General features: G+C 54.6%; 116 protein-coding genes, 3 tRNA genes and 2 pseudogenes (2 of these 121 cut by a window edge). 67 read left to right on the top strand and 54 right to left on the bottom strand.

Features of this window, described 5'->3' with window-relative positions:
* From rcsA to fliF, 14 genes and pseudogenes are all read right to left on the bottom strand, one after another.
* Positions 1-308, bottom strand: partial view of a transcriptional regulator RcsA gene (rcsA, locus tag L3068_RS14405; protein ID WP_008500313.1) — the 5' end (the start) only. 316 nt of this gene lie to the left of the window's left edge; only the first 308 of its 624 coding nucleotides appear in the window; its start codon is at positions 306-308; its stop codon lies beyond the left edge, outside the window.
* Between the two features lie 278 nt (positions 309-586).
* Positions 587-1,388, bottom strand: a pseudogene (gene fliR, locus L3068_RS14400) (flagellar biosynthetic protein FliR).
* A 7-nt stretch (positions 1,389-1,395) separates the two neighbouring features.
* Positions 1,396-1,665 (bottom strand): flagellar biosynthesis protein FliQ, encoded by a 270-nt coding sequence (fliQ, locus tag L3068_RS14395; protein WP_008500315.1) that lies wholly within the window; start codon positions 1,663-1,665, stop codon positions 1,396-1,398.
* Between the two features lie 9 nt (positions 1,666-1,674).
* Positions 1,675-2,412, bottom strand: a complete 738-nt coding sequence (gene fliP, locus L3068_RS14390; RefSeq protein ID WP_014884401.1) for a flagellar type III secretion system pore protein FliP — start codon at positions 2,410-2,412, stop codon at positions 1,675-1,677.
* Complete coding sequence (fliO, locus tag L3068_RS14385) at positions 2,412-2,786, bottom strand: flagellar biosynthetic protein FliO (protein ID WP_014884400.1); 375 nt, start codon at positions 2,784-2,786, stop codon at positions 2,412-2,414. The genes fliP and fliO overlap by 1 nt, the downstream gene beginning before the upstream one ends.
* 2 nt (positions 2,787-2,788) lie before the next feature.
* Positions 2,789-3,202: a flagellar motor switch protein FliN gene (gene fliN, locus L3068_RS14380; RefSeq protein ID WP_014884399.1), complete on the bottom strand. Its 414-nt coding sequence runs from the start codon at positions 3,200-3,202 to the stop codon at positions 2,789-2,791.
* Positions 3,199-4,203 carry a flagellar motor switch protein FliM gene (fliM, locus tag L3068_RS14375; protein WP_014884398.1) on the bottom strand — a complete coding sequence of 335 codons (1,005 nt, stop codon included), beginning with the start codon at positions 4,201-4,203 and terminating at the stop codon, positions 3,199-3,201. The genes fliN and fliM overlap by 4 nt, the downstream gene beginning before the upstream one ends.
* Positions 4,204-4,207: 4 nt before the next feature.
* Positions 4,208-4,678: a flagellar basal body-associated protein FliL gene (fliL, locus tag L3068_RS14370; protein ID WP_014884397.1), complete on the bottom strand. Its 471-nt coding sequence runs from the start codon at positions 4,676-4,678 to the stop codon at positions 4,208-4,210.
* A gap of 106 nt (positions 4,679-4,784) precedes the next feature.
* Positions 4,785-6,014 carry a flagellar hook length control protein FliK gene (fliK, locus tag L3068_RS14365; RefSeq protein ID WP_117581297.1) on the bottom strand — a complete coding sequence of 410 codons (1,230 nt, stop codon included), beginning with the start codon at positions 6,012-6,014 and terminating at the stop codon, positions 4,785-4,787.
* Positions 6,011-6,454, bottom strand: coding sequence for a flagellar export protein FliJ (fliJ, locus tag L3068_RS14360; protein ID WP_014884395.1), 444 nt, complete (start codon positions 6,452-6,454; stop codon positions 6,011-6,013). The genes fliK and fliJ overlap by 4 nt, the downstream gene beginning before the upstream one ends.
* A 21-nt stretch (positions 6,455-6,475) precedes the next feature.
* Positions 6,476-7,846: a flagellar protein export ATPase FliI gene (gene fliI / locus L3068_RS14355; RefSeq protein ID WP_014884394.1), complete on the bottom strand. Its 1,371-nt coding sequence runs from the start codon at positions 7,844-7,846 to the stop codon at positions 6,476-6,478.
* The gene (gene fliH / locus L3068_RS14350) at positions 7,846-8,553 is read right to left on the bottom strand and encodes a flagellar assembly protein FliH (protein WP_023330813.1); all 708 of its coding nucleotides are present in this window, start codon (positions 8,551-8,553) and stop codon (positions 7,846-7,848) included. Before fliH ends, fliI begins: the two co-directional genes overlap by 1 nt.
* Positions 8,546-9,544, bottom strand: a complete 999-nt coding sequence (fliG, locus tag L3068_RS14345) for a flagellar motor switch protein FliG (RefSeq protein ID WP_008500327.1) — start codon at positions 9,542-9,544, stop codon at positions 8,546-8,548. The genes fliH and fliG overlap by 8 nt, the downstream gene beginning before the upstream one ends.
* Entirely contained in the window at positions 9,537-11,216 is a 1,680-nt protein-coding gene (gene fliF, locus L3068_RS14340) for a flagellar basal-body MS-ring/collar protein FliF (protein WP_014884392.1), read from the bottom strand. Before fliF ends, fliG begins: the two co-directional genes overlap by 8 nt.
* A gap of 228 nt (positions 11,217-11,444) precedes the next feature.
* On the opposite strand from fliF, the gene fliE reads away from it, so the two are divergent.
* Both fliE and yedD read left to right on the top strand, forming a co-directional pair.
* Positions 11,445-11,759, top strand: a complete 315-nt coding sequence (fliE, locus tag L3068_RS14335) for a flagellar hook-basal body complex protein FliE (protein ID WP_014884391.1) — start codon at positions 11,445-11,447, stop codon at positions 11,757-11,759.
* 72 nt (positions 11,760-11,831) lie between these two features.
* A complete protein-coding gene (gene yedD / locus L3068_RS14330; RefSeq protein WP_014884390.1) occupies positions 11,832-12,245 on the top strand; it encodes a lipoprotein YedD in 414 nt (137 codons plus the stop codon).
* Positions 12,246-12,338: 93 nt separating this feature from the next.
* Here yedD and amyA read toward each other — a convergent pair whose 3' ends face one another.
* From amyA to fliD, 4 genes are all read right to left on the bottom strand, one after another.
* Positions 12,339-13,826 (bottom strand): alpha-amylase, encoded by a 1,488-nt coding sequence (amyA, locus tag L3068_RS14325; protein WP_023330811.1) that lies wholly within the window; start codon positions 13,824-13,826, stop codon positions 12,339-12,341.
* Between the two features lie 97 nt (positions 13,827-13,923).
* Positions 13,924-14,295 (bottom strand): flagella biosynthesis regulatory protein FliT, encoded by a 372-nt coding sequence (gene fliT / locus L3068_RS14320; protein WP_014884388.1) that lies wholly within the window; start codon positions 14,293-14,295, stop codon positions 13,924-13,926.
* Positions 14,295-14,705: a flagellar export chaperone FliS gene (fliS, locus tag L3068_RS14315; protein WP_014884387.1), complete on the bottom strand. Its 411-nt coding sequence runs from the start codon at positions 14,703-14,705 to the stop codon at positions 14,295-14,297. Before fliS ends, fliT begins: the two co-directional genes overlap by 1 nt.
* A gap of 30 nt (positions 14,706-14,735) precedes the next feature.
* Positions 14,736-16,148 carry a flagellar filament capping protein FliD gene (gene fliD, locus L3068_RS14310; RefSeq protein WP_096218686.1) on the bottom strand — a complete coding sequence of 471 codons (1,413 nt, stop codon included), beginning with the start codon at positions 16,146-16,148 and terminating at the stop codon, positions 14,736-14,738.
* A 269-nt stretch (positions 16,149-16,417) separates the two neighbouring features.
* Between fliD and L3068_RS14305 the strand changes: the two genes are divergently transcribed.
* From L3068_RS14305 to sdiA, 8 genes are all read left to right on the top strand, one after another.
* Positions 16,418-17,626 carry a FliC/FljB family flagellin gene (locus L3068_RS14305; RefSeq protein WP_117580458.1) on the top strand — a complete coding sequence of 403 codons (1,209 nt, stop codon included), beginning with the start codon at positions 16,418-16,420 and terminating at the stop codon, positions 17,624-17,626.
* Between the two features lie 163 nt (positions 17,627-17,789).
* Positions 17,790-18,509, top strand: a complete 720-nt coding sequence (locus tag L3068_RS14300) for an RNA polymerase sigma factor FliA (protein WP_014170714.1) — start codon at positions 17,790-17,792, stop codon at positions 18,507-18,509.
* A gap of 54 nt (positions 18,510-18,563) precedes the next feature.
* Entirely contained in the window at positions 18,564-19,115 is a 552-nt protein-coding gene (gene fliZ / locus L3068_RS14295; protein WP_014884383.1) for a flagella biosynthesis regulatory protein FliZ, read from the top strand.
* A gap of 86 nt (positions 19,116-19,201) precedes the next feature.
* The gene (tcyJ, locus tag L3068_RS14290) at positions 19,202-20,002 is read left to right on the top strand and encodes a cystine ABC transporter substrate-binding protein (protein ID WP_014884382.1); all 801 of its coding nucleotides are present in this window, start codon (positions 19,202-19,204) and stop codon (positions 20,000-20,002) included.
* Between the two features lie 106 nt (positions 20,003-20,108).
* Positions 20,109-21,095, top strand: coding sequence for a D-cysteine desulfhydrase (gene dcyD, locus L3068_RS14285; protein WP_117580456.1), 987 nt, complete (start codon positions 20,109-20,111; stop codon positions 21,093-21,095).
* A gap of 21 nt (positions 21,096-21,116) precedes the next feature.
* The gene (gene tcyL, locus L3068_RS14280) at positions 21,117-21,785 is read left to right on the top strand and encodes a cystine ABC transporter permease (RefSeq protein ID WP_014884380.1); all 669 of its coding nucleotides are present in this window, start codon (positions 21,117-21,119) and stop codon (positions 21,783-21,785) included.
* Positions 21,782-22,534, top strand: coding sequence for an L-cystine ABC transporter ATP-binding protein TcyN (gene tcyN / locus L3068_RS14275; protein ID WP_014884379.1), 753 nt, complete (start codon positions 21,782-21,784; stop codon positions 22,532-22,534). The genes tcyL and tcyN overlap by 4 nt, the downstream gene beginning before the upstream one ends.
* 221 nt (positions 22,535-22,755) lie before the next feature.
* Complete coding sequence (gene sdiA, locus L3068_RS14270) at positions 22,756-23,478, top strand: quorum-sensing transcriptional regulator SdiA (RefSeq protein WP_014884378.1); 723 nt, start codon at positions 22,756-22,758, stop codon at positions 23,476-23,478.
* Positions 23,479-23,544: 66 nt separating this feature from the next.
* Here sdiA and L3068_RS14265 read toward each other — a convergent pair whose 3' ends face one another.
* Both L3068_RS14265 and L3068_RS25455 read right to left on the bottom strand, forming a co-directional pair.
* Positions 23,545-23,769, bottom strand: coding sequence for a DUF2594 family protein (locus L3068_RS14265; protein WP_014832453.1), 225 nt, complete (start codon positions 23,767-23,769; stop codon positions 23,545-23,547).
* A gap of 25 nt (positions 23,770-23,794) precedes the next feature.
* Positions 23,795-23,863 (bottom strand): annotated as a pseudogene (locus L3068_RS25455) (hypothetical protein); the annotation flags it as partial.
* Positions 23,864-24,233: 370 nt separating this feature from the next.
* On the opposite strand from L3068_RS25455, the gene uvrY reads away from it, so the two are divergent.
* The 6 genes from uvrY to L3068_RS14235 all read left to right on the top strand — a co-directional run bounded on the left by uvrY (position 24,234) and on the right by L3068_RS14235 (position 27,770).
* A complete protein-coding gene (gene uvrY, locus L3068_RS14260; protein WP_023330806.1) occupies positions 24,234-24,890 on the top strand; it encodes a UvrY/SirA/GacA family response regulator transcription factor in 657 nt (218 codons plus the stop codon).
* Entirely contained in the window at positions 24,887-26,719 is a 1,833-nt protein-coding gene (gene uvrC / locus L3068_RS14255) for an excinuclease ABC subunit UvrC (protein WP_014884376.1), read from the top strand. The genes uvrY and uvrC overlap by 4 nt, the downstream gene beginning before the upstream one ends.
* A 56-nt stretch (positions 26,720-26,775) precedes the next feature.
* Positions 26,776-27,324, top strand: a complete 549-nt coding sequence (pgsA, locus tag L3068_RS14250) for a CDP-diacylglycerol--glycerol-3-phosphate 3-phosphatidyltransferase (RefSeq protein WP_023337474.1) — start codon at positions 26,776-26,778, stop codon at positions 27,322-27,324.
* A 152-nt stretch (positions 27,325-27,476) separates the two neighbouring features.
* Positions 27,477-27,552: transfer RNA gene (locus L3068_RS14245), tRNA-Gly, on the top strand.
* A gap of 46 nt (positions 27,553-27,598) precedes the next feature.
* Positions 27,599-27,672 (top strand) — tRNA-Cys (locus L3068_RS14240).
* A gap of 11 nt (positions 27,673-27,683) precedes the next feature.
* Positions 27,684-27,770 (top strand) — tRNA-Leu (locus L3068_RS14235).
* A gap of 370 nt (positions 27,771-28,140) precedes the next feature.
* On the opposite strand, the gene L3068_RS14230 is transcribed toward L3068_RS14235, so the two are convergent.
* From L3068_RS14230 to L3068_RS14200, 7 genes are all read right to left on the bottom strand, one after another.
* Entirely contained in the window at positions 28,141-28,368 is a 228-nt protein-coding gene (locus tag L3068_RS14230) for a hypothetical protein (protein ID WP_047625762.1), read from the bottom strand.
* A gap of 126 nt (positions 28,369-28,494) precedes the next feature.
* On the bottom strand, positions 28,495-28,713 hold the full coding sequence (locus tag L3068_RS14225) for a cold shock domain-containing protein (protein WP_023337451.1): 219 nt from the start codon (positions 28,711-28,713) through the stop codon (positions 28,495-28,497).
* A gap of 231 nt (positions 28,714-28,944) precedes the next feature.
* Positions 28,945-29,661, bottom strand: a complete 717-nt coding sequence (locus tag L3068_RS14220; protein ID WP_023337450.1) for an ABC transporter ATP-binding protein — start codon at positions 29,659-29,661, stop codon at positions 28,945-28,947.
* A complete protein-coding gene (locus L3068_RS14215) occupies positions 29,658-30,533 on the bottom strand; it encodes an ATP-binding cassette domain-containing protein (RefSeq protein WP_014884373.1) in 876 nt (291 codons plus the stop codon). The genes L3068_RS14220 and L3068_RS14215 overlap by 4 nt, the downstream gene beginning before the upstream one ends.
* Positions 30,530-31,804, bottom strand: a complete 1,275-nt coding sequence (gene livM / locus L3068_RS14210) for a high-affinity branched-chain amino acid ABC transporter permease LivM (protein WP_047344695.1) — start codon at positions 31,802-31,804, stop codon at positions 30,530-30,532. Before livM ends, L3068_RS14215 begins: the two co-directional genes overlap by 4 nt.
* Before the next feature lie 11 nt (positions 31,805-31,815).
* Positions 31,816-32,730: an ABC transporter permease subunit gene (locus L3068_RS14205; protein ID WP_117580454.1), complete on the bottom strand. Its 915-nt coding sequence runs from the start codon at positions 32,728-32,730 to the stop codon at positions 31,816-31,818.
* Between the two features lie 99 nt (positions 32,731-32,829).
* Entirely contained in the window at positions 32,830-33,951 is a 1,122-nt protein-coding gene (locus tag L3068_RS14200; protein ID WP_014884370.1) for a branched-chain amino acid ABC transporter substrate-binding protein, read from the bottom strand.
* Positions 33,952-34,364: 413 nt separating this feature from the next.
* On the opposite strand from L3068_RS14200, the gene L3068_RS14195 reads away from it, so the two are divergent.
* Positions 34,365-35,033 (top strand): YecA/YgfB family protein, encoded by a 669-nt coding sequence (locus tag L3068_RS14195; protein ID WP_014884369.1) that lies wholly within the window; start codon positions 34,365-34,367, stop codon positions 35,031-35,033.
* A gap of 35 nt (positions 35,034-35,068) precedes the next feature.
* On the opposite strand, the gene tyrP is transcribed toward L3068_RS14195, so the two are convergent.
* Positions 35,069-36,280, bottom strand: coding sequence for a tyrosine transporter TyrP (gene tyrP / locus L3068_RS14190; protein WP_117580452.1), 1,212 nt, complete (start codon positions 36,278-36,280; stop codon positions 35,069-35,071).
* Between the two features lie 231 nt (positions 36,281-36,511).
* On the opposite strand from tyrP, the gene L3068_RS14185 reads away from it, so the two are divergent.
* The gene (locus L3068_RS14185; protein WP_032636168.1) at positions 36,512-36,853 is read left to right on the top strand and encodes a PM0253 family protein; all 342 of its coding nucleotides are present in this window, start codon (positions 36,512-36,514) and stop codon (positions 36,851-36,853) included.
* 36 nt (positions 36,854-36,889) lie between these two features.
* On the opposite strand, the gene ftnA is transcribed toward L3068_RS14185, so the two are convergent.
* From ftnA to L3068_RS14170, 3 genes are all read right to left on the bottom strand, one after another.
* Positions 36,890-37,387 (bottom strand): non-heme ferritin, encoded by a 498-nt coding sequence (ftnA, locus tag L3068_RS14180; protein ID WP_014884366.1) that lies wholly within the window; start codon positions 37,385-37,387, stop codon positions 36,890-36,892.
* 197 nt (positions 37,388-37,584) lie between these two features.
* Positions 37,585-37,923, bottom strand: coding sequence for a YecR family lipoprotein (gene yecR, locus L3068_RS14175; protein ID WP_014884365.1), 339 nt, complete (start codon positions 37,921-37,923; stop codon positions 37,585-37,587).
* Positions 37,920-38,108, bottom strand: coding sequence for a hypothetical protein (locus L3068_RS14170; RefSeq protein WP_133255919.1), 189 nt, complete (start codon positions 38,106-38,108; stop codon positions 37,920-37,922). Before L3068_RS14170 ends, yecR begins: the two co-directional genes overlap by 4 nt.
* A 52-nt stretch (positions 38,109-38,160) precedes the next feature.
* Here L3068_RS14170 and azuC point away from each other — a divergent pair, with 52 nt between their 5' ends.
* Together azuC and L3068_RS14160 are read left to right on the top strand one after the other, a co-directional pair.
* Positions 38,161-38,244, top strand: a complete 84-nt coding sequence (gene azuC / locus L3068_RS14165) for a stress response protein AzuC (protein WP_014884364.1) — start codon at positions 38,161-38,163, stop codon at positions 38,242-38,244.
* A 108-nt stretch (positions 38,245-38,352) separates the two neighbouring features.
* Positions 38,353-38,604 carry a DUF2766 family protein gene (locus L3068_RS14160; protein WP_014884363.1) on the top strand — a complete coding sequence of 84 codons (252 nt, stop codon included), beginning with the start codon at positions 38,353-38,355 and terminating at the stop codon, positions 38,602-38,604.
* Positions 38,605-38,646: 42 nt separating this feature from the next.
* On the opposite strand, the gene L3068_RS14155 is transcribed toward L3068_RS14160, so the two are convergent.
* Both L3068_RS14155 and L3068_RS14150 read right to left on the bottom strand, forming a co-directional pair.
* The gene (locus L3068_RS14155) at positions 38,647-39,990 is read right to left on the bottom strand and encodes an anaerobic C4-dicarboxylate transporter (RefSeq protein ID WP_117580450.1); all 1,344 of its coding nucleotides are present in this window, start codon (positions 39,988-39,990) and stop codon (positions 38,647-38,649) included.
* 154 nt (positions 39,991-40,144) lie between these two features.
* The gene (locus L3068_RS14150; RefSeq protein WP_014884361.1) at positions 40,145-40,648 is read right to left on the bottom strand and encodes a non-heme ferritin-like protein; all 504 of its coding nucleotides are present in this window, start codon (positions 40,646-40,648) and stop codon (positions 40,145-40,147) included.
* Positions 40,649-41,437: 789 nt separating this feature from the next.
* On the opposite strand from L3068_RS14150, the gene araF reads away from it, so the two are divergent.
* The 5 genes from araF (at position 41,438) to otsA (ending at position 47,387) form a co-directional block, all read left to right on the top strand.
* Positions 41,438-42,427 carry an arabinose ABC transporter substrate-binding protein AraF gene (gene araF / locus L3068_RS14145; RefSeq protein ID WP_008500409.1) on the top strand — a complete coding sequence of 330 codons (990 nt, stop codon included), beginning with the start codon at positions 41,438-41,440 and terminating at the stop codon, positions 42,425-42,427.
* A gap of 71 nt (positions 42,428-42,498) precedes the next feature.
* On the top strand, positions 42,499-44,013 hold the full coding sequence (gene araG / locus L3068_RS14140) for an L-arabinose ABC transporter ATP-binding protein AraG (protein WP_014884359.1): 1,515 nt from the start codon (positions 42,499-42,501) through the stop codon (positions 44,011-44,013).
* Between the two features lie 14 nt (positions 44,014-44,027).
* A complete protein-coding gene (gene araH, locus L3068_RS14135) occupies positions 44,028-45,008 on the top strand; it encodes an arabinose ABC transporter permease AraH (RefSeq protein ID WP_014884358.1) in 981 nt (326 codons plus the stop codon).
* A 176-nt stretch (positions 45,009-45,184) separates the two neighbouring features.
* On the top strand, positions 45,185-45,988 hold the full coding sequence (gene otsB / locus L3068_RS14130; RefSeq protein WP_045281454.1) for a trehalose-phosphatase: 804 nt from the start codon (positions 45,185-45,187) through the stop codon (positions 45,986-45,988).
* Entirely contained in the window at positions 45,963-47,387 is a 1,425-nt protein-coding gene (otsA, locus tag L3068_RS14125; protein WP_063666322.1) for an alpha,alpha-trehalose-phosphate synthase, read from the top strand. Before otsB ends, otsA begins: the two co-directional genes overlap by 26 nt.
* A gap of 16 nt (positions 47,388-47,403) precedes the next feature.
* Here the strand turns inward: otsA and uspC are convergent, their stop codons facing one another.
* The gene (gene uspC / locus L3068_RS14120) at positions 47,404-47,832 is read right to left on the bottom strand and encodes a universal stress protein UspC (RefSeq protein WP_014884355.1); all 429 of its coding nucleotides are present in this window, start codon (positions 47,830-47,832) and stop codon (positions 47,404-47,406) included.
* Positions 47,833-48,626: 794 nt separating this feature from the next.
* On the opposite strand from uspC, the gene flhD reads away from it, so the two are divergent.
* From flhD to cheW, 6 genes are all read left to right on the top strand, one after another.
* Positions 48,627-48,977: a flagellar transcriptional regulator FlhD gene (gene flhD, locus L3068_RS14115; RefSeq protein ID WP_013096050.1), complete on the top strand. Its 351-nt coding sequence runs from the start codon at positions 48,627-48,629 to the stop codon at positions 48,975-48,977.
* Positions 48,978-48,979: 2 nt separating this feature from the next.
* On the top strand, positions 48,980-49,558 hold the full coding sequence (gene flhC, locus L3068_RS14110) for a flagellar transcriptional regulator FlhC (protein ID WP_014884354.1): 579 nt from the start codon (positions 48,980-48,982) through the stop codon (positions 49,556-49,558).
* A 123-nt stretch (positions 49,559-49,681) separates the two neighbouring features.
* Positions 49,682-50,569, top strand: a complete 888-nt coding sequence (gene motA, locus L3068_RS14105; RefSeq protein WP_008500417.1) for a flagellar motor stator protein MotA — start codon at positions 49,682-49,684, stop codon at positions 50,567-50,569.
* Positions 50,566-51,495, top strand: a complete 930-nt coding sequence (gene motB / locus L3068_RS14100) for a flagellar motor protein MotB (protein WP_014884353.1) — start codon at positions 50,566-50,568, stop codon at positions 51,493-51,495. The genes motA and motB overlap by 4 nt, the downstream gene beginning before the upstream one ends.
* A 4-nt stretch (positions 51,496-51,499) precedes the next feature.
* Positions 51,500-53,560 carry a chemotaxis protein CheA gene (gene cheA, locus L3068_RS14095; RefSeq protein WP_063666328.1) on the top strand — a complete coding sequence of 687 codons (2,061 nt, stop codon included), beginning with the start codon at positions 51,500-51,502 and terminating at the stop codon, positions 53,558-53,560.
* A gap of 19 nt (positions 53,561-53,579) precedes the next feature.
* Entirely contained in the window at positions 53,580-54,083 is a 504-nt protein-coding gene (gene cheW / locus L3068_RS14090) for a chemotaxis protein CheW (protein WP_014884351.1), read from the top strand.
* Between the two features lie 103 nt (positions 54,084-54,186).
* Here the strand turns inward: cheW and L3068_RS14085 are convergent, their stop codons facing one another.
* Entirely contained in the window at positions 54,187-55,446 is a 1,260-nt protein-coding gene (locus L3068_RS14085; protein WP_014884350.1) for a dicarboxylate/amino acid:cation symporter, read from the bottom strand.
* Between the two features lie 429 nt (positions 55,447-55,875).
* On the opposite strand from L3068_RS14085, the gene L3068_RS14080 reads away from it, so the two are divergent.
* From L3068_RS14080 to cheZ, 11 genes are all read left to right on the top strand, one after another.
* Positions 55,876-56,448, top strand: coding sequence for a Csu type fimbrial protein (locus L3068_RS14080; RefSeq protein WP_014884349.1), 573 nt, complete (start codon positions 55,876-55,878; stop codon positions 56,446-56,448).
* A 12-nt stretch (positions 56,449-56,460) separates the two neighbouring features.
* A complete protein-coding gene (locus L3068_RS14075; protein WP_032629056.1) occupies positions 56,461-57,009 on the top strand; it encodes a Csu type fimbrial protein in 549 nt (182 codons plus the stop codon).
* Positions 57,010-57,025: 16 nt separating this feature from the next.
* On the top strand, positions 57,026-57,784 hold the full coding sequence (locus L3068_RS14070; RefSeq protein ID WP_014884347.1) for a fimbrial biogenesis chaperone: 759 nt from the start codon (positions 57,026-57,028) through the stop codon (positions 57,782-57,784).
* On the top strand, positions 57,760-60,144 hold the full coding sequence (locus L3068_RS14065; protein WP_214602804.1) for a fimbria/pilus outer membrane usher protein: 2,385 nt from the start codon (positions 57,760-57,762) through the stop codon (positions 60,142-60,144). Before L3068_RS14070 ends, L3068_RS14065 begins: the two co-directional genes overlap by 25 nt.
* Positions 60,141-61,103: a Csu type fimbrial protein gene (locus tag L3068_RS14060; RefSeq protein ID WP_117580443.1), complete on the top strand. Its 963-nt coding sequence runs from the start codon at positions 60,141-60,143 to the stop codon at positions 61,101-61,103. The genes L3068_RS14065 and L3068_RS14060 overlap by 4 nt, the downstream gene beginning before the upstream one ends.
* Positions 61,104-61,186: 83 nt before the next feature.
* The gene (gene tar / locus L3068_RS14055) at positions 61,187-62,854 is read left to right on the top strand and encodes a methyl-accepting chemotaxis protein II (RefSeq protein ID WP_117580441.1); all 1,668 of its coding nucleotides are present in this window, start codon (positions 61,187-61,189) and stop codon (positions 62,852-62,854) included.
* 44 nt (positions 62,855-62,898) lie between these two features.
* Positions 62,899-64,500 (top strand): methyl-accepting chemotaxis protein IV, encoded by a 1,602-nt coding sequence (tap, locus tag L3068_RS14050; RefSeq protein WP_014884343.1) that lies wholly within the window; start codon positions 62,899-62,901, stop codon positions 64,498-64,500.
* A 19-nt stretch (positions 64,501-64,519) separates the two neighbouring features.
* Positions 64,520-65,386, top strand: coding sequence for a protein-glutamate O-methyltransferase CheR (cheR, locus tag L3068_RS14045; RefSeq protein WP_014884342.1), 867 nt, complete (start codon positions 64,520-64,522; stop codon positions 65,384-65,386).
* The gene (locus L3068_RS14040; protein ID WP_014884341.1) at positions 65,383-66,432 is read left to right on the top strand and encodes a protein-glutamate methylesterase/protein-glutamine glutaminase; all 1,050 of its coding nucleotides are present in this window, start codon (positions 65,383-65,385) and stop codon (positions 66,430-66,432) included. The genes cheR and L3068_RS14040 overlap by 4 nt, the downstream gene beginning before the upstream one ends.
* 17 nt (positions 66,433-66,449) lie before the next feature.
* Complete coding sequence (cheY, locus tag L3068_RS14035; protein ID WP_000763862.1) at positions 66,450-66,839, top strand: chemotaxis response regulator CheY; 390 nt, start codon at positions 66,450-66,452, stop codon at positions 66,837-66,839.
* Positions 66,840-66,849: 10 nt separating this feature from the next.
* On the top strand, positions 66,850-67,494 hold the full coding sequence (gene cheZ, locus L3068_RS14030; RefSeq protein WP_014884340.1) for a protein phosphatase CheZ: 645 nt from the start codon (positions 66,850-66,852) through the stop codon (positions 67,492-67,494).
* Positions 67,495-67,540: 46 nt separating this feature from the next.
* Here the strand turns inward: cheZ and L3068_RS14025 are convergent, their stop codons facing one another.
* From L3068_RS14025 to L3068_RS14010, 4 genes are all read right to left on the bottom strand, one after another.
* Positions 67,541-68,704 carry a fimbrial protein gene (locus tag L3068_RS14025; protein WP_023330735.1) on the bottom strand — a complete coding sequence of 388 codons (1,164 nt, stop codon included), beginning with the start codon at positions 68,702-68,704 and terminating at the stop codon, positions 67,541-67,543.
* Entirely contained in the window at positions 68,694-71,168 is a 2,475-nt protein-coding gene (locus L3068_RS14020) for a fimbria/pilus outer membrane usher protein (RefSeq protein WP_155017648.1), read from the bottom strand. The genes L3068_RS14025 and L3068_RS14020 overlap by 11 nt, the downstream gene beginning before the upstream one ends.
* An 89-nt stretch (positions 71,169-71,257) precedes the next feature.
* Positions 71,258-71,950, bottom strand: a complete 693-nt coding sequence (locus L3068_RS14015; protein WP_023330733.1) for a fimbrial biogenesis chaperone — start codon at positions 71,948-71,950, stop codon at positions 71,258-71,260.
* A 124-nt stretch (positions 71,951-72,074) separates the two neighbouring features.
* A complete protein-coding gene (locus tag L3068_RS14010) occupies positions 72,075-72,650 on the bottom strand; it encodes a fimbrial protein (protein ID WP_117580439.1) in 576 nt (191 codons plus the stop codon).
* 502 nt (positions 72,651-73,152) lie between these two features.
* On the opposite strand from L3068_RS14010, the gene flhB reads away from it, so the two are divergent.
* The 5 genes from flhB (at position 73,153) to bglB (ending at position 79,754) form a co-directional block, all read left to right on the top strand.
* A complete protein-coding gene (gene flhB / locus L3068_RS14005; protein WP_117580437.1) occupies positions 73,153-74,301 on the top strand; it encodes a flagellar biosynthesis protein FlhB in 1,149 nt (382 codons plus the stop codon).
* Positions 74,294-76,372, top strand: a complete 2,079-nt coding sequence (gene flhA, locus L3068_RS14000; RefSeq protein WP_014884334.1) for a flagellar biosynthesis protein FlhA — start codon at positions 74,294-74,296, stop codon at positions 76,370-76,372. The genes flhB and flhA overlap by 8 nt, the downstream gene beginning before the upstream one ends.
* Complete coding sequence (gene flhE / locus L3068_RS13995) at positions 76,372-76,764, top strand: flagellar protein FlhE (RefSeq protein WP_014884333.1); 393 nt, start codon at positions 76,372-76,374, stop codon at positions 76,762-76,764. The genes flhA and flhE overlap by 1 nt, the downstream gene beginning before the upstream one ends.
* Positions 76,765-77,026: 262 nt before the next feature.
* Positions 77,027-78,610, top strand: coding sequence for an MFS transporter (locus tag L3068_RS13990; RefSeq protein WP_117580435.1), 1,584 nt, complete (start codon positions 77,027-77,029; stop codon positions 78,608-78,610).
* 4 nt (positions 78,611-78,614) lie between these two features.
* On the top strand, positions 78,615-79,754 hold the full coding sequence (gene bglB / locus L3068_RS13985) for a beta-galactosidase BglB (RefSeq protein WP_117580472.1): 1,140 nt from the start codon (positions 78,615-78,617) through the stop codon (positions 79,752-79,754).
* Positions 79,755-79,789: 35 nt separating this feature from the next.
* On the opposite strand, the gene argS is transcribed toward bglB, so the two are convergent.
* Positions 79,790-81,523, bottom strand: coding sequence for an arginine--tRNA ligase (gene argS, locus L3068_RS13980; protein WP_014884330.1), 1,734 nt, complete (start codon positions 81,521-81,523; stop codon positions 79,790-79,792).
* A 239-nt stretch (positions 81,524-81,762) separates the two neighbouring features.
* Here argS and L3068_RS13975 point away from each other — a divergent pair, with 239 nt between their 5' ends.
* Positions 81,763-82,323 carry a VOC family protein gene (locus L3068_RS13975; RefSeq protein ID WP_117580433.1) on the top strand — a complete coding sequence of 187 codons (561 nt, stop codon included), beginning with the start codon at positions 81,763-81,765 and terminating at the stop codon, positions 82,321-82,323.
* A gap of 78 nt (positions 82,324-82,401) precedes the next feature.
* Positions 82,402-83,145 carry a copper homeostasis protein CutC gene (cutC, locus tag L3068_RS13970; RefSeq protein WP_117580431.1) on the top strand — a complete coding sequence of 248 codons (744 nt, stop codon included), beginning with the start codon at positions 82,402-82,404 and terminating at the stop codon, positions 83,143-83,145.
* Positions 83,146-83,407: 262 nt separating this feature from the next.
* Here the strand turns inward: cutC and cmoB are convergent, their stop codons facing one another.
* Genes cmoB through L3068_RS13945 form a run of 5 tightly spaced genes read right to left on the bottom strand, consistent with a single transcriptional unit; the run spans position 83,408 to position 86,988 of the window.
* Positions 83,408-84,379, bottom strand: coding sequence for a tRNA 5-methoxyuridine(34)/uridine 5-oxyacetic acid(34) synthase CmoB (gene cmoB, locus L3068_RS13965; protein ID WP_014884327.1), 972 nt, complete (start codon positions 84,377-84,379; stop codon positions 83,408-83,410).
* Complete coding sequence (gene cmoA / locus L3068_RS13960; RefSeq protein ID WP_014884326.1) at positions 84,376-85,119, bottom strand: carboxy-S-adenosyl-L-methionine synthase CmoA; 744 nt, start codon at positions 85,117-85,119, stop codon at positions 84,376-84,378. The genes cmoB and cmoA overlap by 4 nt, the downstream gene beginning before the upstream one ends.
* 40 nt (positions 85,120-85,159) lie before the next feature.
* Complete coding sequence (locus L3068_RS13955) at positions 85,160-85,555, bottom strand: MAPEG family protein (protein WP_014884325.1); 396 nt, start codon at positions 85,553-85,555, stop codon at positions 85,160-85,162.
* Between the two features lie 51 nt (positions 85,556-85,606).
* The gene (locus L3068_RS13950; RefSeq protein ID WP_014884324.1) at positions 85,607-86,425 is read right to left on the bottom strand and encodes a DUF72 domain-containing protein; all 819 of its coding nucleotides are present in this window, start codon (positions 86,423-86,425) and stop codon (positions 85,607-85,609) included.
* Complete coding sequence (locus L3068_RS13945) at positions 86,422-86,988, bottom strand: hydrolase (protein ID WP_014884323.1); 567 nt, start codon at positions 86,986-86,988, stop codon at positions 86,422-86,424. Before L3068_RS13945 ends, L3068_RS13950 begins: the two co-directional genes overlap by 4 nt.
* Positions 86,989-87,252: 264 nt before the next feature.
* Between L3068_RS13945 and aspS the strand changes: the two genes are divergently transcribed.
* The 7 genes from aspS to L3068_RS13910 all read left to right on the top strand — a co-directional run bounded on the left by aspS (position 87,253) and on the right by L3068_RS13910 (position 93,157).
* Positions 87,253-89,025, top strand: a complete 1,773-nt coding sequence (gene aspS, locus L3068_RS13940; protein ID WP_014884322.1) for an aspartate--tRNA ligase — start codon at positions 87,253-87,255, stop codon at positions 89,023-89,025.
* Between the two features lies 1 nt (position 89,026).
* Positions 89,027-89,470: a dihydroneopterin triphosphate diphosphatase gene (gene nudB, locus L3068_RS13935; protein WP_014884321.1), complete on the top strand. Its 444-nt coding sequence runs from the start codon at positions 89,027-89,029 to the stop codon at positions 89,468-89,470.
* A gap of 27 nt (positions 89,471-89,497) precedes the next feature.
* Entirely contained in the window at positions 89,498-90,238 is a 741-nt protein-coding gene (locus tag L3068_RS13930) for a YebC/PmpR family DNA-binding transcriptional regulator (protein WP_014884320.1), read from the top strand.
* A gap of 34 nt (positions 90,239-90,272) precedes the next feature.
* Positions 90,273-90,794: a crossover junction endodeoxyribonuclease RuvC gene (ruvC, locus tag L3068_RS13925; RefSeq protein ID WP_014884319.1), complete on the top strand. Its 522-nt coding sequence runs from the start codon at positions 90,273-90,275 to the stop codon at positions 90,792-90,794.
* Between the two features lie 81 nt (positions 90,795-90,875).
* The gene (ruvA, locus tag L3068_RS13920; RefSeq protein ID WP_117580429.1) at positions 90,876-91,490 is read left to right on the top strand and encodes a Holliday junction branch migration protein RuvA; all 615 of its coding nucleotides are present in this window, start codon (positions 90,876-90,878) and stop codon (positions 91,488-91,490) included.
* A gap of 8 nt (positions 91,491-91,498) precedes the next feature.
* Positions 91,499-92,509 (top strand): Holliday junction branch migration DNA helicase RuvB, encoded by a 1,011-nt coding sequence (ruvB, locus tag L3068_RS13915; protein WP_014884317.1) that lies wholly within the window; start codon positions 91,499-91,501, stop codon positions 92,507-92,509.
* Positions 92,510-92,704: 195 nt separating this feature from the next.
* Positions 92,705-93,157: a hypothetical protein gene (locus tag L3068_RS13910; RefSeq protein ID WP_023330722.1), complete on the top strand. Its 453-nt coding sequence runs from the start codon at positions 92,705-92,707 to the stop codon at positions 93,155-93,157.
* Positions 93,158-93,300: 143 nt separating this feature from the next.
* On the opposite strand, the gene znuB is transcribed toward L3068_RS13910, so the two are convergent.
* Positions 93,301-94,089 (bottom strand): zinc ABC transporter permease subunit ZnuB, encoded by a 789-nt coding sequence (znuB, locus tag L3068_RS13905; protein WP_023330721.1) that lies wholly within the window; start codon positions 94,087-94,089, stop codon positions 93,301-93,303.
* A complete protein-coding gene (znuC, locus tag L3068_RS13900; RefSeq protein ID WP_014884314.1) occupies positions 94,086-94,841 on the bottom strand; it encodes a zinc ABC transporter ATP-binding protein ZnuC in 756 nt (251 codons plus the stop codon). Before znuC ends, znuB begins: the two co-directional genes overlap by 4 nt.
* 77 nt (positions 94,842-94,918) lie before the next feature.
* Between znuC and znuA the strand changes: the two genes are divergently transcribed.
* From znuA to lpxM, 3 genes are all read left to right on the top strand, one after another.
* Positions 94,919-95,863 carry a zinc ABC transporter substrate-binding protein ZnuA gene (gene znuA, locus L3068_RS13895; protein WP_045134199.1) on the top strand — a complete coding sequence of 315 codons (945 nt, stop codon included), beginning with the start codon at positions 94,919-94,921 and terminating at the stop codon, positions 95,861-95,863.
* 15 nt (positions 95,864-95,878) lie between these two features.
* The gene (mepM, locus tag L3068_RS13890; protein ID WP_117580427.1) at positions 95,879-97,198 is read left to right on the top strand and encodes a murein DD-endopeptidase MepM; all 1,320 of its coding nucleotides are present in this window, start codon (positions 95,879-95,881) and stop codon (positions 97,196-97,198) included.
* Positions 97,199-97,317: 119 nt separating this feature from the next.
* Entirely contained in the window at positions 97,318-98,289 is a 972-nt protein-coding gene (lpxM, locus tag L3068_RS13885; protein WP_063433494.1) for a lauroyl-Kdo(2)-lipid IV(A) myristoyltransferase, read from the top strand.
* 45 nt (positions 98,290-98,334) lie between these two features.
* On the opposite strand, the gene pyk is transcribed toward lpxM, so the two are convergent.
* On the bottom strand, positions 98,335-99,777 hold the full coding sequence (pyk, locus tag L3068_RS13880) for a pyruvate kinase (protein ID WP_008500455.1): 1,443 nt from the start codon (positions 99,775-99,777) through the stop codon (positions 98,335-98,337).
* 134 nt (positions 99,778-99,911) lie between these two features.
* The gene (locus tag L3068_RS13875; protein ID WP_032629265.1) at positions 99,912-100,787 is read right to left on the bottom strand and encodes a MurR/RpiR family transcriptional regulator; all 876 of its coding nucleotides are present in this window, start codon (positions 100,785-100,787) and stop codon (positions 99,912-99,914) included.
* A 358-nt stretch (positions 100,788-101,145) separates the two neighbouring features.
* On the opposite strand from L3068_RS13875, the gene zwf reads away from it, so the two are divergent.
* The 3 genes from zwf to kdgA all read left to right on the top strand — a co-directional run bounded on the left by zwf (position 101,146) and on the right by kdgA (position 105,348).
* The gene (gene zwf / locus L3068_RS13870; RefSeq protein ID WP_014884309.1) at positions 101,146-102,621 is read left to right on the top strand and encodes a glucose-6-phosphate dehydrogenase; all 1,476 of its coding nucleotides are present in this window, start codon (positions 101,146-101,148) and stop codon (positions 102,619-102,621) included.
* Between the two features lie 234 nt (positions 102,622-102,855).
* Entirely contained in the window at positions 102,856-104,667 is a 1,812-nt protein-coding gene (gene edd / locus L3068_RS13865; protein WP_032636199.1) for a phosphogluconate dehydratase, read from the top strand.
* Positions 104,668-104,706: 39 nt separating this feature from the next.
* Complete coding sequence (gene kdgA, locus L3068_RS13860) at positions 104,707-105,348, top strand: bifunctional 4-hydroxy-2-oxoglutarate aldolase/2-dehydro-3-deoxy-phosphogluconate aldolase (RefSeq protein WP_014884307.1); 642 nt, start codon at positions 104,707-104,709, stop codon at positions 105,346-105,348.
* Positions 105,349-105,391: 43 nt separating this feature from the next.
* Here the strand turns inward: kdgA and purT are convergent, their stop codons facing one another.
* Complete coding sequence (gene purT, locus L3068_RS13855; RefSeq protein ID WP_045134191.1) at positions 105,392-106,570, bottom strand: formate-dependent phosphoribosylglycinamide formyltransferase; 1,179 nt, start codon at positions 106,568-106,570, stop codon at positions 105,392-105,394.
* Between the two features lie 169 nt (positions 106,571-106,739).
* Between purT and L3068_RS13850 the strand changes: the two genes are divergently transcribed.
* Positions 106,740-107,390 carry a tellurite resistance TerB family protein gene (locus L3068_RS13850; protein ID WP_023338434.1) on the top strand — a complete coding sequence of 217 codons (651 nt, stop codon included), beginning with the start codon at positions 106,740-106,742 and terminating at the stop codon, positions 107,388-107,390.
* An 85-nt stretch (positions 107,391-107,475) separates the two neighbouring features.
* A complete protein-coding gene (gene ptrB / locus L3068_RS13845; RefSeq protein WP_117580423.1) occupies positions 107,476-109,536 on the top strand; it encodes an oligopeptidase B in 2,061 nt (686 codons plus the stop codon).
* Here ptrB and exoX read toward each other — a convergent pair.
* From exoX to L3068_RS13830, 3 genes are all read right to left on the bottom strand, one after another.
* Positions 109,533-110,195: an exodeoxyribonuclease X gene (gene exoX / locus L3068_RS13840; protein ID WP_117580422.1), complete on the bottom strand. Its 663-nt coding sequence runs from the start codon at positions 110,193-110,195 to the stop codon at positions 109,533-109,535. The genes ptrB and exoX overlap by 4 nt on opposite strands.
* 24 nt (positions 110,196-110,219) lie before the next feature.
* Positions 110,220-110,870, bottom strand: a complete 651-nt coding sequence (locus L3068_RS13835; RefSeq protein WP_117580420.1) for a carbon-nitrogen hydrolase family protein — start codon at positions 110,868-110,870, stop codon at positions 110,220-110,222.
* A gap of 110 nt (positions 110,871-110,980) precedes the next feature.
* Positions 110,981-111,211, bottom strand: coding sequence for a DNA polymerase III subunit theta (locus L3068_RS13830; RefSeq protein WP_013096102.1), 231 nt, complete (start codon positions 111,209-111,211; stop codon positions 110,981-110,983).
* A 137-nt stretch (positions 111,212-111,348) separates the two neighbouring features.
* Here L3068_RS13830 and yobA point away from each other — a divergent pair, with 137 nt between their 5' ends.
* From yobA to L3068_RS13815, 3 genes are read left to right on the top strand one after another with little or no spacing between them, the layout of a single operon-like run.
* Positions 111,349-111,720, top strand: coding sequence for a CopC domain-containing protein YobA (yobA, locus tag L3068_RS13825; protein WP_063433488.1), 372 nt, complete (start codon positions 111,349-111,351; stop codon positions 111,718-111,720).
* Between the two features lies 1 nt (position 111,721).
* Positions 111,722-112,591, top strand: a complete 870-nt coding sequence (copD, locus tag L3068_RS13820; RefSeq protein ID WP_117580418.1) for a copper homeostasis membrane protein CopD — start codon at positions 111,722-111,724, stop codon at positions 112,589-112,591.
* Positions 112,592-112,607: 16 nt separating this feature from the next.
* The gene (locus L3068_RS13815) at positions 112,608-112,946 is read left to right on the top strand and encodes a YebY family protein (RefSeq protein WP_014884299.1); all 339 of its coding nucleotides are present in this window, start codon (positions 112,608-112,610) and stop codon (positions 112,944-112,946) included.
* Between the two features lie 405 nt (positions 112,947-113,351).
* Here the strand turns inward: L3068_RS13815 and L3068_RS13810 are convergent, their stop codons facing one another.
* A protein-coding gene (locus tag L3068_RS13810; protein WP_014884298.1) for a VirK/YbjX family protein crosses the window boundary here: on the bottom strand, positions 113,352-113,414 show its final stretch. It continues 879 nt past the right edge of the window; only the last 63 of its 942 coding nucleotides appear in the window; its start codon lies beyond the right edge, outside the window; its stop codon occupies positions 113,352-113,354.

Genomic DNA, 113,414 nt, shown 5'->3' with positions numbered 1-113,414 from the left:
ATCAATAAATTTTTACGGACCAACAAATACTCATCGAAATGGATATTCGCGATCGCCATAAAAACAATAAACAGAGTTTTTGGATGCTGATTAATGATTTGCTTAATGTGCTGACTGTTGGCTGGATCGTGAATGAAACAGTCCTCATTAATAAACACCACGCCTGGTTTTAGTTCGTCACAAGCGGCTGCGAGTTCGTCAACGGTGTGTGCATCGTTGATGTCTCTCTTTCTTACCCCTCTGCTTGCCAGGTACCCGGTTAACCCTAGCCGGGTGTAGCTGCATAAATCCATAATGATCGTTGACATGGCATACCCTCACTCAATGCGTAACGATAATTCACCATCTGCCTGAGAGCTCAAAACAGCCATACGGGATGGAAAAAAATAATAAACCTGTGAGCATGACAAAGACTTTCAGGCGGACTCACTATCCCGTAAAGTTACGTATAATTTGCCAGGAATCTTCTTAAAGTAAAGTAAATATTAAGTATTGTGAGGTGGTTAGAAACAATTAAACCCCGTCAGATATATCCTGGAAGATGTTTTTCATGTTTTATTTTAGGAATATCCTCAGAAAGACAATATCAATCGTGAGGACTATTATTTACGTGGCAGCTCGCTGACAATATCTGCTAACAGATTGAATATCTCGCCGAATAAGTGTTCACAGAAGGGGGCGATAAGGGGCATCAGTAATGACATTAATAAAATTCCGACCGTCAACGTCAGCGGAAAACCGATCACAAAGATGGAGAGCTGCGGTGCCATGCGGTTCAACAGACCTAATGCCAGGTTGACGGTCAGGAGCAGGGTGATAATCGGCAACGCCAGCATCAGGCCATTGAGGAAGATCAGCCCCGCCGCGCGGGTGAGCGCGAGAAAGGCATTGCTGTTGACCGGGTTTTCACCAATCGGCAGCGTATGAAAAGTATCCACCAGCATGGAGATAAGCCACAGATGACCGTTAAACGACAGGAACAGCAGCATGGCGAGCAGATCGATAATGCGTGCCAGCACCGGCATGTTGAGGTGGCTGCCGGGGTCAACAAACGTGGCGAACGATAAGCCCATCTGCAGGCCAATCAGCTCCCCGGCCGTGCGAACGGCGGCAAAGGCGAGCTGCATGGTAAAGCCTACGGCAACGCCAATCATCACCTGCTGTAATGCCACCCACACCGCATTCGCCGAGAAGATCGGAATATCCACCGGGGGAAGGGAAGGGGCGACGATGATGGTGATGATAATGCCCAGCCCCACTTTGACACGCTTGGGGATCGATTTCTCGCTGAGAATCGGGGCGGTGGTGATCAGCGCCAGAATGCGTAGCATCGGCCAGAAATAGACGCCGAGCCACTGAACCCACTGGTCGCTGGTGAAGTGCAGCATCGTCAGGTCAGCCGATGATGTACGGCAGATTGGTAAACAGGTTGCGCATATAGTCCAGCAACAGGTTCAGCATCCACGGTCCGGCCACGATAATCGCCACGAATACGGCGATGATTTTCGGAATGAAGGACAGCGTCATTTCGTTAATCTGCGTGGCGGCCTGCAGAATACTGATAATCAGACCGGTAACCAGCGCGACAAGCAGCAGGGGAGCGGCAACGGCAATGGCGATTTTCATCGCTTCCGTGCCCATCATCATGACCGATTCGGGTGTCATTGCCGTTCCTTAACTGTAGAAACTCTGCGCCAGCGAACTGACCAGCAGCTGCCAGCCATCGACCAGTACAAAGAGCATGATCTTAAAGGGCAGGGCAATGGTTGCGGGCGGCACCATCATCATCCCGAGCGCCATCAGGACGCTGGCGATCACCAGGTCGATAATCAGGAACGGAATAAAGATGGTAAAGCCAATCTGAAACGCCGTTTTCAGCTCGCTGGTGACGTAGGCTGGCAGCAGAACGCGCATGGGTACCGCTTCCGGCCCCTGCAATTCGCCGGTATTGGACAAGCGAACAAAGAGTGCCAGATCCGCCTCGCGCGTCTGGCGCAGCATAAATTCCCGCAGCGGCTGTGCGCCTTTATCCAGCGCCTCCTGCATGGAGATTTTATCTTCGCTGAACGGCTGGTACGCGTCGGTATAAATCTTATCGATGACCGGCGACATAATGAAAAAGGTCAAAAACAGCGCCAGCCCCAGCAGCACCTGGTTTGGCGGCGCGGAAGGGGTACCGAGCGCGTTTCGCAGCAGACCAAAGACGATAATGATGCGGGTGAAGCTGGTCATCATCAGCAGGATGGCCGGGATAAAGGTCAGCGAGGTGATGAATACCAGCGTCTGCACCGGGAGCGACCAGCTCTGACCGCCACCGGCAATGGGCGTTGAGACCAGACCGGGCAGTTGCGCATAAACCGCGGGAGCAAACAGGCCAATGCCCGCAAGCGTAAGGGATAACAAACGGCGCATCAGGATCTCCCGGAACGCTTAAGCAAACTCTTCATGACGGACTGAAAATCCGCAGGGGCTTGTGCGCGCTCCTCCACCGTGACAGGGGCGGGCGGCAGTTTATGTAATACGTTGATGTTCGAGGCGGTGACACCCAAAACCAGACGCGCATCGTCCACCTCGACGATAACCACGCGTTCACGCGGCCCCAGCGTGGTGCTGGCGCTCACCTTCAGGCCGCGGGTGCCGGCGGTTTTACCCGCCAGACCAAAACGCTTCGCCAGCCAGGCGGCGATAAGAATAAAGGCAATAATACCGAACAACGCCCCGCTCACCTGGAGCAGCGGGGAACCGGGAACGGCAGACGGTTGCGATAGTGTTGCCTGGGTTTTCATACTTATCGGCTCAGACGACGCATACGTTCAGATGGGGTGATGATGTCCGTGATACGCACGCCGTATTTATCGGCAACCACCACTACTTCACCCTGGGCAATCAGATAACCGTTGATCAGAATATCCAGCGGCTCACCCGCCAGACCGTCAAGGGCCACGACGGAACCCTGCGTCAGGCGCAGCAGCTCTTTAATGGTCATCCGGGTGCGTCCCAGTTCAACGGTCAGCTTGACCGGGATGTCCATAATCAGGTCGATATCCTGCAGCGTGCCGCTGACGTCACCGCCGCCGAGCTGCTGGAATACCGCATCCGCTGCGCTTTTCGTTGGGGTCGCTTTTTGTTCGTTTAACGCGTCAGCCCACAGATCGTCCAGTGCTCCGCTGTTTTCATCGGACGGATTGTTCATGTCACTCATTTGGGCTGTTCCTCATTCAGCGAATTCAAAATCGGGTTGATCAAGTGCTCAACGCGTAACGCATACTGACCGTTAATCGTGCCGTACTGGCTTGTCAGCACGGGGACACCATCCACATGGGCAATAATGCGGTCGGGTTTGTCTATCGGCAAAACGTCGCCGGGTTGTAATTTCAGGATCTGGGATAACCGCATTGAGATGTCGGCAAAGTTAGCCACCAGCTCAAGCTGTGAGTGCTGGACCTGGCGAACCAGGTTTTCACGCCAGTTCTGATCTTCGTTGCGTGAGTTTTCCAGCGGCGGGTTAACCAGCAGCTCGCGCAGCGGTTCAATCATGCTGAACGGCAGACAGATATTGAACTCGCCGGTCAGGTTACCGATCTCAACGTGGAACGGCGTGTTGACGACGATATCGTTCGGGGAGGTGGTGATATTGGTAAACTTCACCTGCATCTCGGAACGAACGTATTCCACTTCCAGCGGGTTAATCGCTTTCCACGCGTCGCTGTAGGACTCCAGCGCCAGCTTCAGCATGCGGTTGATGACGCGCTGTTCGGTGTGGGTGAATTCACGACCTTCTACTTTGGTCGGGAAACGCCCGTCGCCGCCGAACAGGTTATCCACCGCAATGAACACCAGGCTTGGCGAAAACACGACCAGACCGGTGCCGCGCAGCGGCTTCAGATGAATCAGGTTAAGGTTGGTTGGCACCGGCAGGTTGCGGGCAAACTCGTGATACGGCTGAATGCGGATCGCACCGACCGTGATATCCGGGCTACGACGCAACAGGTTGAACAGCCCCATACGGAACTGACGTGCAAAACGTTCGTTAATGATCTCCAGCGCCTGCAGACGTTCACGAACTACGCGGCGCTGGGTATTCGGATCATAGGGACGAATATTGTCGTCACCCGTTAGGCCCGGTTGCGGATCATCGTTTTTATCGCTGTCGCCGTTGAGCAGCGCATCGATTTCTGCCTGAGAAAGAATACTGTCGCCCATGTCGTTACCGCAGAATGAAGGCTGTATACAGAACGTCAGTGACTTCCTGCTTAGGTTGGCCGTTTACCAGCGGGGTGGCCAGCGTCTCTTTGATGGCGTCGACCAGCTTTTGCTTACCCACGTCGGTGGCCAGCGCGGAGGCGTCCTGACGAGAGAACAGCAGAAGAAGACGGCTACGCACTTCCGGAAGATAATCATTCAGGCGCGCGCGGGTGGCTTCATCCTTCAGGCGCAGCGTAATACCGACATACAGCACACGATCCGCATCACCGAGGTTAACGGTGAAGGTGTCCAGAGGGAAAAAGACCGGCGCCGGCGGCGGTGCGGGTTCGGCTTTGGCGGCAGCGGTTGAAGGTTCCTGCTGCATACGCCAGTAACTATAGCCCGCGGTAGCGCAGGCGGCGAGCGTGATCAACACCAGCAGCGGGATCCAGATGGAACGCTTACTTTTTTTGGTGATAGCGGAGTCTGTCATCTGATACGAGCTTCCTGTTTCGGTACAGCTTAATAAGGTGATTATCCCGTGTCCTGCCGTCGTCAAAGCGTGGAAAAGACGGGGATAATCACGCTACCTCTGGCGTTTAGGCGAAGATGTCTACGGCGCTGTTACCGCGCGCCGCGGATTGCAGGGCGGCAGGGGTGGGCAGTAGCTCCTCGCTCTCTTCATTAAATCCGCCGTTGTGACCGGAACGTGAAGCCTGATGCTGCTGCGATGAGGATTGCTGTTGCCCGGCAAAGCTTTCGCTGCTGACGCTGCTCTGAGAGAGCTGAATACCGTTCTCTGCCAGTGACGTCCGCAGGACAGGCAGTGCCGCTTCCAGCGCCGCGCGCACGTGGCTGTGTGCCGAGACCATCTGCAGCTGCGCCTGGTTATCATCCAGTTTAAGCGAGATTTGCACCTGGCCCAGATCTTCCGGGTGCAGGCGCAGCTCCGCAGTCTGTTGCCCCTGCTTAGTGAACAGCGTGATGTGCTGGCTCAGGGACTGCTGCCATTCGTGAGTACCCAGCGGCTGGCTTAACACTGGCGCGGTGGCAACGGTGGCGGCAGGCTGGCTGGTGGCATGACTGGACATGATCGGCGCCAGGGTAGCCGTGGGTGAGGATGATGAAGAAGAACTGGCGAATTCCTGCTTCTCTGCCGCAGCGGCCACGACCGGAGTGACTGGCGCATTGGCGGAGAGATCCGGGCCGTTGTTTTTCGCCTGACTCTGATAAGGTGCGGAAAGCTGCGCTTTATCGTGGTCTCCCGCTGCCGCGTTCAGGGGGGAGTGGCCCGCTGCGTTTGGCGAAAGCGTCGCTGAACTCAACGTTGAGGTTGCGGAAACGCCGTTACTGCCCGCCGCGTGAGGCGTGCTGGTCTGCTGGTGCGGCAGCATTGCCATCAGCGCGCTTAATCCGGCCAGCTCTTCTTCGCTCAGTTCGCTTTTGCTGTCATCCTTGCTGTTGGCCGCATTGAGCGTTTTCAGGGCATCGCCCTTTGACAGCGGCACCAGCCCGGAAATCAGGGTTTCAGGCGTGGTAAGCTGCGCCGTTTCATCGCCACTCAGGGCTGGCTGACGCGCGAGCAGGTCGGCAATTTTGGCCTGCAGCGCGGTATCGCCTTTGGCGTCCTGAGCGACTTTTGACAGCTTACTGCCAGCGGCTTTCAGGTCAGCCAGGGTCAGCGGCGCATCTTTGCCCTTGCCCGTCGCGTCCGTCAGGGCACCCGTCAGCAGGGAGAGAAAGTCTTGCGCACCGTCGGTGCCTTTCCCTGTTTGCATCCCGCCCGACAGGTCGCTGTCGCTCATCAGCAGTTGTTGCAGTGTGATCATTCCGGTTTCCTCATTGATGCGCGCTGGGCAAACTCATCCATTTTTTTCTGATCCAGACGGTTTTCCGCCAGGGTCGCGGCTGCGATCTGCCGGTCCTGTAAGGTTTGCCAGGCCTGCAGCCGCTGTTTTTTCTCACGCCAGAAATTCAGCGCGGTATCGACTTTTTGGGTCCACTGGTTAAGCTGCTGGCGGTGCTGCTCTATCGCCTTCTCCAGCGTCTGGATAAACTGCTGATAGTTAATCCACCGCTGGCTTCCAATGCCCTGGGTCATATCGGTATTGAGGTTGGTGCGATACTCATGCTGATAGTCGATTAACATCTTCAACTGTTCTTCAGCCTGCTGGCACCCGCGTCGCATTGCGCCAAGCTGCAATGCGGCATCATCAACTTCTTTTTCAGCCAGATCTTTCAGCGTTGATAACGCGCTGTTTTGCGCCATGACCTTCGCCCTCCACCTGTGTTACACCTGCGGGAAAATCAGCTCCAGAGCCTGGATTGAATCTTCCCAGTCGGCACGTTCAAAAATGCCCTGTTGTAAAAACGCCTCCAGCTGCGGCCACAGGCTAATCGCTTTGTCGAGCATAGGATCGCTGCCTTTGGCATACGCCCCCACGCTGACCAGATCGCGGTTGCGCTGGAAGCTGGAGAGGAGTTGTTTAAAGTTACGCACGCGGGCGTAATGCTTCTCGGTGATCAGCGCCGTCATTGCGCGGCTGATGGATGCTTCAATATCAATCGCCGGGTAGTGTCCGGCTTCAGCCAGACGACGCGATAACACAATATGACCGTCGAGAATGGCGCGCGCGGAGTCGGCAATCGGGTCCTGCTGGTCATCGCCTTCGGTCAGTACCGTATAAAATGCAGTGATGGATCCGCCGCCGCTGATGCCGTTCCCTGCGCGTTCAACCAGCGCAGGAAGTTTGGCAAAGACCGAAGGCGGGTAGCCTTTGGTGGCCGGTGGCTCACCGATAGCCAGCGCAATTTCACGCTGTGCCATCGCGTAGCGGGTGAGGGAGTCCATGATCAGCAGCACGTGCTTGCCGCGGTCGCGGAAATCTTCGGCAATACGGGTGGCGTAGGCGGCACCCTGCATACGCAGCAGGGGTGACACATCCGCCGGGGCGGCGATTACCACCGAACGGGCCCGGCCTTCCGCACCCAGAATGTTTTCGATGAAATCTTTGACTTCACGGCCACGCTCACCAATCAGCCCAACGACGATCACGTCGGCCTGGGTATAACGCGCCATCATGCCGAGCAGGACCGATTTACCCACGCCGGAGCCGGCGAACAGACCCATACGTTGTCCGCGTCCTACCGTGAGCAGGGCGTTAATCGGCCGTACGCCGGTATCCAGCACATGCTCGATAGGGGTACGCTGCAGGGGGTTAAACGGCTGGGTGATCAACGCCCCGGTTTCGGTGGTGTCCGGCGCGGGCAGGCCATCCAGCGGTTTCCCGCTGCCGTCGAGCACGCGGCCGAGCAGGGCCGGACCAAGCGGCAGCTGTTTCCCGCTTTGCAGGCCGTCGCCGCTGATGTTTTTCGCGTAGACGCGGGCGCCGGGGAGAATACCTTCCACCTCTTCAAGCGGCATCAGGAACAGTCGCTGACCGTTAAACCCAACCACTTCGCTTTCGACTTCACGCGTTTCCTGACCATCCTGACGCTCAATCACACAGGTTGCGCCCAGCGGAAGCTGCAGGCCGGTGGCTTCCAGTACCAGACCGGTCGCGCGCGTCAGTCGTCCATAACGACGAACGGATGGCAGTTGCGCCATCTTCGTCTCAAAGTTGTCGAGCGTGTTGAGCCAGCGGGTGAGGCGTGCGGTCATCAGACGACTCCCGGTGCCGCGAGGCGGCACAGTTCCTGCCAGCGAGTGGCGACGCTGGCATCCAGGTCACCTTCGTCGGCAGAGACTTTGCAGCCGCCGTGGTGTAACGACGGATCGCCGCGCAGACGCCAGCCGTGCAGGCTGAGGGTTGCCCCCAGGCTCTCTTCAACGCGCTGCAGATCGTCCGGGTGAACGCGCAGCTGCGGTTTGCCGCTGAACAGCGGCTCCTGCTGCAAAAGCCCCTGAATCTGTTTGATCAGCGCCGTGTTATCCACCACAGGCGTCTGGCCAATGACCTGACGCGCAGCTTCCAGCGCCATCTGCATCAGACGGGACGCAATCACGCTGTCCAGCGCGTCCAGCGTGTGCTGGAACTCGCTGACCAGCTGCTGCATGCGGGCGTGGATCGGCGCCTGCTGCTGACGCGCCTGGTCGATACCGTGCTCTAATCCTTTCGCCAGACCTTCCTGATAGCCCAGATCGTGACCTTTCTGGCGGCCTTCATTCAGACCGGCAGTGTAGCCCTGCTCATGCGCCTGCATTTGCAGCTGCGCCAGCATCTGCGCTTGCTTCTCCTCCTCGCTCAGCTCGGGCTGCCCGACGTCGACGTCAGGCTCAGCGGGTGAGACCTTCGCGGGCGTGAATTCAGAAAGGGGAGGGGCCAGATCGTCTGGCGTCCAGCGCTTCCACGACAGCTCATTAGACATAGGTGTCGTCTCCGCTGCCAATCACCATCTCGCCGGTTTCCGCCAGACGACGAACGATAAGCAGGATGGCTTTCTGTTCGTTCTCCACCTGAGACAGACGAACCGGACCGCGGTTGGCAAGGTCGTCGCGCAGGATATCCGCCGCACGCTGAGACATGTTGCGCAGGAACTTCTCGCGCAGCGGCTGTTCGGCACCTTTGAGGGCGATAAGCAGCGATTCGGAGTCCACTTCCTGGAGCAGGCGCTGGATGCTGCGATCGTCCACTTCGACCAGGTTTTCGAACAGGAACATCTCGTCGATAATTTTCTGTGCCAGCTCGCCGTCGAATTCGCGAACCGCGGTAATAACCGCTTCTTCCTGCTGCGTTTTCATCAGGTTGATGATTTCCGCCGCCGTTCTCACGCCGCCCATTTTGCTGCGCTTGAGGTTCTGACCGTCGAGCAGGTTGTTCAGTACTTCGGTCAGCTCCGCCAGCGCGGCCGGCTGGACGCCACCGAAGGTTGCGATACGCAGCATCACATCGTGACGCAGACGCTCTTCGAACAGGGCCAGAATATCGGCTGCCTGACCCCGTTTGAGGTGGACAAGGATGGTGGCGATAATCTGCGGGTGCTCGTCGCGAATAAGGTCGGCGGCACTCTGCGGCTCCATAAAGTTAAGCGTTTCGATCCCGCTGGCGGTATCGCGCGTTTCCAGAATGTCTTCCAGCAGGCTGGCGGCACGCTCTTCGCCCAGCGCCTTGACCAGGACGGAGCGCAGGTAGTCGTTGGCGTTGACGTTGAGCGCGGCAAACTGTTCGGCTTCCTGCTCAAATTCCGACAGCACTTCGGTCAGCTGTTTATTGGAGATCTGACGCACGTTGGCCATGGCCGCACTGAGGATTTGCACTTCCCGCTGGGAGAGGTGCTTAAACACCTCTGCCGCGCGGTCTTCGCCAATGGTCATCAGCAGGATGACGCTTTTATCGGTGCCTGTAAGCGTATTACTCATGTTCGTTACCCATCCACTGGCGGATGACCAGCGCCACGACGCGCGGATCGTTATCTGACATTTCGCGAATGCGCTGGCTCATCACTTCGGCGCCCATGCGCTGGTTAGCCCGACGCTGCTGCATCTGCTCATCTTTGCTGAGGCGAACTTCAACCGCTTCTTCCGTTTCCTGACGCGTAGACATCTGTTCGCGAGCGGCTTTTTCTGCTTCAGCACGACGCTGGAGCTGTGGACGAACGCCCTTACGCCACAGCAGCCACGCGACAATCAGCACCAGCAGCCAGCGTCCTGCGGACATCAGCTGGTCGATAAACGCCTGCTGTTGCCAGAACGGCAGTTCACCGCCGGTCTCTTCAACCGCGTTGAACGGCGAGTTCACCACGTTAAGGGTGTCGCCACGCTTCTCGGAGTAGCCCATCGCTTCGCGGGTCAGGTTTTCAATCTGCTTCATCTGCTCGGCGGTTAACGGCAACGGTTTGCCATCCGCCAGCGTTTTGTAGTTCACCACCACCGCAACAGAGAGACGCTGAATATCGCCCACGTTGAGTTTAGTGTGGCGGATCGTCCGATCCACTTCGTAGTTCGTGGTTTCGTTACGGCTAGTGGTGCGTGGACCGGCGTTACTGGTCGTTGAGGTGGTCTGCTGATTATTTTGCTGACCGTTCTGCTGATTGGCCGGCGGCGTGGAAATCGGTGCCGCGTTTGCCGGAGCTGGCTGGTTAGAGAGCGCACCCGGCACGCCGCCAGGGTAGGCGCCGCCCACCTGTTCGCTGGAGTTGATCTGACGCGAGCGCATCACCGCCTGAGCCGGATCGCCGTTCGGGCTGTATTGCTCTTCGGTTTGTTCTTTATTAGAGAAGTCAATCTGCGCGGTCACCTGCGCATGCACGTTGCTGTTACCGACAACCGGGCCGAGGATCGCTTCAATGCGACGCTGGAGACGGTTTTCTACGTCTGCGGCATATTTCAGCTGCGCGTCGTTCAGGTCACGCCCGGCGGTATTGGATTGGGTCAGCAGGTGTCCGCTTTGATCGACCACCGTCACGTTACCCGGTGGCAGACCGGCGACGGCGCTGGAGACGAGATGCGTCACCGCGCTGATTTGCCCTTCGTCCAGCGCGCGGCCAGGTTCGAGGTTCACGGTCACGGAAGCTGAAGGGGATTTCTGTTCACGAACAAATAAAGAAGGCTTAGGCATCGCCAGATGCACACGGGCACTCTTCACCGGGCCTAACGTTTCAATGGTGCGAGCCAGCTCACCTTCCAGCGCACGCTGGTAGTTCACCTGCTCGCTGAACTGGCTGATACCGAACTTTTCCTGATCCAGCAGTTCAAAACCGACCGCACCGCCCTTCGGCAGGCCCTGCTGAGCCAGACGCAGACGCAGCTCGTGGACCTTATCAGCAGGCACCTCAAGGGCACCGCCGTTATCGGCAAAGCGATAAGGGATGTTCATCTGGGTAAGCTGGGTGACGATGGCACCGCCATCCTGATCGGAAAGGTTGCTATAGAGCGTGCGGTAATCAGGGCTTTTTGCCCATAAAACCATCGCTACAAGGATGGCAATAGCGGCAGCGCCTGCCACGATCAACGGGATTTTAGGATTCGCGCGAAGGCGGTTCATCCACTCGAGTGATTTATTTTGCGGCGCTGTCGATGCTGTTGCACTCATTGCGCACCTCTTAAATCCTGGTGGTTTACGTTATTCGTGTAGAGAAACAAAACTGACTCCCGGGTCGGCAAACACGACAAAAGTTCCATATTGATGGCCCTGCCATTATTTGATGATTCCGGATTTTCTATGCGTCAAATAACCTGGTTTTTTCACGCTATTTACCGCCATTATCTTATTGACAAGCTGTTAGTCTTGACCGCGTAAAAAACCATCCAGGGGAGAGTCATGGCTATACAGGGCATTGAAGGGGTAATCAGTCAGTTGCAGGCAACGGCGATGACGGCCCGTAATCAGAATGTGGCAGAACAACAGCCGACCATCAGCTTTGCGGGGCAACTGCATGCCGCTCTTGACCGTATCAGCGATACCCAGACCGCGGCGCGTACCCAGGCGGAGAAATTCACCCTCGGTGAGCCGGGCGTGGCGCTGAATGATGTGATGGCCGATTTGCAGAAAGCCACGGTTTCCCTCCAGATGGGGATTCAGGTGCGGAATAAACTGGTGTCGGCGTATCAGGAAGTGATGGGCATGCAGGTTTAAGCCCTTTATCTTCGCTGGCAGCCGCAGCGCTTTAATGCCACAATATTTTTTTCTTCGAAAGCAGGAAAGATGATGAAAAAAATAGCAATTGCTGGCGCGCTGCTGGCACTGACCGGGTGCGTACAGGTCGATAACTATCAGGATGTGATCAAGCATCCTGTCCCGGCGCATCTGGCGGGATACTGGCAGTCAAAAGGACCGCAGAGTAGCCTGGTCAGTCCTGAAGCGATTGCCACGCTGGTGGTGACCGAAGAGGGCGATACGCTGGACTGCCGCCAGTGGCAGCGCGTGATTGCCGTGCCGGGTAAAATCATGCTGCGTTCAGACAGCTACTACAACGTTACCCGCAAGCTGGATATCTATCCGCTGGAGCGCGATGGCGCGACGCTTGAGTATGACGGGATGGAGCTGCAGAAGGTTGACCGCCCAACGGTGGAATGTACTGATTACCTGAGCAAAAACCCGCTGGAGAGTAAACTACCGTAGCCGTTTGTTGCCGGGTGGCGGCTTCGCCTGGCCCGGCCTACAAAAGTACCGTCCCGTAAGCAGGGTAAGCGTCAGCGCCACCCGGCATTGTTTCTACAGCGCATCTTCTATTACCCAAACGCTGACACTCCCTCCATTACAGGTAAAGGTGCCTTCGCCATCTGCCGCGGTGGTGACCGTTTCTTCGCGATTGCCGAGGAAATCACGCCACGTTTTGTCGCCGTAATTTTCCCCAAGACAAATCACTTTCTCGCCGTCGTCGCCGTTCGACATCACTACCACACAGCCGGGATCGTCTTCCGTACCGCTGCGGCTGAAGGCGATGCAGTTAGGATGGTCAAAAAACAGGGTCTGCACGCCGTGGGCAAAACGCTGCCGGGCGAGGATCAGTTCATGAAGCTGCTCAATGACCGGCATGTCGATGTGGTAGGTCTCGCCATCTCCACCCGTATCGTCATAGCTCGCCCCGAAGAGATCCGGATAAAACACGCTCGGCACGCCGTTTTCCCGCAGCAGGATCAACGCATACGCCAGCGGTTTAAACCAGGCTTCGACCGGTGCTTCCAGCGCCTGCAAAGGTTGGGTGTCGTGGTTAGCGACGAGAGTGACCGCATGGAACGGATCCGCCTCCACCAGCGTACCGGTGAAGATCTGGCTCATGTCATAATCCCGTCCCTGACGAGACGCTTCGTGGAATTTCATCTGCAGGGGAGCATCAAAGAGCATGGTTTTACCGTCGACCTGGTCAATATAGGCCTGCAGTTTATCCACCTCGTGGGACCAGTATTCTGCCACAATAAACAGCGGCTGGTCAGCGACGTCCTGGACGTGCTCAATCCACTCTTTATAAAACCAGGCGGGAATATGCTTGACGGCATCCAGACGAAAACCGTTGCAGCCCGTCTGTTCCATGACCCAGCGGGCCCAGTATTTGATCTCTTCGGTGACCGCGTGATTGCGAAAATCAATATTCTCGCCCATCAGATAATCGAAGTTACCCATCTCATCATCAACCTGATCGTTCCAGCCTTCGCCGGTGTAGTCGTTGACGATTTTAAAAATGCCGTCTTGATCCGGGTTTTCAATATGGTCCACGCCGCTGAAGCATTTGTAATCCCAGACGAATTGGGAATATTGCCCGGCACGGGCAGGGAAGGTGTAGCGGGTCCAGGCTTCACACTCAATGATTTCATCATCAATTTGCGTGCGGTCTTGCTCGTTCACGCGCTGAACGCGGACAGGTTCTTTCTCGTCTGCCCCCATCTTGTGGTTCACCACGACGTCCAGCAGCACGGCGATATCATTGCTTTTCAGCGCCTCTATGGCCTCCAGCAGCTGCGCTTTGTCACCGTATTTCGTGGCGATACTGCCTTTCTGGTCAAATTCGCCGAGATCGAACAGATCGTATGAGTCATAGCCAACCGAATACCCGCCGGACGCACCTTTATACGCGGGGGGAAGCCAGATCATATTGATGCCGATTTCATTAAGATTAGGGGCTAACGCCGTGACTTCGCGCCACAATTCACCGCCAGCAGGGTAATACCAGTGAAAACATTGTAAAAGTGTTGGGTTGCGCATGCACCATCTCCATGAGGTCGCGAGACTCAAGTATGGCGCAGGTTTGGCAGAAATGCTGGCGTACGAAACGGTTAATGCTCGTACGCCAGTAAAATGGCTAACTGATATCGCTATTACTTTGCGGAACCAGGACATGGCCGCCTTGATTACCGTAGGTGGAGAGAACGGTTTTCTGGATGGAGGATTGCCCAACCAGCTTCGCCAGCTCATCCATTCTGGCTTGCAGCAATGTTTTTACCTGGCCTTCGTTGTCCAGGATCACCCGCAGCGTCGGGCGAAGCTGCTCCTGAATCTGCATCGAAGGTTCACTTTCCTGAGTGAGACGAGCCAGTGAGTGCACCGCATTAACATAGTCGGTTTCACAGATGATCAGATCATCCCATAGCCCCTGCCGGGCCAGTCGCAACATCAACTGGCTCTGCTCAAGGAGTTGCTGATAAAGGGTATAGAGCTGCGGTGCATTACTCATTAGACGGCGTCCTGCATCAGTTGTGGGGTACCGGCAACCTCCTTCCACCCGTCAGCGATATTGCGCAGCAATGTTTCCACCTCTTCGATGGCGCTGGCGTCGTTATTCACATTGGCGTGCAGGAGGCGACGAACCATATAGGCATAAAGGGCGATCAGGTTTTGTGTGAGCTCATCACCATTACTTTCCACCAGGCCGACCTTCAGACCGTTCTCGATAATGTTGATCGCTTTCGAAATCGCGAGTCCCTTTGCCGGGATATTGCCGTCTTGCAGGAACAGACGCGCGCGAACCAGCGCGCTGAGGGCTCCATCAAATAGCATGATAACCAGCTGTTGCTGGCTGGCGCTCATCACCGCGCTTTCAACCTCTATTTTTGCGTAGGCTTGTGTACCTTTTGCGCCGTACATGTTATCCCCCTCGGGTCTGATTAGCGTTTACTACTTGTTGCTGGACGTATTTTCAAACTGCTGCGTCAGGTAGCTACTGGTGTTGTTCAATGAGGTCATCAGTACGTCCAGCTGGGTAAACTGAGCTTTATACTGTGCCACACGAGCATCAATACGATCGCTGACTGAGTTGTATTGATCCGTCAGCTTGTTCAGCGTTTTGCTGACCCCATCTTTTGCCGCCTGGATAATCCCTTTGCTGGAGAGCCAGTCAGTCAGATTGGTGGCCATGGTGGTGGTGATACCGGTGGCTTTACCGTCGCCCACAACCAGATCTTTTACGGCGATCGGGTTATCAGTTAGCGCTTTTTTCAGCTTCGTGCTGTCCAGCTCCAGTTTGCCTGAGCTTGGGTCTGAGGTAATGCCCAGTGACGACAGCGTCTTATAGGTGGTGCCGCCTACGGTGTTGCTCAGCATGGTTTTCAACTGGGTCTGGATCGTACGCAGCGTGCTGTCACCGAGCAGGGCACCGTTGCTGGCATCCTGTGCATCTGTACCTGCATCCACCGCCGTATATTTGGTTAATGTTGCAAAGCTGTCCTGAAGGGTGTTGTAGGCATCCACCCAGGCTTTCATTGCCGTTTCCGCTTTAGACGTATCTTTGGTGATCGTCAGCGTCTGGTTGCCGGTGGTGACATCGTTCAGGTTCAGGGTGATATCTTCCAGCGCATCGCTGATGGTGTTGCTGCTGTTTTCGATATCTACGTTGTTCACCTTCAGCTTCGCGTTCTGCGCGGTGACGCTTTCCGTCATCCCGTTGCTGGCGTCGGTGCTGGTGCCGTTATAACCCATAAAGGATTGCAGAGCGCTGTCGCCGCTCACGCTGATGCTGACCGCGTTGTCCGCCCCGGTTTCGGTAGAGGTGATGGACAGACGATACTGACCATTACCGACGTTAATAATACTGGCGGTGACACCGGCATCCGCTTTGTTAATGGCATCACGAATGCCGGTCAGCGAGGAGTTGGCCGCGCTGATATCGACGGTCACCGGATCTTTTCCGTTACCGGCGGTAAATGTGATCTTGCTGTCAGAGGTAGCAATCGCGGTTTTGGCGTCTGCCTGCGTGTTTTTTGTGGTCAGCGTCTGTGCCTGCGCCAGCTGTGACACGCTGATGGTATATTTACCGGCAATCGCGCTGCCGCTGGTGGTGGCGCTGAATGCCGTGGTGCTGCTCGCCGTGCTGGTGGCCGAAAACAGGTCGGCTTTATTCAGCGCAGTGTTTGCGGTCTGAAACGCTTCCAGTGAACTCTTCAACGTGCCGTAAGCGCTCAGCTTGGCGGTATAAGATGACTGTTGTTTGGAAATCGGTGTTAGCTGTGCTTTTTCGGCCTTGGTCAGACTATCCAGAATGTCTGCTAACTGAAGACCCGAACCAATCCCCAATGATGAAATACTTGCCATATTTATTCCTTAATCTATCGACACGTAGAACGAATAGTGGGGTTATCGGCCTTAATGGGGGAAAGTTTACGGTTAATTTCTTTTTTTTAATGGCGGGAATAACGGTAATAGAGAAGAGTATTTCCGTGGCTAAAAAAATTATCGAGATCCTGAAAAAAAATCTAAAGGTTGTTTTGGACCAGACGATAACACCTTTGACGGCGATGAAGCCGAAGGGTGGAAACCCAAATCTAACCAAACAGATTTGATGAACAACAGGAATCGAAATCATGGCACAGTACATTAATACCAACAGCCTCTCGCTGATCACTCAGAACAACATCAACAAGAACCAGTCCGCTCTGTCTTCTTCTATCGAGCGTCTGTCTTCTGGTCTGCGTATCAACAGCGCGAAAGATGACGCTGCGGGCCAGGCGATTGCTAACCGCTTCACCTCTAACATCAAAGGTCTGACTCAGGCTGCACGTAACGCTAACGACGGTATCTCTGTTGCTCAGACCACTGAAGGCGCACTGTCTGAAATCAACAACAACTTGCAGCGTATCCGTGAACTGACCGTTCAGTCTCAGACTGGTACCAACTCTGATTCTGACCTGTCTTCAATCCAGGACGAAATCAAATCCCGTCTGTCTGAAATTGATCGTGTATCTGGCCAGACTCAGTTCAACGGCGTGAACGTCCTGGCAAAAGACGGCAAAATGGCTATCCAGGTTGGTGCTAACGATGGCGAAACCATCACCATTGATCTGAAGAAAATTGACTCCAAAACTCTGGGTCTGGACAGCTTCAACGTTAACGGTCCTAAAGATGAAAAAGGAACTTTAGGTACAGTAGCTAACGCCGATTTCACAGCGTATTATGGCGCTACCACTAGCGTTGACAAAGCAACCGTAGTTGAAAAAACTCCAAAAGATTTAGCGACTCGTCTTGGTGTTGCAGATACAAGTGTCGTTTTAAAAGGTGATGAAGTTTACAAAGATGATAATGGTAATCTGTTTGCGAAAGTAACCATTACTCCAACTGATGCAGCTGAAGTCAACAACCTGAAAGCAAATGGTTTTGAAAGCGAAGCAGGAAAAGGTAAAGATTATTTCATTGCTCTTGATCCACAAGCTGCTGTAACCACCGCTGGTGGTGATACTGCAGCCTTCACTATCGATACTTCAAGCCTGAGCCTGAAAAACCTGACTACAGGTTCTTCATCTAACCCGCTGGCTAAACTGGACGAAGCGATCGCTTCTGTTGACCAGTTCCGTTCTTCTCTGGGTGCGGTACAGAACCGTCTGAGCTCTGCCGTAACCAACCTGAACAACACCACCACCAACCTGTCTGAAGCGCAGTCCCGTATTCAGGACGCCGACTATGCGACCGAAGTGTCCAATATGTCTAAAGCGCAGATCATCCAGCAGGCCGGTAACTCCGTGCTGTCCAAAGCTAACCAGGTTCCTCAGCAGGTTCTGTCTCTGCTGCAGGGCTAATCGCCTGATAATGCTCAAACCCCGCTTCGGCGGGGTTTTTTATTTAGCGCTATTCGCATAACCCCCCAAATAACCCCTCATTTCACCCACTATTCACCCAATTGAAACCCCTGCAGAATCGGATAATCATGCCGATAACTCAATTAACGCAGGGCTGTTTATCGTGAATTCACTCTATACCGCTGAAGGTGTAATGGATAAACACTCGCTGTGGCAGCGTTATGTCCCGCTGGTGCGTCACGAAGCATTGCGCCTCCAGGTGCGCTTGCCGGCGAGCGTGGAACTTGACGATCTGCTACAGGCGGGCGGTATCGGGTTATTGAATGCAGTTGACCGATACGACGCTCTGCAAGGAACGGCATTTACGACTTACGCAGTTCAGCGTATTCGTGGTGCGATGCTGGACGAACTGCGCAGCCGTGACTGGGTGCCGCGAAGTGTTCGCCGCAACGCCCGCGAAGTGGCGCATGCGATGGGGCAGCTGGAACAGGAACTGGGACGCAACGCAACGGAAACCGAAGTGGCGGAACGTCTTGGCATTGCTGTTGAAGAGTATCGTCAGATGTTGCTCGATACCAATAATAGCCAACTCTTCTCTTATGACGAGTGGCGCGAAGAGCATGGCGATAGCATCGAGCTGGTGACGGATGAGCACCAGCAGGAAAACCCGTTACACCATTTAATGGAAGGGAATTTACGCCAGCGCGTAATGGAAGCGATTGAAGCGCTGCCTGAACGCGAACAGCTGGTGTTGACCCTTTATTACCAGGAAGAGCTTAATCTCAAAGAGATTGGCGCTGTTCTGGAGGTGGGGGAGTCGCGGGTGAGCCAGTTGCACAGCCAGGCCATTAAACGCTTACGAACCAAGCTGGGTAAGTTATAGGTGATTTTTTCACCCGAAAAATGCCGCACAACGTATTGACAACCAGGAGTTATCATGACGGTGCAGCAATCTAAAAGACGGCCTTTAAGCCGCTACCTGAAAGACTTTAAACACAGCCAGACGCATTGCGCCCACTGTAAGAAACTACTCGATCGTATCACGCTGGTTCGCCGTGGCGAGATCGTGAATAAAATCGCGATCTCTCGCCTCGACACGTTGATGGACGAAGCGGCGTGGCTCGAAGAGCAGAAAGAGTGGGTGGCGCTTTGCCGTTTCTGTGGCGATCTCCACTGCAAAGAGCAAAGCGACTTCTTCGACATTATCGGCTTCAAACAATTCCTGTTTGAACAAACGGAGATGAGCCACGGCACCGTGCGCGAATATGTGGTTCGCCTGCGCCGCCTTGGACAGCATCTGACCGTTAACAACATCTCTCGCGATCTGCTAAAAACCGGTTATCTGGATGAGAATCTGGAGCCGTGGCTGCCTGCCACCAGCACCAACAACTACCGTATTGCGCTGCGCAAGTATGCGCAATATAAGGTACAAATGCCGGGTGCGATGAAGCAGAAAGGCCACGCCGGAACAACTTCTGATATATATTAAAAAAGAATAAGATGTAGCGCAGTCGCCTTTGACGTCGCAGGCGATTTCTCTACACTACGTAAAAATTCTACGCTATCGGGGTATTTATGAAATTAGCACTTCTGGGTCGTCAGGCGTTGATGGGCGTTATGGCCGTGGCGCTGGTTGCGGGTATGAGCGTGAAAACGTTCGCTGCAGAAAATCTGCTGAACAAAGTAAAAGAGCGCGGAACGCTGCTGGTTGGGCTGGAAGGAACCTATCCTCCGTTCAGCTTCCAGGGCGACGACGGCAAACTGACCGGTTTTGAAGTGGAATTTGCCGAAGAACTGGCAAAACACCTCGGCGTGAAAGCCTCCCTGAAACCGACCAAATGGGACGGTATGCTGGCATCGCTGGATTCCAAACGCATTGACGTGGTGATTAACCAGGTGACCATTTCTGACGAGCGTAAGAAGAAGTATGACTTCTCCACGCCGTACACCGTGTCCGGTATTCAGGCGCTGGTGAAGAAAGGTAACGAAGGCACCATCAAAACCGCGGCCGACCTGAAAGGCAAAAAAGTGGGTGTCGGTCTGGGCACTAACTACGAAGAGTGGCTGCGCCAGAACGTTCAGGGCGTGGACATCCGTACCTATGATGATGACCCGACGAAATACCAGGATCTGCGCGTAGGCCGTATTGACGCCATTCTGGTTGACCGCCTGGCCGCGCTGGATCTGGTGAAGAAAACCAACAACACTCTGGCGGTTGCCGGTGATGCGTTCTCTCGTCAGGAATCCGGTGTTGCGGTCCGTAAAGGTAACGAAGACCTGGTGAAAGCGATCGACGCTGCGATTGCTGATATGCAAAAAGACGGCAGCCTGAAGGCGCTCTCCGAGAAGTGGTTCGGCGCAGACGTCACCAAATAAGTCTTTGACGTGAAAAAAGGCGCTTTTAAAAGCGCCTTTTTTATTTCTTACGCGTCTGCGTGCATAATGAAAAATATCACATTTTGTCTGAGTTACCGGAGAACCCATGTCACTACAGAATTTAACGCGCTTTCCCCGCCTGGAGTTTATCGGCGCGCCGACTCCGCTGGAGTATCTGCCGCGATTTTCTGATTACGTAGGACGCGATATTTTCATTAAGCGCGATGACGTGACGCCGATGGCGATGGGGGGCAACAAGCTGCGTAAGCTGGAGTTTCTGGCCGCGGATGCTCTGCGTGAAGGGGCGGACACGCTCATCACCGCCGGGGCTATCCAGTCCAACCACGTTCGTCAGACGGCGGCAGTGGCGGCGAAGCTTGGTCTCCATTGCGTGGCACGGCTGGAAAACCCGATTGGCACGCGGGCAGAAAATTATCTCACCAACGGTAATCGTCTGCTGCTGGATCTGTTTAATGTGCAGGTGGAGATGGTCGATGCGTTGACCGACCCGACTGCCCAGCTCGACGAACTGGCTACGCGCCTCGAAGCGCAGGGTTTTCGTCCTTATGTTATCCCTGTCGGCGGTTCGAATGCGCTGGGCGCGCTGGGTTATGTGGAAAGTGCGCTGGAGATCGCGCAGCAGTGTGAGGGGGCGGTGAGCCTCTCCTCCGTGGTTGTCGCGTCTGGCAGTGCGGGCACGCACGCCGGGCTGGCGGTGGGGCTGGAGCAGCTGATGCCCGAGGTGGAACTGATAGGCGTGACGGTGTCCCGCAGCGTTGCGGATCAGAAGCCGAAAGTGGTCACGTTACAGCAGGCGGTGGCAGAGCAGCTGGCGCTTAAGGCAAAAGCCGATATTCTGCTCTGGGATGACTATTTTGCGCCGGGCTACGGCACGCCTAATGAAGAGGGGATGGAGGCGGTTAAACTGCTGGCGCGCCTTGAGGGTATACTGCTTGATCCGGTCTATACGGGTAAAGCGATGGCCGGGCTTATAGACGGTATTACGCAGAAACGCTTTAAGGATGAAGGGCCGATTTTATTTGTGCACACCGGCGGGGCGCCCGCGCTGTTTGCTTATCATCCTCATGTCTAAAAATCAGGTCGAAAAATAATAATGCAAGAAAGTATACAACTGGTTATTGATTCCCTGCCGTATCTGCTGAAAGGTGCGGTATTTACGCTCCAGCTGAGTATTGGCGGGATGTTCTTCGGCCTCGTGCTGGGCTTCGTGCTGGCCTTAATGCGTATGTCGCCCATTCTGCCGGTACGCTGGCTGGCGCGCTTCTATATCTCCGTGTTTCGCGGTACGCCACTCATTGCTCAGCTCTTTATGATCTACTACGGTTTACCGCAATTCGGTATCGAGCTGGATCCGATCCCGGCGGCGATGATTGGCCTGTCGCTCAATACGGCGGCCTATACCTCTGAAACCCTGCGCGCGGCAATCTCGTCCATTGATAAAGGTCAGTGGGAAGCGGCGGCCAGTATCGGGATGACGCCGTGGCAAACATTGCGTCGCGCTATTTTGCCGCAGGCTGCGCGTGTGGCGCTTCCGCCGCTGAGCAACAGCTTCATCAGCCTGGTCAAAGATACCTCTCTGGCCGCAACGATTCAGGTGCCTGAATTGTTCCGTCAGGCGCAGCTTATTACCTCGCGCACCCTTGAAGTCTTCACCATGTATCTGGCTGCCTCGCTGATTTACTGGGTGATGGCAACGGTGTTGTCTGCTCTGCAAAACTATTTTGAAAACCAGCTTAACCGCCAGGAGCGTGATCCAAAATGAGTGCTATCGACGTTAAAAACCTGGTGAAAAAATTCCATGGTCAAACGGTGCTCCACGGGATCGATCTGGAAGTGGAGCAGGGCGAAGTGGTGGCGATTATCGGGCCGAGCGGGTCGGGAAAAACGACGCTGCTGCGCAGTATTAACCTGCTTGAACAGCCGGAAGGGGGCACCATCCGGGTCGGGGAGATTACGATTGATACCGGTAAATCCATCAGCCAGCAGAAAGGATTAATTCGCCGTCTGCGTCAGCATGTTGGCTTTGTGTTCCAGAACTTCAATCTTTTTCCGCACCGCACGGTACTGGAAAACATTATTGAAGGGCCGGTCATCGTAAAAGGTGAGCCAAAAGAGGACGCGACGGCGCGTGCCCGCGAGTTGCTCGCTAAAGTTGGGCTGGCAGGTAAAGAGACCAGCTATCCGCGCCGCCTGTCAGGAGGCCAGCAGCAGCGCGTGGCGATAGCGCGTGCGCTGGCGATGCGCCCTGACGTGATCCTGTTTGATGAACCGACCTCCGCGCTCGACCCCGAGCTGGTGGGCGAAGTGCTGAATACCATTCGCCAGCTGGCACAGGAAAAGCGCACGATGGTCATCGTGACCCATGAAATGAGCTTTGCTCGTGACGTGGCGGACAGGGCCATTTTCATGGATCAGGGGCGGATTGTGGAGCAGGGGCCGGCGAAAAGTTTATTTGCGGATCCTCAACAGCCGCGAACCCGCCAGTTCCTTGAAAAATTCCTCATGCAGTAGCATTTTTGTCCTTATTTGCTCCGGAAATCTTTTCTGGAGCAAATTATTCTCCCTGTAGCCCCGGGCGTCTGCTTTTTTATTCCACCCTACGCAGATAAGCCTTATCAATAGTAAAGTTAATTGTGCTATTGCCGATATTTTGTGGTTAGAAATAAGTTTTATGTGTTAGGTTATATTCACCATAATAATGATTATCTTTTCAGAGGCTTCTTTTAGTAAGTATGAAGGATTCAGACTTTTTCACCTGGCGACGGGATTGCTTCCTCCGGTTTCAGGAATTGACCTGTGCCGACGAGGTATATCAGGAACTTCAGCGACAAACGCAGGCGCTCGAATTCGATTATTACGCGCTCTGCGTGCGCCATCCCGTACCATTTACGCGGCCCAAGGTCTCGTTGCAAACCACTTATCCAAAGCAGTGGATGGCGCAATATCAATCCGCGAACTATTTTGCGATTGATCCGGTTTTAAAGCCGGAGAATTTCATTCAGGGTCATCTTCCCTGGACGGATGCATTATTCGCGGATGCGCAGGAGTTATGGCATAACGCACAGGATCACGGTTTACGCACGGGAATAACGCAGTGTCTGATGCTGCCTAATCACGCGCTCGGTTTCCTCTCGGTTTCCCGTACGAGTGTGCAGGATGTGCCGTACAGGCAGGAAGAAATAGAACTACGGTTGCAAATGCTGGTGCAAATGGCATTAACCACGCTGTTGCGTTTTGAAGATGGGATGGTGATGCCGCCAGAGATGAAATTCAGCAAGCGTGAGCGGGAAATTCTGAAATGGACTGCAGAAGGGAAGACGTCAGCGGAAATAGCGATCATTCTCTCCATTTCAGAGAATACGGTTAACTTCCATCAGAAGAATATGCAGAAAAAATTCAATGCACCCAACAAAACCCAGATTGCTTGTTACGCGGCGGCAACGGGACTGATCTGATTAGCGAGTACGTTCTGCGTGACAGACGAGCGGACGGCTGAATGCAGTGCATCCAGCCGTTTTTTGTTACTGGCGGTACGCTTGTTTAATTTGCTTAACGGTGTTTGCAAATACAGCTGATTCCGCCTGGTCTTCCATCTGCGCGATTTGCTTTTCCATTTTAATGATCACACGACCAGCATCAGCCTGGCCCATCGCCTGCAGCATCAGCGTCAGCAGTGCTTTCAGGCAGTTTACTTCCTGTGCCAGTTCCTGGTTATTCTCCGCAGTGGCAAATTCAGGTGTGCTCATTTATTTTCCTCATTATTAAACGGCGCTAAAGCGCGACGACGAAAGTCAAGGCGGCGGAGTATACCACAAGCTGTAGCAAAAAATGCAGCGGTTGTTTTTCGTACTTTTACTGTGCTGTTTATTTGCGTAAACTCCGCCAGGCGGTAGACTGATGCCCTGGTATGACTATTAATTGTTTATGAGTGGTTTGCTTACCGTTAATTATTGTTACAAAAATCTGAAAACTGTTTTCCCCGAGGAAAAGGAGCAAGGTTTTTGTAACTTTTTGAATACGGATGCTTAAAAAAAAGCGCAAAAGCCCTGATGGCAAGGACTCTCTTTCCACGGACTGTACAGGCTAATTTCCAAAAACGAGAGCAAAATCGAATAGCCGATTTTTTAACGTTTTAATCTTGTGAGGAAAACCGTTAATATAAACCAAATTATCACTCAGTAGCGTTATCCCTATTCTGGAGACATTTCCTTTGATCAACGTCCTTCTTGTTGATGACCACGAACTGGTGCGCGCAGGGATACGACGCATTCTTGAAGATATAAAAGGGATTAAAGTTGCCGGAGAGGTGTGCTGTGGGGAAGATGCCGTAAAATGGTGCCGCACAAACTCCGCCGATGTGGTGCTGATGGATATGAACATGCCCGGCATCGGTGGCCTTGAGGCAACGCGCAAAATTGCGCGTACCTTCGTAGATACCAAAGTCATCATGCTGACCGTGCATACTGAAAATCCACTGCCTGCGAAAGTGATGCAGGCGGGTGCGGCCGGTTACCTGAGCAAAGGTGCCGCTCCGCAGGAGGTCGTCAATGCCATCCGCTCCGTGTTTGCCGGGCAGCGTTACATCGCCTCTGACATTGCGCAACAGATGGCTTTGAGCCAGATCGAACCCGAGAAAAACGAGTCCCCGTTTGCCAGTTTGTCTGAGCGCGAATTGCAGATTATGCTGATGATCACGAAAGGTCAGAAGGTAAATGAGATCTCGGAACAGCTGAACCTCAGCCCGAAAACGGTGAACAGCTATCGTTATCGAATGTTCAGTAAACTGAACATTCATGGTGATGTTGAACTGACTCATCTGGCCATCCGACATGGTTTATGTAATGCGGAGACGTTGTTAAGTCAGTGAGTGATGTGTTCGATTCAAAAGCATTTCTGAAAACGGTAACCAGCCAGCCTGGCGTCTATCGGATGTATGACGCTGGCGGTACGGTTATCTATGTGGGGAAGGCGAAAGACCTTAAAAAACGCCTTTCCAGCTATTTTCGCAGCAACCTTGCCTCCCGTAAGACTGAAGCGCTGGTCTCTCTCATTCATAATATTGATGTCACCGTCACGCATACCGAAACCGAAGCCCTGCTGCTTGAGCACAATTATATAAAGCTCTATCAGCCGCGCTATAACGTGCTGTTGCGGGACGATAAATCCTATCCGTTTATCTTTCTCAGTGGCGATACCCATCCGCGTCTGGCGATGCACCGTGGTGCAAAACACGCGAAGGGGGAATATTTTGGTCCTTTCCCGAATGGCTATGCCGTGCGGGAGACGCTGGCACTGCTGCAAAAAATCTTCCCGATTCGTCAGTGCGAAAACAGTGTCTACCGTAACCGCTCGCGTCCGTGTCTGCAGTACCAGATTGGTCGCTGCCTGGGCCCCTGTGTTGCCGGGCTGGTCAGTGAAGATGAGTATGCCCAGCAGGTGGACTATGTACGCCTGTTCTTAGCCGGAAAGGACGATCAGGTGTTAACCCAGCTGATCGCGCGGATGGAAAAAGCCAGCGCCGCACTTGAGTTTGAAGAGGCCGCACGGATCCGTGACCAAATTCAGGCGGTGCGCCGGGTCACCGAGAAACAGTTTGTCTCGAATACCGGTGACGATCTCGACGTTATCGGCGTCTCCTTTGACGCAGGAATGGCCTGTGTTCACGTGCTGTTTATCCGCCAGGGCAAAGTACTCGGCAGCCGCAGCTATTTCCCCAAAGTGCCTGGTGGTACCGAGCTGGGGGAAGTGGTGGAAACCTTTGTCGGCCAGTTCTATCTACAGGGAAGCCAGATGCGCACGCTCCCCTCGGAGATCCTGCTCGATTTCAACCTTGACGATAAAACCCTGCTGGCCGATTCGCTTTCCGAGCTGGCGGGCCGTCGGGTCAACGTACAAACCAAACCCCGCGGCGACAGGGCGCGTTATCTGAAGCTCGCGCGGACCAACGCGGCGACGGCCCTGACCACAAAATTGTCTCAGCAATCGACGGTCAGCCAGCGGTTAACCGCGCTGGCAACGCTCCTGAAGTTGCCGGAAGTGAAACGTATGGAGTGTTTCGATATCAGCCATACGATGGGTGAGCAGACGGTAGCATCCTGCGTCGTGTTTGATGCTAATGGCCCGCTGCGCGCCGAGTATCGACGCTATAACATCACCGGCATTACGCCGGGGGACGACTATGCCGCCATGAATCAGGTGCTGCGTCGTCGTTACGGTAAAGCGATTGAAGAGAGCAAGATCCCGGATGTGATCCTGATTGACGGTGGTAAAGGCCAGCTTGGCCAGGCGAAAGCGGTATTTGAATCGCTCGACGTTGAGTGGGACAAAAACCATCCGCTGCTGTTAGGTGTGGCGAAAGGGGCCGATCGTAAGGCGGGTCTGGAGACGTTGTTCTTCGAACCGGAAGGTGAGGGCTTCAGTCTGCCGCCAGACTCTCCGGCGCTGCATGTTATCCAGCATATTCGCGATGAATCGCACGACCATGCTATCAGCGGGCACCGTAAAAAACGGGCGAAGGTGAAAAATACCAGTACTCTGGAAACCATTGAGGGCGTCGGGCCAAAACGTCGCCAGATGCTGCTGAAGTATATGGGCGGATTGCAAGGATTACTCAACGCCAGCATGGAGGAAATTGCAAAAGTGCCGGGTATTTCGCAAGGGCTGGCAGAAAAGATCTACTACTCGTTGAAACATTGAGGGCTCTGTAGCAACATAGAGCTAAATTTTACTGACAACAAATAGTTACCGTCACTATGCAATATAATATCCCTACGTTGCTCACTCTCTTTCGTGTTGTACTCATTCCGTTCTTCGTGCTGGCGTTTTATCTGCCGGTTGTGTGGGCACCTTTTGCCTGCGCATTGATCTTCCTTATCGCAGCGGTAACGGACTGGTTTGATGGCTATCTGGCGCGTCGCTGGAATCAAAGCACCCGCTTCGGCGCGTTTCTCGATCCCGTAGCGGATAAGGTCATGGTTGCTATCGCGATGGTGCTGGTGGCTGAACACTATCATACCTGGTGGGTGACGCTGCCTGCGGCAACCATGATCGGCCGTGAAATCATCATTTCTGCGCTGCGTGAGTGGATGGCGGAGTTGGGTAAACGCAGCAGCGTGGCGGTCTCCTGGATCGGGAAAGTGAAAACGACCGCACAGATGGCGGCGCTGGTCTGGATGCTCTGGCGTCCAAACGTCTGGGTTGAGTGGGCGGGAATTGGTCTGCTGTGGGTAGCGGCAGTGCTGACGCTGTGGTCAATGCTGCAATATTTGAACGCTGCGCGCGGGGATTTGCTTGATCAGTGATCGTTTCGCCGTAATTTTCAGCAAACGATCCAGGGAAGCAAAAAATAACGTTGACTCATAACGTCATATCAGTAGAATGCAACGCATCGAACGGCGGCACAGCAAGCCGGACGATAATGAAATCAAGTGTTTAGAAGTTGACTTGATGACATGCGGGAATAGCTCAGTTGGTAGAGCACGACCTTGCCAAGGTCGGGGTCGCGAGTTCGAGTCTCGTTTCCCGCTCCAGATTAAAGACATGCGCAATAGCGGGTGTCAGTTAGAAAAGTTTTACGGCGCGTTAGCAAAGCGGTTATGTAGCGGATTGCAAATCCGTCTAGTCCGGTTCGACTCCGGAACGCGCCTCCACTTTCTTCCCTGGCCGGATGGTGGAATCGGTAGACACAAGGGATTTAAAATCCCTCGGCGTTCGCGCTGTGTGGGTTCAAGTCCCACTCCGGCTACCATGGGAAACAAAGAATAATCAAAGCAATAAGCAGTGTCGTGAAACCACCGAAAGGTGGTTTTTTTGTGTTTGAAATCTATGTTACTTATTAGTAATTGTCATTTTTCCCCGCCTGCCTACCGCACCATTTTTACTCTTCAATCATGAAGTGCTTTCTGGACAATGTCTTTTTACTTATGCCATTACGTAAATGTGATTATGTTACTGCTGGTGAAATGATGAAAAACGGCAGGAGTCGAGGCAACACTGGTGTATCGGTAGGCTTCATAAAAAAAAGCCTACATAAAGCAGGCGATAAGAATGATGCATAGTTATTATAATGATGGTAAAGCGTAACAGTTTTCTAAAATTAGAACCGTAAAATCCGATAGTTACAAATATTTAGAGGCTGCATCAAAGATTTCCTGTGAGGCCAGTTCCCGATCAGATGCAACATAGATAACCTCATGGTCACCTGTTAAGGACGGGAAACCTGCCGACATGATCTGTAGATTGACTTCTTCTCCGTTGGGATACGCTTCACGTATTGATGTAACCCCTTTAAGTACCGAGATAGTTTTGCAAGGTTTTCCATTAAAAAAAACGATCACTTTTTTCATATATCACCTTGTATTTTGTCGTTGTTTTTCAAGCCGCAAATTTCCAATGGGGTTCTATTTATATTTTTCCACAAAGGGCCGTTTGCTTGCTAAAGGTCTCATCGTCGTCGTAGCGCAATGATAATATTACTTATCGCAGAGCATTACGTTGGCTGCCGCTGGGCCTTTATTACCGGCAATAATAGCGAATTCGACCTTTTGGCCTTCGAAAAGCGTATTGACACTTTCTTCCTGTAAGGCAGAAAAGTGAACAAATACATCTTTACTTCCATCGAGAGGGGAGATAAATCCAAAGCGCTTATCTTCGTTATACCACTTGACCAGACCTAAGATCCTGGATGACATAAAATACTCCATTTGAAGACGTTTAGAATAACAACGTTATGATAGGGAACGTATAAACGTATACGTATGAACTCAAAAGGAGGGGATATCAGAGATAGCGCCTGGTTAAGAGGACTGACTGGAAAAATACCGCATATAAAATATTGTATCGAACCAACGCGATCATTAAGGCATGGGATGGGCTAATAAGCAAATTTTATTTTTGCCCTTTGGGACCCGCTTAAGCCGACGTCACACCCCACCCAAATACGCCTTCCTCACCTCCTGATTGCCCAGCAGCTCCTCGCCGCTGCCGCTCAGGCGGATCTGCCCGTTAACCATCACATACCCGCGATCGGAAAGCTTCAGCGCGTGGTGCGCATTCTGCTCCACCAGGAAGATCGTCATCCCGTTGCGGGCCAGCTCGCGCAGCGTCTGGAAAATCTGTTTCACCACAATCGGGGCTAAGCCCAGGCTGGGCTCATCCAGCAACAGCAGCGTCGGACGGCTCATCAGCGCCCGGGCGATAGCCAGCATTTGCTGTTCTCCGCCGGACAGGGTCATCGCGCGCTGTTTACGCCGTTCTTTCAGGCGAGGGAACAGATCGAACATCGTTTGCATATCTTCGGCCGCAAACTGGTTGCCAATCGGGATGGTCCCCATCAGCAGGTTCTCTTCGACGGTCATATCCGGAAAGATACGTCTGCCTTCAGGTGCCTGCGCAATGCCGCCGGAGGCGACGTAGTGGGTGGATTTATGGCTGATGTCTTCGCCGCGATAAAGGATCTGTCCGTTGCGGATACGCGGCTGGCCAAAGATGGACATCAGTAATGTCGATTTACCCGCGCCGTTTGCGCCAATCAGCGCCACGGTTTCTCCTGTATTCACCTCAAGTGAGACCTCTTTCAGCGCCTGAATCACGCCGTAAAACACATCCACCTCGCGGAAGGCCAGCAGCGGTTCGCTCATAGGGTGACCTCGCTTTCATCCGTGCCAAGATAGGCGGCAATGACCTTTTCATCATGCTGGATCTGCGCGGGTTTCCCCCTGGCAATCACGTCACCGTGGTCGAGCACGATAATATCGTCCGAAATCTCCATCACCATCCCCATGTCATGCTCAATCAGTAATACCGTGATGTCATGATGATCCCGCAGAAAACGAATGATGCTGCTCAGCTTATGCGTTTCAACCGGGTTTAGCCCGGCGGCAGGTTCGTCGAGACAGATCATCTCCGGTCCGGTACACATTGCCCGGGCAATCTCCAGGCGCCGCTGCTGACCGTACGACATCTCCCCCGCCAGGCGATTGGCACAGTCCACCAGATCGACCACTTCCAGCCAGTAGAACGCTCTGTCGAGGGCGTCGCTTTCAGCCCGACGGTAGGCCGGGGAATTAACGATCCCGGCGAGCAGATTACGGTTAACGCGCATATGCTGTGCGACCAGCAGATTTTCCACGACCGACATCTCGCGAAACAGACGGATATTCTGGAAGGTGCGCGCCAGCCCGGCGCGGTTGACCAGGTGGGTTCCGCCAAACATTTTATAGAACAGACGCTGCCCGAACTGCGCGGGGTTAATCCAGTCACCCGGCTGAAATTTTTGCCCGAGTACCTGAATGACGTTGGTCGTCTTATTGCGGCTGGTAAATAAAATATTGCCGCCGGAGGCTCTGTAGAAGCCTGTCAGGCAGTTAAATACGGTGGTTTTTCCCGCCCCGTTTGGCCCAATCAGGGCAGTAATGGAACCACGCTGCACGTCCAGGTTGACGTCGTTTAGCGCCTTAATCCCGCCGAAGTGCATCATCAGATGTTCAACGCGCAATATCGTTTCGTTCATGGCGCGACGCCCTTACGCACGGCAAATCCGCTGCGGTTAATGCGGATCAAACCGCGTGGACGCCAGATCATCATCACCACCATCAGCATGCCAAACAGCAGGACCCGGTACTCGGCAAAACTGCGCAGCAGTTCCGGCGTGACCGTCAGCACAAAGGCGGCCAGCACCACGCCAAGCGTAGACCCCATGCCGCCCAGTACCACAATGGCGAGGATCAGCGCGGATTCAAAGAAGGTAAACGATGTCGGGTTCACGAACCCCTGATAGGTGGCGAAGAATACCCCGGCGATGCCCGCAGTTGATGCGCCCAGCGTAAAGGCCGAAAGCTTGACCAGCACATGATTGAGCCCCATGGAGCGACAGGCAATTTCGTCTTCCCGCAGGGCTTCCCACGCCCGGCCGATCGGCATCCGCGTCAGGCGGTGCTTGATATAGAGCACCAGCATTACCACCAGAAACAGCACCGTATAGATAAAGATAAACTTCATGTTCGGGTTATAGGTGAGGTGGAAAAACTCGTGAAAAGGCACGCCGCCTTCTTTTGCGCGTCGTCCAAACTCAAGGCCGAAAAAGGTAGGAGGAGGGGCTGACACGCCATTAGGCCCGCCGGTGAACGTCAGCCAGTTGTTCAGGATCAGGCGAATGATCTCCCCGAACCCGAGGGTGACAATGGCCAGATAGTCACCGTGCATGCGCAGTACCGGAAAACCGAGCAGGGCGCCCGCGGCAGCGGCCATAATGGCCGCCAGCGGCAGCATGCTCCAGAAGCCTAAGCCGAGATACTGATACCCCAGCGCCAGTCCGTACGCACCAATCGCATAGAAAGCGACATACCCCAGATCCAGCAAACCCGCCAGACCCACGACGATGTTCAGCCCCAGCCCAAGAAGCACGTAGATCAGCCCGAGAATGGCGACGGTCAGCACATATTTAGTGGCGACAAACGGGAAGCAAATGGCAACGGCAATCACCAGAGGAATAATCCAGCGCATGCGGCTTTTGTATTGCGGTGGCCGGACATAAACACCTGCGCTATCGGCTTCAAAACGTGCCTGGAAACGTGCGCCTGGGGCGGTACCCAAAAAAGTGCTCAGCAGAAAACGACCCAGCATAACGATGCCGACTATCCATGCGAGTCGCTGTCCTGCGAAGTTAAAGCTGTATCCGTCCAGCACCACGCCGGCAATCGGGCCAAAAATGATTAACGCAATCAGGCCGGAAAAAATGGCGTCCAGAATACAGCGCTTAAGCGAAAAGCCGTGAGAGGTCATCGTATTCTCCTTCACACTTTGGCGACAATCGGGCGGCCAAGCAGACCCTGAGGGCGAAAAATAAGGATCAAGACCAGTAAGCCAAACGAGAACACATCTTTATAATCGGAGTTCACCATGCCGGAAAATTGCGCCTCGGCGATGCCCAGAATCAACCCGCCGAGCATCGCGCCCGGCAGGGAGCCAATCCCGCCGAGCACCGCTGCGGTAAACGCCTTAATGCCAATCACAAACCCGACGTAGAAATCAAAGGTGCCGTAATTCATGGTGATGAGCACACCTGCCAGGCCCGCCATGGCCGCACCAATGACAAAGACCAGGGAGATAATCCGGTCGGTGTTGATCCCCAGAATGGAGGCCATTTTACGGTCCTGCTGTACCGCGCGGCACATCCGCCCCAGCCGGGTATGGTTGATTATCCAGGTCAGCACCAGCATGCCGGCAAACGAGGCGACCAGGATAAATACTTTGGTATAAGTTATTTGCACAAAACCCTCGCCCAGATGCAGACGAAGTACGCCGTCGAGCATGGTTGGCACTCCTTGCTGGCGCGGACCCTGGCTCAGCTGCGCGTAGTTTTGCAGGATAAGCGACATCCCGATGGCAGAGATAAGCGGTGCCAGGCGCGTAGAGTTCCGCAACGGCTTATAAGCAATACGCTCGATGGTCCAGCCGTACACCCCCGTAACGACAATGGTGAATACCAGCGTTCCCAGTATCAGCAGGGGGAATGACTGCAGGCCGAAGAAAGAGAGTAGCGCCAGGCCAATGGCGCAGAGGTAGGCGGAAATCATATACACTTCGCCGTGGGCGAAATTGATCATCCCGATAATGCCATACACCATGGTGTAGCCGATGGCGATGAGGCCGTAGACGGAGCCCAGCGTTAAGCCATTGATTAACTGCTGCAGGAAGAATGTATTCATCTTAGCGCGCTCGTTTTATAGGCTGCAGGTGGTGCGCAGCCTGATGTTTATTACGCGCCGGCAGGCAGGCCCGCCGACGTTGAGCGTGATTCCGTCCCGTTACTGCACTTCCTTATATTTTCCTTTGTCGTCCCACTGGTAAACCACGTAGTCGGAGACTTTCAGATCGCCCTTGCTGTCCCAGGCTTTTTTACCCATCACCGTGTCGACCGTATTAGCCTTCAGCCACTCGCTGGCTTTGGCGGAGTCCTTGCCGCCCGTGGCTTTAAACGCAGCAGCAATGGCCTGCACGGAAGCATAGGAGTAGAGGGTGTAACCTTCCGGTTCGAATTTAGCGGCGCGGAATTTCTCAATCACTGCTTTACCGTCCGGGATCAGGCGCGGATCTTTACCGAAAGTCATATAAATGCCGTTGGTATACTGTGGACCGCCCGCCGCCGTCACCATCTCTTCATTAACAATGCAGTCGCCGGAGAAGAATTTCGCCTGCACGCCCTGTTCACGCATCTGGCGAACCAGCGGACCGGCTTCCGGGTGACAGCCACCGAAGAACACCACGTCCGGTTTTTGCGCGCCAATCTTCGTCACCAGCGCGTTAAAGTCTTTTTCACCGCGCGATAACCCCTCGTACATCACATCCTTGACCCCGCGTTTCGCCAGTGCCGCTTTGGTGGCGTCTGCCAGCCCTTGCCCATAGGTGTCTTTATCGTGAATGATCGCCACGCGTTTGGCTTTCAGCTTATCGATGATGAAGTCGCTGGCAACCTGGCCCTGCTGGTCATCGCGGCCGCACATGCGGAACATATCGCTCATACCGCGTTCGGTGATCAGCGGGTTCGTCGAGCCGGGGGTAATGGAAATGATCCCCGCATCGCTATACACCTCAGAGGCGGGCATGGTCGATGAGGAGCAGAAATGGCCGACAACGGCGTTGACTTTATCCTGGTCGACTAAGCGGTTGGCGACAGCCACGGCCTGTTTAGGCTCGCACGCATCATCACCCTGAACCAGCTTGATTTTCTCACCGTTAATCCCGCCGGCAGCGTTAATATCTTCAGCGGCCTGCGTTGCGCCGTGCCAGTACTGATCGCCATAGGTGGCATTGGGTCCCGTAAACGGCCCGGCGACACCAATCACGATATCTGCGCGGGCGGAAAACGCCGTCACCAGACAACCAGCTAACACAAGAGACAGGGGAGTTCTGATTAATTTCAGCGACATTATTATGTTCCTTAGCAAAGAGGTTTTTGCACCACGGCGTAAACCTGAACGCCCAGGGCGCAGCCAATCCAAAACACGGGCAAGAACAAAATGCACTAAACGAACGGCATCCTGCATGATACGGCGAGGTTTCCATGCGCAGCGTCGCGCGAAGAACAGCAAGCAAAAACGTTGCCAGAATGGTTAACCCCTTGACGGGGTTATGACATCTTTGAGTATAGAGCGCCGCGTTCTGCCGCCCTGCGGCAGGAGAAGAAATTACAGCGGAGATCACATATCGTTAACATTAAAGCCCATAAGTTGTGCAAGGGTCACGATTTGCACACTTTTGCAGCAATAAAGACCTAAACTTCAGCCGGGAACGGCGTGAGAACTGTGTTAGGATCTTTTCCTTTTTATCAGGAGTGTCCGCGATGACGGAAGGTCCATTAAATGAAAGCGAAATGGCATGGCTGGAAGAGACTCTCATGTCTTACGGCCATGACGATGCGTCCGTGATTGATGTATCCGAACTGGACGGCATGCTTACCGCAGTGCTTTCCGGCCCTGTTGTCGTTGAGCCAGATACCTGGCTGGTGGCCGTGTGGGGCGGGGAGAAATACATTCCGCGCTGGAAAAACGATCGTGAAATGAACCGTTTTATCGATCTCTGCTTTAAGCATATGAACGACATTGCTGAGCGGCTGAGCGAATACCCGGACCAGTTTGAGCCGATGTTTGGATATAACGACGTCGACGGTGAGAGCTACACCGTGGTGGAAGAGTGGTGCTATGGCTATATGCGCGGCGTGGCGTTGACGGACTGGTCAGCCTTGCCGGAGTCTCTGAAGGCCGATCTCGAGGTGATTGCCCTGCACGGTACGGAAGAGAACAGCGAGAAGCTGGATGAACTGAGCGAAGAAGACTATATCGCCAGCATTGAGCGCATCCAGCCAGCGGCACTGCGTTTATATCAATACTGGGTAGATAACCCGCAGCAGCCGGAAGCAAAGAAGCCGATTGTGAACGGCACGAAGGTCGGGCGTAACGATCCGTGTCCTTGCGGCAGCGGGAAGAAGTTTAAGAGCTGCTGTTTGCATTGATAAAAAAGGGGCTAAAGATAGCCCCTTTTTTTTATTTAACCCACTTCCGGCAACATGCCGGCGGCAATCAATACCTGCACCAGAATAACCACCACCCCACAGCTAAACACAATGCCTAGCAGCGGTTTTCCTCCCGCCACGCGGTACCCCTGCTGAGGATGCTGCTGGCGGCTCTTCCATGCCAGCAGGGAAGGGAGTAACAGTGCCAGGATCGACAGCGCCACGCCGGCGTAACCCAGCGCCATCACAAACCCGCGTGGGTAAAACAGCGCAAACGCGAGCGGCGGCAGGAAAGTAATTACCCCCGTCTGTAACCGCCCGCTAACCGTATTGCGACGCTGGAACAGGTCGGCCAGGTAATCAAACAGGCCGAGCGCCACGCCCAGGAACGAGGTCGCCAGCGCCAGGTCGGCAAACAGGTGGACCGCCAGCTCCACGTGAGGAGACGTGACGACCTCGCGCAGTGCCAGCAGAAAACCATTCAGGCCAGCGTGCTGCGCCATGAGTCCAATAAAGGTTGAAGAGTCAATGCTGCCCAGCGTCACCAGTTGCCAGAAAATATAGGCGATGAGGGGGATCGCGCTGCCGATAACAAACACGCGGCGCAGCTTGCGAATATCGCCGTTCATATAGCTGACAATACTCGGTACGCTGCCGTGGAAGCCAAACGAGGTGAAAATCACCGGGATAGCGGAAAGCGCGAGCCCTTTTTCCAGCGGCAGCGTCAGCAGATTAACCTTGTGCACATGCGGTGCCAGCAGGACCAGCATGACAATCAGAAACAGAATTTTGGCGCTGAAGAGAAAACGGTTGAACAGATCGACCAGCGAGGTCCCCACGCAGACCACGCCGCCGCCGATGAGCGCAAAGAAGATTGCTCCCATCGCCGGGGTAATGTCAGAGCCAAACCAGTCATTGACGCTGGAGGCAATGAGCTCCCCGGCCCCGCTAATATACGCGGCAGTCAGGGCGTACATCAGGAACATCATGCTAAAGCCGGTTATCCACTGACCGTAGCGTCCCAGGTAGCGCGCCGCCAGTGAACCCAGACCGGTGTCGGCGGGCACGTGCTGGTAAACCTCAAGCAATAGCAGCGCGGTGTAACACATCAGCGCCCAGAGTGTGCCAAGAAGCAGCAGCGTCATCCCGAATCCCACACCTGCAGCAGCCAGGGGCATTGCCAGCATTCCTGCGCCAATCGTCGTTCCGGCGACGATAAAAATACTTCCCAGGGTTCTGTTTTTCACGCTTTCCTCTACAACGATGGTGAATCGCGACAATTTCTGCGGCGCAGAGTAAGGGAAAAGCCGTAATTCGTCAAATCACCGTTACAAGGTGTGTAATTAAATATTTACAGGTTAGGCGTACTGTGATCCTTAATGGGGCGATACCTACTTCATAAGAGCAATGTCACGGCGCAAATTTCAGGCGTAACGTAAACAACTCGTGCAAATAATAAAATAATGTGAGGGTTTTTTATGGCGGGGGAGAATCCATTTACGGCGGCATGGAGCCGGGGAGGCAATCTGTTGTGCCATGGACACTGGATAATGAGCTGGCAGAACCAGCCTCTGACGCTGCCTGAGTCCCGCCGCGAAAAGGATATGGGCACCTGGGCAATCTATTCGGTTATTGATCCTGAAGATGAAACCTTTGCACAAGGCTTACAGGAAGATGAGTGGATTATCGAAAACGTTGACTGGCTGACAGACCTGTTTTTCGAGGTGGGTATTCCGCTTGAGACGGCCAGCTACCGCTATTTTTATCAGGCCGTCAATCCCCATGACTGGCGCTGTACCAGCTGCGCAGGATGTATGTAAATTAACGCGGTGCAGGAAACCCGCACCGCGTTGAAATTAATTCTGTGTATCGAGAGTGGAAAGTTCTTTATCAATAAAGTAAAGACCTTCACCTGATTTACCCACCAGGGATAATTTATCCAGCACGGATTTAAACAGCTTCTCTTCTTCATGCTGTTCTGCCACATACCATTGCAGGAAATTAAAGGTTGGATAATCCTGGCTGGTCATTGCCGCATGAACCAGTTCGTTAATTTTCTGCGTGATCAGCTGTTCGTGCTCGTAGGTGGCGCGGAACAGTTCATCGAGAGAATTATACTCGGCAAAAGGCGAGGCCACGGTCTCAATGCGCGGCAGGCTGCCGGTGTCGGTCAGATAGTCAAACAGGCGCTGCATGTGGGTCATCTCTTCCTGCGCATGGCGACGCAGAAACGCGGCCGCACCTTCAAAGCTGTGGTAGCTGCACCAGGCGCTCATCTGCTGGTAGAGAAGGGATGAAAAGAGCTCAAGGTTCATTTGCGCATTGAGCTTGTCGATCATTTCAGTTTTCAGCATGGTGACGCTCCGGGTTATTATTACTGGTTCACAATGAGCGACACTATAATTTGTTATTTAATTATTTGCAAAACGTAAAATAAATATTCATTACTTCAAAATACGAATGGGAATAAAACGCATTGTCGGTTTTATATTAATGCGAATTGTTTTTGTTCTTAGTTAAATAAAGTGCCAGCAAACGCTGGCAGCTTGGATTAATACCAGGGATTATTTGACTTAGGGTTAACGGCATAACCCATGCATTTATACTGAATGGTCACGCTTTCGTTAAGGCACAAAGAGCCGCTTATCAGCGTACAGGTTTTGACGGGTTGCCCGTAGGCAGACGCGGTGGCATACCCCATACCCTGGCAGGCTTTCACTGCGGTGCCGTTATTTACATATTCGTCAGACCAGGCATTTTGCAGCACGGCCTGACCGTAATCGAGGCGGACAATGCCGTTTGGTGCGTCGAGGCTACTGATTTCCGCCTGACGGTTAACGCTGCATCCCGCGAGCAGCAGGATCGTACCGGCTACGATGACTCTTTTCATGGTTCGCTCTGAGTGGATGGAGATACGTTATCGTACCCGCAGAGACGTAGCCCAATGCCAGGAATAGCCGGACGATCTGCCTTCTCTCTTTGATTTTGTTCGCGGTTTTGCTGGCTAACAGGTGTTGCAGTAAATTGAATTGTGATGTACATCACAAAAACATTGATTTTTGTGATGGTGGTCATATTATAGGCGCATTGACGATAAAGCTGTATGACAAGTTAATGGAGCATCACAATGAAACTGCGCAAAATCCTCAAAAGTATGTGGGCCAATTACTGCCGCACCTTTAAAGACGTGCCGCCGGGCGCCATGTTCTGATAAAAAAAACCTGCTTCGGCGGGTTTTTTTGTCCCTGCTGGTGACGAAGGGGAGATGTCAGGGGCTGCGTTTTGATACTATGACGGCCTTTAAATAAGGAGAAGCCCCATGTCACAAAACCTGAGCGCCGATCAGGAACTGGTCTCTGACGTTGTTGCCTGTCAGCTGGTTATTAAGCAAATCCTTGATGTTCTGGATGTTATTGCCCCGGTTGAAGTCCGCGAGAAGATGTCCACGCAGCTGAGAAACATTGATTTCACCAGCCATCCTGCCGCCGCTGACCCGGTGACGCTTCGTGCGATCCAGAAAGCGATCGCGCTGATTGAGCTGCGCTTCACCCCGCAGGGCGAGTCGCATTAATATCTGCAAACGGGCGACCGCGTAAGTCGCCCGTTGATGCCTTTAAAAGAAAGTCTGTACCAGCAGGTAGCTCGCCGCACACGCGCAGCTCACACCGATTAATCCGGGCAGAATGAAGCTGTGGTTAATGATGAATTTGCCGATGCGGGTGGTTCCTGAGCGATCGAAGCCGATGCAGGCTAAATCACTGGGATAGGTCGGCAGAACAAAATAGCCGTATGACGCCGGGAAAAAGGCGATCAGCATTTTTGGATCGATCCCCAGCATCAGCCCCATTGGCGCCACGGCCGTCAGGGCAGCCGCCTGGCTGTTCACCAGCTTCGACACCAGGAAAAGCACGATGGCATACGTCCACGGATGGCTTTTCACCACGCCTTCCAGCGCCAGTTTTAACTCGTCGAGATGCGCCTGGAAAAAGGTATCGCTCATCCACGCCACCCCGAACACCGAGAAAATCGCCACCATACCGGCCTTAAATACCGCGCCGTTAGAAATGGCTGAGGCATTGACCTTGCAGGCCATCAGCATCACGGCACCGGCAATGAGCATCATCATCTGAATGACCAGGTTCATCGACAGCGCCGTCATTTTGCCTTTCAGCTCGAAGGCGGGGCGCAGTTCGGGGAAGGCCCCGAGCAGGACAACCACGGCAATACCGGCAAAGAAAATCCAGGTCGACCAGTAAGCCTGCTTCGGAAAACGTTGATTCATTAACGTCTCCGTACCGCCATAGATAAACTCACGCTGCTTTGGATCTTTTAGTTTTTCCTGAAACTCCCTGTCGTCAGACAAATCTTTCCCGCGGCGTAAACTCCACAGGGCAGCAATGGCGACACCAAAAAGTGAAGCGGGAACCGACACGGCGAGTATTTCCAGGATCCCCCACGCGTGACCGATCCCATGCTGGGCGGCCAGGATGGAGACCAGCGACACGACGGCGACGGAAACCGGTGATGCCGTGATTGCCATCTGCGATGCTACCGATGCCACGGCCATTGGGCGCTCGGGTCGGATCCCTTTTTTCAGGGCGATATCCGCAATGATGGGGAACATAGTGTAGACCACATGGCCGGTACCGCAGAGAAAGGTCAGCATCCAGGTGGTAAACGGGGCGAGAAGCGTGATGTGCTGCGGATGTTTGCGCAGGAGGCGTTCGGCAAATTGCATCATGACATTGAGCCCGCCGGCAGTTTGCAGGGTGGCTGCACAACCAATCACGGCGAGAATGGTCAACATCACGTCAACCGGCGGCTTGCCGGGCTGGAGACCAAAGACAAAACACAAAATAAAAAGGCCAATCCCGCTGATTAACCCAAGCCCCATGCCGCCGAAACGTGTACCCGTCAGCAGGCAGAGGAGAATGACAGTAAACTCAATGGTGATCATGCTGCTCCCTCGTCAATGATTATGTAATTAAATAAATCATTACATTTTGTGTGGTTAATCATTGGGAGCGAGATCTGATTTGTTAAATCTCAGCAAAAGCAGAAGGTTGGCGCAGGGAAGGTAACCTGCTCCGAACGGGAGCAGGTCAAAAGCGTCAGTGATGCTGCACTGTGACAATGTCGAGCAGGTGGCGATCGGTTTGTTCCGGGCACAAACCTGCCTGTTGCGCATTATGGATCTCGTCCGCAAGGGTTTTCAGCAGCATTCCGTCCTGCTGCTGCTCTTTATCCATATCGCGCAGGAATTTCAGCGTGGTCATGTCATGCTGCGCTCTGGCTTCATCGGCCAGCTTGTTGAGCGTCGTGCAACGCTGTTCATACTCTTCCAGCGTCTTTTCAAACAATTCTTCCAGAGAAGAGTAATTATCGTTGATCCCCTCCAGGGCTTTAACAACCGGGTTTGCCCCCGCCGCTTTCAGGAAATTAAAGACGCGCATCATGTGGGTGACGTTGCTTTGGGCCTGTGAACGAAAGAACGTGGCAGAGCCCGTAAGGCTTTTCTCGGAACACCACGCACTGAGGTAAAGGTGCAGATTTGAGGCGTAAAACTCAAGGTTCATCTGCGCGTTAAGTTTTTGCATCATCGTTTGGGTAGCCATACTCATATCCTTATAGACTGTGGGACGTGATGTCCGTTGCTTAACCTGAGCGCCAGGCAAATACGAAGAAATAGAGCAGAAAAAGAGATTCTGCAGTGCCAAAGCTGACCGAAATTCACTTCCTGTGTTCGATATAAATAAGCATACCGTTGTCTTTAATTTAAGAAAAGTCTTAATCCCGCTGTTTTTACCATACATTACAAAATTTAATATAGTACAAATATGCAAATAGATTCCCATGAAATGAAATCTCACTATCTTACTGATAATAAAGAGATAGTCTGTTCTTAGTGCTGCAGTTTGTGTTTCGGGAGTATTGCGCCGGAATATTTGTCTGGGAAAGCAATAAATACAGATAATTCATTTCGCATATATGATGTTTCATTAAAATTGCGCTAAATCAATTTTTGCCGGGAAATATATTTTCAGCGCGAGTGTGTTTTTTTGATGGAAAGCAGGATGTTCCTTTCAACCCTTAGCCCCGGCGTGACCGGTCTAATGGCATCAGGGACTTCTTAGCTAATCTTATGGATAATTCTGCTCACCCCTCTTTTATTTGTCTGACAAATCCTGCCTTTTTTATGTCATTTTTCGCTGAATTTATGTACGCAATTACTGTAATTCTGCGGTGTGATGGGGCTCTCTTATGGATGATTAATTTCCCGCTAAAACTATCACCAGCAATAACGCTTATGACGAGGTAAGCGCTAATGCCTTGTTTTAAGTCCGATTAAATAAGAAGCACGCAAATATTCCCTACAGAAAAGAATGCTAAAGCTGGAGTTTACCATGCACAAATTTACTAAAGCGCTGGCGGCCATCGGTCTGGCTGCCGTTATGTCACAATCCGCTATCGCTGAGAATTTAAAACTCGGTTTTCTGGTAAAACAGCCCGAAGAACCCTGGTTCCAGACCGAGTGGAAATTCGCAGATAAAGCCGGGAAAGATTTAGGTTTTGAAGTGATTAAAATCGCCGTGCCCGACGGTGAGAAAACGCTGAACGCCATCGACAGCCTGGCGGCCAGCGGTGCAAAAGGTTTTGTTATCTGTACACCGGATCCGAAACTGGGGTCCGCCATTGCGGCGAAAGCCCGCGGTTACGACATGAAAGTCATTGCCGTTGACGATCAGTTCGTGAATGCCAAAGGCAAACCGATGGACAGCGTGCCGCTGGTCATGATGGCGGCGACCAAAATCGGCGAACGTCAGGGGCAGGAACTCTATAAAGAAATGCAGAAACGCGGCTGGGATGTGAAAGAGACCGCCGTCATGGCCATCACCGCTGATGAGCTGGACACAGCACGTCGTCGCACGACGGGCTCAATGGACGCGCTGAAAGCGGCCGGTTTCCCGGAGAAACAGATCTATAAAGTCCCGACCAAATCCAACGATATCCCGGGGGCATTTGACGCCGCGAACTCCATGCTGGTTCAGCACCCGGAAGTGAAGCACTGGCTGGTGGTCGGTATGAACGATAACACCGTGCTGGGTGGGGTCCGTGCGACAGAAGGCCAGGGCTTTAAAGCGCCCGATGTGATCGGAATTGGCATCAACGGCGTTGACGCCGTCAGTGAGCTTTCCAAAGCGCAGGCCACCGGCTTCTACGGTTCTCTGCTGCCAAGCCCGGATGTCCACGGCTACAAATCCAGCGAAATGCTCTACAACTGGGTAACCAAAGGCGCTGAACCGCCGAAATTCACCGAAGTGACCGACGTGGTGCTGATCACCCGCGACAACTTCAAAGAGGAACTGGCGAAAAAAGGACTGGGCGGTAAGTAATACGCTGTGATTGTGCCCCTTACTCGCCGTAAGGGGCCAGACGTACAGACTACAGGAATCACGGAGTCGTTATGCAACAGTCTCATCCCTATCTCTCTTTTCGCGGCATCGGGAAAACGTTCCCCGGTGTTAATGCGCTGACCGATATCAGCTTTGACTGCTATGCCGGACAGGTTCACGCCCTGATGGGGGAAAACGGAGCGGGGAAATCCACGCTGTTAAAAATCCTCAGCGGCAACTACGCGCCAACAACCGGCACGCTGGCTATTCGCGGCGAAGAGATGGCCTTTGCCGATACCACGGCGGCGCTTAATGCCGGGGTGGCCATTATCTATCAGGAATTGCACCTTATTCCCGAGATGACCGTGGCGGAAAATATCTATTTAGGCCAGCTTCCGCACAAAGGCGGCGTGGTGAACCGTTCGCTACTTAATTATGAAGCGGGGCTGCAGCTTAAACATCTTGGTCTGGATGTTGATCCCCAGACGCCGCTGAAATATCTCTCCATCGGCCAGTGGCAGATGGTTGAAATTGCCAAGGCGCTGGCGCGCAACGCCAAAATTATTGCTTTCGATGAACCCACCAGCTCGCTCTCCAAGCGTGAAATCGAAAACCTGTTCCGCGTGATCCGCGAGTTGCGACAGGAAGGACGCACCATTTTGTACGTCTCGCACCGCATGGAAGAGATATTTGCCCTGAGCGATGCCATTACCGTTTTTAAAGATGGGCGCTATGTGCGCACCTTTAGCGATATGCAGCAGGTTAACCATGACCAGCTTGTTCAGGCGATGGTCGGGCGCGATCTGGGCGATATCTATCACTGGAAGCCGCGCGAGTATGGCCCTGAACGCCTGCGGCTGGAAAACGTGAAAGCGCCAGGCGTGAGAACACCGGTTTCATTATCCGTTCGCAGCGGCGAGATCGTCGGGCTGTTTGGCCTGGTAGGGGCGGGGCGCAGCGAATTAATGAAAGGCTTGTTCGGGGGTACCCGCATTTCCGCAGGGCGGGTCTCCATCGACGGTGAGCAGGTTGATATCCAGAAACCCGCCCACGCGATCAGGGCAGGAATGATGCTCTGTCCGGAAGACCGCAAAGCGGAAGGGATCATTCCGGTGCATTCGGTGCGTGACAACATCAATATTTCCGCCCGCCGTAAGTTTATTCGCGCGGGTTGCCTGATAAACGACAGCTGGGAGTCGAGCAATGCCGACCACCATATTCGCTCGCTGAATATTAAAACGCCCGGCCCGGAACAGCTGATTATGAATTTGTCAGGGGGGAACCAGCAGAAGGCCATTTTAGGCCGCTGGTTGTCGGAAGACATGAAGGTCATTTTGCTGGATGAGCCGACGCGCGGTATCGATGTGGGCGCAAAACACGAGATTTATAACGTGATCTATGAACTGGCAAAACGCGGCGTGGCGGTACTTTTCGCCTCCAGCGATCTGCCGGAGGTGCTTGGCGTTGCCGACCGCATTGTGGTGATGCGTGAAGGCGAAATCGCCGGTGAATTACTTCATGAACAGGCGAATGAACAACAGGCGTTGAACCTCGCCATGCCTAAAGTCAGCCAGGCAGTCGCCTGAGTAAGGAGTTAATGATGTCCTCTGTTACTACATCCGGAGCGCCGAAGTCGGCTTTTAGTTTTGGTCGTATCTGGGATCAGTACGGCATGCTGGTGGTCTTTGCCGCACTTTTCGTCGCCTGTGCGATCTTCGTCCCTAACTTTGCCACTTTCATTAATATGAAAGGATTGGGCCTGGCCATTTCCATGTCCGGCATGGTGGCCTGCGGTATGCTGTTCTGTCTGGCCTCCGGTGATTTCGACCTGTCGGTGGCCTCTGTTATCGCCTGTGCGGGCGTGACCACCGCCGTGGTGATCAACATGACAGAAAGCCTGTGGATTGGCGTGCTGGCGGGTCTGTTACTCGGCGTGCTTAGCGGCCTGGTGAACGGTTTTGTCATTGCTCGTCTGAAGATTAACGCCCTGATAACCACGCTTGCGACGATGCAAATTGTGCGAGGTCTGGCCTATATCATCTCCGACGGTAAAGCGGTCGGGATTGAAGACGAGCGCTTCTTTACGCTAGGTTACGCCAACTGGCTGGGCCTGCCTGCGCCAATCTGGCTCACCGTGGCCTGCCTGATCCTGTTCGGCTTCCTGCTCAACCGGACCACGTTTGGCCGCAATACTCTGGCGATCGGGGGCAATGAAGAAGCCGCACGTCTTGCCGGTGTGCCGGTGGTGCGCACCAAGATTATTATCTTTGTCCTCTCGGGACTGGTTTCTGCCGCCGCCGGGATTATTCTGGCCTCGCGTATGACCAGCGGCCAGCCAATGACCTCGATTGGTTATGAGCTGATCGTCATTTCTGCCTGCGTTTTAGGGGGTGTTTCCCTCAAGGGTGGCATCGGAAAAATCTCATATGTGGTGGCCGGTATCCTGATTTTAGGGACGGTAGAGAACGCCATGAACCTGCTGAATATTTCGCCGTTCTCTCAGTACGTGGTGCGTGGTCTGATCCTGCTGGCGGCGGTGATATTCGACCGTTACAAGCAAAAAGCAAAGCGTACCGTGTAACCCCGACGCTGACTTTTTATTGCTCAACTTATAACCATAGTTGACCCCTGAACCGCCTCGCCAGTTTTGCTGGCGGGGCGGTTGTCAAATGGCGAGCCCCATCACACTGTCTATACTTACATGGCTATGAAAGAGGTAAAGGCGTTTACCTCTCATCAACTGTAAGGAGGAAAAGGGTGGCTGACTCGTTAACCGCACCGCCTGTACTGCCCGGAAAATATGCTTTCTTTTTTGACCTCGACGGGACGCTCGCCGGGATCCAGCCGCATCCTGACGACGTGGTCGTACCGGATACGGTGCTAGAGAATTTGCAGCAGCTCTCTCGACTGAACGAGGGCGCATTGGCATTGATTTCAGGGCGCTCAATGGCCGAGCTGGATGTGCTCGCCAGTCCTTACCACTTTCCGCTAGCCGGTGTACACGGAGCGGAGCGCCGCGATATCCATGATCAACTGCATGTTGTATCACTCCCCGATACCTTAATTCAGGCGTTACACACTGAACTCTCCTCGGCGCTGGCGTCACTCCCGGGTACGGAACTGGAAGCGAAAGGCATGGCATTCGCCTTGCACTATCGGCAGGCACCGCATCACGAAGCAGCGATATTTTCGATTGCCCGTAGCGTGGCCGATGCACACCCGCAGCTCGCGCTGCAGCCGGGGAAGTGTGTCGTTGAGATAAAACCTGAGGGCATTAATAAAGGTGCTGCTATTGCGGCGTTTATGGCGGAACCGCCATTTAAGGGACGTATACCGGTATTTTTAGGCGATGATCTGACCGACGAGGCCGGATTTCGCGTGGTGAATCAGGCCGGAGGGATCGCCGTTAAGGTGGGGCCTGGTAACACTGTTGCAGAATGGCGTCTGGCAAATGTCGACGCCGTCTGGCAGTGGATATCTGATATCGCTAACCAGCAACAACAACAAATAGCGCAAAACAAAGGGGGAAACCATTATGGGTCGCTTAGTCGTCGTCTCTAACCGAATTGCACCGCCTGATGATAAAAAATCCAGTGCAGGTGGCCTGGCGGTAGGGGTGTTAGGTGCCTTGAAAGCTGCTGGTGGGCTGTGGTTTGGCTGGAGTGGTGAAATCAGTGAAGAAGAGAAACCGCTTAACAAAGTGACGCGTGGGAATATCACGTGGGCATCCTTTGCGCTGAAAGAGAAAGACTATGACGAGTATTACTCGCAATTCTCCAACGCCGTGCTGTGGCCTGCGTTTCATTATCGTCTTGACCTGGTCAAATTCCAGCGTGAATCCTTCGAAGGCTACTCGCGCGTCAACGCGCTGCTGGCGGATAAACTGCTGCCTCTTATAGAGGAAGACGATATTTTATGGATCCACGATTACCACCTGCTGCCCTTCGCCCGAGAGCTGCGTAAAAGGGGAGTAAACAACCGGATTGGCTTCTTCCTGCACATACCGTTCCCGACGCCGGAGATCTTTACCGCACTGCCGCCGCATGAAGCGCTGCTGGAGGGGCTGTGTGATTACGATTTATTGGGCTTCCAGACCGAAAATGACCGCCTCGCGTTCCTGGATTCGGTGTCAGGTAAAACGCGACTGATGACAAAAGGCGGCAAGACCCATACGGCGTGGGGGAAAACCTTCCACACCGAAGTGTATCCGATTGGGATTGAACCCGACGAGATTGCGGATCAGGCTTCCGGCCCGCTGCCGCCGAAGCTGGCGCAGCTGAAGAATGAACTTAAGCATGTGAAGAATATCTTCTCGGTAGAGCGTCTGGATTATTCCAAAGGGCTACCGGAACGCTTCCTGGCCTATGAAACGCTGCTGGATAAATACCCTCAGCACCACGGTAAAATTCGTTATACCCAGATAGCGCCAACGTCGCGCGGTGAAGTTCAGGCCTACCAGGATATTCGTCACCAGCTGGAAACGGAAGCGGGGCGCATCAATGGTCGTTATGGTCAGCTTGGCTGGACGCCGCTCTTTTACCTGAATCAGCATTTTGACCGCAAAATCCTGATGAAAGTCTTCCGCTATGCAGACGTGGGGCTGGTCACCCCGTTACGTGACGGGATGAACCTGGTGGCAAAAGAGTATGTGGCGGCTCAGGACCCGGCGGACCCTGGGGTACTGGTGCTTTCCCAGTTTGCCGGGGCGGCGAATGAGCTCACGTCAGCGCTTATCGTGAACCCTTACGATCGGGATGACGTGGCTAATGCCCTCAACCGCGCGTTGACCATGCCGCTGACGGAGCGCATTTCACGCCATGCTGAGATGATGGAGACGATCCGTAAGAACGATATTAATCACTGGCAGGCGCGTTTTATTCAGGATCTCCGCGAAATATCGCCGCAAAGCCATGAAGGTGATCTGCAAAAAAAGATCGCAACATTCCCTAAACTCGCCTGATATTCCTCCGGGGGGTTTACGACCCCCCAAGCGGCACTAACAGCACATCAACCTGGCTTGACGCGACAATCGATTTTGCCGCGCAAGCTGCGCGAGATAAAAAGCTGTGGTTATGGTTCCCGCAAATCACTAAATCAATATTCTGTTTGCGACACATGTCGAGAATATGAGCATTAAGTTCACCGGTCGCAATTACGGTCTCGTAAACAGGATATTGTGCCTTTTCTACCAACTCTCGCAGAAATTGCTGTGTTTCTTCCTGCAATACCTCACGAATATCTTCCAGCATGGGGGCTGCCAGCTGATTATACATCTCGGGTTCGGCTGCGAGCGTGATGAGGCTAATGCGCGCATTGCTGGGCCTGGCGATGGACACGGCCCGGGAAACAAGCAGATGGCTTTCGGGGGAAACAGCAACAGATACAAGCAGATGGGAGTAACTCATGGCGCACTCCTTAGATGTCTGAAAGACAGCGTGTGATCACCATTACCTCGAATGACCAGGATCTGCAAGAGGGGATTACGACATTAGTGTGAAGCTTATCATAATTATTCATTAATTATTCTTATAAGAAGAATAACTGAAAAACGCGTCTAAATGAAAAAAATTAACAACTTAACGTAAATCACACAATTTCCCTCTTTTGCCGTTAAATCGTTTTAACCCGTTATAAACATATTTCGAATGATCACGCTCTGAAACAATTTTTGTGGGCGGCTTGCATAACTCTATGTTTTTTCACGGTAAGAAAAATGTTTCCTTAAGATGAGCATCTTGTGAAGGTTTCCGGGGCGCGCTCACGGCAGGAAAAGCACGATACATGCCAGTTCGCTTCACCCTTCTGCATGACTATTCGTCAATTAAGAATACAAAACTGTGCCAATTGGGCAAAAAATGAACAAACTACAAGTCATACTGATGGATTTATGGAGGATATTCACTTAAATTGTGTGACGTGGATCACATTTTTTTTAAATTTGAGGGTGGCTGCATTGTATGTGGCAAATCTGACGAGTAGAGTTTGCGTCGAATTAGGAAAAATCTTAGTTATTTGTAAGAAATGATAAACCACGTAAGAGACGTTACTGCGTTTCGACTCTTGCGCGTTTCGATGAATACAAACCTAGATTCAACTATGCATTTAGCCTTTTCTTTTTATACCGGGTGATTTCCCGGCGACATCACGGGGTGCGGTCTTTCCGCATAAAAATAATAGTTGGTTATTCGGGATGGGAACAATGCATACATCCGAGTTGCTAAAACATATCTATGACATCAATTTGTCATATTTACTGCTCGCGCAGCGTTTAATTAGTCAGGACAAAGCGTCCGCGATGTTTCGTCTGGGTATTAACGAAGAAATGGCAACCATGCTGGGTGGTTTAACCCTCCCGCAGATGGTAAAACTGGCCGAAACGAATCAACTGGTTTGCCAGTTCCGTTTTGACAATCCGCAGACGATCACGCGTCTGACGCAGGAATCCCGTGTTGACGATCTGCAACAGATCCATACCGGTATTCTTCTCTCCACTCGCTTGCTTAACGAAATCAGCCAGCCTGATGACGCAGCCCGTAAGAAAAGGGCCTAGCAATGAGCGAGAAAAGCATTGTTCAGGAAGCGCGTGACATACAGCTTGCCATGGAGCTGATTACGCTGGGTGCTCGTTTACAAATGCTGGAAAGCGAGACTCAGCTGAGCCGTGGTCGCCTCATTAAACTGTATAAAGAGTTACGTGGTAGTCCCCCGCCGAAAGGCATGTTGCCGTTTTCGACAGACTGGTTTATGACGTGGGAGCAAAATATCCACGCATCGATGTTCTGTAACGCCTGGCAATACCTTCTGAAAACCGGTTTGTGTAGCGGCGTCGACGCCGTGATCAAAGCGTATAAACTTTACCTTGAACAATGCCCGCAGCAGGACGAAGGCCCCCTGCTGGCACTGACCCGCGCATGGACGCTGGTACGTTTTGTTGAGAGCGGAATGCTTGAATTGTCGCGCTGCAATTGCTGCGATGGCAATTTTATTACCCATGCTCATCAGCCTGTTGGCAGCTTCGCCTGTAGTTTATGCCAGCCTCCATCCCGCGCAGTAAAAAGACGTAAACTTTCCCGGGATGCTGCCGATATTATTCCACAACTGCTGGATGAACAGATCGAACAAGCTGTTTAACCCGAACGTGTGGGCAAGATTCCAGCAGCGGTAAGTCATTACCGCTGCTTTTTTTTACCCCTCAAACGGTAAACGCTACGAACTGAACGTCCTTGCCATAGTCACTAGCGGAAGGATGATGTCGTGCTTATCTTATTAGGTTACCTGGTAGTTCTCGGTACAGTTTTCGGCGGTTACATGATGACCGGCGGGCACCTTGGAGCACTCTATCAACCGGCTGAACTTATTATCATCGGCGGCGCAGGGGTAGGGGCTTTTATCGTTGGTAACAACGGCAAATCCATCAAGGGCACGTTGAAGGCCATTCCATTGCTGTTCCGTCGCTCGAAATATACCAAAAGCATGTATATGGATCTGCTGGCGCTGCTCTATCGCCTGATGGCGAAGTCACGTCAGCAGGGGATGTTCTCTCTTGAGCGGGATATTGAAAACCCGAAAGAGAGCGAAATTTTTGCCAGCTATCCGCGCATTCTGGCTGATGCCATGATGCTGGATTTCATCGTCGATTATCTGCGACTCATCATTAGCGGCAATATGAATACCTTCGAAATCGAAGCGCTGATGGATGAAGAGATCGAAACCCACGAAAGCGAATCTGAAGTGCCGGCCAACAGCCTGGCGCTGGTGGGTGACTCGCTTCCGGCTTTCGGTATCGTTGCGGCGGTGATGGGGGTGGTACATGCCCTGGCGTCGGCGGATCGTCCGGCGGCCGAACTGGGCGCGCTGATTGCCCATGCGATGGTAGGGACCTTCCTCGGTATTTTGCTGGCTTATGGTTTTATCTCTCCGCTGGCCAGCGTCCTGCGCCAGAAGAGCGCGGAAACCACAAAAATGATGCAGTGCGTGAAGATCACGCTGCTCTCAAACCTCAACGGTTATGCGCCGCCGATCGCGGTTGAATTTGGCCGTAAAACGCTTTACTCCAGCGAGCGTCCGTCGTTTATCGAACTTGAAGAACACGTGCGCGCGGTGAAAAACCCAAACCAACAGACGACAACTGAGGACGCATGAAAAACCAGTCCCATCCGATCGTCATCGTAAAAAAACGCAAGCACAAGGGCGGTGGGCATGGCGCACACGGCTCGTGGAAAATCGCGTACGCCGACTTTATGACTGCAATGATGGCGTTCTTTCTGGTGATGTGGCTGATCTCCATCTCCAGCCCGAAAGAACTGATCCAGATTGCCGAATATTTCCGTACGCCGCTGGCGACGGCAGTGACCGGTGGGCCGCGTATCTCTAACAGCGACAGCCCCATTCCTGGCGGCGGTGATGATTACACCCAGCAGAAGGGTGAGGTGAAAAAAGAGCCGAACATCGACGAGCTGAAGAGGAAGATGGAACAGGCGCGTCTGAAAAAACTGCGTGGCGATCTCGATCAGCTGATTGAGGCTGACCCCAAACTGCGTGCGTTGCGACCGCACCTGAAAATCGATCTGGTGCAGGAAGGGTTACGTATTCAGATCATTGATAGCCAGAACCGTCCGATGTTTAAAACCGGCAGCGCCGAGGTTGAGCCGTACATGCGCGATATTCTGCGCGCTATTGCACCGGTGCTGAACGGCATTCCTAACCGAATCAGCCTGTCAGGCCACACGGATGATTTCCCGTACGCCAGTGGGGAGAAGGGATACAGCAACTGGGAGCTTTCTGCCGATCGTGCCAACGCCTCGCGTCGCGAGCTGGTGGCCGGTGGGCTTGATGATGGCAAGGTACTGCGCGTGGTCGGCATGGCAGCAACCATGCGCGTCTCCGACCGCGGGCCGGATGACGCCATCAACCGTCGTATCAGTCTTTTAGTGCTGAACCAGCAGGCGGAGCAGGCCATCCTGCATGAAAACGCCGAAAGTCAGAATGAGTCACTGGACGATTTAAAACAGCCTGGGGCCGTTCCTTCGGCTGCCGTTCCAACATCGCCACCAGCCAATCCGAGGTGATAGCGTGAGCATGGATATTAGCGATTTTTACCAGACATTTTTTGATGAAGCCGACGAATTGTTGGCCGATATGGAGCAACATTTGCTCGACCTGGTGCCCGAAGCACCGGACTCCGAGCAGCTCAATGCCATCTTCCGTGCGGCGCATTCCATTAAGGGCGGAGCCGGAACGTTTGGATTTACCATCCTGCAGGAAACAACCCATTTAATGGAAAACCTGCTGGATGAAGCACGACGCGGTGAGATGCAGCTCAATACCGACATTATCAACCTGTTTTTGGAAACCAAAGATATTATGCAGGAACAGCTCGACGCCTATAAAAGTTCGGCAGAGCCTGATGCCGCCAGCTTTGAATATATCTGCAATGCGCTTCGCCAGCTCGCCCTGGAAGCAAAAGGTGAGGTCGCAGCAGCCGTTGTCCCTGCTGCAAAACTGAGCGTTGTCGATGCGGTTGGTGCCGGTGAAACCGCGCCAGCCGCTGCGCAAGCGGGCAAATTGCGTGTTGTGCTTTCACGCCTGAAAGAGAATGAGGTTAACCTGCTGGAAGAAGAGCTGGGTAACCTGGCGACGTTAAGCAATGTCGTGAAAGGCAAAGACAGCCTCGCAGCTACGCTTGATGACGGGATTGGTCAGGACGATATCGTGGCGGTGCTGTGCTTTGTGATTGAAGCCGACCAGATTGCCTTCGAAACCGAAACCGAAACCGAAACCGAAACCGAAACCGCCGAAGCGGAAGCTCCGGTAGCGCAGGAAGAGGTGGCCGTCATCGCTCAGGCTCCGACCCCGGCTGTCGCGCCTGCGGCCCCGGCGCTGAAAGCGGTGCCAAAAGACGCTGCTGCACCTGCACGTGGTGAAAAACCGGCCGCGCGCTCCAGCGAATCCACCAGCATTCGCGTTGCCGTTGAGAAGGTTGACCAGCTGATCAACCTGGTGGGCGAACTGGTGATCACCCAGTCGATGCTGGCACAACGTTCTAATGAACTGGACCCGGTTACCCATGGCGATCTGATCACCAGCATGGGTCAGTTACAACGTAACGCCCGCGATCTGCAGGAATCGGTCATGTCCATCCGTATGATGCCGATGGAATATGTCTTCAGCCGCTTCCCGCGCCTGGTACGCGATCTCGCGAGCAAACTGAATAAACAGATTGAACTGACGCTGATGGGTAGCTCCACCGAGCTGGATAAGAGCCTGATCGAGCGCATCATCGACCCGTTAACGCACCTCGTGCGTAACAGCCTCGACCACGGTATTGAACTGCCGGAAAACCGCATTGCTGCCGGAAAATCGCCGGTGGGCAATTTGATTCTCTCTGCGGAACATCAGGGCGGGAATATTTGCATCGAAGTGACCGATGACGGCGCGGGTCTTAACCGCGAGCGTATTCTGGCGAAGGCGATTTCGCAGGGCATGGCGGTCAACGAAAACATGACCGATGAAGAAGTGGGGATGCTGATCTTCGCGCCCGGCTTCTCTACCGCAGAGCAGGTGACTGACGTTTCCGGGCGCGGCGTCGGCATGGACGTGGTGAAACGTAACATCCAGGAGATGGGCGGCCACGTTGAGATCCAGTCTAAGCAGGGTTCCGGCACCACCATTCGCATCCTGCTTCCGCTGACGCTGGCGATCCTCGACGGGATGTCCGTGAAAGTGGCAGACGAAGTGTTCATTCTTCCGCTGAACGCGGTGATGGAATCCCTGCAGCCACGTGAAGAAGATCTGCATCCGCTGGCGGGCGGTGAGCGCGTGCTCGAAGTGCGCGGGGAATATCTGCCGCTGGTGGAACTGTGGAAAGTGTTCGAAGTGGACGGCGCGAAGACCGAGGCCACGCAGGGCATCGTTGTGATCCTGCAAAGTGCGGGCCGTCGCTATGCGCTGCTGGTTGATCAGCTGATTGGTCAGCATCAGGTGGTGGTGAAGAACCTCGAAAGCAACTACCGCAAAGTGCCTGGTATTTCTGCTGCGACCATTCTGGGTGATGGTAGCGTGGCGCTGATCGTCGATGTGTCGGCGCTTCAGGGATTAAATCGTGAACAACGTGTGGCGTACACAGCCGCCTGATTAAGTAGAAGGTAAAAACATGACCGGTATGAGTAATGTAACGAAACTGGCGGGCGAGCCATCAGGGCAGGAATTCCTGGTATTCACTTTAGGCGATGAGGAGTACGGCATCGATATCCTCAAAGTGCAGGAAATTCGTGGTTACGATCAGGTTACCCGCATCGCTAACACGCCTGCTTTTATTAAAGGTGTCACCAACCTGCGCGGCGTCATTGTCCCCATCGTCGATCTGCGCGTGAAGTTCAGCCAGGGCGACGTTGACTACAATGACAACACCGTGGTGATCGTCCTGAACCTGGGGCAGCGCGTGGTGGGTATCGTGGTGGATGGCGTATCTGACGTGCTCTCTCTGACCTCTGACCAAATTCGCCCTGCGCCGGAGTTTGCGGTCACCCTGTCGACCGAATACCTGACCGGTTTGGGTGCGCTCGGCGAGCGTATGCTGATTCTGGTGAACATTGAGAAGCTGCTGAACAGCGAAGAGATGGCGCTGCTGGATATCGCGGCGAATCACGTAGCGTAGGTAAAAGCAAAACGGCAACCCGGTTGCCGTTTTTTATGTTTGCTCCCTCTCCCTGTGGGAGAGGGTCGGGGTGAGGGCATCAGGCCTCACCCCTTTCATATCCTTACGCTTCCTGCTTTACCAGCTCAGCTTCCGCTTCCCGCGCCCCTTCATTCTGCGACAGCATCGCGGTCGCAATCCCATTCCCCAGCACGTTAATGGCTGAACGCCCCATATCCAGGAAGTGGTCGATCCCCATCAGCAGCAGAATGCCCGCTACCGGGATATTAAAACTTGGAATGGTCGCAGCCAGCACCACCAGGGACGAACGCGGTACCCCCGCAATCCCCTTTGACGCCAGCATCAGGGTTAACATCAGTACCGTTACCTCTGAGAAACTCAGGTGAATGTTATACGCCTGGGCGATAAACATCGACGCGAACGAGCAGTACACCATCGACCCCACCAGGTTGAAGGAGTAGCCAATTGGCAGAACAAAAGAGGCGATATTGCGTGAGCAGCCAAAACGCTCCAGTTGCTCCAGCGTTTTAGGGTAGGCGGCTTCAGAACTGCTGGTGGTGAACGCCACCAGTACCGGGTCTTTCAACATGCTGACCAGGCGAAACACCTCTTTTTTCAAAACCATATAGCCCACGGCGAGCAATACCAGGCAGGTGAGAAGGATGGCAACATAGTAACCGCCAATAAAGGAGGCATAGTTCAACAGAATGCCTAAGCCCTGAGTGGCAATGACGGAGGAGATCGCCGCAAAGATGGCCAGCGGCGCAACGTACATCACGTAACCGGTTACCTTCAGCATGATATGGGAAACCACATCCAGCGCGGCAACCAGCGGCGCGTTGAATTTCTGCCCCAGCGACGCACCGCCGATACCGAAGAACATTGAGAACACCACAATCTGCAGGATCTCATTGTTCGACATCGCGCCTGCGATACTGGTTGGAATAGTGTGAGACAGAAACGCTTTCAGCGTCATGCCCCCAACGGCCAGACCGGTATCTACCGCCTCGGTTGGGATCGTCAGGTTCAGGCCACTTCCCGGATGCTCGAGCGTGACGATAAACAGTCCGACCAGAATGGAGAGCACCGATGAGCTGATAAACCACACCATCGCTTTACCGCCAACGCGGCCAATGGTGGAGGTTTCGCCCAGTTTCATAATGCCGACGGTCAGCGTACTGAAGACCAATGGCGCAATAACCATTTTGATCAGACGAAGGAAGATGTCGGTCAGCAGGGTAATATTATCCGACCAGGCTTTAATGGCATCCGCAGATGCGTATTCATGAATTGCTGCCCCTGAAAGAATACCCGCCAGCATGAATATCACGATGAAGAGTGTGAGTTTGTTTGCACTTGCCACGAAAAAAGACCCTCTATGCGCTTTAGATGTCGCCCGCGCCGATACATATAGATTTTTTATTACTGCGCGGGAAATTATTCGGCACATAAATTGACGCAAAGTGTAGGGGGATACAACAAGTTTTTAAGTTTTATTAATTTTGTTGTTAATGTGCAGACGATATATTGTGACGCTTATCACACTTTTGCGGATATATCCTCAGGCTTCGCGCCCGAATATTCTTTTATTTCGGTTTAACTTTCTGTTTTTAAAAAATAAATGCTGTCAATAAGACATAGGTTGTGACTACCCTGCGTCGGGTGGTCGAAGCGATATCCGTAAACTAAATTCTCAATAACCCCCTCAGAGGAACGTTAAGCGGGGCTAACATCTTGAACGTTAAAAATAAAATGTTGCAAGGGAACGGAGACGTCTTCTGGAGGGTGGTAAATGAAAAGAAAACTCCTTTTGATCTGTGCAGGCACATTACTGACGACGACCGTAGTTCATCAGGCACTGGCCGTTACCAGCAGCGGCACCATCGGGGCGACGCTGACGCTGACAAACGGCTGCCTGATAAACGGATCGCCCACGCAAAGTGGTATTAACTTCGGGACGCTCGATTTTGGTACCCATCCCGCAACGTTTTCCACCCTTACGACGCAGTTGAGCGGCGCCAGCGGCGGAAACACCTTTACAGTCCAGTGTACGACCGCCAGCTATACGGTCGCGATAACCGGCAATACCCATTCCACCGCCCCTGGCTCCGTGGTGGGGTCGCCAGGGACGCCTGAGCGCTACCTGGTCAATACGGCCAACGCGGCACAGGGCGTGGCTTATAGCCTGTACAGCGACAGCGGGTTCAACTCTGTGATTGCCAATAACACCGCGTTGCCGATCGCGTCTACGGCAGGTGGGGTCGACAGTTATACCCTGTACGGCCGCATTACCGGAGGCGGGAACAGCGTAACGGTGGTACCCGGCACCTATACCGACACGATTAACGTCAGCGTGACCTATTAGATCTGCACTGCCATGAAGGCCCCTTTTACAGGTCTGCGCAAACGCGCAGAGGGAAGCGTGCAGCCTTTTTTCGCGCTGATCGTCGGGCTGTTGCTGATACCTGCTGCGGGGGCGGTGACATCGCAGTCCTTTAAGGTCAGCGCGACCATTGTACCGGGTTGCGCGGTGGCCACCGGTAGCGGGGGGCTTCTCGGTACGCTGGATTTTGGCACCCATAACGGGGTGGAAAGCGCGCCAGTCAGTACCAGCTTTGTGCCAAACGGGGCGTTGTCTATCGCCTGTACGCCTGGCGTGGCGCTGAGCATGAGCATTAATGGCGGTCAAAATTATTCATCCGTCCGTCGGATGAAGCGGTCCGGAGGAACAGAACTGGTGCCGTACCGGCTCTACAGCAGTAGCTCGCTGGCCGCCAACAGCGAAATTGGCGTTAACCAGGCAATACCGGTGACCTATACCAACAGTAATAACATCGCGCTGCCGCTTTTTGGCGTGGCGCTACTGACCGGCTTTAGCCCGGCAGGAACCTATTCCGATCAGCTCACCGTGACCTTGTCATGGTAATAAAGGGAGAGAGTCGATGAAGCCATTGTTCCGGCAGTTGTGTCTGGCGGGTGTTTTATCAGGCGTCGCGGCCACAGGCGAGGCGCAGGCGGCGGCCACCATTCTGCTCTGGCCCATCGATCCCTGGCTTGCCGCAGATGCCAACGCCACGGAGCTGTGGATCCAGAACCAGGGAAACAGCGCAACGACGATGCAGGTGCGTATTGTGCGCTGGAAGCAGGAAGGGGGATACGAACGCTACAGCGCGCAGCAGGACGTGGTCGCCAGCCCGCCCATTGTCACCATTCAGAAAGGCAATAAACAGCTGATTCGCCTTATCAAACAGAGCGCAGTTCCTGTCGGGGTCGAACAAGCCTACCGCATTATTGTTGATGAAATTCCCCAGCCCGACGCGAAAGCCGAACCCTCCATCGGCCTTAAATTACAGATGCGCTATTCCATTCCGCTGTTTGTCTACGGACAGGGTATCCCAACCCTTAAAGAGGGGGCGCATCATGCCCTGGCCGAGACCCGAAACCTGAGCTGGCGCGTGACCCACGAGGGAGGACAGCCTGCATTACAGGTACGTAATCAGGGGGATGTGCACGTCAGATTAAGCCAGGTGTCACTGGAGCAGGGCGGACAGAAACGCACCGTAGCGGAGGGATTACTGGGTTACGTCCTCCCGGGCAGCACCCGCAGCTGGCCAATACCCGCTGGCGTTCGTCAGCCGGACCGGATGAGCGCGCAGATTAATGCCAGGGATGAACAATGGCAGTCGACGCCCGTCAACTGAAGCCGGCAATGATGCTACTGCTTTGCGTCAGCACCACAACCTGGGCCGATCCCGGTGACGACAGTTTACCGCCGCCTCCTCAGGCGCAGGCGGTAAATGATGAGGCGGTTTTCCAGCTTGCCCTCGTGCTCAACCACTACGACACCGGTCTGGTGGTACCCGTGACGCAACGTAACGGCGCTTTCTTTATCTCCAGCGCCGATTTGCTGCGCGCGGGGCTCCCCCCGGAGCATGTGCCCGCCGGCGAGGTGAATCTCGCCTCACTAAGCCAGGTTCGTGTCGCGTATGACAGTGCCGGCCAGCGCCTGTTGCTGACCGTTCCCCGCGACTGGATCAGTGCCCGGGTGACGCCTTTCAGTGCCCAAACGGCGCAGACCAAACCGCACTATGGGCGCGGGGCGCTGCTGAATTACGATCTGTATACCAACCACACGGAACATATCGGCGGTCAGGCGTCGCTCTGGCATGAATTCCGCTACTTCAACGAGAACGGCTCGTTCTCCTCCACCGGCTACGCCCGGAAAAATTTCACCGGAAACGACGGTCAACAGGAAGGGTATGTTCGCTATGACACGACGCTGCTGATAACCCGTGAGGATGACGCGACCACCTTGAGCGCGGGGGACGTGATCAGCGATGCCCTGAGTTGGACCTCCAGCGTGCGGATGGGCGGTATTAGCTACGGACGTGATTTCTCCCTGCGCCCGGACCTGGTGACATGGCCGCTGCCGGAGTTTTCGGGTGAAGCCGCGGTGCCTACCTCGGTGGATCTGTTTATCAACGGCTATCGCTCTGGCTCAACCCAGCTTCAGCCTGGCCCCTTCACCCTGACCAATCTGCCCTATATCAACGGTGCCGGGGATGCGGTGCTGGTCACCACCGATGCGCTGGGCCGTCAGGTGAGTACCACGCTACCGTTTTATGTCACCAGCGATTTGCTCAAACAAGGGCTGAGTGACGGCGCCGTGACGCTCGGCAGCCTGCGCCGTAACTATGGCATCAGGAACTTTGACTACGGTCCTGCTGCCGGTAGCGGCTCGTATCGCTACGGGGTGACCGACTGGCTGACGCTGGAGGGCCATGCGGAAGGGGCGCAGGAGCTGGCGCTGGGCGGGGCAGGTACGGTGATCAAACTCGGCCAGTTTGGCGTAGTGAACACCTCTTACTCACAAAGCCGCATGCGCGGAGACAACGGCGGACAAATCAACTGGGGTTACCAGTACAATACCAGCGAGTTCAGCGTGGCCACCCAGCACACGCGTCGCGATCGCGGTTTTGGCAATCTTGCCCTTTATGACCAGCCGACGGTGTATGACGAAAACGACAAACCCATCGCCAGCTTTAGCCGCAATACGGACCAGTATTCCCTGACGTTTAACATGGGGCAGTATGGCAATATTGGCGCGGCCTGGATCGGCGTAGAGAGCTTTGACGGCCAAAAAACGGAGCTGCTGAATCTCTCATGGAGCCGAAATCTGTGGGGCGCAAGCAGTATTTACCTGGCCGGCAGCCGGGACCAGCAGCGGGGGGACTGGACGGTTGCGCTCTCGCTGCAGGTGCCGCTGGGCGCACGCGACAGCGCTGCCGTCACCGTTGAGAACACCCCGGATGCGGGCAGCACGCAGCGGATTAACTATAACCACTCCATGCCTTCTGACGGTGGTTTTAGCTGGAACATGGCCTGGGCAAATCAGTCAAAATCCAGTGATTATCAGCAGGGTACGCTGGGCTGGCGCAATAACAACATCGAACTGCAGGGCGGCGGCTACGGCGAAAGAGACACCATGACCTGGTGGGGCGAGGCAATGGGCGCGATTGTCCTGATGGACGGAGAGCTGTTTGCGGCGAACAAAATCAACGATGCGTTTGTGGTGATCAGCACCGACGGTCATCCGGACGTGCCCGTCAGCTATGAGAACCAGCCCGTGGGTAAAACGAATAACAACGGTTACCTGCTGGTCAGCGGGGTGTCGGCGTATTACCCGGCAAGCTACCGGATTGATACGCTGAATCTGCCTGCGGATACCCGGCTGAAAGAGACAGAGCGGCGGATTGCCATCCGTCGTCACAGCGGTTATCTGGTGGATTTCCCGATGGAGCAGGAGAGAGTGGCAAGCGTCATTCTGCATGATGCGCGCGGGCAAGCGATTCCGGTTGGAAGCCAGGTGCGGCGAGCCTCGCGCAGTAATGCGGTGGTGGGCTATGACGGGATCGCCTGGCTGGAGAATCTCAGCGACGTCAATCCGCTTGAGGTGATCACGCCTGCCGGGAAGCGCTGCACGGCGACCCTGAACGTGGGGCCTAATCCGCAGCATAAGCTGCAAACCTACGGTCCGCTGGTGTGTCGGGAGGGCCCGTGAAACGCTGGCTGCTGTTGATGCTGCTGCTGTTCTCCGGCGGGGGCTGGGCGGCGTGTACCGTCAGTACGGTCAATGCCTCGTTTGGTAGCGTCACGTCGTTTGCGCTTAGCGGAACCGGGGAGGTGGAAACCACCGGCACGCTGGTGGTGGCGTGCGATGCGGTACTGAATGTTCTGACCAACGACTCGGTGACGTTGAATTACACCGCGGCGTCGGTTTCGGGCAACAGCCGCGCCACCCTGAAACGCACCGACGACACAACTATCGCGGATGTGATCCCCACCCGGCTGTGTGGATTATCGGGTTGTGCGAGCAGTAGTGAAGTGCAGATAAGTAAATCGTATACCTGGGGCAGTAGCACCCTGCTGGGGTTGCTTGGCTCAAAGCGGTACAACATACCGCTCTATTTTCGCACCGTCGCCGGACAAAACGTGACGGCGGGGCCTTACCAGGTGCTGTTGACCTTCAGCATCAATTACAACGTCTGCGCCGTCGGTCTTGGAAGCCTTTGTACATCTCCCCAGTCGGGAACAGCAACAACCACTATTCTGCTGAACATGACCGTCACCAACGACTGCAGTGCCATGACCACGCCGGACGTAAACTTTAACAGCGCGCCGCTGGTACAAAGTTTCCCTACCGTTTCGCAGGCCATTGCCGTGACCTGTACTAAAGGCAGCACCTACACCATTGGCATTAATAATGGTGCCAACGCCCTGAACAACGTGCGGCGGATGGTGAGCGGCAGTAACTATATGAGCTACGACATCTATAAAGAAGCCACCACCAACCGCTGGGGCGGCAGCGGCGCCGAACGCTGGACCAGCGCGACCTCGTCCCAGGTCAGCACCGACGGTTTACTGCGCACCTACAACTACACCGCGAAGGTCCTGACCAGTCAGGCCACACCCCCCGCAGGTACCTACACCGATACGCTGATTGTTGACGTCGCGTTTTAGTCCACGCTTTTCCCTTTCGCAAATGTAAAGTTCCTGTGGCCTGTGCCGATAACACCGTTAATAAATCTATGAGAAGGTGTTGTATGTTGAACCGTATCCGCGTTGTCACAATGCTTATGATGGTGCTGGTCATTTTCGCACTACTTCAGCTTATCTCCGGCGGGCTTTTTTTCTCGTCATTAAAACAGAACCAGGACAGTTTCGCCGCCTCGAACGATCTTCGCCTGCAGCAGAGTGAACTCACCTCGACGTGGGATCTGATGCTGCAAACGCGTATCAACCTGAGCCGCTCGTCCGCGCGCATGATGATGGACCCTAACAATCAGCAGAGCAGCGCGAAGACCGATCTGTTGAAAAATGCCCGCGCCACCCTGGCTGACGCCGCAAAACACTACGCCGCCTTCAAACAGATCGCGCCGCAGCCTGCTATGGCGCAGGTTAGCCAGAATATTGATGAAAAATACACTGCCTACTTTGCTGGCCTGACGGAGCTGATCCAGTTCCTGGAGAGCGGCAACATGGACGCCTATTTCGCACAGCCCACGCAGGGGATGCAAAACGCACTCGGCGCCGCGCTCGGGGAATATGCGAAGGCCAGTGGCGATCTGTATCACTCGGCCTTTACGGAAAGCCAGAATGACTACCGCTTTGCGAAATGGCAGATGGCGGCGATGGCGCTGGCGCTGGTTATTGTCCTGGTCGCGGTGTGGTACGGCATTCGCCACATCCTGCTGAATCCTCTCGGTCGCGTCATTGCCCACATTCGTGAAATTGCCAGTGGCGATCTAACCAAAACGCTGGCCATTTCCGGGCGCAATGAGATTACCGAACTGGCTAACAGCGTTGACCATATGCAGCGTTCGCTCATCGATACCGTCGCCAACGTGCGTAGCGGCACGGATGCCATCTATACCGGCACCAGCGAAATTGCGATGGGGAATAACGATCTCTCATCCCGTACCGAGCAGCAGGCGTCCGCGCTGGAAGAGACCGCTGCCAGCATGGAGCAGCTCACCGCAACCGTGAAGCAGAACGCCGATAACGCCCGTCAGGCCTCTCAGCTGGCTGAAAGCGCCTCCGAGACGGCGCAGCGCGGCGGCCGCGTGGTGGATGGCGTGGTGAAAACCATGCACGAAATTGCCGACAGCTCGAAGAAAATTGCCGACATCATCAGCGTCATCGACGGCATCGCCTTCCAGACCAATATCCTGGCGCTGAACGCCGCCGTGGAAGCGGCGAGGGCGGGTGAGCAGGGTCGCGGGTTTGCGGTGGTTGCCGGGGAAGTGCGCAACCTGGCCAGCCGCAGCGCCAACGCGGCGAAAGAGATTAAGGCCCTGATTGAAGACTCCGTCTCCCGCGTGGATACCGGCTCGGTACTGGTGGAAAGCGCCGGGGAGACCATGAATGACATCGTGAATGCTGTTACCCGCGTAACGGACATCATGGGTGAAATCGCCTCTGCATCTGATGAGCAGAGTCGTGGTATCGACCAGGTTGCCCTGGCGGTATCGGAAATGGATCGCGTGACACAACAAAACGCCGCGCTGGTGCAGGAGTCCGCGGCCGCGGCCGCTGCACTTGAAGACCAGGCGAGCCGTCTGAAGATGGCCGTCTCGGCGTTTCGTCTCGCTTCACTCGCTGGAAATACGGTCACTGCGCAAGCCACGTATAAAGCGCCTGCCGCCGAATCGACGGCAACTCGCCTGCGTGCTGCACCGGCCGGACAAGATGAAAACTGGGAAACATTTTGACTGACAATTAAACCGCGGCTGCTTGCCGCTTGATGGGAGCGTGGATGTTAAATCGTATTCGTATCTCGACCACACTGTTTTTGATTCTGATCCTTTGCGGTGTGTTGCAGGTTGGCAGTAACGGGTTGTCTTTTTGGGCGTTTCGCGATGGCTATCAGAATTTGCAGGATGTTGAGGCGAGTAATCAGCAGCGCTCCGCACTGGCACAAACGCGTGCCGTGCTGTTGCAGGCAAGCACTGCGCTGAACAAGGCGGGCACCTTAACCGCGCTGAGCTATCCGCCGGATGACATTAAAGCGCTTATGGCCACCGCGCGAAGCAGCCTGAAACAGGCTGGCGCACAGTTTAACGCTTTCACGGCGCAGGCGGCGGGCAGCGAGAAAGAGCACGCGCTGAAAGCCGCCATGAAGAAGAACTTTGAACAGTGGTACAGCGATCTGGACCACCAGGCGACCTGGCTTGAGAACAACCAGCTCTCGGACTTTATGACCGCGCCGGTGCAGGCCTCACAGGATGCGTTCGACGGCAGCTTTAACGCGTGGCAGCAGGATATTAACCAGTCTGTTCAACGTGCAGAGGAAGACAGCCGTATCAGCTATCACATGTCGGGTGTGATCTTTGGCGTCGTCGTGATTCTGGCGGGGCTACTGACCGGTGGGGCACTGCTCTGGTCACGCAAAATGATTGTGCAGCCGCTGGCGATTATCAGCAGCCACTTCGACAGTATTGCGAAGGGCGATCTGGCGCGTCCGGTGGCGGTGTTCGGTAAGAACGAAATTTCGGCGATCTTTGCCAGCCTGAAGGCGATGCAGGGTGCCCTGCGGGAAACCGTCTCCGATGTGCGTCAGGGCAGTTATGCCATGCACACCGGGATCTCAGAGATTGCGGCAGGCAACAACGATCTCTCTTCCCGCACCGAGCAGCAGGCGGCCTCGCTGGCGCAGACGGCGGCCAGCATGGAGCAGCTGACCGCAACGGTCAGCCAGAACGCCGATAACGCGCGTCAGGCGTCTGACCTGTCAAAACAGGCGGCAATGACGGCGAAAAAAGGGGGCGATCAGGCCTCTCACGTTGCCAGCACCATGCAGGAGATTGCCACCAGCTCGCAAAAGATTGGTGACATCATCAGCGTGATCGACGGTATCGCGTTCCAGACCAACATTCTGGCGCTGAATGCCGCGGTTGAAGCGGCGCGCGCCGGTGAACAGGGGCGTGGGTTTGCGGTCGTGGCGGGGGAAGTGCGTAACCTGGCCAGCCGCAGCGCCAACGCGGCGAAAGAGATTAAGGTCCTGATTGAAGAGTCGGTATCACGCGTCCAGCAAGGCTCAGCCCTGGTGGATACGGCGGCGCATACCATGCATGAAATCGTCACCTCCGTCACGCGGGTTAACGACATCATGGGCGAGATTGCGTCTGCGTCGGACGAACAGCGTCGCGGCATTGAGCAGGTTGCTCAGGCCGTCAGCCAGATGGATCAGGTGACGCAACAGAATGCCTCGTTAGTTGAGGAAGCGGCAGCGGCAACCGATCAGCTGGCCAGCCAGGCGGATCGTCTCACCGGGCTGGTCGCGGTATTTAATGTGAAAGAGCACGTTGAAGCAGTAACAGAAGTCGGGCGGTCGCAGGCCGTGCCAGTTGTATCCTGAATGTAATTAAGAAGGCGCTATGACATCACCAATGCCCCCTGGGCAAACGTCATTATTGTTGCAGATGACACAGCGCCTCGCGCTGTCCGACGCGCATTTTCGTCGGATATGTCAGTTAATCTACCAGCGTGCAGGGATCGTGCTTGCGGATCATAAGCGGGACATGGTCTACAACCGTCTGGTGCGGCGCTTGCGTACGCTGGGGCTGGATGATTTTGGTCGCTATCTGAGCATGCTCGAAGCCAACCAGAACAGCGCAGAGTGGCAGGCTTTTATCAACTCGTTAACCACTAACCTGACGGCCTTTTTCCGCGAAGCCCACCACTTCCCGGTACTGGCCGAGCACGCGCGGCGTCGTACCGGGGAGTATCGCGTCTGGAGTGCGGCCGCCTCGACCGGTGAAGAGCCCTACTCGCTGGCAATCACACTTGCCGACACGCTTGGGATGGCGCCCGGGCGCTGGAAGGTTTACGCCAGCGATATTGACACCGAGGTGCTGGAGAAGGCGCGCAACGGCGTGTATCGCCAGGACGAACTGAAAACGCTGTCGCCGCAGCAGTTGCAGCGATATTTCATGCGTGGGACAGGCCCGCATGAAGGCCTGGTACGCGTACGCCAGGAGCTGGCGAATTGCGTCGAATTCGCGCCCGTTAACCTGCTGGACAAGCAGTACAACGTGCCGGGGCCATTCGACGCCATTTTTTGCCGTAACGTCATGATTTATTTTGATAAAACGACGCAACAGGACATTCTGCGTCGGTTTGTTCCGTTGCTCAAGCCTGACGGTTTACTGTTTGCCGGGCACTCGGAAAACTTCAGCAACCTCGCGCGAGAGTTTAGCCTGCGTGGGCAAACGGTATATGCGCTGAGTAAGGAAAAAGCATGAGTAAAATCAGGGTATTGTCTGTCGACGATTCAGCGCTGATGCGTCAGATCATGACTGAAATCATCAATAGCCACAGCGACATGGAGATGGTAGCAACGGCGCCCGATCCGCTGGTCGCGCGGGATTTAATTAAAAAATATAACCCCGACGTGCTCACGCTGGATGTCGAGATGCCGCGCATGGATGGCATCGATTTCCTGGAGAAATTGATGCGGCTGCGGCCGATGCCGGTGGTGATGGTCTCCTCCCTGACCGGGAAAGGATCGGAAATCACCCTGCGCGCGCTGGAGCTGGGGGCGGTAGATTTTGTCACCAAACCGCAGCTCGGTATTCGCGAGGGGATGCTGGCGTATAGCGAGATGATCGCGGAGAAAATTCGTACCGCATCGCGGGCAAAACTGGCGGCCCATAAGCCAATGGCCGCCCCGGCAACCCTGAAGGCCGGCCCGTTACTCAGCTCGGAAAAACTGCTGGTGATTGGGGCGTCAACCGGAGGAACAGAGGCAATTCGTCATGTACTCCAGCCATTGCCGCTTTCAAGTCCGGGTATTCTGATTACCCAGCATATGCCGCCAGGCTTTACCCGCTCGTTCGCCGAACGCCTGAATAAGCTGTGTCAGATCAGCGTGAAAGAGGCGGAAGACGGCGAGCGCGTGCTTCCGGGACATGCCTATATCGCCCCGGGTGATAAGCATATGGAGCTGGCGCGCAGCGGTGCAAACTATCAAATCAAAATTCATGACGGACCGCCGGTCAACCGGCACCGTCCGTCGGTGGATGTGCTGTTTCATTCGGTGGCGAAACATGCGGGGCGCAACGCCGTTGGGGTGATCCTGACGGGGATGGGCAACGATGGTGCCGCCGGAATGCTTGCAATGCACCAGGCTGGCGCCTGGACGATTGCGCAGAATGAAGCAAGTTGTGTGGTGTTCGGCATGCCGCGCGAGGCCATCAATATGGGTGGCGTGAGCGAAGTGGTCGATCTTAGCCAGGTAAGCCAGCAGATGCTGGCGAAAATCAGTGCCGGACAGGCAATACGTATTTGACTCAGGAGTATTATTTTATGGCGGATAAAGAGCTTAAGTTTTTGGTTGTGGATGACTTTTCCACCATGCGTCGCATTGTGCGCAACCTGCTGAAAGAGCTGGGCTTCAACAACGTTGAAGAAGCAGAAGACGGCGTTGATGCGCTGAACAAACTGCAGGCGGGTGGGTTTGGTTTTGTTATCTCCGACTGGAACATGCCAAACATGGACGGTCTGGAGCTGCTGAAAACCATTCGTGCCGATGCGGGAATGGCGTCCTTGCCGGTTCTGATGGTCACCGCAGAAGCGAAAAAAGAGAACATCATTGCTGCTGCACAGGCGGGCGCAAGCGGCTATGTGGTGAAGCCATTCACCGCGGCAACCCTGGAAGAGAAGCTCGGTAAGATCTTCGAGAAACTCGGCATGTGAGGTGATGGAAATGTTGCAACCTGCTATGAAACCCGTTGAAGAACACTCGCCGAGCGATATCATCGTCCGTATTGGCAGTCTGACGCGCATGCTGCGTGACAGCCTGCGTGAGCTGGGTCTGGATCAGGCGATTGCGGAAGCGGCGGAAGCGATTCCTGACGCGCGAGATCGTCTGGACTACGTTGTGCAGATGACCGCCCAGGCGGCAGAACGTGCGCTGAACAGCGTTGAAGCGTCGCAGCCCCATCAGGATGCGATGGAAAAAGGCGCGAAAGCGCTGACCCAACGCTGGGACGAGTGGTTCGAGAACCCGATCGAGCTGGCGAATGCCCGTGAGCTGGTGACCGATACCCGTCAGTTCCTGGGGGATGTGCCGGGCCACACCAGCTTCACCAACGCCCAACTGCTGGATATCATGATGGCGCAAGATTTCCAGGACCTGACGGGTCAGGTGATCAAGCGCATGATGGATGTGATTCAGGAGATTGAACGCCAGCTGCTGATGGTTCTGCTGGAGAACATCCCGGAACCGGCAGCCCGTCCAAAACGCGAGAACGAAAGCCTGCTCAATGGCCCACAGCTCGACGCCAGCAAAGCGGGCGTGGTGGCAAGCCAGGATCAGGTTGACGATCTGCTGGACAGCCTCGGCTTCTGATTGGTGCCGTTACCCTCAGGTTGCCTGCGTAACCTGAGGGTCTGTTCTAGCGCAGATCCATCTTCACCGTGACGTTTCCTTCGAAGCTCCCCGGTGCGGGCGTGGCATCCGTGGTGCTGACGGGAACCGCCTGTATTTTAACGCTGCCGTTTCCCTGCTCGTCCAGATTTACTGGAAATGCATAAGTCCCATCCAGCGCCACGTTCTGGCTATTTTCGTCGTACACCCGCACGCCCAGATCGTCCCTTTCAAGCAGCTTAGCAATGTAGGGCGTACTGCTATCCACTATGCCCTGGTCGGCCGTCAGGGTGAGCTTTATCCGGTCATTATTACCAACGGCGTTATCGTCACAGTGGTAGTTAATATCGACGCTTTTTAGGGCATAGCCCTGAGGCGGTTGCCCTTTGCGGGTAAACTGTTTACTGACGATGCTGCCAAACTGGACTTCAATCGTGCTGCCTGCGTTGATGGTGCAGCTCAGCGGTGCAGAAAGGGTGCCGCCAAACCAGATATCAGAGACGTGTTCTGCCTGAGTGGCGTCGCAGCTTCCACCGGTGCCAATATAAAGGCAGGCGTAGTTTTGGGCGATGAGCGTCGCCGGGATCACCTCTTCACCCAGTATCGGTTTTTTTATGTGCAGCAGCACGGCCACGACGTTCCAGCGAAACTTGCGTTTCGATGCGGCACCACCGTCAGGCCGGGAGTCATTGCTGCATACGTCGCTTTCTTCTTCTGTTTTAGACAGGCTCGATTCGAGCACGGTAAGCATATTTCCCCGCGGGGTCGGGTACTCATTGATCGGGATTGGGGTGAGCGAGCTGCCGTCCGGGGAGTTAATCGCATCCGCATAGCCAGTAATGTGGGCATCAATTTTATCCGTAAGATAGCCAGTACCGCTGGTGCCGGGGTTAAGGGGGCTGCCAGCCAGGGTTTTTTCGTAGACGGTGCTTGACGAAAACATGTTTCCCGGGCACGTGCAGTTTGCTTCCAGGTCGGCACCTGCGCCGACCAGGTGACCCGGAATATCATAATCGTTGTTTGCAACGTTTTCCGTCGACGTAAATTCATGATGGTAATCAATGGAATACGTCTGTGGGGCTCCGAAACAATTTTTGAGTACCGTGACGGCGCCGAAAGCCCCCGTTGATACCAGCATCAGCGTGCTGGTCAGAGAAACCGTAAGGGTTCGTCTTTTCATTTTAGTGAGCATAAGCTGTTTCCTGCTGACAAAGCGCGCGGGTTGAACGGATACCGTTAGGGCTCTCCGTGTATCCCTCTGCCTGCTGTAAAATATGGGCGACGCACTGTTGGTCTGGCGCTTTTCCCCATTTCACCGTGAGCTGTGTGGGCTCGCCGACGCCGGCCAGGTATACCGTGCTGGTATCGTCCACGATGCCGCTCAGGTCCGCGTTCGCGCTGGTGACGATTGCGCCAAAGGGGACGCGTTGATTGCCGGGGCGGGTTAACGCGATCAGCATTCGATAACCCACGTGCGCATCGAATCGGCTTTCAACGGCGGCATTACGTGAAGGGATCACCCGGATTGACGTATCGCTGCTCTCCACGTTTTCGGGCAGGCTTGCGGTGTCGATACGAATCGCATTTTCCTGATACGGCGTCAGGGACGGGATAACGGCGTTACCCAGCCAGTCTGTCTGAATACCCTGCTGGTTCTGGAAGCGTACACCGGAGGCGCCGTTGGCATTGACAATGGCAAACTGGCTCCCTAACGGCTGCGCCAGCGTAACGCCGCGCGGGTGTGCAACAATGGCCCCGCTGATCCCGTAGTTCATCTGCTCCGCGCTGCCGGAAGAGGCGTAATAACCGGCATTCAGGTTGGCGTATTGAGAACGATAGGTACCATATACGCTGCTGGTATCCTCCCCATCGTGATTAGAATGGCTTTGCTGCAGCGAATAGCTTAAACGTTCGTCGTCCAGCAGCGTTCCGTTGACGCCGATATTGTGTCGGGTGTAGCCATTTTTGGTGTTGCTGATGTTATAGCTACTCCACGCGCGGGGGAGCCAGCGAGTTAGCGGCACGCTAAAGCCGAAGGAGACCATCCGGTCGGCCTCCTCGTCGTTCGTTTTACTGTAGGTATATGCCAGGTGATAACTCACCCCAGACAGAACGGTGTTAAAGCCTAACGACAGGCTGCGTTCTTTTTTCGACGTCCCCCAGTAGTCCTGCTGGTAGCCGTTAAGATAGAGACTGACGCCAGCAAGGTTCTGGCTGATACTGGCCTGAACGCGGTTGCGTTTGTTATAGCGGAAGAGCAAATCGTTATCGTGTCCGTCCTGCTTCTGATTAGCGTCAGCAAAGCTGTAATACCCGCGACTCGAGTAGCGATAACTGCCAAGCGTGAAATTGGTATCGGTGGCGTCAATTTTCCCCGAATAGAGTACGCGCCAGGACTGGCCGACATGCTTGCTGCCGTCGTCAAGCGTGGTATCGGCGGCGGTGACGTCTGTAGAGAGCGAACCCAGCGGCCCCAGCGCGATGCCAGCGCCCGTATTGAGGGCATTATAGTCTTGCGAAAGGGTTAGCCCACCAAACCAGGTCAGCAGATTGTTGACGCCGTAGATGACGCTCCCCTGAAGGAAGTCGGGCTCCTTTTGGTCACTCCCGCTGTCTGTGCGATAACGGCCCGCCGTCAATTCATACTTCATGTGTCCCGGGCGCTGCATAATGGCGATGCTTGAGTAGGGTTGAGTAAAGTGATGTTCGGTGCCGTCGGCCTCTTTCACCGTCACTTCCAGGTCGCCGCTGTTGGTGGTGGAGTAAAGGTCGTTGATCTCAAACGCTCCGGGGGCTACGTTCTGCTGGTAGATGAGATATCCGTTCTGGCGCACCGAGACGACCGCATTCGAACTGGCGACGCCGCGAATGACCGGTGCATAGCCGCGTTGGCTATAGGGCAACATTTCTTCGTCCGTGGCGAGATTGACGCCCCGATACTGCAGGCTGTCGAACACTTCGCCGCGCGTGCTGCTCTCGCCCGCGGTGAACTGCGCTCTCAGCGCGTCGATGTCGTGCTGCAGGAACGTGTTGATGTTATCCCACTGTGAATCGCCGTCCGATTTGCTCCACGTTGAGTAGTTTCGAAGACGCCAGCCGCCCAGGTTCGCCCCGGTACGCAAATTCAGATAGCGGCTTTCTGTGCTGTCCTCGCGATCTTCTTTGCTTTGCGAGCCCGACAGCGAATAATCGCTGAACAGGACGGGAACACCATCGTCCCAGCGCGAGGGATCGATAAAATCGCGACCGTTATCAGCCAGCGCGGCCTGGGGGATGCTCAACCTAAGCGTCATTGTTGAGAAATCAAGCTCCGCAGATGCCTGTGGAATATAGTTATCCAGCGAGTTTGGGAGCGTTTCCTCCGCCGGACGCTTCAGCAACGGAGGATAACGGTCGATATTAATGCCCCAGGCGCGCAGCATCGCGGGGCTCAATTGGGGGATCAGGCGCCCGTCAGATCTGCTGACGTAGCGAATGTTGGCATCCTTCAGCCTGCGATCGTTGATTGTGATGACGGAAGAGTAGGTGCCGGGCAACTGGGCGTTCGATTTTGTAAAAAGCGAGAGGTCGATATCCTGCTGCGTCAGCATGTCCCCTTCGAGTGAGGAAGGGGAAAAGAGATACTCCCGGGCATCTGCGGAAAAAATCATTAACATCAGGGTACTCGCCAGACAGCGGGTAACCGAATTCAGCCGAAAGGTTCCCCCAACAGGCAAGAAATTACGTCCTGCAATCATTCTGTCGTTTATCCCCTGGTCAGATGGAACGTGTATTTTTCGGAGGCATTGCCGTAATCGGTAATGCACCGCCAACTGACGTCATTCGCCGGTGCAGCGTCGGGAAGAGGGATATCAACGCGTGATGCTGGCCCCACCATATCGGCGCTTTCGAGCTTCTGCGAGCCTAGCGAGAGAGAGTCAAAAACGGTGTAAAACGCACTGTCGTTTATCACCGTCAGCTGCTGGCCCTGGCGAACGAAGCGCAGATTCTTGCAGGACTCGCCTGGCGTCCCGTTGAGCCCCACGGGACGCCAGAACAGCTTCAGTCGCGTTTTGTAGATGAGTCGTAGCACGTTTTTATCGGCATCCTCTGCGGCGGTTGCGGGCACCGTGCGGACATTCAAATAAAACAGCGTCTCTTTGTCTTTCGGTAACGGGCTGCCGTTCCAGGTGATTCGCAGGCTTTGCTCTTTTTGAGGATCGAGTCGAAAGAGGGGGGGAGTGACAATAAAGGGCCCACGCGTTTTGCCATCGCCAGTGTCTGTCCAGGTCTGGATCAGCCAGGGCAATTCTTTTTCACTGTTCGTAAGCGGCAGGGCAACTTCCTTTTTTGCAGCATCGTAAATTATGCGGGTGCGGCCGATTTGTATTCCCGCGGCGTGACAAAACGAACTTGTTATAACGGGAAGGCATAATAAAAACAGCAGGGATGTGCGCACGGGAAACCCTTATTGGAGCAGGTTGAAATAATGATAATAGTCCGCTTTCGGACTATTATCGGAGCATGACGCATTACGTGTCATTATCTAATCAGTGGCATGCTGAATATTAGATAAACAGGTATTAACGGTATAAAATATTCACCGTCATATCCGCATCGGCAGGGCCAGCGGTCACCGTTGCGGCAAATGACTTATAGCGGGCGTTAAAGTCGGCTTTAATGGTATCGGTAGTACGGGTGGCCAGTTGAATATAAACCTGTCCTTCTGCCCCATCCATGGTGATAAGTTGAGTGTCTTTGCCCGCCGGGCTAACGGCGACGCCGATACCGGTGGCGGCGGTCTCACCGGTGGTGGTGATTTTGCTGACATCCAGCAGCGTAGAGGTATTGGTCAGGGTCGTCGTGCCGTTAAAGGTGAGCTGTACTGCCGGCAGCCCATCGCTCTTTACCGGGCAGTTTGCGAGCGTAATCGAGAACGGGGTCAGGGAAGATTCAGTTCCGACCGCCTTAAAAAGAGATTTAGGGTACGTCCCCAGAGGGACCGTACTGTCCGTGCCGCTATCACCCTGAATGGTGCAGCTCGGTTCAATAATTTCTCCCGTAAAGTGGACCGTCCCCGCATTCATTTCGTCAGCAAAACTGCCCATCGAAATGGCCGCAAGTACTGCGCCAGCCATAAAGTTATTTTTGAAATCCATCTGCAAAAACTCCTGAGTTTAAAAACACGTTAGGTATTCAATTTAATATTTTGGCTCAATTGACACCGTGCAGAAGTATAGCGGGTAATTTCCTTCAAGTAATTGCGGGTCAAGATTAATATTAATTATTATAACCGCCATGAAAAATATTTTAATGCTGGAGAAAAACCATCATTGATATAAATCAATTATAATTTTTTCGATTTAATATTATCCATAAGTATATTTTGATCAAAAAATAGACGTATTTTGATGGTGAAACAGGCCAACTCAGTTTTTAAAAATTTTATATTTATTTTTATTAAAAACACTTTTAAAAAATAATCAGTATTAAAAAGTGATTACCAAACCTGAGTTGTGCGTTTTTTGAACGGCAAACAGCCTCGCTACAGCGTTTAATCGTTAAAGTGGTTAACAGGGCATGATTATAGGGGTTTATCTACCCATTGGCGATAACCTCCCGTGGCAAGATAACGGTGACGTAATGGGCTGAGCATGCACTGTGGCAGAAGAGAACGACGACAAAACGGAAGCCCCCACACCCCACCGACTTGAAAAAGCGCGTGAGGAAGGGCAGATCCCCCGATCCCGAGAATTGACCTCCCTGCTGATCCTTGTCGTAGGGGTGTGCATTATCTGGTGGGGTGGGGAGTCGCTCGCCCGCAAGCTGGCGGGAATGCTCTCAACTGGCTTACGTTTTGACCACAGTATGGTCAATGATCCGAATCTGATCCTCAGCCAGATTATTCAGTTAATAAAAGGGGCCATGGTTGCGCTGCTGCCCTTAATTACCGGCGTGGTGCTGGTGGCGCTGGTCTCTCCAGTCATGCTGGGCGGTCTGGTGTTTAGCGGAAAATCACTGCAGCCCAAATTTTCGAAGCTGAACCCACTGCCGGGCATTGCGAAAATGTTTTCGGCGCAGACCGGGGCCGAGCTGCTCAAGGCTATTCTCAAATCGGTGCTGATGGGCAGTTCTGCCGGGTTCTTCCTCTGGTATCACTGGCCCGAAATGATGCGCCTCATCAGCGAGTCGCCCCTTACTGCCATGAGTAACGCCCTGAATCTGGTTGGACTCTGCGCGCTGCTGGTGGTGCTCAGCATTATCCCGATGGTCGGTTTTGACGTTATCTTCCAGCTTTATAGCCATTTCAAGAAACTGCGGATGTCACGTCAGGATATCCGTGACGAATATAAGCAGATGGAAGGTGACCCGCACGTTAAAGGGCGTATCCGTCAGATGCAGCGTGCTGCCGCTCGTCGGCGCATGATGGAGGATGTGCCGAAGGCGGATGTCATCGTCACCAACCCGACACACTATTCCGTTGCCTTGCGCTACGACGAAAACAACATGAGCGCGCCGAAAGTGGTGGCGAAAGGGGCGGGGCTGATCGCACTTCGTATCCGGGAAATTGGCACCGAAAACCGCGTGCCGATCCTGGAAGCTCCACCGCTGGCGCGTGCCTTATACCGCCATGCGGAAATCGGACAACAGATCCCGGGACAACTCTACGCCGCGGTGGCGGAAGTGCTGGCCTGGGTATGGCAGTTGAAACGCTGGCGTCTGGCCGGGGGTCAACGGCCTGTGAAACCTGAGAACCTTCCGGTGCCTGCCGCGCTGGATTTTATGAACGAGAAGGACACTGATGGCTAATCTGGTGGCAATGTTGCGCCTGCCCGGCAACCTGAAATCGACCCAATGGCAGATCCTCGCCGGGCCGATTCTCATCCTGTTAATTTTGTCGATGATGGTTCTGCCGCTCCCGGCATTCATCCTCGATCTGCTGTTCACGTTTAATATTGCGCTCTCCATTATGGTGTTGCTGGTGGCGATGTTCACTCAGCGGACCCTGGAGTTTGCCGCGTTCCCGACCATTCTGCTGTTTACCACTCTGCTGCGACTGGCGCTGAACGTGGCGTCCACGCGTATCATTCTGATGGAAGGACACACCGGCGCGGCAGCAGCAGGTAAAGTGGTGGAGGCCTTCGGCCACTTCCTGGTCGGCGGTAATTTCGCTATCGGTATCGTGGTGTTCGTTATCCTCGTGATCATCAACTTTATGGTTATCACCAAAGGTGCCGGGCGTATTGCGGAAGTGGGCGCCCGTTTTGTGCTGGACGGGATGCCGGGCAAGCAGATGGCGATCGACGCCGATCTGAATGCCGGGTTAATCGCGGAAGATGAAGCCAAAAAACGCCGTGCGGAAGTCACTCAGGAAGCGGACTTCTACGGATCCATGGACGGTGCGAGTAAGTTTGTGCGCGGTGATGCCATCGCGGGCATTCTGATCATGGTGATTAACGTGGTGGGCGGCCTGCTGGTGGGGGTATTGCAGCACGGCATGGACATGGGCCACGCGGCGGAAAGCTACACGCTGCTGACTATTGGTGATGGTCTGGTCGCGCAGATCCCGGCGCTGGTCATCTCAACGGCGGCGGGCGTGATTGTCACCCGCGTGAGTACCGATCAGGACGTTGGCGAGCAGATGGTTGGCCAGCTCTTCAGTAACCCGCGCGTAATGCTGCTGGCCGCTGCCGTACTGGGTTTGCTTGGTCTGGTACCGGGCATGCCAAACCTCGTCTTCCTGCTGTTTACGGCGGGTCTGCTGGGGCTGGCCTGGTGGATGCGTGGCCGTGAAACCCAACCTGCGGCGGATCCGGTTCCGGTGAAAATGCCGGAGAATACTCAGGCCGTCGAGGCGACGTGGAACGACGTGCAGCTGGAAGATTCCCTGGGAATGGAAGTGGGGTATCGCCTGATCCCGATGGTGGATTTTCAGCAGGATGGCGAGCTGCTTGGCCGTATCCGCAGTATCCGTAAAAAATTCGCTCAGGATATGGGCTTCCTGCCGCCGGTGGTTCACATCCGTGACAATATGGATCTGCCGCCTGCACGCTACCGTATTCTGATGAAAGGGGTCGAAATTGGCAGCGGTGATGCCTACCCGGGTCGCTGGCTGGCCATTAACCCTGGCACCGCGGCAGGCACGCTGCCGGGCGAGCAAACCGTCGATCCGGCCTTTGGTCTGGCGGCCATCTGGATTGAAAGTGCGCTGAAAGAGCAGGCGCAAATCCAGGGGTATACGGTAGTCGAAGCCAGTACCGTGGTGGCAACCCATCTTAATCATCTGATTGGGCAATTCTCGGCAGAGCTGTTTGGTCGTCAGGAAGCGCAGCAGCTTCTCGACCGCGTGACGCAGGAGATGCCGAAGCTGACGGAAGATCTGGTCCCGGGCGTGCTGACGTTAACCACGCTGCACAAGGTGCTGCAAAACCTGCTCGAGGAAAAAGTGCCGATTCGCGATATGCGAACCATTCTGGAAACCCTTGCCGAGCATGCGCCGCTGCAAAGCGATCCGCACGAGCTGACGGCGGTGGTGCGCGTGGCGCTGGGGCGCGCAATCACGCAGCAGTGGTTCCCGGGAACCGGAGAAGTGCAGGTGATTGGCCTCGACACGCCGCTTGAACGTCTGCTGCTGCAGGCTCTGCAGGGCGGGGGCGGCCTGGAGCCAGGTCTGGCGGATCGCCTGCTGGAGCAGACCCAGGAGGCGCTGGCACGTCAGGAGATGCTGGGGGCGCCACCGGTGCTGCTGGTCAACCATGCGCTGCGTCCGCTGCTGTCGCGCTTCCTGCGTCGCAGCCTGAACCAGCTGGTGGTGCTGTCGAATATGGAGTTGTCGGATAACCGTCATATCCGCATGACGGCGACGATTGGAGGAAAATAATGGCTAAATGGCTTTGGATTATGCTCTTCCCGCTGGCGGCACAGGCGGCCGGGGAAGGCGCCTGGCAGGCAAGCAGCATGGGCGTGACCCTGAGCAACCGGGGTGTCGCCATGTCTTCTACTCCGCTGTCGCCCTCTGAAGCGGTTTCCGGTCTGATGGGGATGGTGGTCTGGAATTACAGACTGATTGGCCCAACGCCAGCCGGACTGCGGGTGCGGCTCTGCTCCCAGAGTCGCTGTACGGAAATCGACGGAGAGAATGGCACGACGCAGGCGTTCAACGGCGTGCCCGCCATTGAACCTTTGCGTTTTATCTGGGAAGTGCCGGGCGGGGGACGTTTGATCCCGGCGCTAAAAGTGCAGAGCAATTCTGTCATTGTAAACTACCGCTAACTGCCCGCTTTTTCACCAGCCATCAGGGAATACTGATGGCTGGCTCGCAAAACTGACCTCACCTTTTGATGAAAAAGAAACGCTGTTTTATAAATCAGTGACACGCGTGACGATACTCTTTGCATTTTTGCCATTCACCCCCTGCGTGATGGCAGAAACAGAAAGGTATCAGGAAGTCGATGCCTTTACTGTAGCCGTGTAAAAACTCCCGGACGAGGTTTGCTTACAGGGAGTCTCCCAACATTGATTAGGGTTGACGGCAATGAAAACACGTAAAATTGGACTCGCAAATTATCTTGCATACGGGTCAGGTGATTTCCTCGGGGCGGGTACCACCGCCCTGACGGCGGCCTGGCTTTTGTATTTTTACACCACCTTCTGTGGACTCACACCGATTGAAGCAACGTTCATTTTTGCCGCGGCACGGGTGCTGGATGCCGTTGTCAGTCCGTTAATGGGGTTTTTGACGGACAATTTCGGTACGACCTGGCTCGGAAAGCGCTTTGGTCGACGTAAATTCTTTATTCTGCTGGGGATCCCGTGCGTGTTCAGCTACTCGCTGATGTGGGTGGGGGACATGAATTTCTGGTATTACCTGCTGACTTATCTGGTGTTTGATATCGTCTACACCATGACTCTGGTGCCGTACGAGACGCTGGTGCCGGAAATGACCGATGACTTCAAACAGAAAACCAAGTTCTCCGGGGCGCGTATTTCCATGGCGCAGATGTCCGCCATTCTGGCCTCCTTTCTGCCCGGGATATTGCTCACGCATTTCGGTAAAGACAATGCGGTCTCCTTCTTCTATGCAAGCCTGGTTTTCTCCGTTCTGTGCGCCCTGATGCTCATTTTCGTCTGGTGCTTTACCTGGGAACGTCCGCGTGAGGAATGGTCCGAAGCGGCGCTGCGGGCTGAAGAAGAGAAGAAGAAGCTGACGCTGGGCCAGAGCCTTAATCGTCTGTTCGTGGAATTGAGTTCTACGCTGCGAATTAAAATTTTCCGCCAGCATCTGGGCATGTATCTCGGCGGCTACATTGCGCAGGATGTATTTAACGCGGTCTTCACCTACTATGTGGTGTTTGTGCTGATGCAGGAAGCCTCAATGGCCTCTAACCTGCTCGGTACGATGGCCATCTTCCAGTTTCTCGCCGTGCTCGGGATGATCCCGCTGTGCATTCGCTTTGGTCCTGCGCCGTCCTACCGCATGGTGGTGGTACTGTTTGGCCTGGCCTCTCTTTCTTACGCCGTCCTCTATTATGCCGGGCTGAGCGACATCTATTCTCTGCTGCTGCTGGTTTCTGCCATTGCCGGTCTTGGCCGCGGCGGTATCAACTACGTGCCGTGGAATACCTATACCTACATCGCTGATGTGGACGAAGTGATCACCGGTCAGCGCCGCGAAGGGATCTTCGCCGGCATCATGACCCTCACCCGTAAAGCCTCTCAGGCCGGTGCGGTGATGCTGGTGGGCATCGTGATGCAGATGTCCGGCTTTGTCAGCGGTCAGAAAGTGCAGCCTGCGGAAGTGAGCCATACCATTTTGATGATCCTGAGTGTGGGCACCCTCCTGGTGCTGTTCTGCGGATTCCTCGTTTCCCTGCGCTTCAGACTGAATTTACAGACCCACAGCACGCTGCGCGAGGAGACCGCGAAAATGCGTGCGTGGGGTCATGCGATACCGGAATCAGCGACGCCGCACGCCCGCGCCACTGTCGAGATGCTGGCCGGTATGCCGTATGCGTCACTGTGGGGTAATAACAACATCGGTTATCTGAATCGCAATAAGCCAGCCGCACCTTCGCTGAAGGATCGTGCAGTACTGAATTCGACATACAACAGAGGTTAAGATGATGAAAGTTTGGCCTGTCAAACATAGCCCGTTATTGCGTCAACCTGAACGCTTTATTGCCAGAGATGAGCTGAAAGCACTGATTCAAAAGGTGACGCATAACCTGGTCAATATCCACGACAAGACGGGTGAGTTTTTGCTGCGGCTGGACGACGGGCGCGTGATCGACACCAAAGGCTGGGTCGGATGGGAATGGACGCACGGCGTCGGTTTGTACGGTATCTGGCAGTATTACTGCCAGACCGGTGACACAGGCATGCGCGACATTATCGACAGCTGGTTTGCTGACCGTTTTGCTGAAGGTGCCACTACCAAAAACGTCAATACGATGTCGCCGTTCCTGACGCTGGCCTGTCGTTATGAAGAGACCAAAAACCCGGCCTGGCTGCCGTGGCTGGAAAGCTGGGCGGAATGGGCGATGACCGAGATGCCGCGCACCGATCACGGTGGCATGCAGCACATCACCCTGGCGGAAGAGAATCATCAGCAGATGTGGGATGACACGCTGATGATGACGGTGTTGCCGCTGGCGAAAATCGGCAAACTGCTAAACAAACCGGAGTACGTTGAAGAGGCGGTGTATCAGTTCCTGCTGCACGTGCAGAACCTGATGGACCGGGAGACGGGCCTGTGGTTCCACGGCTGGAGTTACGACGGCAACCATAACTTTGCTCGTGCCCGCTGGGCGAGGGGCAACAGCTGGCTCACCATCGTGATTCCGGATTTCCTCGAACTGATTGATTTGCCGGAAAACAACGCCGTGCGCCGTTATCTGGTGCAGGTATTGAATGCGCAAATTGCCGCGCTGGCAAAGTGTCAGGACGAGAGCGGCTTGTGGCATACCCTGCTGGACGATTCGGGCTCGTACCTGGAGGCGTCCGCGACGGCCGGGTTTGCCTACGGGATCCTGAAAGCGGTGCGTAAGCGCTATGTTGCGCCTGCGTATGCTGATGTTGCTGAAAAAGCGATTCGCGGCATCGTGAAAAATATCTCGCCGGAAGGGGAGTTATTGCAAACGTCGTTCGGCACGGGGATGGGCAGCGACCTGGCGTTTTATCGCCAAATCCCGCTGACGTCGATGCCCTATGGACAGGCCATGGCGATTCTGTGTCTGACGGAGTATTTGCGGAAGTATTTCTGATAATAAAAAACCCGGCGGCTGCCGGGTTTTTTGTATTACATACGCTCTACGGTTTCGATACCCAGGGTATCCAGACCCAGCTTCAGGGTCTTCGCCGTCAGCTGCGCCAGCTTCAGGCGGCTGTTGCGGACCGATTCATTTTCCGCAGACAGAATAGGGCAGTGCTCGTAGAAGCCGGAGAACAGACCCGCCAGATCGTACAGGTAAGCGCACATAACGTGCGGCGTACCGTCACGGGCGACAACCGTCAGCGTCTCTTCAAACTGCAGCAGACGCGCCGCCAGCTGGGCTTCACGATCTTCCGTGATGGTGACGGTCGCATTCGCCAGCACGTTTTCATCAATGTTCGCTTTACGGAACACCGAGAGCACGCGGGTGTAAGCATATTGCATGTAAGGCGCCGTGTTGCCCTCAAACGCCAGCATGTTATCCCAGTCGAAGATATAGTCGGTGGTACGGTTTTTAGAGAGATCCGCGTATTTCACCGCGCCGATACCGACGGCGTTAGCCAGTTTTTCCAGCTCGTCGGCAGGCATGTCCGGGTTCTTCTCTGCCACCAGACGACGGGCGCGCTCCAGCGCTTCATCCAGCAGGTCAGACAGCTTCACGGTACCACCCGCACGGGTTTTGAACGGCTTGCCGTCTTTACCGAGCATCATGCCGAACATGTGGTGTTCCAGCGGAACGCAATCCGGTACGTAACCGGCTTTACGCACGATAGTCCAGGCCTGCATCAGGTGCTGGTGCTGACGGGAGTCGATGTAGTACAGCACACGGTCAGCATGCAGGGTTTCGTAACGGTACTTCGCGCAGGCGATATCGGTGGTGGTGTAGAGATAGCCGCCATCCTTTTTCTGGATGATCACGCCCATCGGTTCACCTTCCTTGTTTTTGTACTCATCAAGGAACACGACCGTTGCACCTTCGCTCTCAACCGCCAGGTTTTTCGCTTTCAGGTCCGCCACAATGCCCGGCAGCATTGGGTTATAGAGGCTCTCACCCATCACATCATCACGGGTCAGGGTCACGTTCAGACGGTTATAGGTGAGCTGGTTCTGGGACATGGTGATGTCCACCAGCTTGCGCCACATCTCGAGGAAGTATTGATCCCCGCCCTGCAGCTTGACGACGTAGCTGCGCGCGCGCTCGGCAAAGGCTTCGTCTTCGTCGTAATGCTTTTTCGCTTCGCGGTAGAACCCTTCCAGGTCCGCCAGCGCCATTTCGCCCGCGTTTTCCTGCTGCTGTTTTTCCAGGTAAGCAATCAGCATGCCGAACTGGGTACCCCAGTCGCCAACGTGGTTTGCGCGGATTACCTTGTGACCGAGAAACTCAAGCGTGCGCACCGCGGCATCACCAATGATGGTGGAACGCAGGTGGCCAACGTGCATCTCTTTCGCCACGTTCGGGGCAGAGTAGTCGATCACCACCGTCTGCGCTTGTGGTCGGGAAACACCCAGACGGTCTGATTTCAGCGCCGCGTCAACGTGGCTTGCCAGGAATGCAGGCTCCAGGAAAATGTTGATAAAGCCCGGGCCAGCGATTTCGGTTTTGCTGGCGATACCGGTGAGATCCAGATGCGTCAATACCTGCTCAGCGAGCTGTCGCGGCGGCATGCCCAGTTTTTTAGCCACTGCCATCACGCCATTAGCCTGATAGTCGCCAAACTGTACTTTTGCTGACTGACGAACCTGTGGTTCGCAATCCGCAGGCGCACCTGCGGCAATCAGTGCCTGACTGACTTTTTCGGAGAGAAGAGCCTGAATATTCACCTGGATACCTTACATTTTTGATGCGGGCCTACAACCGCCCGCGCCAGTTAAAGAATTTAGGGCGGGAGTATACTGCAAATGCCTTCTGCCGTCAGCATTGCGGGGCCCGAAGATTGCTCAGAATCCAGCCTGAGAAGAGGTGCATAAACATGCAGTCGTAAAAACCGCGATTCAGAGGTTGGTCGAAACAGGGCAACAGAGTAAATTAGCGGCTTTGTGACATGAAAAGAGACTGACGTATGGCGAACTGGCAATCCATTGACGAACTGCATGATATTTCCGCAGATTTACCGCGCTTCACCCAGGCGTTCACAGAACTTGCCACCCGTCTTGGTCTGGATATCGCGCCGCTTGAGGCCGATCACATCTCTTTGCGCTGCCATCAAAACGCGACTGCCGAGCGCTGGCGTCGCGGGTTTGAACAGTGTGGTGAGTTGCTTTCTGAGAACATGATTAATGGTCGTCCCATTTGTCTGTTCAAACTGCATGAACCGGTCTGCGTGGCGCACTGGCAATTCACCGTTGTAGAACTGCCGTGGCCGGGTGAAAAACGTTACCCGCACGAAGGCTGGGAGCATATCGAAATCGTCCTGCCGGGTGAGCCGGAAACGTTGAACGCGCGCGCGCTGGCCCTGCTCTCAGACGAGGGCTTAAGCCAGACGGGCATTTTTGTGAAGACAAGTTCGCCCAAAGGCGAGCGTGAGCGTCTGCCTAATCCGACGCTGGCCGTGACTGACGGGCAGGTGACGGTGAAATTTCATCCGTGGACCATTGAGCAGATCGTTGCCAGCGAAGCCTGAGAGTTGTGACTCGTCGCTGAGACCCAAAACAAGAGGCGTGCCATGATGGCGCGTTAAGCCGATTTTGAGGAGGAGTCGATGGCGCTGCTGGAGATTTGTTGTTATAGCGTGGAGTGTGCCGTCACCGCGCAACGGAAAGGGGCCGATCGCATTGAACTGTGCGCCGCCCCGAAAGAAGGAGGGTTAACGCCCTCATACGGCGTGCTGACGTCGGCCCGTAAGGCCGTCACCCTTCCGGTACACCCCATTATTCGTCCTCGCGGCGGTGATTTTTGTTATACGTCGGGTGAGTTCAGTGCCATGCTTGAAGATATCGCCCTTGTTCGTGACCTCGGGTTCCCCGGGCTGGTGACCGGCCTGCTGGATGAAGACGGTGAGGTCGATATGCCGCGTATGCGTCAGGTGATGGACGCCGCAAAAGGAATGGCCGTGACGTTTCATCGTGCGTTTGATATGTGCAAAAACCCACTGCAAGCGTTTGATACCCTTGCCGAACTGGGTGTGGCGCGCGTTCTGACATCAGGGCAACAGTCTTCTGCTGAAAAAGGTCTGCAATTAATTACGGAACTAAAAGCCCATTCCGGTGTTCCAATAATAATGGCGGGTGCGGGAGTCCGTGCCGGCAATCTGGAACGGTTTTTAAACGCCGGGGTGGAAGAGCTTCACAGCTCTGCGGGGAAATGGATACCTTCACCCATGCGTTATCGCAATACAGGGCTGTCAATGTCGACGGATGCTGAAGCGGATGAGTATTCACGCTACGGTGTAGATGGAGAGTCGGTTGCGGAAATGAAGTCGCTGATTGAGCGCTATCACGTGTAGCAACGTACCGATTTTTACCGCGCATCATGTCGCCCAATATGATGCTTGCTTGTACCAGGCCCCTGCAATTTCAACAGGGGCCTTTTTTTCTCCTTCATATTTCAAGCCGCAGCCGCGTTGGCCGCCTCGCTCACCCCGGTCACTTACTGATGTAAGCTCCCGGGGATTCGCTGCGTTGCCGCCTTGCTGCAACTTGAACTATTTTGGAGAAAACGTGCGACGCGTAGGCCGGGTAAGGCGTAGCCGTCACCCGGCTAAAAGGTTACGGCTTCGTCGCGATCAACACCGCACGCATCGGCGCCGGATAGCCTTCGATGGTTTTGCTGTGGTCGGCCGGGTCAAGGAACTGCTCCAGCGACTCGGTGATCATCCAGTCGGTGCGGCGCTGCTCCTCGAGTGACGTCACGCTGACATCGGCAATCCGCACATCCACAAAACCGCACTTTTCCAGCCAGTTCTTCAATGCCAGCGCGGACGGGATAAAGTAGACGTTACGCATCTGGGCGTAGCGATCGCCCGGCACCAGAACAGCATGTTCGTCACCTTCGATCACCAGCGTTTCCAGTACCAGTTCGCCGCCGCTGACCAGCTGATCTTTAAGCTGCCACAGATGTTCAAGCGGGGAGCGACGATGATAGAGCACGCCCATGGAAAATACGGTATCAAACGCTTTCAGGGCAGGAAGTTGCTCAATTCCCAGCGGCAGCAGGTGGGCGCGCTGGTCGTTGCCCAGCAGTTTACGCACTGCTTCAAACTGGCACAGGAAAAGCTGCATTGGGTCGATACCGACCGCCAGATGCGCGCCTGCGCCAATCATGCGCCACATGTGGTAACCGCTGCCGCAGCCCACGTCCAGAATAGTGCGCCCGGTCAGGTCAGACAGATGAGGCAGAACGCGATCCCATTTCCAGTCGGAGCGCCATTCGGTGTTGATGTTCACCCCGTAGAGCGAGAAAGGCCCTTTGCGCCACGGCATCAGGTTACGCATCAGCGTTTCGATGCGGTTGATCTGCCCGGCCGGGAGCGGTGCTTCGCTTTCTGCGGTGACGCTGTGAAGCAGGTCCAGACGATGCGGGGTCAGCTCCGGCAGATACTCCACCGCATTTGACCACTGCTTTAACAGGCCGTGCTGCTGATCGCGCTGCCAGGCGGCAATCTGCGCGGGCAGAGTTTCCAGCCAGTGAGACAGATGGTTTTTAGCTATCAGCTGATAGAAATTACTGAACTCAATCATGCTGCATCTCCGGCTTTTAGCGCCACCAGTGAGCCAAAGTTAAAGCACTGGAACCACAGTTCGCTATGCTCAAATCCGGCTTTGCGCAGGCGCGCTTTGTGGGTTTCTACGGAGTCTGTCAGCATCACGTTTTCCAGCATGCTGCGCTTCTGGCTGATCTCCAGCTCGCTGTAACCGTTCGCACGTTTAAAATCGTGGTGCATATTGAACAGCAGTTCGCCAACGTCGGCATCCTCAAAGCTGAATTTCTCGGAAAGCACCAGCGCGCCGCCGGGATTTAGCCCCTGGTAAATTTTGTCCAGCAGCAGCTGACGGTCTTCAGGCACCAGGAACTGCAGGGTAAAATTCAGGATGACCATCGACGCGTTGTGAATTTCAATCTCACGAATATCGCCTTCGACGACGTCCACCGGTACAGGGGCTTTATACGCATCAATATGGCGACGGCAGCGTTCTACCATCGCCGGGGAGTTGTCGACGGCAATGATTCGGCAATCTTCATGATGAACGTTACGACGTACCGACAGCGTTGCCGCGCCGAGCGAGCAGCCCAGGTCATAGACCTGCGTGCCGGGTTGAACGAAGCGCTCAGCCAGCATACCGATCATAGAGATAATATTGGAATAACCGGGAACAGAGCGCTGGATCATATCCGGGAAGACTTCGGCTACCCGTTCATCGAAGGTCCAGTCGCCCAGGCTGGCGATAGGCGCGGAAAAAAGCGTGTCGCGATCTGACATAACGTAAAAATCCGGGAAAAATAAAGTGGCGTATTGTGCGCTAATGGAGGGAGAAAACCAACTCCCACGGCATATACCAAAGGTTAGCCAGCACCATCAGCAAAAGCGAACACCAGGTCGCGCTCATGCCGGAACGACGCCAGCGGAATAAGCGGTGGTGAAAGCCATAATAATGCATAAGCCGGCCAGCAATCAGAAGCAGGCCACAGACGTGAACCATCCAGGTTTCTGCGCCATTCATCTCCATAAACAGCAGTAAAATCAAGGCGACGGGGATGTATTCGACTGCATTGCCGTGAATGCGGATAGCACTTTGCAGTTCCGAAAAACCGCCGTCACCATAAGAAACACGGTACTGCATTCTCAGACGCACAACATCAAATGAAAACTTAATCAGCAGTAATGCACCTAACACCGCATACAGCGCGCTGACCATACAAACTCCCTGTTTTTGGCAGATGGCACTTCACTATGATAGGGGGTGATATCAGAAAAGAGAAGATTGTTGTGGAATGGAGGGGGCGTTGCCCACGGTGGGAACCGCAGCCTGCAAGGCCTGCCAGAGAGCATCGACCAGTTCGGGTGCCTGCGCAATATCCGGTGTGTGCAAAAAGAGATAGGGCGTAGTGGTTTGCTCCCACTTTGCTAATTTTTGCAGCCAGACGGCGAACATCGCCTGATTTTGCAGCATGTTGTCGCTACCGATGAACCTGACCATCGGGTTTTGCGCGGTGACGATGGCGTGGACCGGCACTTTCGGTTTTTTGCGTTGCGCATCCACAATCGCTTCACTGTGCGGGATTGCACTGTGGACGGGGCGACTGTCAAGAATGACACGGTTGACCGCACGTTCCAGCAGGCCGCGGTTGAGCGCTATTTCTGCTTCACCTTTGGCAAAAAATTCAGCATGCCTGACCTCCACGCCGTAGGTAAACTCGCGGGGCAGGCTATCCAGAAACTGCCACAGGGCAGGCAGATCGCGCGGGCCGAACGTAGCGGGAAGCTGGAGCCAGTATTGCCCAATCCGGTTCGCCAGTGGTGACATGCGCGTAAAGAACTCTTCGGTTAAATCCCCGCAGTTGCGCAGCGCGGCGTTGTGGGAGATGGTCGCCGGAAACTTAAAACAGAACCGGAAATCGTCGGTCGTTTGCTCCCGCCAGCGTTCAACAATCTCCGCTTTAGGCAGCGCGTAGAGGGTCGTGTTGCCCTCGACACAGTTGAAGTGTCGGGCATATTCTTCCAGGCCGGTGATGCCCAGGCGCACCCATTTCGGGTGCGACCACTGGGGTAACCCCACATACATCATAGTGCGCTGAGGATCTCGTCCGTGCTGCGCACGCGTCCGATACGCGGGAAGATATGGGTCATGCTACCCTGATGCTGTTCCGCGGAAGCCGCGCTGCAGGCATCTTCCGCAATGACCAGGTTAAAGCCCAGCTCCCAGGCGTTACGGGCGGTAGACTCCACGCCGATGTTGGTGGAAATGCCGCACAGAATAAGGGTGTCGATACCTCGACGGCGGAGCTGCAGTTCCAGATCGGTTCCGTAGAATGCGCCCCATTGACGTTTGGTCACTTCGATATCGCTGTCGCGTTTGCCCAGCGACACCGGATACGTCCACCAGTTTTCCGGCAGGGCATGGGCGGGCGCCTGTGCATCAACGGGCTGTTTTAACGCCTCGGCGAAATCAGCGGACCAGCCGACGCGCACCATGACTACAGGGGCACCGCTGGCACGGCATTTTTCCGCCAGACGAGCGGCGCGGCTAACCACATCATCCGCAGCGTGCGGGCCACCGGCAAAAGGCAGGATCCCTTCCTGTAAATCAATCACCACAAGCGCGGTTTTGCTGGCATCCAGTGTTAACATCGTTACTCCCGTTAAATGAATCACTTCCGTAACACCATACGACGTGATGACCTGTAATGGGTCGGATAATTTTGTTAATTTTTGTGAGAATGCGCAATAAGAGTGCAGCAAACGACCGTCAGGCCGTGGTTCGCTCTTATCGTCCGGCGGAATTTCCAGTATAATAGCCGCCTTTTTTCATCCAGTTGTGACATACAGAAAGCTGCGACATAGTAGCCTGCATTCCAGGCGACATTTAGCCTGCGGCTAATTAAGGGATATCTCATGCGTACAGAATATTGCGGGCAGCTGCGTCAGTCCCACGTCGGACAGCAGGTCACCCTGTGTGGTTGGGTCAACCGTCGTCGTGATCTTGGTAGCCTTATTTTCATCGATATGCGCGACCGTGAAGGTATCGTTCAGGTGTTCTTCGACCCGGATCGTGCGGATGCGTTGAAGCTGGCTTCTGAGCTGCGTAATGAGTTCTGCATTCAGGTCACCGGTACCGTGCGTGCGCGTGACGAGAAAAACGTCAACGCAGACATGGCGACGGGTGCCATTGAAGTGCTGGCGTCCGATCTGGTTATCATTAACCGTGCTGAAGCGCTGCCGCTGGACTCCAACCACGTCAACACGGAAGAAGCGCGTCTGAAATACCGCTACCTGGATCTGCGTCGTCCGGAGATGGCCCAGCGCCTGAAAACCCGTGCGAAAATCACCAGCCTGGTGCGCCGTTTTATGGATGACCACGGTTTCCTCGATATCGAAACCCCGATGCTGACCAAAGCCACACCGGAAGGTGCGCGCGATTATCTGGTCCCATCCCGCGTACATAAAGGCAAATTCTACGCGCTGCCACAGTCTCCACAGCTGTTCAAACAGCTGCTGATGATGTCCGGTTTCGATCGCTACTATCAGATCGTCAAATGTTTCCGCGACGAAGACCTGCGTGCTGACCGTCAGCCAGAATTCACCCAGATCGATGTGGAAACCTCCTTCATGACCGCCGAGCAGGTGCGTGAAGTGATGGAAGCGCTGGTGCGTAGCCTGTGGAATGACGTGAAAGGCGTCGAGCTAGGCGATTTCCCGATCATGACCTTCGCCGAAGCCGAGCGTCGTTACGGTTCCGACAAACCAGACCTGCGTAACCCGATGGAGCTGGTGGATGTTGCAGACCTGGTGAAATCCGTTGAGTTCGCGGTATTCGCCGGCCCGGCTAACGATCCGAAAGGCCGTGTTGCAGCCCTGCGCGTACCGGGCGGTGCGGCACTGAGCCGTAAGCAGATCGACGACTACGGCAACTTCATTAAGATCTACGGCGCGAAAGGTCTGGCCTATATTAAAGTAACCGAGCGTGCGAAAGGTCTGGAAGGGATCACCAGCCCGGTTGCGAAGTTCCTGAATGCGGACATCGTGGAAGCGATTCTTGAGCGCACCGGCGCGCAGGATGGCGACATGATCTTCTTCGGCGCTGACAACAAGAAAGTGGTTGCCGATGCGATGGGCGCGTTGCGTCTGAAGCTGGGCAAAGACCTCAGCCTGACCGACGAAACCAAATGGGCACCGCTGTGGGTTATTGACTTCCCGATGTTTGAAGACGACGGTGAAGGCGGCTTGACCGCGATGCACCACCCGTTCACCTCGCCAAAAGACATGACGGCGGCAGAGCTGAAAGCGTCTCCGGAAGATGCGGTGGCAAACGCCTACGACATGGTGATCAACGGCTACGAAGTGGGCGGGGGTTCCGTGCGTATTCACAGCGGCGAAATGCAGCAGACCGTGTTCGGCATCCTGGGCATTAACGAACAGGAGCAGCGCGAGAAATTTGGCTTCCTGCTGGACGCCCTGAAATACGGTACACCGCCACACGCAGGCCTGGCTTTCGGTCTTGACCGTCTGACAATGCTGCTGACCGGTACCGATAACATTCGTGATGTTATTGCCTTCCCGAAAACCACTGCCGCAGCGTGTCTGATGACCGAAGCGCCAAGCTTTGCTAACCCGACTGCACTGGCTGAGCTGGGCATTGAGGTGGTGAAGAAGGAAGAGAAAAACTGATATGACATACAAGCTTCCCGTTTCTGTCTTAGTTGTCATTTATGCCCAGGACACGAAGCGGGTGCTAATGTTGCAGCGGCGCGACGATCCTGATTTCTGGCAGTCGGTTACCGGCAGCCTGGAAGAGGGGGAAACCGCGCCGCAGGCCGCCGCGCGTGAAGTAAAGGAAGAGGTCACCATTGATGTTGCTCGCGAGCAACTGACCCTGAAGGACTGTCAGCGCACGGTGGAGTTTGAAATTTTTAGCCATTTACGTCATCGCTACGCGCCGGGCATTGAGCGCAATACGGAATCGTGGTTCTGTCTCGCGCTCCCCCATGAGCGGGAGATCGTGTTTACCGAACACCTGAACTACCGCTGGGTGGATGCGACGGATGCCGCCGCACTGACCAAGTCGTGGAGCAACCGGCAGGCGATTGAAGAATTTGTAATTAACGCTGCCTGAGAAGGCGCGATTTTTGGAGAACTTTTTATGGCAGGTCATAGTAAGTGGGCCAACACCAAACACCGTAAAGCGGCACAGGATGCCAAACGCGGTAAGATCTTTACCAAAATCATTCGTGAGCTGGTGACAGCGGCACGTCTGGGCGGCGGCGATCCGGCCTCTAACCCGCGTCTGCGCGCGGCGGTGGATAAAGCGCTGTCTAACAACATGACGCGTGACACCCTGAACCGTGCCATCGCACGTGGTGTAGGCGGTGATGAAGACGCGAACATGGAAACCATCATTTATGAAGGTTACGGCCCTGGCGGTACTGCCGTAATGGTTGAGTGTCTGTCCGACAACCGTAACCGTACCGTTGCGGAAGTGCGCCATGCATTCACTAAAACCGGCGGCAACCTGGGTACCGACGGTTCCGTTTCTTACCTGTTCAGCAAAAAAGGCGTCATCTCCTTCGAGAAAGGCGACGAAGATGTGATCATGGAAGCCGCCCTGGAAGCCGGTGCGGAAGACGTGGTGACCTACGATGATGGCGCAATTGACGTTTACACCGCGTGGGAAGAGATGGGCGCCGTGCGCGATGCACTCGAAGCCGCGGGTCTGAAAGCGGACAACGCGGAAGTTTCCATGATCCCGTCCACCAAAGCGGACATGGATGCGGAAACTGCGCCAAAACTGCTGCGTCTGATCGACATGCTCGAAGACTGCGACGACGTGCAGGAAGTGTATCACAACGGTGAAATCTCTGATGAGGTTGCAGCGACTCTCTGATGAGAGCGTATAAGCCGTTTACGGGAGACGCGTGATGTCGATTATCCTTGGGATTGACCCCGGCTCGCGCGTCACCGGTTATGGCGTTATCCGCCAGGTGGGACGCCAGCTAACCTACCTCGGCAGCGGCTGTATTCGCACCAAAGTGGACGATCTGCCGTCGCGCCTGAAGCTGATTTATGCGGGCGTGTCGGAAATCATCACCCAGTTTCAGCCTGATTTTTTTGCCATTGAGCAGGTCTTTATGGCAAAAAACGCCGATTCGGCGCTAAAGCTGGGGCAGGCGCGCGGCGTGGCGATTGTTGCCGCCGTGAACCAGGATCTTCCGGTGTTCGAATATGCCGCACGTCAGGTAAAGCAGACGGTGGTGGGGATAGGTAGCGCGGAGAAAAGCCAGGTGCAGCACATGGTGCGTACCTTGCTGAAGCTTCCCGCGAACCCGCAGGCCGATGCCGCCGATGCACTGGCCATTGCGATTACCCACTGTCACGTCAGCCAGAACGCGATGCAAATGAGTGAATCGCGGCTCAATCTGGCGCGAGGCAGGTTACGATAAAGAGAAATCAGGCTGGATAAACATCCAGCCTTTTTTTATTATGTCGCCAGTCAAACATTTTCCAGAACGCAGGAGCGTCACGTGATAGGCAGACTCAGAGGCATCATCATTGAAAAACAACCCCCGTTAGTGCTGCTGGAAGTGGGTGGCGTGGGCTATGAAGTCCACATGCCAATGACCTGCTTCTACGAGCTGCCGGACGCGGGTAAAGAGGCGATTGTCTTTACTCAGTTCGTGGTGCGTGAAGATGCTCAGTTGCTTTACGGCTTCAACAACAAGCAGGAACGTACCCTGTTCCGCGAGCTGATTAAAACCAACGGCGTGGGACCGAAGCTGGCGCTGGCGATTTTGTCCGGTATGTCTGCTCCGCAGTTCGTGAATGCCGTTGAGCGCGAAGATCCTGCGGCGCTGATTAAACTCCCGGGGATTGGTAAGAAAACCGCCGAGCGTCTGATTGTTGAGATGAAAGACCGCTTTAAAGGTCTGCATGGCGATCTGTTCACCCCGGCCACCGATCTGGTTCTGACGTCACCTGGGGCGCCGACAACAGATGATGACGCTGAGCAGGAAGCGGTTGCCGCGCTGGTGGCGCTGGGCTATAAACCTCAGGAGGCCAGTCGGATGGTAAGCAAAATTGCCAAACCGGATGCCAGCAGTGAAACCCTGATTCGTGAAGCGCTGCGCGCTGCATTGTGAGGTAAAGGATGATTGAAGCAGACCGCCTGGTATCGGCAGGCACCCTTCAGGCAGAAGACGTGGTGGATCGTGCGATCCGCCCGAAACTGCTTGATGAGTATATCGGCCAGCCGCAGGTACGTTCCCAGATGGAGATTTTCATCCAGGCGGCAAAGCTGCGCGGCGATGCGCTCGATCACCTGCTGATTTTTGGCCCGCCAGGGTTGGGGAAAACCACGCTGGCGAATATCGTTGCCAATGAAATGGGCGTCAACCTGCGCACGACCTCCGGCCCGGTGCTGGAGAAAGCCGGCGATCTGGCGGCAATGCTGACCAACCTTGAACCGCATGACGTACTGTTTATCGATGAAATCCACCGTCTGTCTCCGGTGGTAGAGGAAGTGCTCTATCCGGCAATGGAAGATTACCAGCTGGATATCATGATTGGTGAAGGCCCGGCTGCGCGCTCCATCAAGATCGATCTGCCGCCGTTTACCCTGATTGGCGCAACGACCCGTGCCGGATCGTTGACCTCTCCATTGCGCGACCGCTTCGGTATCGTGCAGCGTCTGGAGTTTTATCAGGTGCCGGACCTGCAGCATATTGTCGGTCGTAGCGCGCGCTATATGGGGCTGGAGATGAGCGAAGAGGGCGCTTTTGAAGTGGCGAAGCGTTCGCGTGGTACGCCGCGTATTGCCAACCGCCTGCTGCGTCGCGTGCGCGACTTTGCCGAAGTGAAGCACGATGGCACCATTTCGGCAGAGATTGCCGCCCAGGCGCTGGATATGCTTAACGTCGATGCCGAAGGCTTTGACTATATGGACCGCAAACTGCTGCTGGCGGTGCTGGATAAATTCTTTGGCGGACCGGTCGGGCTGGATAACCTGGCGGCGGCGATCGGTGAAGAGCGTGAAACTATCGAGGATGTTCTGGAGCCGTATCTGATCCAGCAGGGATTCTTACAGCGTACGCCGCGTGGTCGTATGGCGACGGTGCGGGCGTGGAATCATTTCGGCATTACGCCACCGTCAATGCCGTAATGATGAGCAGGCGGGATGTTAAATTTCGCCTGCGACGCTGACCGATTAGTTACCTCATCTGAATTATCATCCATATTATTTTGGATAAATTTATCCTACCTATCATTTTAGATAATTCGCTTATTCCCTCTATGATGAATTTATAGCGATATCCATGCTATGAATAAATTTCATCATCACATCAGGAATAACAAAATGAAAACAATGACGGCTCTGACTATTGCCGCTCTGACTATGGCGGCTTTGTCTGGCGCCGCGAATGCCGCTATTTCCGGAACCCAAACATGGAAAATGGTGGATAATAAACTTGAAAATACCAGTAACGGACGAAAATTATGTATGACTGGCATTGCTTACCAGCAGGCGGTGATGGAGCCATGTGGTTCTAATCCAGAATTGCAGAATATTCGTGAGGTCAATTTCGCTATTAATGGGATGCTGATGCTGGAAACATATCCAGAATATGCCTTCGCACCAGCAAGCGGCAAAGTTTATATACGCGAATATGAACCTATTGCGAGTCATTGGGACTATATTAACGGACAGCTGAAAAAAGTTGATACCGATGGTATTGTCAAGTGTCTTGATATGGAAGGCGGTATAAACGTCCCAGGTGCCAAATTGCATTTAGCAACGTGTACCAGGTAATAAAATAAGCACCGATAATTTTATCGGGGCTTATTTACGTGTGCACCCAACATGGGCGCACTCCAGCGGTTTAAGTCCCGCCATGCGTTGATCACAGCACATGAAGCGAAGCGCCACCCTCTGTGGAAGCGCTAATCGTTCATTCAGGCATTAGGTTGTTTTTTCATCATGCTGAAAATAAACAGCACCGCCGCACTCAGCACTACTGACGGCCCAGCAGGCGTGTCATAGAACGCCGAGAAGGTTAACCCACCCGTTACCGCAATCATTCCGATAATCACGGCCACACCGGCCATCTGCTCCGGCGTGCGGGCAAAACGGCGCGCCGTGGCGGCAGGGATGATCAGCAGCGAGGTAATAATCAGCGCCCCGACGAACTTCATCGCCACGCCGATGGTTAATGCCGTCACCAGCATCAGCAGTAGCTTAACCCGCTGCAGCTTCACGCCGTCGACGAAGGCCAGGTCAGGGCTGACGGTCATCGCCAGCAGGTTACGCCACTGCCAGAGCAGAATACCGAGTACCACCACCACACCGAAGGCGATGGAAATTAAATCTTCCGGCGTCACGGCAAGCAGATCGCCAAACAGATAGGCCATCAGGTCGACGCGGATATTCGACATCAGACTCACCACCACCAGACCCAGCGAGAGCGCGCTGTGGGCCATAATGCCAAGCAGCGTATCAATGGCGAGGTGCGGACGTTTCTCCAGCCAGACCAGCCCGGCTGCAAGCAGCAGGGTGACGACAATCACCGCGTAGAAGGGATTTACATCCAGCAGTAAACCAAAAGCCACGCCCAGCAAAGAGGCGTGCGCGAGGGTATCACCGAAATAGGACATTCTGCGCCAGACCACAAACGAGCCGAGTGGACCCGCGGCGCAGGCAAGCATAATCCCGGCCAGCCAGCCGGGCAGTAACAGTTCAATCATGAGTGTCCATTTCCCCGGCGCAGGACAATTCGTCCCTGTAAATCATGGCGGTGATTATGATGATGACGGTAAATACCCAGCTGTTCAGCGCCACGAGGGCCAAACATGGAGATAAACTCCGGGTGCATCGAGACCACTTCAGGCGTGCCGGAACAGCAAATATGATGGTTAAGGCACAGCACTTCGTCCGTTTTCGCCATGACAAGATGGAGATCGTGGGAGACCATCAGCACGGCGCAATTCAGTTCACGGCGAAGCTGATCGATCAAATCATAAAGCGCGACCTGACCATTAACGTCCACCCCCTGGGTAGGCTCATCAAGCACCAGCAGTTGCGGGCTGCTCAACAGCGCGCGCGCCAGCAAAACGCGCTGCGTCTCACCCCCGGAAAGTTTTTGCAGCGGCGCGTCAATCAGGTGGCCCGCCTGTACGCGTTTCAGCGCCGGGAGAATATCGGCTTTCCGCGTGCCGGGGCGCAGGCGCAGAAAGCGACTCACCGTTAAAGGCAGCGTGGCATCCAGATGTAATTTCTGAGGCACATAGCCGATACGCAATTTTTCCTCGCGGGTGATAACACCTTCATCGGGCGTCACCAGACCCAGTACAACCCGTACCAGCGTGGATTTACCTGCGCCATTAGGACCAAGCAGCGTCAGAATTTTGCCGGGCTTCAGATCCAGCGACACGTCAGAGAGGACGCGGCGCTGGCCGAAAGAGACCGAAATATTATCGAGAGAAACCAGTGTCGTCATGTCAATTTAAGCTTGAAGAAGTCAACGAATGTTATAATATCACATTCCACGTATTCACTACGATGATTAGTCGCATTATGTTACATAAAAATACGCTTCTTTTCGCAGCATTATCCGCTGCCCTTTGGGGTACAACCGCACAAGATGTTAACGCGGCGGTTGTCGCTTCGCTTAAACCGCTTGGATTCATCGCGTCGGCCATTGCCGATGGGGTGACGGAAACCCAGGTTTTGCTGCCTGACGGGGCCTCTGAGCATGACTATTCTCTTCGCCCTTCAGATGTAAAACGCTTACAAAACGCGGACTTAGTCGTCTGGATTGGACCAGAGATGGAAGCGTTTATGCAGAAGTCGGCCAAACAGATTCCAGGCGATAAACAGGTTGCGATTGCCGGGCTTTCCGGCGTGAAACCGTTGCTCATGAAAGGCACGGATGACGACGGTGATGAACATGACCATCACGCAGCAGAGGGTGAAAAAGGTGATGGAGATCACCATCATGGTGAGTACAACATGCATCTCTGGCTTTCCCCAGAGATAGCGCGGCTTTCAGCGGTTGCAATCCACGACAAATTAGTGGAACTTATGCCGCAAAGTCGAGCCAAACTAGACGCCAACCTGAAGGATTTTGAGGCGCAATTAGCCGCAACCGATAAGCAGGTAGGTAATGAGCTCGCACCGTTGAAAGGAAAAGGGTATTTCGTTTTTCATGACGCCTATGGCTACTATGAAAAACACTATGGTTTGACCCCGCTTGGGCACTTCACCGTCAACCCTGAAATTCAACCTGGTGCGCAGCGTTTACATGAAATCAGAACACAGTTGGTTGAGCAAAAAGCGACATGCGTTTTTGCTGAGCCACAGTTCAGGCCAGCGGTCGTAGAAGCCGTGGCCAGGGGGACATCCGTGCGCATGGGGACCCTTGACCCGCTAGGAACGAATATCCAGTTGAGCAAAGCGAGCTATTCGCAGTTCCTCAGCCAACTGGCGGACCAGTATGCGAGCTGCCTGAAAGGAGATTAACGAGGAAGTGAATACGTGCAACAGATAGCCCGCTCTGTCGCCCTGGCATTTAACAATCTGCCTCGACCCCACCGCGTTATGCTGGGGTCGCTTACAGTACTCACCTTAGCGGTCGCCGTCTGGCGGCCCTATGTTTACCACCCGAGTTCTGCCCCTATCATCAAAACCATCGAGCTTGAAAAGAGCGAGATCCGTTCTTTACTGCCTGAAGCCAGTGAGCCTATCGACCAGGCTGCTCAGGAAGATGAAGCGATTCCCCAGGATGAGCTGGACGATAAAATCGAGAACGAGGCCGGGATCCACGAGTATGTTGTCTCTACCGGTGACACGCTGAGCAGCGTGCTCAATCAGTACGGTATCGACATGGGGAATATCAGTCAGCTCGCTGCTGCAGATAAAGACCTGCGTAACCTGAAAATAGGGCAACAGCTCTCCTGGACCTTAACGGCGAATGGCGATCTCCAGCGGTTAACCTGGGAGATGTCCCGCCGTGAAACCCGCACCTATGATCGCACTGCAAACGGTTTCAAAATGACCAGTGAAATGCAGAAGGGCGACTGGGTGAACAGCGTGATGAAAGGCACCGTAGGCGGAAGCTTCGTTTCCAGCGCCCGTGATGCCGGCCTCACCAGCTCTGAAATCAGTGCGGTGATCAAAGCCATGCAGTGGCAGATGGATTTCCGCAAGCTGAAGAAGGGCGATGAGTTTTCCGTGCTGATGTCTCGCGAAATGCTCGACGGCAAGCGTGAGCAGAGCCAACTGGTGGGCGTACGTCTGCGCTCTGATGGCAAAGATTACTACGCCATCCGTGCCGAAGACGGTAAGTTCTACGACCGCAGCGGTACGGGACTGGCGAAAGGCTTTATGCGCTTCCCGACGGCTAAACAGTTCCGCGTTTCCTCTAACTTTAACCCGCGTCGTCTGAACCCGGTTACCGGGCGCGTCGCACCACACCGTGGCGTTGACTTTGCCATGCCGCAGGGCACGCCGGTGCTGGCTGTGGGTGATGGTGAAGTGGTCGTGGCTAAACGTAGCGGTGCCGCAGGCTACTATGTCGCGGTGCGTCACGGTCGTACCTACACCACCCGCTATATGCACCTGCGTAAACTGCTGGTTAAGCCTGGACAGAAAGTGAAACGTGGCGACCGTATCGCGCTCTCCGGCAACACCGGACGCTCGACCGGCCCGCACCTGCACTATGAAGTGTGGATTAACCAACAGGCCGTAAACCCGCTGACGGCGAAACTGCCACGCACCGAAGGCCTGACGGGTAAAGATCGTTCTGATTACCTGGCGCAGGTGAAAGAGGTGATACCGCAACTGAGCTTAAACTAAGCCTTCTGTTTTTGTGAAAAAAGCCGGTGTCAGTATGCGCCGGCTTTTTCTTTTGTGCGTGGACGACTGCCTCGCTACACTATCAATAAAATTTTGCGTCACCAGACCCTGGAACCAGCATGGAAACAAAAAAAAACAATATTGAATACATTCCTGAGTTTGAAAAATCCTTTCGCCATCCGCGCAACTGGGGCGCCTGGCTCGGGGTCTACACTTTTGCAGGCATCGCTATGCTGCCTGCTGCGCTGCGCGATCCCCTGCTGGGGAAAATTGGCCGTCTGGCCGGGCGTTTAGGCAAAAGCGCGCGTCGCCGTGCGCAGATCAACCTCTATTACTGTTTTCCCGAAAAAAGCGATGCCGAGCGCGAGGCTATCATCGATGCGATGTATACCACCGCGCCGCAGGCAATGGCAATGATGGCAGAGCTGGCGCTGAAAGGGCCGGAAAAAATCGTTGACCGTGTTGACTGGAAAGGGCTGGAAATCATTGACGAAATGCGTCGCAATGACGAGAAGGTGATTTTCCTCGTTCCTCACGGTTGGGGTGTCGACATTCCGGCGATGCTGATGGCTTCTCAGGGTCAGAAGATGGCGGCCATGTTCCATAACCAGGGCAACAAAATCTACGACTTTGTCTGGAATACCGTACGTCGTCGTTTTGGCGGTCGTTTGCATGCGCGTAACGATGGTATCAAGCCGTTTATTCAGTCCGTACGTCAGGGATACTGGGGCTACTATCTGCCGGATCAGGACCACGGACCAGAGCACAGTGAGTTTGTCGACTTCTTTGCGACCTACAAAGCCACACTTCCCGCGATTGGCCGCCTGATGAAGGTGTGTCGCGCCCGCGTGATCCCACTCTTCCCGGTTTATAATGGTAAAACGCACCGTCTGAGCATTGAAGTCCGCCCGCCGATGGATGACTTGCTGACCGCAGACGATCACACCATTGCGCGTCGCATGAACGAAGAGGTTGAAATCCTGGTGGGGCCGCATACCGAACAGTACACGTGGATATTGAAGCTGCTTAAAACGCGAAAGCCGGGTGAAACGGAGCCCTATAAGCGTAAAGAGCTTTATCCGAGGAAATAAAAAAAGCCCTCTCCATCTGGAGAGGGCTTTTTAACACAGACGTTGTTACTCGACGGTCATAACGCGGGTGGTGTTGGTTGAGCCAATGGTGCTCATCACATCACCCTGCGTCACGATAACGATATCACCGGACACCAGGTAACCTTTGTCGCGCAGCAGATTGACGGCATCGTGCGCGGCTGCCACGCCGTCATTGGTGCTGTCGAAGTGCACCGGCGTCACACCGCGGTACAGCGCCGTCAGGTTCAGCGTACGTTCATGACGGGACATGGCGAAGATCGGCAGACCGGAGCTGATACGGGAAGTCATCAGCGCGGTACGGCCTGATTCGGTCATGGTGATGATCGCGGTTACCCCTTTCAGATGGTTTGCCGCATACATGGCAGACATCGCAATCGCTTCTTCCACGTTGTCGAACTGCACGTCCAGACGGTGTTTAGAGACGTTGATGCTTGGGATCTTCTCTGCGCCCAGGCAGACACGCGCCATCGCGGCCACGGTTTCAGCAGGATACTGACCCGCAGCGGTTTCCGCAGACAGCATTACCGCATCGGTACCATCCAGCACGGCGTTAGCGACGTCCATCACTTCCGCACGGGTTGGCATTGGATTGGTGATCATGGATTCCATCATCTGGGTCGCGGTGATCACCGCGCGGTTCAGCTGACGTGCGCGACGAATCAGCGCTTTCTGGATACCCACCAGCTCAGGATCGCCGATTTCCACACCCAAATCGCCGCGGGCCACCATCACCACGTCAGAAGCCAGGATCACATCGTCCATGGCGTCCTGATCGCAAACGGCTTCCGCGCGTTCAACCTTGGCAACGATTTTGGCATCACAGCCTGCATCACGGGCCAGACGGCGTGCATAGTTCAGATCTTCGCCACAGCGTGGGAAGGAGACTGCCAGGTAGTCAACGCCGATCAGAGCCGCAGTAACGATGTCCGCTTTGTCTTTATCGGTCAGCGCTTCCGCAGAGAGGCCGCCGCCCAGTTTGTTGATACCTTTATTGTTGGAGAGCGGGCCGCCGACGGTGACTTCGGTGAACACTTTCATTCCCTGAACTTCGAGCACCTTCAGCTGTACGCGTCCGTCGTCGAGCAGCAGGATATCGCCAGGCACCACGTCAGCTGGCAGGCCTTTATAGTCAATCCCGACTTTTTCTTTATCGCCTTCGCCTTTGCCCAGGTTGGCATCCAGCAGGAATTTATCGCCGATATTGAGGAAAACTTTACCTTCTTTGAAGGTGGAGACACGAATTTTAGGACCCTGCAGATCGCCGAGGATAGCGACATGGCGGCCCAGTTTAGCGGCGATCTCACGCACTTTGTCGGCACGTAATTTATGGTCTTCTGGCGTACCGTGAGAGAAGTTCATGCGCACCACGTTGGCACCCGCGGCGATAATCTTTTCAAGGTTATTATCGCGGTCGGTGGCCGGGCCTAAGGTGGTAACGATCTTGGTTCTGCGAAGCCTTCTGGACATGTAATACTCCGTTGACTGAAACAACTTTGGTGTTGCGTGAACATTGAATCGGCCTTCATCTGCCGCAAGGCAGCAAAGAGAGGACCGAATGCCGTAAATCATTACATCGTAATTATTGGTTACGTCTTCGTTATCTACTTTAAGGAAACATCGCTCTTTATGAGCAATTCTTTATCAAAACGCGATTCCTTCAGCGCTTCCTTGACTCGCTTCAAGTTATCTCTGAATTTTGCGCCCCGGCGCAAGGTAAAACCGGTCGCCAGCACGTCTATAACCGTGAGCTGTGCCAGACGGGAAACCATAGGCATATACATATCGGTATCCTCCGGGACGTCCAGCGTAATGGCGAGCGTCGCCTCTCGTGCCAGCGGCGTACCGGCGGTGGTAAGGGCGATCACCATGGCATCGTTTTCACGGGCCAGCTGCGCCAGTTCCACCTGACTTTTGGTGCGGCCAGTATGCGAAATGAGTACCACGACGTCATCTTCACTGCAATTCATACAGCTCATGCGTTGCAGCACAATGTCATCGGAATAAATCACCGGCACGTTGAAGCGGAAGAATTTATTCATGGCATCGTGCGCCACGGCGGCCGACGACCCAAGTCCGAAGAACGCGATCCGCTTGGCCTGGGTAAGTAAATCCACCGCACGGTTCACCGAACTCATATCCAGAGACTGACGAACGTGGTCAAGCGTGGCCATAGCTGACTCAAAAATTTTCGCCGTGTAGGCATCTACGCTGTCGTCTTCATCCACATTACGATTAACATAAGGGGTGCCGTTTGCCAGACTTTGTGCCAGATGCAGTTTAAAATCAGGAAAGCCGCGCGTTTCCAGGCTACGGCAGAAGCGGTTAACGGTCGGTTCGCTGACGCCTGCTTCCTGAGCCAGCGCGGCGATGCTTGAATGAATCGCCTGAGCGGGAGAGGCAAGAATGACTTCAGCCACTTTTCGCTCGGATTTGCTAAGGTGTTCCAGTTGATACTGGATTTTTTCAAGCATATTCATTGTTAACAGGGCGCTCGTGGGGGTGGAAACGATTTCATAAATGGATGAAATCTTCATTCGATTAGCCGATATTACCCCTGTGGCTTCCATAAAGGGTAACAGTCGACAAGATAATGTTGTTGTTTTTTTTCATTACTTGATCGATGTCGGGTTTTGCTATGACCCTGTTGCGCAAATTATCGACGCTTGTTGCGTCATAATGCCCCCTTAATCGGCTGCAAGGCGAAAAATTGCCGTATCGCACGAGACGATAAGTGCTAATGGTTTCGGGAATGACGTAAAAGCAGTACAGTGCATTGTAATAAAATTACAACGATACCTGGCAGAAGTACCAGGTGATCCAACTGAGGAGAATGACATGGCGGTAACGCAAACAGCCCAGGCATGTGACCTGGTCATTTTCGGCGCGAAAGGCGATCTTGCACGCCGAAAATTGCTGCCTTCCCTGTATCAACTGGAGAAAGCGGGCCAAATTCATCCGGATACCCGTATCCTGGGGGTAGGGCGCGCCGACTGGGATAAGGACGCTTATACCAAAGTCGTCCGCGAGGCGCTCGAAACTTTCATGAAGGAAAAAATTGATGAAAGTTTGTGGGATACCCTGAGCGGTCGTCTTGATTTCTGCAACCTGGACGTCAATGACGTCAGCGCGTTTAACCGCCTGGGCGCCATGCTGGATCAGAAAAACCGTGTCACCATTAACTATTTCGCCATGCCGCCAAGCACTTTCGGCGCCATCTGCAAAGGTCTCGGCGAAGCCAAACTGAACGCCAAACCGGCGCGCGTGGTGATGGAGAAGCCGCTGGGTACCTCTCTGGCAACCTCGCGTGAAATCAACGACCAGGTGGGCGAGTTCTTCGAAGAGTGCCAGGTTTACCGTATCGACCACTATCTCGGTAAAGAGACGGTACTGAACCTGCTGGCGCTGCGTTTTGCTAACTCCCTGTTTGTGAATAACTGGGACAACCGCACTATCGACCACGTGGAAATCACCGTGGCGGAAGAGGTAGGTATCGAAGGCCGCTGGGGTTACTTTGACCAGGCAGGCCAGATGCGCGACATGATCCAGAACCACCTCCTGCAAATTCTGTGCATGATCGCCATGTCACCGCCGTCTGACCTGACGGCAGACAGCATTCGCGACGCCAAAGTCAAAGTGCTCAAGTCGCTGCGCCGCATCGACCGCTCCAACGTGCGCGAGAAGACCGTTCGCGGCCAGTACACCGCCGGGTTTGCGCAAGGCAAAAAAGTGCCGGGCTACCTGGAAGAAGAGGGCGCGAACAAATCCAGCAACACCGAGACTTTTGTGGCGATCCGCGTGGATATCGATGACTGGCGCTGGGCGGGCGTGCCGTTCTACCTGCGTACCGGTAAACGTCTGCCAACCAAATGTTCCGAAGTCGTCGTCTACTTCAAAAACCCGGAACTGAACCTGTTCAAAGAGTCCTGGCAGGAGCTGCCGCAGAACAAACTGACCATTCGTTTGCAGCCGGACGAAGGGGTTGATATCCAGATCCTCAACAAAGTGCCGGGCCTGGATCACAAGCATAACCTGCAGACCACCAAACTGGATCTGAGCTACTCCGAAACCTTCAACCAGACGCACCTCGCGGATGCTTATGAGCGTCTGCTGCTGGAAACCATGCGTGGTATCCAGGCGCTGTTCGTGCGTCGCGATGAAGTGGAAGAGGCGTGGAAATGGGTTGATTCCATTACCGAAGCCTGGGCAGCCGATCAGGATGCGCCAAAACCGTATCAGGCGGGCACCTGGGGGCCGGTTGCATCGGTGGCCATGATCACCCGTGATGGCCGCTCCTGGAACGAGTTTGAGTAGGATAATCCACTAGCCCGAAAGTGTTATTTTACCGGTAACATGATCTAACACAGCTAGTGGCACAATTTTTATTCTTTTAAGCGCCGCGTGGATTTCCCCGCGGCGCTTTTTTTATTACACTGCCGGAAGTGATTTTGCCCCAGAGCTCCGGACGGCAAGCGTTTCAGCGGTGTTAACAACTGCCAGCGACGTTGTAAACTCCTGAGCCCGGACAGATAAATTAGAGGAGCTTTTATGAATCCGACATTGTTACGCGTAACACAACGCATTATTGAGCGCTCGAAGGAGACCCGTTCGGCCTACCTCGCCCGGATTGAACAGGCAAAGAGCAATACCGTCCATCGCTCCCAGCTGGCCTGTGGTAACCTGGCGCACGGCTTCGCGGCCTGCCAGCCCGATGATAAAGCCTCCCTGAAAAGCATGTTGCGTAACAATATCGCCATTATTACCTCCTATAACGACATGCTCTCCGCCCACCAACCGTATGAGGTCTATCCCAATATCATTCGTAACGCGCTGCACAGCGTGAATGCGGTAGGTCAGGTCGCGGGTGGCGTGCCGGCAATGTGCGACGGTGTGACCCAGGGGCAGGATGGTATGGAGCTGTCGCTGCTCAGCCGCGAAGTGATTGCGATGTCTGCTGCAGTAGGCCTGTCACACAACATGTTTGATGGCGCACTGTACCTGGGCGTGTGCGACAAGATCGTTCCGGGACTGGTGATGGCAGCGCTGTCGTTTGGACATCTGCCCGCGATCTTTGTGCCGTCTGGCCCGATGGCAAGCGGCCTGCCGAACAAAGAAAAAGTGCGTATTCGCCAGCTGTATGCGGAAGGAAAAGCAGACCGTCAGGCGCTGCTGGAGGCGGAAGCCGCGTCCTACCATGCGCCGGGTACATGTACATTCTACGGCACGGCCAACACCAACCAGATGGTGGTGGAATTTATGGGCATGCAGCTGCCGGGCTCGTCCTTTATCCAGCCGGATGCACCACTGCGTCAGGCCTTGACTGAGGCCGCAGCACGTCAGGTGACGCGTCTGACCGGAAACGGCAATGAATGGATGCCGATGGGCAAAATGGTCGACGAAAAAGTGATCGTCAACGGTATCGTGGCTCTGCTGGCCACCGGCGGTTCGACCAACCACACCATGCACCTGGTGGCCATGGCGCGCGCGGCGGGCATTCTGATCAACTGGGATGATTTCTCTGAGATCTCTTCCGTGGTGCCGCTGATGGCACGTCTTTACCCGAACGGTCCGGCGGACATCAACCACTTCCAGGCTGCGGGTGGCGTACCGCTGCTGATGCGCGAGCTGCTGAAAGGCGGTTTGCTGCATGAAGACGTCAACACCGTGGCAGGCTTTGGCCTGCAGCGCTATACCCAGGAGCCGTGGCTGAACAATGGCGAGCTGGACTGGCGCGACGGGGCGACCGCATCTCTCGATGCGCAGGTGATTGCCACCATCGACAAACCGTTCTCTCCTCATGGTGGCACCAAAGTGCTGAGCGGCAACCTCGGTCGTGCGGTGATGAAAACGTCTGCTGTACCGGAAGAGAACCAGGTTATTGAAGCGCCGGCTGTGGTGTTTGAAAGCCAGCACGACGTATTACCCGCTTTTGACGCGGGTCTGCTTGATAAAGACTGTGTGGTGGTAGTGCGTCATCAGGGGCCAAAAGCGAACGGCATGCCAGAATTACATAAACTTATGCCACCACTTGGTGTATTATTGGACCGCCGTTTCAAAATTGCGTTAGTGACCGATGGACGCCTCTCCGGTGCATCCGGCAAAGTGCCTTCAGCTATCCACGTCACGCCGGAAGCTTATGACGGCGGTTTGCTGGCGAAAGTGCGCGACGGTGACATGATCCGCGTGAACGGTCAGACAGGTGAGTTAACCCTGCTGGTGGATGAGGCAGAGCTGGCGGCACGTCAGCCACATATTCCTGACCTGAGCGCATCGCGCGTGGGGACCGGACGCGAAATGTTCAGCGCGCTGCGTGAGAAACTCTCCGGTGCAGAGCAGGGCGCGACCTGTATTACGTTTTAAGACGACTTGATTTTAACGATCTGGCGAGAGAAAACTCTGATGAAAAACTGGAAAACAAGTGCAGAAGCAATCCTGACCACTGGCCCTGTCGTGCCGGTTATCGTGGTAAACAAGCTGGAGCACGCTGTGCCAATGGCGAAAGCGCTGGTTGCGGGTGGCGTTCGTGTTCTGGAAGTGACCCTGCGTACCGCCTGCGCGATGGATGCGATTCGCGCTATCGCCAAAGAAGTGCCGGACGCCATCATCGGTGCGGGCACTGTTCTCAACGCGCAACAGCTGGCAGAAGTCACGGAGGCCGGAGCTCAGTTCGCTATCAGCCCTGGCCTGACCGAGCCGCTGCTGAAAGCAGCGACCGAAGGCACTATTCCGTTGATCCCGGGTATCAGCACCGTGTCTGAACTGATGCTGGGTATGGACTACGGCCTGAAAGAGTTCAAATTCTTCCCGGCAGAAGCCAACGGCGGCACCAAAGCGCTGCAGGCGATTGCAGGTCCATTCTCTCAGGTGCGTTTCTGCCCGACGGGCGGTATCTCTCCGGCGAACTACCGTGACTACCTGGCGCTGAAAAGCGTACTGTGCATTGGGGGTTCATGGCTGGTGCCAGCGGATGCGCTGGAAGCGGGCGACTGGGATCGCATCACGAAACTGGCTCGCGAAGCGGTTGAAGGCGCGAAGCAATAAGTTTTTTATCGTATGAAAAACGGGCCTTTCGGCCCGTTTTTTTTTATCCTGCTACCTTAACGTTCGCTGCCGCCGCTTTAGCGCGTGCGATGGCCTCGTCGACGTTATTCCCGGTTGCTAACGCTACGCCCAGACGACGGGTGCCGTCGATCTCCGGCTTACCGAACAAACGTACCTGTAACCCGGCGCCCGTTGCGCCCTCGACGTTATCAAACGTCACGTTCTGACTGGTCAGCTGCGGCAGGATCACCGCCGAGGCCGCCGGGCCGTACTGACGAATACCGCCAACCGGCAGGCCAAGGAAGGCGCGAACATGCAGGGCGAACTCGGAGAGATCCTGCGATATCAACGTCACCATACCGGTGTCATGCGGGCGAGGGGAGACTTCGCTGAAAATCACCTCGTCGCCGCAGACAAACAGCTCCACGCCGAACAGACCGTAACCACCTAACGCCAGAACGGTTTTACGGGCGATATCCTGGGCACGTTCCAGCGCCAGGGCGCTCATCTGCTGTGGCTGCCAGGATTCGCGGTAATCGCCATCCTCCTGGCGGTGACCGATCGGATCGCAGAAATGCACGCCATCCACGGCGCTGACGGTAAGCAGGGTGATTTCGAAATCAAACTTCACCACCCCCTCGACGATCACGCGGCCTGCTCCGGCACGGCCACCCTGTTGCGCATAATCCCAGGCTTTGTCCAGCGTGCTGCTGTCGCGGATAAAACTCTGTCCTTTTCCAGAGGAGCTCATCACCGGCTTAATGATGCACGGGTAACCCATCTCGTCGACGGCCTGCAGGAATGCGGTTTTATCGCCCGCAAAACGGTAGCTTGAAGTGGGCAGCCCCAGCTCCTCTGCCGCCAGGCGGCGAATGCCTTCGCGGTTCATGGTCAGTTTCGCTGCGTTGGCGCAAGGCACCACGCGCTGACCTTCCTGCTCAAGCGCGATCAGCATATCGGTCGCGATAGCTTCAATCTCCGGCACCACAAAATCCGGTTTCTCCTGCGTGATGAGTGTCCGCAGAGCTTCTCCGTCCAGCATGTTAATCACATAAGAACGATGGGCAACATGCATGGCGGGCGCGTCGGCGTAGCGGTCTACGGCAATCACTTCTACCCCTAAACGCTGGCACTCAATGGCGACTTCTTTCCCCAGCTCGCCCGATCCTAACAGCATCACACGCGTCGCCGCAGGTCGCAGCGCGGTTCCTAAACGAGTCATAACATTTCCCCTGAAAAAGATGCGCGCAGTATAAACGAAAACGTTTGCGTCTGTCTTGCGCAGGGCAAAAGGGCCGACGAGAAATTTGCGCTTCTTTAGCCTCGACGGACATTTCCTGACGCCTGCTCGCTTACGCTGTGGAAATGTTAACCGTTAAGTGAGGGAAACCATGTCAGGCTGGTTAAATCAACTGCAATCCATGTTAGGGCAGAAAACATCAGGTTCCGGCGACCAGGGGCTCAGCAAACTGCTGGTACCGGGGGCGCTCGGAGGGCTGGCAGGGCTGCTGGTCGCCAATAAATCCTCACGTAAGCTGCTGGCAAAGTACGGTACCGGCGCGTTGCTGGCCGGTGGCGGCGCTATCGCCGGTACCGTGCTGTGGAACAAGTACAAGGACAGGGTACGCGCGGCGCACCAGGATGAACCCCACTTTGGGGAGGAGACTTCGCCGCTGGATCTGCGTACGGAGCGGCTCATTCTTGCGCTGGTGTTTGCCGCAAAAAGCGACGGGCATATTGATGATAAAGAACGAGCGGCTATCGAGCAGCAGATGCGAGAAGCCGGCGTGGAGGAGCAGGGCAGAACGCTGGTGGCGCAGGCCATTGAGCAGCCGCTCGATCCGCAGCGTCTGGCGCAAAGCGTACAGAATGAGGAAGAGGCGCTGGAACTCTATTTCCTGAGCTGTGCCGCCATTGATATTGACCACTTTATGGAACGCAGCTATCTCAACGCCCTGGGCGATGCGTTGAAAATTCCTCAGGATGTTCGCGAGGGGATCGAGCAGGATATCCGGGAGCAAAAACAGACGCTACAGGGCTAGCTATCGCTGATGTAGCCATGTTTCGCTTGCATCATGCGCGGGTTTTGCCAACCTTATAGGGTGTAAAACTTAAAAGAATGATGTCATGCCACCGAAAGCCCGACGTACTCCGTATGCGATTACCACCCATGGCGATACGCGTATAGATAACTATTACTGGCTACGGGACGATTCACGTTCCCGCCCTGAGGTACTCGACTACCTGCATGAAGAAAACGATTACGGTCGCAAGGTCATGTCCAGCCAGCAGGCGCTTCAGGACCAACTGCTGAACGAAATGGTGCAGCGCATTCCTCAGCGCGATATCTCCGCGCCCTGGACCAAAAACGGCTATCGTTATCGGCATATCTACGAGCCCGGCAGTGAATATCCCATCTATCAGCGACAGTCGGTATTAAGCGCCGAGTGGGATGAATGGGATATTCTGCTGGATGCCAACCAGCGTGCCGCCCACAGCGAGTTTTATACGCTGGGCGGTATGTCCATCTCCCCGGATAACACCATTATGGCGCTGGCGGAGGATTATCTCTCCCGTCGTCAGTATGGCCTGCGATTCCGCAATCTGGAAACCGGTAACTGGTATCCGGAAATGCTGGAAAACGTCTCCCCGGATTTTGTCTGGGCGAACGATTCCGAGACGGTCTACTACGTTAAAAAGCACGCCGCCACGCTGCTGCCTTATCAGGTGTGGCGCCACAGTGTAGGCACGGACTCCGCCGATGACGAACTGGTCTATGAAGAGAAAGACGAAACGTTTTATGTCAGCCTGCATAAAACGTCCTCGCGCCACTATGTGATTATTTTCCTTGCCAGCGCTACCACCTCAGAGGTGCTGCTGCTGGATGCCGAGCTGCCTGATGCCCAGCCGCTCTGCTTTCTGCCGCGCCGAAAAGACCATGAGTACAGTCTGGATCACTTCCAGCACAGCTTTTATCTGCGCTCAAACCGCGAGGGAAAAAACTTTGGCCTGTATAAGACCAAGGTGCGCGACGAGCGCAAGTGGGAGGTGCTTATTCCCGCGCGGGAACAGGTGATGCTCGAAGGGTTCACGCTGTTTACCGACTGGCTGGTGGTGGAAGAGCGTCAGCGGGGGTTGACCAGTATCCGGCAAATCAACCGCAAAACGCGCGAGGTGATAGGGATCGCGTTTGACGACCCGGCCTACGTCACTTGGATTGGTTTTAATCCTGAGCCTGAATCGTCCCGGCTGCGCTATGGCTACTCGTCGATGACCACGCCGGATACGCTGTTCGAACTGGATATGGATACCGGCCAGCGCCAGGTATTGAAGCAAACAGAAGTGAATGGATTTGAATCCGACAATTATCGTAGCGAACACCTGTGGGTTACCGCGCGCGATGGTGTCGAGGTGCCGGTTTCGCTCGTGTATCACAAGGCGCATTTTCAGAAAGGTAAAAACCCTATCCTGGTTTACGGCTACGGCTCCTATGGTTCCAGCATGGATGCCGACTTCAGCAGCAGCAGATTAAGTCTGCTCGATCGCGGCTTTGTTTTTGCCATCGCTCATATTCGCGGCGGCGGTGAGCTGGGCCAGCACTGGTATGAAGACGGGAAATTCCTGAAAAAGCAAAACACGTTCAATGATTATCTCGACGTTTGCGACGCCTTAATTGAACAAGGCTATGGCGATCCGCAGCTCTGCTTTGGCATGGGCGGCAGCGCGGGCGGCATGCTGATGGGCGCTGTGATCAATCAGCGTCCCGAGCGTTTTAAGGGCATCGTTGCGCAGGTACCGTTTGTCGATGTGGTCACCACCATGCTCGACGAATCTATCCCGCTCACGACCGGGGAGTTTGAAGAGTGGGGGAATCCACAGGATGAAACCTATTATCGCTATATGAAAGCGTACAGCCCGTACGATAACGTGGAAGCGAAAGCCTACCCGCACATGCTGGTGACCACCGGTTTGCACGATTCACAGGTGCAGTACTGGGAACCGGCGAAATGGGTGGCGAAGCTGCGGGAACTGAAAACCGACGACAACCTGCTGTTGCTCTGTACCGATATGGACTCCGGGCACGGAGGGAAGTCGGGGCGGTTTAAATCTTATGAAGGGGTGGTGCTGGAATACGCCTTTTTGATCGGCCTGGCGCAGGATACGCTTCCAGGCCAGGCTGAACGTTAAGCTTCACCCAGATAATGCTTCAGGGTTAAGCGTAGCTCCGGGCTCATCTTGTCGAGGTTGTTATACAGCCAGCGCAGATAGCCCGGATCTTTATCCGCAATATCCGATACTGCTCTCCCGCGGTATTTTCCGAAGATGAACGTCGTCAGCAGCGCAGGACGGCCGGTAATCGTCGCCATATCATCCGGTGTCCAGCCGGAAGTATTCATAATATCGATCAGCAGCGCAGCGGTGATATAGCAGTCATACAGGGCGCGGTGATGGTGCAGCCCTTCAGGCGTTCTGACGCTGAGCTTGCGGGATTTATACAGCGCCATATTGCTGTATTTGATCCCCGGCCACAGGCGACGCGCCAGCTTCATGGTGCAAATCCACTCCCCGGGCATGTCGGGGAGAACCCGACGGTCGAAGCTGGCATTGTGGGCGACATACCACGGGCTGCCATAGTAGTGCGGGATAACGTCTTCTATCCAGGGTTTATCCGCCACCATTGATTCAGTGATGCGATGGATAGCCATGGCCTGCGGGCTAATAGGGCGATCGGGCCGCACCAGATGGCTCATCGGGTTGACTATTTTTCCGTCAACGACGTCGACCGAGGCCACCTCCACAATTCCGCCCTGAAGATCGCAAGTTTCGGTATCAATGACGCGCAGCATGAAAATCTCCTGAGCTTAAAACGCTTAGCCTAAAGGAATGATATCGCCTTGCCAACCCTGTCGGTTAAGCGTGCCGGTCAACAGCAGCTCGCCTTTATCCGCCCGCACGATCAACTGGCCTTTTTCATCCCATAATGCGCTGCCGGTGCTGGCGTTCGCCATTAATACCGCAATGGCATATTTGTGTGCAAAGCGTTGCAGGGTGCTGATGGACTGCCGCCAGCGGTTGTCCCTTACCGACTGGCTGCTGGTGAACAGCGTTGCCTGCGGATCGAGATTGGGGGAATCGCCCTGCGCATCAATGATGGTGAGCTGTTTATCCCCCGGAACCAGGCTCGCACCGCCGCCTTGCGGATAGCGCACGATGCTCGGCCGAGAGGGCGTAAAGAGCACGAGACCTTTCTGACGCTGGCCATTCCGCTCAAGGGGAAGCCCGGCAATAACGCTAATCTGGTACAAATGTGCCGCATCAAGCAAGGGTTCCAGCTGCGCGTCGCACGGTGGGGGAGGTAACGTCGTTGTGCCTGAGCCGGTTAAGGAGAGTTCCGGGAAGACCAGCAGATCGCACTGCTGCTGTGCCGCTTCGGAAATGAAGCGTAGGTGATGGGTAACGTGCTCATCAACACTGTGATACTGCCCGCCATACTGGGCTGCCGCTATATTCCATTGTGACATCGTGACTTCCTTATACACTGAGTCGCAGGGATTTAAGAATACACCTAATTTAATCAGGGTTTTCTTATCCTGCCAGATTTCGCGTAAGGAAGTGTAACGACTCGTTAAGCTTATTTAACTTTAGGCTCGTACGGCAGACGAGAGAGGTTGACCGAAGCGAGACGGTGAGCAATTAATCTTTCCCGGAACCAGTCGCGCAAATGGGCGGGTTGTTCCCGTTCCACAACTTCAGCCACGATGGGCATGTTGTAACGCTCTTTGAACGCAACGCCAGCGGCTGCGAGATCGACATTCACTTTATCCATCTCGTCCTGAGGAAGGGCGGCCAGATTGATTTTCATTTCCTTCTCCTGTTTATGCGGCGGCAACGTTACCGCGATTGCGCGACGATGACAAGCGGAGGTGGGATGATCCTCGACTCGTCTATTATACAGCGTTATTCTTTAGCATACAGACATAACAAAAAGGAATGATCGCGATGGGATTATCCACTTCACGCACGGTATGCGCGCTGGTTTTTCTGGCATCAGTCATTATCTCGCCCGCTGTGCTGGCGCATGCGCATCTTAAACAGCAGAGCCCCGCAGCAGACAGCGTGGTGAGCGCTCCGCAGTCACTGACGCTGAATTTTTCGGAAGGTATTGAACCGGGGTTTAGCGATGTGGTGGTGACGGATGCGCACAAGCAGGTCGTCAAAACGGGAGCCGTAACGCGAGACGAAAAGAACAAGGCTCAACTGATCGTTCCGCTGGCGCAAACGCTGGCGACCGGAACCTACCGGGTGGACTGGCATGTGGTTTCCGTCGACGGCCACAAAACCAAAGGCAGCTATCACTTTAGCGTGAAATAGCATGCTGGCACTGGTCTATGTTGGGTTGCGCTTTATCCATTTCGCGGCGCTGATGCTCGTTTTTGGTAATGCGCTATACAGCGTTTGGTTGGCGCCTTCCTCTCTCCACCGTCTGATGGCTCTGCGTTTCGCGCTGCAGCAGCGGGTGGCATCTTTAATCAGCCTGGCCGCTGCGCTTCTGATGTTCATGCTTCAGGGCGGATTAATGGGCGACGGCTGGGGAGATGTGTTTAACCCGCAAGTCTGGCACGGCGTACTGGGGACGCAGTTTGGCAGCGTCTGGCTGTGGCAAATTATCCTGGCTTCCATTACGGTTGCTGCCGCGTGGCTTGCGCCGCTGAAAGGCTCCCGGCTACTACTGCTCGCAATGGGGCAGTTTGTCCTGCTGGCAGGGGTAGGCCACGCGACGATGAACGAAGGTCCGTTGGGGGCTGTGCAGCGTCTCAATCATGCCGTTCATCTGTTATGTGCCGCAACCTGGCTCGGCGGATTACTGCCGCTGCTGTTCTGCATGCATCTGGCAAAAGGGCGCTGGCAGAACGCGGCCATCTACACCATGATGCGTTTCTCACGCGTAGGCCACTATGCCGTCGCGGGCGTGCTGCTCACAGGGACGATCAATTCGCTCTTGATTCTGGGCGTCCATATTCCCTGGCATGCTGGCTACGTGCAGCTTTTATTGTTCAAATGTGCGCTGGTGGCGTTGATGGTGGCAATTGCGCTGGCAAATCGGTATTTTCTGGTGCCACGGTTTCGTCCGGATTCCGGGTGGGCACAACAGCTTTTTATCAGGATGACACAGGCAGAAGTGGTTCTGGGAGCGCTGGTTCTGGCAGCGGTCAGCCTGTTCGCCACCTGGGAACCCTTCTGACAAGGTTAACTAATATATGAAAAAAACAGTACTTTCGCTCTTATTGCTGGCCTGCACGGGGAGCGCTCTGGCCGCGCCGCAGGTGATCACCGTCAGCCGTTTTGAAGTGGGTAAAGACAAGTGGGCGTTTAATCGCGAAGAGGTGATGCTGACCTGTCGTCCGGGACATGCGTTATACGCGATCAACCCGAGTACGCTGGTGCAATACCCGTTGAATGAGGTTGCAGAGCAGCAGGTGGCCAGCGGCAAGAGCAGCGGCCAGCCCATCAGCGTGATCCAGATTGATGACCCGGCTCACCCAGGGCAGAAGATGAGCCTGACACCGTTTATCGAACGCGCTGACAAGCTCTGCTAGCGTTCAGGTTTCCAATAAAAAACCGCAGATGCTCGCGAAAGCACTGCGGTTTTTTGTTTTTGATGATGATTTAACGCTTTTTTTCTGGCCGCTTTAACTGTGGACTGGAAAACCTGGCGTCGTCATCTATTCTTAAAAGGCAAGGCGACTTAGCCTGCATTAATGCCAACTTTTAGCGCACGGCTCTCTCCCAAGAGCCATTTCCCTGGACCGAATACAGGAATCGTATTCGGTCTCTTTTTATCTGTATGAAAGACAATACGTTACGCCTTTTATCATCTTTATGCAGCGGATGCATCCTGTGCGACTTCGTAAAACATATCACAACACCGCAGGCGGAAGTCCAGCCCTTTTTGCCTGTTTTGTTAAATTTTTGTGAGTAATTAAGGAAAGTCAGCGCCGTGCTTAAAAGCGGGATTTTACCGACGCCTCAATTTCATCAAGCAATTCAAAACGACGGCGGTATTC

It is taken from the genome of Enterobacter cloacae complex sp. ECL414 (genome assembly GCF_021869685.1).
Lineage (GTDB): Bacteria > Pseudomonadota > Gammaproteobacteria > Enterobacterales > Enterobacteriaceae > Enterobacter > Enterobacter kobei.
The sequence above is the reverse complement of the archived record's forward strand: the minus strand, read 5'-3'. Positions and strand labels throughout refer to the sequence as shown.

Excerpts from the sequence above, each read along its gene's own strand:
- fliQ (WP_008500315.1), bottom strand. The coding sequence starts at position 1,665 with ATGACACCCGAATCGGTCATGATGATGGGCACGGAAGCGATGAAAATC.
- fliP (WP_014884401.1), bottom strand. The coding sequence starts at position 2,412 with ATGCGCCGTTTGTTATCCCTTACGCTTGCGGGCATTGGCCTGTTTGCT.
- fliO (WP_014884400.1), bottom strand. The coding sequence starts at position 2,786 with ATGAAAACCCAGGCAACACTATCGCAACCGTCTGCCGTTCCCGGTTCC.
- fliN (WP_014884399.1), bottom strand. The coding sequence starts at position 3,202 with ATGAGTGACATGAACAATCCGTCCGATGAAAACAGCGGAGCACTGGAC.
- fliM (WP_014884398.1), bottom strand. The coding sequence starts at position 4,203 with ATGGGCGACAGTATTCTTTCTCAGGCAGAAATCGATGCGCTGCTCAAC.
- fliL (WP_014884397.1), bottom strand. The coding sequence starts at position 4,678 with ATGACAGACTCCGCTATCACCAAAAAAAGTAAGCGTTCCATCTGGATC.
- fliK (WP_117581297.1), bottom strand. The coding sequence starts at position 6,014 with ATGATCACACTGCAACAACTGCTGATGAGCGACAGCGACCTGTCGGGC.
- fliJ (WP_014884395.1), bottom strand. The coding sequence starts at position 6,454 with ATGGCGCAAAACAGCGCGTTATCAACGCTGAAAGATCTGGCTGAAAAA.
- fliI (WP_014884394.1), bottom strand. The coding sequence starts at position 7,846 with ATGACCGCACGCCTCACCCGCTGGCTCAACACGCTCGACAACTTTGAG.
- fliH (WP_023330813.1), bottom strand. The coding sequence starts at position 8,553 with ATGTCTAATGAGCTGTCGTGGAAGCGCTGGACGCCAGACGATCTGGCC.
- fliG (WP_008500327.1), bottom strand. The coding sequence starts at position 9,544 with ATGAGTAATACGCTTACAGGCACCGATAAAAGCGTCATCCTGCTGATG.
- fliF (WP_014884392.1), bottom strand. The coding sequence starts at position 11,216 with ATGAGTGCAACAGCATCGACAGCGCCGCAAAATAAATCACTCGAGTGG.
- fliE (WP_014884391.1), top strand. The coding sequence starts at position 11,445 with ATGGCTATACAGGGCATTGAAGGGGTAATCAGTCAGTTGCAGGCAACG.
- yedD (WP_014884390.1), top strand. The coding sequence starts at position 11,832 with ATGAAAAAAATAGCAATTGCTGGCGCGCTGCTGGCACTGACCGGGTGC.
- amyA (WP_023330811.1), bottom strand. The coding sequence starts at position 13,826 with ATGCGCAACCCAACACTTTTACAATGTTTTCACTGGTATTACCCTGCT.
- fliT (WP_014884388.1), bottom strand. The coding sequence starts at position 14,295 with ATGAGTAATGCACCGCAGCTCTATACCCTTTATCAGCAACTCCTTGAG.
- fliS (WP_014884387.1), bottom strand. The coding sequence starts at position 14,705 with ATGTACGGCGCAAAAGGTACACAAGCCTACGCAAAAATAGAGGTTGAA.
- fliD (WP_096218686.1), bottom strand. The coding sequence starts at position 16,148 with ATGGCAAGTATTTCATCATTGGGGATTGGTTCGGGTCTTCAGTTAGCA.
- L3068_RS14305 (WP_117580458.1), top strand. The coding sequence starts at position 16,418 with ATGGCACAGTACATTAATACCAACAGCCTCTCGCTGATCACTCAGAAC.
- fliZ (WP_014884383.1), top strand. The coding sequence starts at position 18,564 with ATGACGGTGCAGCAATCTAAAAGACGGCCTTTAAGCCGCTACCTGAAA.
- tcyJ (WP_014884382.1), top strand. The coding sequence starts at position 19,202 with ATGAAATTAGCACTTCTGGGTCGTCAGGCGTTGATGGGCGTTATGGCC.
- dcyD (WP_117580456.1), top strand. The coding sequence starts at position 20,109 with ATGTCACTACAGAATTTAACGCGCTTTCCCCGCCTGGAGTTTATCGGC.
- tcyL (WP_014884380.1), top strand. The coding sequence starts at position 21,117 with ATGCAAGAAAGTATACAACTGGTTATTGATTCCCTGCCGTATCTGCTG.
- tcyN (WP_014884379.1), top strand. The coding sequence starts at position 21,782 with ATGAGTGCTATCGACGTTAAAAACCTGGTGAAAAAATTCCATGGTCAA.
- sdiA (WP_014884378.1), top strand. The coding sequence starts at position 22,756 with ATGAAGGATTCAGACTTTTTCACCTGGCGACGGGATTGCTTCCTCCGG.
- L3068_RS14265 (WP_014832453.1), bottom strand. The coding sequence starts at position 23,769 with ATGAGCACACCTGAATTTGCCACTGCGGAGAATAACCAGGAACTGGCA.
- pgsA (WP_023337474.1), top strand. The coding sequence starts at position 26,776 with ATGCAATATAATATCCCTACGTTGCTCACTCTCTTTCGTGTTGTACTC.
- L3068_RS14230 (WP_047625762.1), bottom strand. The coding sequence starts at position 28,368 with ATGAAAAAAGTGATCGTTTTTTTTAATGGAAAACCTTGCAAAACTATC.
- L3068_RS14225 (WP_023337451.1), bottom strand. The coding sequence starts at position 28,713 with ATGTCATCCAGGATCTTAGGTCTGGTCAAGTGGTATAACGAAGATAAG.
- L3068_RS14220 (WP_023337450.1), bottom strand. The coding sequence starts at position 29,661 with ATGAGCGAACCGCTGCTGGCCTTCCGCGAGGTGGATGTGTTTTACGGC.
- L3068_RS14215 (WP_014884373.1), bottom strand. The coding sequence starts at position 30,533 with ATGAACGAAACGATATTGCGCGTTGAACATCTGATGATGCACTTCGGC.
- livM (WP_047344695.1), bottom strand. The coding sequence starts at position 31,804 with ATGACCTCTCACGGCTTTTCGCTTAAGCGCTGTATTCTGGACGCCATT.
- L3068_RS14205 (WP_117580454.1), bottom strand. The coding sequence starts at position 32,730 with ATGAATACATTCTTCCTGCAGCAGTTAATCAATGGCTTAACGCTGGGC.
- L3068_RS14200 (WP_014884370.1), bottom strand. The coding sequence starts at position 33,951 with ATGTCGCTGAAATTAATCAGAACTCCCCTGTCTCTTGTGTTAGCTGGT.
- L3068_RS14195 (WP_014884369.1), top strand. The coding sequence starts at position 34,365 with ATGACGGAAGGTCCATTAAATGAAAGCGAAATGGCATGGCTGGAAGAG.
- L3068_RS14185 (WP_032636168.1), top strand. The coding sequence starts at position 36,512 with ATGGCGGGGGAGAATCCATTTACGGCGGCATGGAGCCGGGGAGGCAAT.
- ftnA (WP_014884366.1), bottom strand. The coding sequence starts at position 37,387 with ATGCTGAAAACTGAAATGATCGACAAGCTCAATGCGCAAATGAACCTT.
- yecR (WP_014884365.1), bottom strand. The coding sequence starts at position 37,923 with ATGAAAAGAGTCATCGTAGCCGGTACGATCCTGCTGCTCGCGGGATGC.
- L3068_RS14170 (WP_133255919.1), bottom strand. The coding sequence starts at position 38,108 with ATGACCACCATCACAAAAATCAATGTTTTTGTGATGTACATCACAATT.
- azuC (WP_014884364.1), top strand. The coding sequence starts at position 38,161 with ATGAAACTGCGCAAAATCCTCAAAAGTATGTGGGCCAATTACTGCCGC.
- L3068_RS14160 (WP_014884363.1), top strand. The coding sequence starts at position 38,353 with ATGTCACAAAACCTGAGCGCCGATCAGGAACTGGTCTCTGACGTTGTT.
- L3068_RS14155 (WP_117580450.1), bottom strand. The coding sequence starts at position 39,990 with ATGATCACCATTGAGTTTACTGTCATTCTCCTCTGCCTGCTGACGGGT.
- L3068_RS14150 (WP_014884361.1), bottom strand. The coding sequence starts at position 40,648 with ATGGCTACCCAAACGATGATGCAAAAACTTAACGCGCAGATGAACCTT.
- araF (WP_008500409.1), top strand. The coding sequence starts at position 41,438 with ATGCACAAATTTACTAAAGCGCTGGCGGCCATCGGTCTGGCTGCCGTT.
- araG (WP_014884359.1), top strand. The coding sequence starts at position 42,499 with ATGCAACAGTCTCATCCCTATCTCTCTTTTCGCGGCATCGGGAAAACG.
- araH (WP_014884358.1), top strand. The coding sequence starts at position 44,028 with ATGTCCTCTGTTACTACATCCGGAGCGCCGAAGTCGGCTTTTAGTTTT.
- otsA (WP_063666322.1), top strand. The coding sequence starts at position 45,963 with ATGGGTCGCTTAGTCGTCGTCTCTAACCGAATTGCACCGCCTGATGAT.
- uspC (WP_014884355.1), bottom strand. The coding sequence starts at position 47,832 with ATGAGTTACTCCCATCTGCTTGTATCTGTTGCTGTTTCCCCCGAAAGC.
- flhD (WP_013096050.1), top strand. The coding sequence starts at position 48,627 with ATGCATACATCCGAGTTGCTAAAACATATCTATGACATCAATTTGTCA.
- flhC (WP_014884354.1), top strand. The coding sequence starts at position 48,980 with ATGAGCGAGAAAAGCATTGTTCAGGAAGCGCGTGACATACAGCTTGCC.
- motB (WP_014884353.1), top strand. The coding sequence starts at position 50,566 with ATGAAAAACCAGTCCCATCCGATCGTCATCGTAAAAAAACGCAAGCAC.
- cheW (WP_014884351.1), top strand. The coding sequence starts at position 53,580 with ATGACCGGTATGAGTAATGTAACGAAACTGGCGGGCGAGCCATCAGGG.
- L3068_RS14080 (WP_014884349.1), top strand. The coding sequence starts at position 55,876 with ATGAAAAGAAAACTCCTTTTGATCTGTGCAGGCACATTACTGACGACG.
- L3068_RS14075 (WP_032629056.1), top strand. The coding sequence starts at position 56,461 with ATGAAGGCCCCTTTTACAGGTCTGCGCAAACGCGCAGAGGGAAGCGTG.
- L3068_RS14070 (WP_014884347.1), top strand. The coding sequence starts at position 57,026 with ATGAAGCCATTGTTCCGGCAGTTGTGTCTGGCGGGTGTTTTATCAGGC.
- L3068_RS14065 (WP_214602804.1), top strand. The coding sequence starts at position 57,760 with ATGGCAGTCGACGCCCGTCAACTGAAGCCGGCAATGATGCTACTGCTT.
- tar (WP_117580441.1), top strand. The coding sequence starts at position 61,187 with ATGTTGAACCGTATCCGCGTTGTCACAATGCTTATGATGGTGCTGGTC.
- tap (WP_014884343.1), top strand. The coding sequence starts at position 62,899 with ATGTTAAATCGTATTCGTATCTCGACCACACTGTTTTTGATTCTGATC.
- cheR (WP_014884342.1), top strand. The coding sequence starts at position 64,520 with ATGACATCACCAATGCCCCCTGGGCAAACGTCATTATTGTTGCAGATG.
- L3068_RS14040 (WP_014884341.1), top strand. The coding sequence starts at position 65,383 with ATGAGTAAAATCAGGGTATTGTCTGTCGACGATTCAGCGCTGATGCGT.
- cheY (WP_000763862.1), top strand. The coding sequence starts at position 66,450 with ATGGCGGATAAAGAGCTTAAGTTTTTGGTTGTGGATGACTTTTCCACC.
- cheZ (WP_014884340.1), top strand. The coding sequence starts at position 66,850 with ATGTTGCAACCTGCTATGAAACCCGTTGAAGAACACTCGCCGAGCGAT.
- L3068_RS14025 (WP_023330735.1), bottom strand. The coding sequence starts at position 68,704 with ATGCTCACTAAAATGAAAAGACGAACCCTTACGGTTTCTCTGACCAGC.
- L3068_RS14020 (WP_155017648.1), bottom strand. The coding sequence starts at position 71,168 with ATGTTAATGATTTTTTCCGCAGATGCCCGGGAGTATCTCTTTTCCCCT.
- L3068_RS14010 (WP_117580439.1), bottom strand. The coding sequence starts at position 72,650 with ATGGATTTCAAAAATAACTTTATGGCTGGCGCAGTACTTGCGGCCATT.
- flhA (WP_014884334.1), top strand. The coding sequence starts at position 74,294 with ATGGCTAATCTGGTGGCAATGTTGCGCCTGCCCGGCAACCTGAAATCG.
- flhE (WP_014884333.1), top strand. The coding sequence starts at position 76,372 with ATGGCTAAATGGCTTTGGATTATGCTCTTCCCGCTGGCGGCACAGGCG.
- L3068_RS13990 (WP_117580435.1), top strand. The coding sequence starts at position 77,027 with ATGAAAACACGTAAAATTGGACTCGCAAATTATCTTGCATACGGGTCA.
- bglB (WP_117580472.1), top strand. The coding sequence starts at position 78,615 with ATGAAAGTTTGGCCTGTCAAACATAGCCCGTTATTGCGTCAACCTGAA.
- L3068_RS13975 (WP_117580433.1), top strand. The coding sequence starts at position 81,763 with ATGGCGAACTGGCAATCCATTGACGAACTGCATGATATTTCCGCAGAT.
- cutC (WP_117580431.1), top strand. The coding sequence starts at position 82,402 with ATGGCGCTGCTGGAGATTTGTTGTTATAGCGTGGAGTGTGCCGTCACC.
- cmoB (WP_014884327.1), bottom strand. The coding sequence starts at position 84,379 with ATGATTGAGTTCAGTAATTTCTATCAGCTGATAGCTAAAAACCATCTG.
- cmoA (WP_014884326.1), bottom strand. The coding sequence starts at position 85,119 with ATGTCAGATCGCGACACGCTTTTTTCCGCGCCTATCGCCAGCCTGGGC.
- L3068_RS13955 (WP_014884325.1), bottom strand. The coding sequence starts at position 85,555 with ATGGTCAGCGCGCTGTATGCGGTGTTAGGTGCATTACTGCTGATTAAG.
- L3068_RS13950 (WP_014884324.1), bottom strand. The coding sequence starts at position 86,425 with ATGATGTATGTGGGGTTACCCCAGTGGTCGCACCCGAAATGGGTGCGC.
- L3068_RS13945 (WP_014884323.1), bottom strand. The coding sequence starts at position 86,988 with ATGTTAACACTGGATGCCAGCAAAACCGCGCTTGTGGTGATTGATTTA.
- aspS (WP_014884322.1), top strand. The coding sequence starts at position 87,253 with ATGCGTACAGAATATTGCGGGCAGCTGCGTCAGTCCCACGTCGGACAG.
- nudB (WP_014884321.1), top strand. The coding sequence starts at position 89,027 with ATGACATACAAGCTTCCCGTTTCTGTCTTAGTTGTCATTTATGCCCAG.
- L3068_RS13930 (WP_014884320.1), top strand. The coding sequence starts at position 89,498 with ATGGCAGGTCATAGTAAGTGGGCCAACACCAAACACCGTAAAGCGGCA.
- ruvC (WP_014884319.1), top strand. The coding sequence starts at position 90,273 with ATGTCGATTATCCTTGGGATTGACCCCGGCTCGCGCGTCACCGGTTAT.
- ruvB (WP_014884317.1), top strand. The coding sequence starts at position 91,499 with ATGATTGAAGCAGACCGCCTGGTATCGGCAGGCACCCTTCAGGCAGAA.
- L3068_RS13910 (WP_023330722.1), top strand. The coding sequence starts at position 92,705 with ATGAAAACAATGACGGCTCTGACTATTGCCGCTCTGACTATGGCGGCT.
- znuB (WP_023330721.1), bottom strand. The coding sequence starts at position 94,089 with ATGATTGAACTGTTACTGCCCGGCTGGCTGGCCGGGATTATGCTTGCC.
- znuC (WP_014884314.1), bottom strand. The coding sequence starts at position 94,841 with ATGACGACACTGGTTTCTCTCGATAATATTTCGGTCTCTTTCGGCCAG.
- znuA (WP_045134199.1), top strand. The coding sequence starts at position 94,919 with ATGTTACATAAAAATACGCTTCTTTTCGCAGCATTATCCGCTGCCCTT.
- lpxM (WP_063433494.1), top strand. The coding sequence starts at position 97,318 with ATGGAAACAAAAAAAAACAATATTGAATACATTCCTGAGTTTGAAAAA.
- pyk (WP_008500455.1), bottom strand. The coding sequence starts at position 99,777 with ATGTCCAGAAGGCTTCGCAGAACCAAGATCGTTACCACCTTAGGCCCG.
- L3068_RS13875 (WP_032629265.1), bottom strand. The coding sequence starts at position 100,787 with ATGAATATGCTTGAAAAAATCCAGTATCAACTGGAACACCTTAGCAAA.
- zwf (WP_014884309.1), top strand. The coding sequence starts at position 101,146 with ATGGCGGTAACGCAAACAGCCCAGGCATGTGACCTGGTCATTTTCGGC.
- edd (WP_032636199.1), top strand. The coding sequence starts at position 102,856 with ATGAATCCGACATTGTTACGCGTAACACAACGCATTATTGAGCGCTCG.
- kdgA (WP_014884307.1), top strand. The coding sequence starts at position 104,707 with ATGAAAAACTGGAAAACAAGTGCAGAAGCAATCCTGACCACTGGCCCT.
- purT (WP_045134191.1), bottom strand. The coding sequence starts at position 106,570 with ATGACTCGTTTAGGAACCGCGCTGCGACCTGCGGCGACGCGTGTGATG.
- L3068_RS13850 (WP_023338434.1), top strand. The coding sequence starts at position 106,740 with ATGTCAGGCTGGTTAAATCAACTGCAATCCATGTTAGGGCAGAAAACA.
- ptrB (WP_117580423.1), top strand. The coding sequence starts at position 107,476 with ATGCCACCGAAAGCCCGACGTACTCCGTATGCGATTACCACCCATGGC.
- exoX (WP_117580422.1), bottom strand. The coding sequence starts at position 110,195 with ATGCTGCGCGTCATTGATACCGAAACTTGCGATCTTCAGGGCGGAATT.
- L3068_RS13835 (WP_117580420.1), bottom strand. The coding sequence starts at position 110,870 with ATGTCACAATGGAATATAGCGGCAGCCCAGTATGGCGGGCAGTATCAC.
- L3068_RS13830 (WP_013096102.1), bottom strand. The coding sequence starts at position 111,211 with ATGAAAATCAATCTGGCCGCCCTTCCTCAGGACGAGATGGATAAAGTG.
- yobA (WP_063433488.1), top strand. The coding sequence starts at position 111,349 with ATGGGATTATCCACTTCACGCACGGTATGCGCGCTGGTTTTTCTGGCA.
- copD (WP_117580418.1), top strand. The coding sequence starts at position 111,722 with ATGCTGGCACTGGTCTATGTTGGGTTGCGCTTTATCCATTTCGCGGCG.
- L3068_RS13815 (WP_014884299.1), top strand. The coding sequence starts at position 112,608 with ATGAAAAAAACAGTACTTTCGCTCTTATTGCTGGCCTGCACGGGGAGC.